This window comes from Antarctobacter albus (assembly GCF_900101505.1).
Lineage (GTDB): Bacteria > Pseudomonadota > Alphaproteobacteria > Rhodobacterales > Rhodobacteraceae > Antarctobacter > Antarctobacter albus.
In genome coordinates, this window is sequence record NZ_FMZI01000001.1 from 277,850 (window position 1) to 389,807 (window position 111,958).

The 111,958-nt window shown below is 65.0% G+C and carries 105 protein-coding genes, 1 tRNA gene and 1 riboswitch (2 of these 107 cut by a window edge); of the genes, 61 read left to right on the top strand and 45 right to left on the bottom strand.

What is annotated here, in order from left to right; all coding sequences use genetic code 11:
* Positions 1-279 carry the 3' portion of an AMP-binding protein gene (locus BLQ71_RS01345; RefSeq protein ID WP_074620441.1) on the top strand. It extends 1,140 nt beyond the left edge of the window, so only the last 279 of its 1,419 coding nucleotides appear in the window; its start codon lies off the left edge, out of view; its stop codon occupies positions 277-279.
* Here BLQ71_RS01345 and BLQ71_RS01350 read toward each other — a convergent pair.
* The 3 genes from BLQ71_RS01350 to BLQ71_RS01360 are packed head-to-tail and all read right to left on the bottom strand — an operon-like array spanning position 276 to position 2,525.
* Positions 276-1,142: a polysaccharide deacetylase family protein gene (locus tag BLQ71_RS01350; protein WP_074620442.1), complete on the bottom strand. Its 867-nt coding sequence runs from the start codon at positions 1,140-1,142 to the stop codon at positions 276-278. The two genes, BLQ71_RS01345 and BLQ71_RS01350, sit on opposite strands and share 4 nt — an antisense overlap.
* Before the next feature lie 46 nt (positions 1,143-1,188).
* A complete protein-coding gene (locus BLQ71_RS01355) occupies positions 1,189-1,830 on the bottom strand; it encodes a phosphoribosyltransferase family protein (protein ID WP_074620443.1) in 642 nt (213 codons plus the stop codon).
* Positions 1,827-2,525 carry a BtpA/SgcQ family protein gene (locus tag BLQ71_RS01360; RefSeq protein ID WP_229754824.1) on the bottom strand — a complete coding sequence of 233 codons (699 nt, stop codon included), beginning with the start codon at positions 2,523-2,525 and terminating at the stop codon, positions 1,827-1,829. Before BLQ71_RS01360 ends, BLQ71_RS01355 begins: the two co-directional genes overlap by 4 nt.
* 145 nt (positions 2,526-2,670) lie before the next feature.
* Between BLQ71_RS01360 and BLQ71_RS01365 the strand changes: the two genes are divergently transcribed.
* The 6 genes from BLQ71_RS01365 (at position 2,671) to BLQ71_RS01390 (ending at position 8,749) form a co-directional block, all read left to right on the top strand.
* Positions 2,671-3,549, top strand: a complete 879-nt coding sequence (locus BLQ71_RS01365) for a LysR family transcriptional regulator (RefSeq protein ID WP_074620445.1) — start codon at positions 2,671-2,673, stop codon at positions 3,547-3,549.
* Positions 3,550-3,685: 136 nt separating this feature from the next.
* Positions 3,686-4,813, top strand: a complete 1,128-nt coding sequence (locus tag BLQ71_RS01370; RefSeq protein ID WP_074620446.1) for a polyamine ABC transporter substrate-binding protein — start codon at positions 3,686-3,688, stop codon at positions 4,811-4,813.
* 58 nt (positions 4,814-4,871) lie between these two features.
* The gene (locus tag BLQ71_RS01375; RefSeq protein WP_043139986.1) at positions 4,872-5,714 is read left to right on the top strand and encodes an ABC transporter permease; all 843 of its coding nucleotides are present in this window, start codon (positions 4,872-4,874) and stop codon (positions 5,712-5,714) included.
* Positions 5,711-6,493 (top strand): ABC transporter permease, encoded by a 783-nt coding sequence (locus BLQ71_RS01380; protein ID WP_088702280.1) that lies wholly within the window; start codon positions 5,711-5,713, stop codon positions 6,491-6,493. The genes BLQ71_RS01375 and BLQ71_RS01380 overlap by 4 nt, the downstream gene beginning before the upstream one ends.
* Complete coding sequence (locus tag BLQ71_RS01385; RefSeq protein WP_074620448.1) at positions 6,490-7,491, top strand: ABC transporter ATP-binding protein; 1,002 nt, start codon at positions 6,490-6,492, stop codon at positions 7,489-7,491. The genes BLQ71_RS01380 and BLQ71_RS01385 overlap by 4 nt, the downstream gene beginning before the upstream one ends.
* Positions 7,492-7,507: 16 nt before the next feature.
* Complete coding sequence (locus BLQ71_RS01390; RefSeq protein ID WP_074620449.1) at positions 7,508-8,749, top strand: cytosine deaminase; 1,242 nt, start codon at positions 7,508-7,510, stop codon at positions 8,747-8,749.
* A 170-nt stretch (positions 8,750-8,919) separates the two neighbouring features.
* Here the strand turns inward: BLQ71_RS01390 and BLQ71_RS01395 are convergent, their stop codons facing one another.
* Positions 8,920-10,530 carry a GMC family oxidoreductase gene (locus tag BLQ71_RS01395; protein WP_074620673.1) on the bottom strand — a complete coding sequence of 537 codons (1,611 nt, stop codon included), beginning with the start codon at positions 10,528-10,530 and terminating at the stop codon, positions 8,920-8,922.
* A gap of 138 nt (positions 10,531-10,668) precedes the next feature.
* Here BLQ71_RS01395 and BLQ71_RS01400 point away from each other — a divergent pair, with 138 nt between their 5' ends.
* Positions 10,669-11,580 (top strand): LysR family transcriptional regulator, encoded by a 912-nt coding sequence (locus BLQ71_RS01400; RefSeq protein ID WP_074620450.1) that lies wholly within the window; start codon positions 10,669-10,671, stop codon positions 11,578-11,580.
* Here the strand turns inward: BLQ71_RS01400 and BLQ71_RS01405 are convergent.
* Together BLQ71_RS01405 and BLQ71_RS01410 are read right to left on the bottom strand one after the other, a co-directional pair.
* A complete protein-coding gene (locus BLQ71_RS01405) occupies positions 11,565-12,020 on the bottom strand; it encodes a hypothetical protein (protein ID WP_074620451.1) in 456 nt (151 codons plus the stop codon). The genes BLQ71_RS01400 and BLQ71_RS01405 overlap by 16 nt on opposite strands.
* A complete protein-coding gene (locus BLQ71_RS01410) occupies positions 12,017-13,096 on the bottom strand; it encodes an isopenicillin N synthase family dioxygenase (RefSeq protein WP_074620452.1) in 1,080 nt (359 codons plus the stop codon). The genes BLQ71_RS01405 and BLQ71_RS01410 overlap by 4 nt, the downstream gene beginning before the upstream one ends.
* Positions 13,097-13,344: 248 nt before the next feature.
* Here BLQ71_RS01410 and BLQ71_RS01415 point away from each other — a divergent pair, with 248 nt between their 5' ends.
* Genes BLQ71_RS01415 through BLQ71_RS01440 form a run of 6 tightly spaced genes read left to right on the top strand, consistent with a single transcriptional unit; the run spans position 13,345 to position 18,635 of the window.
* Positions 13,345-14,418 carry an ABC transporter substrate-binding protein gene (locus BLQ71_RS01415; protein WP_157923271.1) on the top strand — a complete coding sequence of 358 codons (1,074 nt, stop codon included), beginning with the start codon at positions 13,345-13,347 and terminating at the stop codon, positions 14,416-14,418.
* 6 nt (positions 14,419-14,424) lie between these two features.
* Positions 14,425-15,489, top strand: a complete 1,065-nt coding sequence (locus BLQ71_RS01420; protein ID WP_074620454.1) for an ABC transporter ATP-binding protein — start codon at positions 14,425-14,427, stop codon at positions 15,487-15,489.
* Positions 15,486-16,463 carry an ABC transporter permease gene (locus BLQ71_RS25870; protein ID WP_074620455.1) on the top strand — a complete coding sequence of 326 codons (978 nt, stop codon included), beginning with the start codon at positions 15,486-15,488 and terminating at the stop codon, positions 16,461-16,463. Before BLQ71_RS01420 ends, BLQ71_RS25870 begins: the two co-directional genes overlap by 4 nt.
* The gene (locus BLQ71_RS25875) at positions 16,463-17,260 is read left to right on the top strand and encodes an ABC transporter permease (protein ID WP_074620674.1); all 798 of its coding nucleotides are present in this window, start codon (positions 16,463-16,465) and stop codon (positions 17,258-17,260) included. The genes BLQ71_RS25870 and BLQ71_RS25875 overlap by 1 nt, the downstream gene beginning before the upstream one ends.
* 11 nt (positions 17,261-17,271) lie before the next feature.
* On the top strand, positions 17,272-17,886 hold the full coding sequence (locus BLQ71_RS01435; protein ID WP_074620456.1) for a cysteine hydrolase family protein: 615 nt from the start codon (positions 17,272-17,274) through the stop codon (positions 17,884-17,886).
* Entirely contained in the window at positions 17,883-18,635 is a 753-nt protein-coding gene (locus BLQ71_RS01440; RefSeq protein ID WP_074620457.1) for a hypothetical protein, read from the top strand. The genes BLQ71_RS01435 and BLQ71_RS01440 overlap by 4 nt, the downstream gene beginning before the upstream one ends.
* A gap of 9 nt (positions 18,636-18,644) precedes the next feature.
* On the opposite strand, the gene BLQ71_RS01445 is transcribed toward BLQ71_RS01440, so the two are convergent.
* Entirely contained in the window at positions 18,645-19,427 is a 783-nt protein-coding gene (locus BLQ71_RS01445) for an MBL fold metallo-hydrolase (protein ID WP_074620458.1), read from the bottom strand.
* A 159-nt stretch (positions 19,428-19,586) separates the two neighbouring features.
* Positions 19,587-19,699: riboswitch (guanidine-I (ykkC/yxkD leader) on the top strand.
* A gap of 93 nt (positions 19,700-19,792) precedes the next feature.
* Here BLQ71_RS01445 and BLQ71_RS01450 point away from each other — a divergent pair.
* The 7 genes from BLQ71_RS01450 to BLQ71_RS01480 all read left to right on the top strand — a co-directional run bounded on the left by BLQ71_RS01450 (position 19,793) and on the right by BLQ71_RS01480 (position 26,433).
* Positions 19,793-20,848, top strand: coding sequence for a putative urea ABC transporter substrate-binding protein (locus tag BLQ71_RS01450; protein WP_074620459.1), 1,056 nt, complete (start codon positions 19,793-19,795; stop codon positions 20,846-20,848).
* A 90-nt stretch (positions 20,849-20,938) separates the two neighbouring features.
* On the top strand, positions 20,939-21,751 hold the full coding sequence (locus BLQ71_RS01455; RefSeq protein WP_074620460.1) for an ABC transporter permease: 813 nt from the start codon (positions 20,939-20,941) through the stop codon (positions 21,749-21,751).
* Positions 21,748-22,518, top strand: a complete 771-nt coding sequence (locus BLQ71_RS01460) for an ATP-binding cassette domain-containing protein (RefSeq protein WP_043139369.1) — start codon at positions 21,748-21,750, stop codon at positions 22,516-22,518. The genes BLQ71_RS01455 and BLQ71_RS01460 overlap by 4 nt, the downstream gene beginning before the upstream one ends.
* Positions 22,519-22,710: 192 nt before the next feature.
* Positions 22,711-23,532 carry an RNA ligase family protein gene (locus tag BLQ71_RS01465; RefSeq protein ID WP_074620461.1) on the top strand — a complete coding sequence of 274 codons (822 nt, stop codon included), beginning with the start codon at positions 22,711-22,713 and terminating at the stop codon, positions 23,530-23,532.
* Positions 23,532-24,689: an AAA family ATPase gene (locus BLQ71_RS01470; protein WP_074620462.1), complete on the top strand. Its 1,158-nt coding sequence runs from the start codon at positions 23,532-23,534 to the stop codon at positions 24,687-24,689. Before BLQ71_RS01465 ends, BLQ71_RS01470 begins: the two co-directional genes overlap by 1 nt.
* A gap of 25 nt (positions 24,690-24,714) precedes the next feature.
* Positions 24,715-25,959 carry an agmatinase family protein gene (locus tag BLQ71_RS01475; RefSeq protein WP_074620463.1) on the top strand — a complete coding sequence of 415 codons (1,245 nt, stop codon included), beginning with the start codon at positions 24,715-24,717 and terminating at the stop codon, positions 25,957-25,959.
* Positions 25,960-25,977: 18 nt separating this feature from the next.
* On the top strand, positions 25,978-26,433 hold the full coding sequence (locus tag BLQ71_RS01480) for a hypothetical protein (protein WP_043139362.1): 456 nt from the start codon (positions 25,978-25,980) through the stop codon (positions 26,431-26,433).
* A 90-nt stretch (positions 26,434-26,523) separates the two neighbouring features.
* Here BLQ71_RS01480 and BLQ71_RS01485 read toward each other — a convergent pair whose 3' ends face one another.
* The 3 genes from BLQ71_RS01485 to BLQ71_RS01495 form a co-directional block, all read right to left on the bottom strand.
* A complete protein-coding gene (locus BLQ71_RS01485) occupies positions 26,524-28,512 on the bottom strand; it encodes a DUF4214 domain-containing protein (protein WP_133066106.1) in 1,989 nt (662 codons plus the stop codon).
* Between the two features lie 77 nt (positions 28,513-28,589).
* Positions 28,590-29,399, bottom strand: coding sequence for a hypothetical protein (locus BLQ71_RS01490; protein WP_074620465.1), 810 nt, complete (start codon positions 29,397-29,399; stop codon positions 28,590-28,592).
* Complete coding sequence (locus BLQ71_RS01495; protein ID WP_074620466.1) at positions 29,396-30,457, bottom strand: GSCFA domain-containing protein; 1,062 nt, start codon at positions 30,455-30,457, stop codon at positions 29,396-29,398. The genes BLQ71_RS01490 and BLQ71_RS01495 overlap by 4 nt, the downstream gene beginning before the upstream one ends.
* Before the next feature lie 762 nt (positions 30,458-31,219).
* On the opposite strand from BLQ71_RS01495, the gene BLQ71_RS25675 reads away from it, so the two are divergent.
* The gene (locus tag BLQ71_RS25675; RefSeq protein ID WP_069211403.1) at positions 31,220-34,180 is read left to right on the top strand and encodes a Hint domain-containing protein; all 2,961 of its coding nucleotides are present in this window, start codon (positions 31,220-31,222) and stop codon (positions 34,178-34,180) included.
* 200 nt (positions 34,181-34,380) lie between these two features.
* On the opposite strand, the gene BLQ71_RS01510 is transcribed toward BLQ71_RS25675, so the two are convergent.
* Both BLQ71_RS01510 and BLQ71_RS01515 read right to left on the bottom strand, forming a co-directional pair.
* Positions 34,381-34,998 carry a nucleotidyltransferase family protein gene (locus BLQ71_RS01510; protein ID WP_074620467.1) on the bottom strand — a complete coding sequence of 206 codons (618 nt, stop codon included), beginning with the start codon at positions 34,996-34,998 and terminating at the stop codon, positions 34,381-34,383.
* A 121-nt stretch (positions 34,999-35,119) separates the two neighbouring features.
* On the bottom strand, positions 35,120-37,525 hold the full coding sequence (locus BLQ71_RS01515) for a GcvT family protein (RefSeq protein WP_074620468.1): 2,406 nt from the start codon (positions 37,523-37,525) through the stop codon (positions 35,120-35,122).
* Positions 37,526-37,691: 166 nt separating this feature from the next.
* On the opposite strand from BLQ71_RS01515, the gene BLQ71_RS01520 reads away from it, so the two are divergent.
* Positions 37,692-40,112 (top strand): GcvT family protein, encoded by a 2,421-nt coding sequence (locus BLQ71_RS01520; RefSeq protein ID WP_074620469.1) that lies wholly within the window; start codon positions 37,692-37,694, stop codon positions 40,110-40,112.
* A gap of 2 nt (positions 40,113-40,114) precedes the next feature.
* Here the strand turns inward: BLQ71_RS01520 and BLQ71_RS01525 are convergent, their stop codons facing one another.
* The 6 genes from BLQ71_RS01525 to BLQ71_RS26245 all read right to left on the bottom strand — a co-directional run bounded on the left by BLQ71_RS01525 (position 40,115) and on the right by BLQ71_RS26245 (position 46,542).
* Positions 40,115-41,500 (bottom strand): coiled-coil domain-containing protein, encoded by a 1,386-nt coding sequence (locus tag BLQ71_RS01525; protein ID WP_074620470.1) that lies wholly within the window; start codon positions 41,498-41,500, stop codon positions 40,115-40,117.
* Positions 41,501-41,513: 13 nt separating this feature from the next.
* Positions 41,514-42,170: a hypothetical protein gene (locus BLQ71_RS01530; RefSeq protein ID WP_074620471.1), complete on the bottom strand. Its 657-nt coding sequence runs from the start codon at positions 42,168-42,170 to the stop codon at positions 41,514-41,516.
* Between the two features lie 118 nt (positions 42,171-42,288).
* Positions 42,289-43,611 (bottom strand): HlyC/CorC family transporter, encoded by a 1,323-nt coding sequence (locus BLQ71_RS01535; RefSeq protein ID WP_043139339.1) that lies wholly within the window; start codon positions 43,609-43,611, stop codon positions 42,289-42,291.
* Between the two features lie 393 nt (positions 43,612-44,004).
* Positions 44,005-44,934: a site-specific tyrosine recombinase XerD gene (locus BLQ71_RS01540; RefSeq protein ID WP_074620472.1), complete on the bottom strand. Its 930-nt coding sequence runs from the start codon at positions 44,932-44,934 to the stop codon at positions 44,005-44,007.
* Positions 44,931-46,403, bottom strand: a complete 1,473-nt coding sequence (locus BLQ71_RS01545) for a hypothetical protein (protein ID WP_074620473.1) — start codon at positions 46,401-46,403, stop codon at positions 44,931-44,933. Before BLQ71_RS01545 ends, BLQ71_RS01540 begins: the two co-directional genes overlap by 4 nt.
* On the bottom strand, positions 46,393-46,542 hold the full coding sequence (locus tag BLQ71_RS26245; protein WP_162846261.1) for a hypothetical protein: 150 nt from the start codon (positions 46,540-46,542) through the stop codon (positions 46,393-46,395). Before BLQ71_RS26245 ends, BLQ71_RS01545 begins: the two co-directional genes overlap by 11 nt.
* A 96-nt stretch (positions 46,543-46,638) precedes the next feature.
* On the opposite strand from BLQ71_RS26245, the gene BLQ71_RS01550 reads away from it, so the two are divergent.
* Positions 46,639-47,211, top strand: coding sequence for a shikimate kinase (locus BLQ71_RS01550; protein ID WP_074620474.1), 573 nt, complete (start codon positions 46,639-46,641; stop codon positions 47,209-47,211).
* The gene (aroB, locus tag BLQ71_RS01555; RefSeq protein WP_074620475.1) at positions 47,208-48,320 is read left to right on the top strand and encodes a 3-dehydroquinate synthase; all 1,113 of its coding nucleotides are present in this window, start codon (positions 47,208-47,210) and stop codon (positions 48,318-48,320) included. The genes BLQ71_RS01550 and aroB overlap by 4 nt, the downstream gene beginning before the upstream one ends.
* A 6-nt stretch (positions 48,321-48,326) precedes the next feature.
* Here the strand turns inward: aroB and BLQ71_RS01560 are convergent, their stop codons facing one another.
* Positions 48,327-49,388 (bottom strand): site-2 protease family protein, encoded by a 1,062-nt coding sequence (locus BLQ71_RS01560; protein ID WP_074620476.1) that lies wholly within the window; start codon positions 49,386-49,388, stop codon positions 48,327-48,329.
* Positions 49,389-49,557: 169 nt separating this feature from the next.
* Positions 49,558-50,097, bottom strand: a complete 540-nt coding sequence (gene ssb / locus BLQ71_RS01565; RefSeq protein ID WP_074620477.1) for a single-stranded DNA-binding protein — start codon at positions 50,095-50,097, stop codon at positions 49,558-49,560.
* A gap of 200 nt (positions 50,098-50,297) precedes the next feature.
* Here ssb and BLQ71_RS01570 point away from each other — a divergent pair, with 200 nt between their 5' ends.
* A complete protein-coding gene (locus BLQ71_RS01570) occupies positions 50,298-50,858 on the top strand; it encodes a lytic transglycosylase domain-containing protein (protein WP_043139433.1) in 561 nt (186 codons plus the stop codon).
* Positions 50,859-50,974: 116 nt separating this feature from the next.
* Positions 50,975-51,925 carry a hypothetical protein gene (locus tag BLQ71_RS01575; protein WP_133065639.1) on the top strand — a complete coding sequence of 317 codons (951 nt, stop codon included), beginning with the start codon at positions 50,975-50,977 and terminating at the stop codon, positions 51,923-51,925.
* A 75-nt stretch (positions 51,926-52,000) separates the two neighbouring features.
* Here BLQ71_RS01575 and BLQ71_RS01580 read toward each other — a convergent pair whose 3' ends face one another.
* The 6 genes from BLQ71_RS01580 to miaA form a co-directional block, all read right to left on the bottom strand.
* The gene (locus tag BLQ71_RS01580) at positions 52,001-54,088 is read right to left on the bottom strand and encodes a dipeptide ABC transporter ATP-binding protein (RefSeq protein WP_074620479.1); all 2,088 of its coding nucleotides are present in this window, start codon (positions 54,086-54,088) and stop codon (positions 52,001-52,003) included.
* A gap of 100 nt (positions 54,089-54,188) precedes the next feature.
* Positions 54,189-55,640, bottom strand: coding sequence for an ABC transporter permease (locus BLQ71_RS01585; protein WP_069211393.1), 1,452 nt, complete (start codon positions 55,638-55,640; stop codon positions 54,189-54,191).
* A gap of 10 nt (positions 55,641-55,650) precedes the next feature.
* The gene (locus tag BLQ71_RS01590) at positions 55,651-56,787 is read right to left on the bottom strand and encodes an ABC transporter permease (RefSeq protein ID WP_069211392.1); all 1,137 of its coding nucleotides are present in this window, start codon (positions 56,785-56,787) and stop codon (positions 55,651-55,653) included.
* 133 nt (positions 56,788-56,920) lie between these two features.
* Positions 56,921-58,591, bottom strand: coding sequence for an ABC transporter substrate-binding protein (locus tag BLQ71_RS01595; RefSeq protein WP_074620480.1), 1,671 nt, complete (start codon positions 58,589-58,591; stop codon positions 56,921-56,923).
* Positions 58,592-58,840: 249 nt separating this feature from the next.
* Complete coding sequence (locus BLQ71_RS01600) at positions 58,841-59,695, bottom strand: helix-turn-helix transcriptional regulator (RefSeq protein ID WP_083342115.1); 855 nt, start codon at positions 59,693-59,695, stop codon at positions 58,841-58,843.
* Positions 59,695-60,600, bottom strand: coding sequence for a tRNA (adenosine(37)-N6)-dimethylallyltransferase MiaA (miaA, locus tag BLQ71_RS01605; RefSeq protein WP_074620481.1), 906 nt, complete (start codon positions 60,598-60,600; stop codon positions 59,695-59,697). Before miaA ends, BLQ71_RS01600 begins: the two co-directional genes overlap by 1 nt.
* 109 nt (positions 60,601-60,709) lie before the next feature.
* Here miaA and pyrH point away from each other — a divergent pair, with 109 nt between their 5' ends.
* Positions 60,710-61,486, top strand: coding sequence for a UMP kinase (pyrH, locus tag BLQ71_RS01610; protein ID WP_052244349.1), 777 nt, complete (start codon positions 60,710-60,712; stop codon positions 61,484-61,486).
* 15 nt (positions 61,487-61,501) lie between these two features.
* Here pyrH and BLQ71_RS01615 read toward each other — a convergent pair whose 3' ends face one another.
* Positions 61,502-62,464: a GlxA family transcriptional regulator gene (locus tag BLQ71_RS01615; RefSeq protein ID WP_074620482.1), complete on the bottom strand. Its 963-nt coding sequence runs from the start codon at positions 62,462-62,464 to the stop codon at positions 61,502-61,504.
* 260 nt (positions 62,465-62,724) lie between these two features.
* Here BLQ71_RS01615 and frr point away from each other — a divergent pair, with 260 nt between their 5' ends.
* From frr to lpxB, 12 genes are all read left to right on the top strand, one after another.
* On the top strand, positions 62,725-63,288 hold the full coding sequence (gene frr / locus BLQ71_RS01620; protein WP_043139310.1) for a ribosome recycling factor: 564 nt from the start codon (positions 62,725-62,727) through the stop codon (positions 63,286-63,288).
* Between the two features lie 291 nt (positions 63,289-63,579).
* Entirely contained in the window at positions 63,580-64,305 is a 726-nt protein-coding gene (gene uppS / locus BLQ71_RS01625) for a polyprenyl diphosphate synthase (RefSeq protein WP_043139307.1), read from the top strand.
* Complete coding sequence (locus BLQ71_RS01630; RefSeq protein ID WP_074620483.1) at positions 64,302-65,087, top strand: phosphatidate cytidylyltransferase; 786 nt, start codon at positions 64,302-64,304, stop codon at positions 65,085-65,087. The genes uppS and BLQ71_RS01630 overlap by 4 nt, the downstream gene beginning before the upstream one ends.
* Positions 65,084-66,277: a 1-deoxy-D-xylulose-5-phosphate reductoisomerase gene (dxr, locus tag BLQ71_RS01635; protein ID WP_074620484.1), complete on the top strand. Its 1,194-nt coding sequence runs from the start codon at positions 65,084-65,086 to the stop codon at positions 66,275-66,277. The genes BLQ71_RS01630 and dxr overlap by 4 nt, the downstream gene beginning before the upstream one ends.
* Before the next feature lie 20 nt (positions 66,278-66,297).
* Positions 66,298-67,638, top strand: a complete 1,341-nt coding sequence (gene rseP, locus BLQ71_RS01640) for an RIP metalloprotease RseP (RefSeq protein ID WP_074620485.1) — start codon at positions 66,298-66,300, stop codon at positions 67,636-67,638.
* A gap of 98 nt (positions 67,639-67,736) precedes the next feature.
* Positions 67,737-67,868, top strand: coding sequence for a hypothetical protein (locus BLQ71_RS26945; protein WP_268236843.1), 132 nt, complete (start codon positions 67,737-67,739; stop codon positions 67,866-67,868).
* A gap of 103 nt (positions 67,869-67,971) precedes the next feature.
* Positions 67,972-70,347 carry an outer membrane protein assembly factor BamA gene (gene bamA / locus BLQ71_RS01645; protein WP_074620486.1) on the top strand — a complete coding sequence of 792 codons (2,376 nt, stop codon included), beginning with the start codon at positions 67,972-67,974 and terminating at the stop codon, positions 70,345-70,347.
* Between the two features lie 7 nt (positions 70,348-70,354).
* Positions 70,355-70,996 carry an OmpH/Skp family outer membrane protein gene (locus tag BLQ71_RS01650; protein WP_074620487.1) on the top strand — a complete coding sequence of 214 codons (642 nt, stop codon included), beginning with the start codon at positions 70,355-70,357 and terminating at the stop codon, positions 70,994-70,996.
* Positions 70,997-71,061: 65 nt separating this feature from the next.
* A complete protein-coding gene (gene fabZ, locus BLQ71_RS01655; protein ID WP_043139294.1) occupies positions 71,062-71,523 on the top strand; it encodes a 3-hydroxyacyl-ACP dehydratase FabZ in 462 nt (153 codons plus the stop codon).
* Between the two features lie 8 nt (positions 71,524-71,531).
* Positions 71,532-72,308: an acyl-ACP--UDP-N-acetylglucosamine O-acyltransferase gene (lpxA, locus tag BLQ71_RS01660; RefSeq protein WP_074620676.1), complete on the top strand. Its 777-nt coding sequence runs from the start codon at positions 71,532-71,534 to the stop codon at positions 72,306-72,308.
* A gap of 7 nt (positions 72,309-72,315) precedes the next feature.
* Complete coding sequence (locus tag BLQ71_RS01665) at positions 72,316-73,104, top strand: LpxI family protein (protein WP_043139291.1); 789 nt, start codon at positions 72,316-72,318, stop codon at positions 73,102-73,104.
* Positions 73,104-74,264 carry a lipid-A-disaccharide synthase gene (gene lpxB, locus BLQ71_RS01670; protein WP_074620488.1) on the top strand — a complete coding sequence of 387 codons (1,161 nt, stop codon included), beginning with the start codon at positions 73,104-73,106 and terminating at the stop codon, positions 74,262-74,264. Before BLQ71_RS01665 ends, lpxB begins: the two co-directional genes overlap by 1 nt.
* 73 nt (positions 74,265-74,337) lie before the next feature.
* On the opposite strand, the gene tkt is transcribed toward lpxB, so the two are convergent.
* Complete coding sequence (gene tkt / locus BLQ71_RS01675; protein WP_074620489.1) at positions 74,338-76,356, bottom strand: transketolase; 2,019 nt, start codon at positions 76,354-76,356, stop codon at positions 74,338-74,340.
* 241 nt (positions 76,357-76,597) lie between these two features.
* Between tkt and BLQ71_RS01680 the strand changes: the two genes are divergently transcribed.
* Positions 76,598-77,491 carry a coiled-coil domain-containing protein gene (locus tag BLQ71_RS01680; RefSeq protein WP_074620490.1) on the top strand — a complete coding sequence of 298 codons (894 nt, stop codon included), beginning with the start codon at positions 76,598-76,600 and terminating at the stop codon, positions 77,489-77,491.
* A complete protein-coding gene (locus tag BLQ71_RS01685) occupies positions 77,488-77,889 on the top strand; it encodes a cell division protein ZapA (protein WP_083242497.1) in 402 nt (133 codons plus the stop codon). Before BLQ71_RS01680 ends, BLQ71_RS01685 begins: the two co-directional genes overlap by 4 nt.
* Positions 77,890-77,910: 21 nt before the next feature.
* Here BLQ71_RS01685 and BLQ71_RS01690 read toward each other — a convergent pair whose 3' ends face one another.
* The 5 genes from BLQ71_RS01690 to xth form a co-directional block, all read right to left on the bottom strand.
* The gene (locus BLQ71_RS01690; RefSeq protein WP_074620491.1) at positions 77,911-78,597 is read right to left on the bottom strand and encodes a hypothetical protein; all 687 of its coding nucleotides are present in this window, start codon (positions 78,595-78,597) and stop codon (positions 77,911-77,913) included.
* A 90-nt stretch (positions 78,598-78,687) separates the two neighbouring features.
* Positions 78,688-79,050, bottom strand: coding sequence for a Grx4 family monothiol glutaredoxin (gene grxD, locus BLQ71_RS01695; protein WP_043139279.1), 363 nt, complete (start codon positions 79,048-79,050; stop codon positions 78,688-78,690).
* Entirely contained in the window at positions 79,047-79,334 is a 288-nt protein-coding gene (locus BLQ71_RS01700; RefSeq protein WP_043139277.1) for a hypothetical protein, read from the bottom strand. Before BLQ71_RS01700 ends, grxD begins: the two co-directional genes overlap by 4 nt.
* A gap of 6 nt (positions 79,335-79,340) precedes the next feature.
* Complete coding sequence (locus tag BLQ71_RS01705; protein WP_043139274.1) at positions 79,341-79,577, bottom strand: BolA/IbaG family iron-sulfur metabolism protein; 237 nt, start codon at positions 79,575-79,577, stop codon at positions 79,341-79,343.
* Positions 79,578-79,675: 98 nt separating this feature from the next.
* Entirely contained in the window at positions 79,676-80,458 is a 783-nt protein-coding gene (xth, locus tag BLQ71_RS01710) for an exodeoxyribonuclease III (RefSeq protein ID WP_074620492.1), read from the bottom strand.
* Between the two features lie 414 nt (positions 80,459-80,872).
* On the opposite strand from xth, the gene BLQ71_RS01715 reads away from it, so the two are divergent.
* From BLQ71_RS01715 to BLQ71_RS01725, 3 genes are all read left to right on the top strand, one after another.
* The gene (locus tag BLQ71_RS01715) at positions 80,873-81,472 is read left to right on the top strand and encodes a DUF6749 family protein (RefSeq protein ID WP_074620493.1); all 600 of its coding nucleotides are present in this window, start codon (positions 80,873-80,875) and stop codon (positions 81,470-81,472) included.
* Between the two features lie 62 nt (positions 81,473-81,534).
* Complete coding sequence (locus BLQ71_RS01720) at positions 81,535-82,593, top strand: DUF6902 family protein (RefSeq protein WP_074620494.1); 1,059 nt, start codon at positions 81,535-81,537, stop codon at positions 82,591-82,593.
* Positions 82,590-83,483: a DMT family transporter gene (locus BLQ71_RS01725; protein WP_074620495.1), complete on the top strand. Its 894-nt coding sequence runs from the start codon at positions 82,590-82,592 to the stop codon at positions 83,481-83,483. The genes BLQ71_RS01720 and BLQ71_RS01725 overlap by 4 nt, the downstream gene beginning before the upstream one ends.
* 72 nt (positions 83,484-83,555) lie before the next feature.
* Here BLQ71_RS01725 and BLQ71_RS01730 read toward each other — a convergent pair whose 3' ends face one another.
* A complete protein-coding gene (locus BLQ71_RS01730) occupies positions 83,556-83,879 on the bottom strand; it encodes a HesB/IscA family protein (RefSeq protein WP_043139264.1) in 324 nt (107 codons plus the stop codon).
* A 116-nt stretch (positions 83,880-83,995) separates the two neighbouring features.
* Complete coding sequence (locus BLQ71_RS01735; protein WP_133066105.1) at positions 83,996-85,123, bottom strand: trypsin-like serine peptidase; 1,128 nt, start codon at positions 85,121-85,123, stop codon at positions 83,996-83,998.
* 351 nt (positions 85,124-85,474) lie between these two features.
* Between BLQ71_RS01735 and BLQ71_RS01740 the strand changes: the two genes are divergently transcribed.
* The 8 genes from BLQ71_RS01740 (at position 85,475) to BLQ71_RS26250 (ending at position 94,189) form a co-directional block, all read left to right on the top strand.
* The gene (locus BLQ71_RS01740; RefSeq protein ID WP_074620497.1) at positions 85,475-86,680 is read left to right on the top strand and encodes a deoxyguanosinetriphosphate triphosphohydrolase; all 1,206 of its coding nucleotides are present in this window, start codon (positions 85,475-85,477) and stop codon (positions 86,678-86,680) included.
* A 94-nt stretch (positions 86,681-86,774) separates the two neighbouring features.
* Entirely contained in the window at positions 86,775-88,613 is a 1,839-nt protein-coding gene (locus BLQ71_RS01745; RefSeq protein ID WP_074620498.1) for a cation:proton antiporter, read from the top strand.
* Positions 88,614-88,661: 48 nt separating this feature from the next.
* Positions 88,662-90,404: an arginine--tRNA ligase gene (gene argS / locus BLQ71_RS01750; protein WP_074620499.1), complete on the top strand. Its 1,743-nt coding sequence runs from the start codon at positions 88,662-88,664 to the stop codon at positions 90,402-90,404.
* A gap of 80 nt (positions 90,405-90,484) precedes the next feature.
* Positions 90,485-91,477 (top strand): SPOR domain-containing protein, encoded by a 993-nt coding sequence (locus tag BLQ71_RS01755; RefSeq protein ID WP_074620500.1) that lies wholly within the window; start codon positions 90,485-90,487, stop codon positions 91,475-91,477.
* Positions 91,474-92,484: a beta-N-acetylhexosaminidase gene (gene nagZ, locus BLQ71_RS01760; RefSeq protein WP_074620501.1), complete on the top strand. Its 1,011-nt coding sequence runs from the start codon at positions 91,474-91,476 to the stop codon at positions 92,482-92,484. The genes BLQ71_RS01755 and nagZ overlap by 4 nt, the downstream gene beginning before the upstream one ends.
* Positions 92,481-93,278 carry a segregation and condensation protein A gene (locus BLQ71_RS01765; protein WP_043139249.1) on the top strand — a complete coding sequence of 266 codons (798 nt, stop codon included), beginning with the start codon at positions 92,481-92,483 and terminating at the stop codon, positions 93,276-93,278. Before nagZ ends, BLQ71_RS01765 begins: the two co-directional genes overlap by 4 nt.
* A complete protein-coding gene (scpB, locus tag BLQ71_RS01770; RefSeq protein ID WP_074620502.1) occupies positions 93,271-93,954 on the top strand; it encodes an SMC-Scp complex subunit ScpB in 684 nt (227 codons plus the stop codon). The genes BLQ71_RS01765 and scpB overlap by 8 nt, the downstream gene beginning before the upstream one ends.
* Before the next feature lie 61 nt (positions 93,955-94,015).
* Positions 94,016-94,189, top strand: a complete 174-nt coding sequence (locus BLQ71_RS26250) for a hypothetical protein (protein ID WP_162846262.1) — start codon at positions 94,016-94,018, stop codon at positions 94,187-94,189.
* Positions 94,190-94,199: 10 nt separating this feature from the next.
* Here BLQ71_RS26250 and BLQ71_RS01775 read toward each other — a convergent pair whose 3' ends face one another.
* From BLQ71_RS01775 to BLQ71_RS01815, 9 genes are all read right to left on the bottom strand, one after another.
* Positions 94,200-95,276 carry a 2'-deoxycytidine 5'-triphosphate deaminase gene (locus tag BLQ71_RS01775; RefSeq protein ID WP_074620503.1) on the bottom strand — a complete coding sequence of 359 codons (1,077 nt, stop codon included), beginning with the start codon at positions 95,274-95,276 and terminating at the stop codon, positions 94,200-94,202.
* A gap of 72 nt (positions 95,277-95,348) precedes the next feature.
* Positions 95,349-96,806, bottom strand: coding sequence for a PA14 domain-containing protein (locus tag BLQ71_RS01780; RefSeq protein ID WP_074620504.1), 1,458 nt, complete (start codon positions 96,804-96,806; stop codon positions 95,349-95,351).
* A gap of 237 nt (positions 96,807-97,043) precedes the next feature.
* Positions 97,044-97,120: transfer RNA gene (locus tag BLQ71_RS01785), tRNA-Pro, on the bottom strand.
* Between the two features lie 66 nt (positions 97,121-97,186).
* A complete protein-coding gene (locus BLQ71_RS25680) occupies positions 97,187-98,329 on the bottom strand; it encodes a MerR family transcriptional regulator (protein WP_083342118.1) in 1,143 nt (380 codons plus the stop codon).
* Positions 98,330-98,339: 10 nt separating this feature from the next.
* A complete protein-coding gene (gene ihfA, locus BLQ71_RS01795) occupies positions 98,340-98,642 on the bottom strand; it encodes an integration host factor subunit alpha (protein WP_043139242.1) in 303 nt (100 codons plus the stop codon).
* 136 nt (positions 98,643-98,778) lie between these two features.
* A complete protein-coding gene (locus BLQ71_RS01800) occupies positions 98,779-99,750 on the bottom strand; it encodes a beta-ketoacyl-ACP synthase III (RefSeq protein ID WP_043139241.1) in 972 nt (323 codons plus the stop codon).
* Entirely contained in the window at positions 99,747-100,847 is a 1,101-nt protein-coding gene (plsX, locus tag BLQ71_RS01805) for a phosphate acyltransferase PlsX (RefSeq protein ID WP_052244345.1), read from the bottom strand. The genes BLQ71_RS01800 and plsX overlap by 4 nt, the downstream gene beginning before the upstream one ends.
* Before the next feature lie 24 nt (positions 100,848-100,871).
* On the bottom strand, positions 100,872-101,078 hold the full coding sequence (rpmF, locus tag BLQ71_RS01810) for a 50S ribosomal protein L32 (RefSeq protein ID WP_043139238.1): 207 nt from the start codon (positions 101,076-101,078) through the stop codon (positions 100,872-100,874).
* A 155-nt stretch (positions 101,079-101,233) separates the two neighbouring features.
* Entirely contained in the window at positions 101,234-101,812 is a 579-nt protein-coding gene (locus BLQ71_RS01815) for a YceD family protein (RefSeq protein WP_069211369.1), read from the bottom strand.
* A gap of 89 nt (positions 101,813-101,901) precedes the next feature.
* On the opposite strand from BLQ71_RS01815, the gene BLQ71_RS01820 reads away from it, so the two are divergent.
* The 3 genes from BLQ71_RS01820 to BLQ71_RS01830 all read left to right on the top strand — a co-directional run bounded on the left by BLQ71_RS01820 (position 101,902) and on the right by BLQ71_RS01830 (position 104,902).
* Positions 101,902-102,360 (top strand): outer membrane protein assembly factor BamE, encoded by a 459-nt coding sequence (locus tag BLQ71_RS01820; RefSeq protein ID WP_043139235.1) that lies wholly within the window; start codon positions 101,902-101,904, stop codon positions 102,358-102,360.
* Between the two features lie 109 nt (positions 102,361-102,469).
* Entirely contained in the window at positions 102,470-103,198 is a 729-nt protein-coding gene (locus BLQ71_RS01825) for a GNAT family N-acetyltransferase (protein WP_052244343.1), read from the top strand.
* Positions 103,199-103,348: 150 nt separating this feature from the next.
* Positions 103,349-104,902, top strand: a complete 1,554-nt coding sequence (locus BLQ71_RS01830; protein ID WP_074620505.1) for an alkaline phosphatase D family protein — start codon at positions 103,349-103,351, stop codon at positions 104,900-104,902.
* A gap of 146 nt (positions 104,903-105,048) precedes the next feature.
* Here BLQ71_RS01830 and mnmA read toward each other — a convergent pair whose 3' ends face one another.
* Positions 105,049-106,191, bottom strand: coding sequence for a tRNA 2-thiouridine(34) synthase MnmA (mnmA, locus tag BLQ71_RS01835; RefSeq protein ID WP_074620506.1), 1,143 nt, complete (start codon positions 106,189-106,191; stop codon positions 105,049-105,051).
* 123 nt (positions 106,192-106,314) lie between these two features.
* On the opposite strand from mnmA, the gene sciP reads away from it, so the two are divergent.
* The 5 genes from sciP to BLQ71_RS26950 form a co-directional block, all read left to right on the top strand.
* Complete coding sequence (sciP, locus tag BLQ71_RS01840; RefSeq protein WP_043139226.1) at positions 106,315-106,593, top strand: CtrA inhibitor SciP; 279 nt, start codon at positions 106,315-106,317, stop codon at positions 106,591-106,593.
* Between the two features lie 94 nt (positions 106,594-106,687).
* Complete coding sequence (gene ctrA, locus BLQ71_RS01845) at positions 106,688-107,404, top strand: response regulator transcription factor CtrA (RefSeq protein WP_043139223.1); 717 nt, start codon at positions 106,688-106,690, stop codon at positions 107,402-107,404.
* Between the two features lie 62 nt (positions 107,405-107,466).
* A complete protein-coding gene (gene ligA, locus BLQ71_RS01850) occupies positions 107,467-109,719 on the top strand; it encodes an NAD-dependent DNA ligase LigA (protein ID WP_074620507.1) in 2,253 nt (750 codons plus the stop codon).
* Positions 109,716-111,806: an ATP-dependent DNA helicase RecG gene (recG, locus tag BLQ71_RS01855; RefSeq protein WP_074620508.1), complete on the top strand. Its 2,091-nt coding sequence runs from the start codon at positions 109,716-109,718 to the stop codon at positions 111,804-111,806. Before ligA ends, recG begins: the two co-directional genes overlap by 4 nt.
* Before the next feature lie 132 nt (positions 111,807-111,938).
* Positions 111,939-111,958 carry the 5' portion of a hypothetical protein gene (locus BLQ71_RS26950; RefSeq protein ID WP_261394632.1) on the top strand. 103 nt of this gene lie beyond the right edge of the window, so 20 of the gene's 123 nt are visible here — the first part of the coding sequence; it begins with the start codon at positions 111,939-111,941; the stop codon falls past the right edge of the window.

Sequence of the window (111,958 nt, forward strand, 5' to 3'; positions counted from 1 at the left end):
CGAAGCGATGGGGTTGCGCCGGGGCGCGACGGGCCGCTCTATCCCTTCGCGATCGAACTGGCAGCCGAAAGCTGGCCGGGTGTCTCCCGCGCCGCGCTGCTATCTGGCGATGGCGGGCCGCTGTTGGTCTACGAGGGCACGGCAGACCCGGTGGACTGTGCCGCCAAGGCCCGCGCGCTGGGGCTGGCCGATGCGCGCCGGGTCGCGGCCATCCCGCTGGACCGGCGGCACCGGTCCAAGGTCGACTACACGGAATTGCGCAGGCTGGTGGCCGGTTAGACTGCTTCCGGCCCGGGCACCTCGTCCACCCGCAGGTCATCACGATGTTGGGCGGCGTGACGCGCGATCTCTTCCAGCGGTGCGAACCAGGCTTCTCCCCGTGTCAGCACCTCTTCCAGCCAGCGTTCCAGAACCTGCCAGCGCGCCAGGCGCCCGGTCAGGAACGGGTGCAGCACCGGCATCCAGAACCCGCCAACCTCGCGCGCGGCCTCGTATTCCTCGACAAAGGCGCGGATGCCGTCCGAGGGCGCACGCACCGGCATCAGGTATCCGATTTCCTCGAAATGGGCGAAGGGGGGCCAATCATCGTTGCCCCAGTGCGGGGGCAGTTCGATCAACTCACCTGCGGGCGCCCGCAGCAGGTAGGGCATCTCGTCCGCCATGAGCGAACTGTCATAGAGTAAACCCTCGGTGATCAGCCGCTCGATCACGCCGGGCGTCGCGTTGTAGACCGGCGCGCGATAGCCGCGCGGTTTCATTCCCGTGAGACGCTGGTGGACCTCCATCGCGCGCCCGAACAGCTCGGCCTCGCGCGCATCGGAATGCCCCATCGGGTCTTCGTGACGCCAGGAGTGGTGCCCGATTTCATGCCCGTCCTTCAGGATCATCTCGACCGTCGCGGGGTAGGTTTCCATCACCCAGGCCGGGATGAAGAAGGTCTGCCGCAGACCCAGCCGCCGGTAGCTGTCCAGGATGCGCGGCACGGCGACGGTCGGCCCGTAGCGGCCCATGCTGACCGGCGCCAACCGCAGGTGCCCGTCTTCGGGACGGGCGTTGCGGATCAGGCTGTCGGCGTCGATGTCGAATGTGATGGCAGCCGCAAGGCGTTTGCCGTCGGGCCAGGGCAGGGGGTGCAACAACATGTCGGGTCCTTTTTGCCTGCAGCCTGCGACCGGCCCGCGCGGCGGATCAAGGGGCGGGGCTGCGCCCGGCGGTGGGAAAGGTGCGCGGCGGAGCATAGCGGGCGAAACTGCCCAGCGATTGCGCATTGCAGTCCGCCTGCCAGGGGGTGCCGGGCAGCACCGCGCTTGTCACGCTGTAGGTCTCGCGGTAGCGGGCGGTCCTGTCGTTTTCTTCGACGGCGATGGCCACGAGGCCGGCGACCGTGCCCTGTTGCCGTTCGACCAGGCGGATCGCGCCGTCCATCGTGCCGCCGGTCTCGATCCACTGATCGACCAGCAGGACGCGCGTTCCGGGGGCAAAGGCGGGGGTGCGCATCTCCATGTCCTGGGTGCGGCCCGAGTAGTTGCCGTAGCTGACGCTGTCGGTCTCGACGCAGAGCTTTCCCGCCTTGCGGATGGGCAGGAACCCGCGCCCCAGCCGCGCCGCCAGCGCCGCCCCCAGCACAAAGCCCATCGCGTCCAGCCCCGCCACCACGTCGATCTGCCCCGGGTTCAGCTCGGCGCAGAGATCGTCCAGCAGGTCCCCGAAAGCCGTGGAGTTGATGTAGATCGAGGTCGGGTCCAGCCAGGCGAATTGTGGCCCCTTGGTGTTGGGGGACATCAGCGAAAGATACCACCGGTCGTCGCGGGGGCCTTTGGAATGGGTCATGAGCTTGCTCCGTGGGTTCGGATGACAGAGAGCAGCGCCGCAAGGCGCGCCGGGTCGATGTTGTAGAAATCGCCCGGCAGGTTGATGCCGGTGGCGACAAGGAAGCAGTTGACCGCATCGCAATAGCGGGCGGCGTTTTCCGGCGTGATGCCCGAGGCCAGCGCCATCGGTGCCGCGCCCAGCGCGCTGCGGAAGGTCTCGATCTTGGACAGGTCGGCCTCTTGTCCGGTGGCAATGCCTGAGGTCGTCACCACGTCCATGTAACGGGCCGCGATCCGCGCGGCGGTGGCATACATTTCTGGCGGCACGGGGCGTTGTTTCTTGAAGGCGACACCGCCGAAGTAGAGACCGTTCCAGCCGCTGTCGGCGCGGATACGGGCCATGCGCGCGGCCTCTGCCTGAACCTGTTCGGCCTCGTCGATCCGCGCATCGTCGGCCCAATAGGCCTGAAAGGAGAATCCCTCGCGTGCGAGCCCTGCCAGCACCGGAAAGGCAATGTCGCCGGGCTGGTCCAGAAAGTTGACGCCCAGCCAGGCCCCAGGTCGTGCGGCCCTGACCTGGCGGAGGATCGGCAGGAAGGGCGCCATCGGGAAATCGTGGTTGATGAGAAAGACACCGGGGCAGCCCACCTCCAACGCGATGTCGATGTTGGTCAGCGTCTGGTCCCGGTCCAGGACGTGGATGACGGGGGTCACGATGGGCCCCTGTCCGCTTAGCAACTGTCTAAAATCTGGGCAGGTCATCGGATCATCTCCCGTATTTCAGACAGAAGCTATGAATCCCTTGGGCATATGAAAAATTTATAATTCTGATAACTGCATAAGGCGCGACTATGCTTGCATGGCCACCAATATCCCGACCGACCTTCTTCGCAGCTTCGTCACCGTCGTCGACCTGGGTGGTTTTACCCGCGCGGCGCAGGCGCTGGGGCGGACCCAGCCCGCCATCAGCCTGCAGATCCGGCGGTTGGAGGACCTTTTGCAGACCAAGTTGATCCGCACCGCGGGGCGGCAGTTCGCGCTGACGGATGCGGGGGTGGCCCTTGGGCCCTATGCGCGCCAGATGCTGCGGCTGAACGACGATATCGTGGCGCATTTCGGCGATCGGGCGTTGTCCGGGCGCATCCGTGTCGGCGTGCCCACGGATTTCGCCCATAGTTTCCTGCTCGAGGCGATCGCGGACTTCGCGGTGGCCCATCCCGAGGTCAGCATCGAGATCGAAAGCCTTCTGTCCAGCGGCCTGCGCACGGCGCTTGCCGCCGACACGCTGGATATCTGCGTGGCCGTGGTGCCTGAGGGTGATGTGCCCTACCTTGTCGAAAGCGCGCTGGTCGAACCCTTTTGGGCGGTCAAGGACAGTTTCCACCTGGACCCCAGGGCACCCTTGCCGATCCTCTGCCACCCGGAGCCTTGCGAATACGCCAGCCGGATGCGTAACGCCCTGCGGCTGGCCGGGCGCAGTTGGCGGACCGTGCTGCTGTCACGGGACGTGGCCGGATTGCAGACGGCGGTGCGCGCCGGGCTGGGGGCCACGGCCCTAACCCCGGCGACATTGATGCCGGGCATGCGGGTGGGCCGCCCGGACGAGGGCTTTCCCCAGTTGGCGCCCCTGCGCATTGGCCTGTTCTACAAGCACGCCGCGCTGAGCGGGGCCGGGCACGGGCTGGCGCAGCACCTGCTGGAGCATATCCAGAGGTCGCGATCAGCGGTCAAAGCATAAGAATCCTAAATGCAATCATACCAACTGGAAATTTCCCAGTTGGTCCAATCTGCTCATAGGCTGTGCAGCAGATCGCTTTGGCCGCAGTTCCGCGGATCGGGCGGCGGATTACAGAACAGACCGACACGGAGGTTCCATGACCAGATCGACCTTTACCCTTTCGCGGCGGCGCCTCCTGGCCGGGGCCGCGGGTGCCGCGCTGACGACGCCGATGATCAACCGCGCCTGGGCCGCGGACCCGGTGCAGATCAACATGCTGGCCTGGTACGGCCATGCCGAGCCTGACATCGTGGCCGAGTTCGAGGCCGCCAACAACGTCAAGTTCGTGCCGAAATACTATGCCGGCGGTGACAATATGCTGGGCCTGATTGCCCAGTCGCCGCCGGGCACCTATGACCTGATCCTGTCCGATGCCGAGTTCGTGCAGCAGCTGAACATGGCCGGTTACATCGAGGAGATGGACCCCAGCCTGTACCCCTTCGACGACTTCTGGCCCGAGTACCAGAATTTTCCCGGCCACTGGACGGGCGACCAGCTCTGGTCGGTCATGGTGCGTTTCGGGCTCCTGGGTGTCTCCTACAATTCTAACGTGATGACCCGCGAAGAGGCGATGAGCTACAACGCCTTCTGGAACCCCAAGATCACCGGCAAGCTCGGCCATTTCGACTGGCACCTGCCGTCGCTTGGCCAGGTCTCGCTGTTGATGGGCAACCGCGATCCGTCGCCCTTCGACATTTCCGAGGACGCCTGGGAGGCGGTCATGGACAAGACGCTGAGCCTGAAACCCCAGGTCGGCGGTTATTTCGATTACGGCGGCACCTTCGCAAGCCTCAAGAACGGCGAGATGCTGGCGATGGCGGGCATCGGCGACTGGATCACCGGCGTCCTGCAAAAGGACGGCGCCCCGGTGGCCAGCGTGATCCCCGAAGAGGGCGGCATCCAGTGGACCGAGAGCTATTCCATCGGCAAGGGCACGACCAAACACGAGATCATCAACAAGTTCATCAACTACATGCTGAGCCCGGAGGGCCAGGTGAAGTCGATCAAGATGGCCGCCTATCCCGGCCTCTCGCCGCTGAAATCCGGCTGGAAGGCCATCCAGGAGGCCGACCCGGCCGAGGCGAAACGCTCGGGTCTGATCGAGGGTGACGACCAGTCGCCGATCAAGCTGCTCTCCGAGGGCCGTCTCTTCTTCCGCGACATCCCACGCCAGCAGGACCTCGAGGACTGGAACGACTTCTGGTCCGAGTACAAGACCGCCTGATCGCAGGCATCGCGCCCCGGCCTTGCGCCGGGGCCTCCTTCTACCCGGTTCCCCGATCATGTCCAAACGCTTCGATGCCTACCCCTATGTCTGGCGCCTGCCGCTGCTGATCTGGCAGGGGCTGTTCTTTGTCGGCCCGCTGATCCTGATGGTCGCCATGTCCTTCTGGCTGGTGCGCAACTACCGGATGGAGCCGGACTTCGTCCTGAAGAACTGGGACCGGATGCTGGGGCGCGACTATTTCTGGAACGCCTACTGGGTCACGCTCTGGCGCGCGACGCTGGCCGGTGTGCTGGCCAGCCTGATCGCCTTTCCGGCCTCCTACGCGCTGGCCTTCCGCGTGTCGGAAACCACCCGCCGCTGGGCGATCTTCTTCCTGATCGTGCCTTTTTTCACCTCCTACCTCGTGCGGGTCTACGCCTGGCAGGTGCTGCTGGCCGAAAGCGGACCGATCAACGCGGTGCTGGGTTTTGGCGGGCTGGGGCCCTTCACCATGCTCAACTCGGGCTTTGGCGCGATGGTGGGCTACATGACCCTCGTCCTGCCGTTGGTCGTCATCCTGCAGACCTTCAGCCTGGCCGCCATCGACCGCAACCTGATCGAGGCAGCATGGAACCTCGGCGCATCCCCGCGTGAGACGCTGTTCCAGGTGATCCTGCCTGCGGCGCGGATTGGTCTGATCCTGGGCGCCACATTTGCCTTCATCCTGTCCTTTGGCGATTTCGTCAGTCCCTTCTACCTCGGCGGATCGAAGCCTCCGACGCTTTCGATCCTCATCATCGACACCACCAAGTCCGGCCAGCAATGGCCGCGCGCCGCCGTCGTCGCCATCATGATGATCGCCACGCTTTTCGTCGCGGCCTTCGCTGCCGTCGGTGCGGCCTACGGGCGGAGGAAATGATGCGCCCTTCGGACATCGCCTTTCGCCTCTACCTCGTGGCGCTCTTCACCTTCGTCTTTCTTCCGATCCTGACCAGCATGGTCTTTTCGCTGAACTCTGACCGGTTCCCGACCGTCCCGCTGGGGGAGTTCACGACCCATTGGTACAAGACCGCCTTTTCCCGCCCCGAGGTCTGGACCGCCTTCGGCAACTCGCTGATCGTGGCCGTCTGCGCGGCGGCCCTGTCGACCGCGTTGGGCTTTGTCACCGCCTATACCGATTTCCGCTACGGCTTTCGCTTCAAACCCGCCTACCTGGCTCTGGCGCTGCTGCCGCCGACCATCCCGCTGGTGATCATGGGGCTGGCAATGCTGGCCTGGCTGGGACGGCTGGGGATTTCCGGGACGCTGTCCGGCATCGTCGTCGCCCATACGGTCATGGGCGCGCCCTTTGCGATGGCGATCTGCCGGCTCAGGCTCAGCCAGATGGACCCCGCGCTGGAGGCCGCCGCCTGGAACCTCGGTGCCTCGCAGTGGCGGGCCATGCGGGCCGTGGTGATCCCCTTCTGCCTGCCGGCCCTGATCTCGGCCTATTGCCTCACGGCCGCCGTCAGCTTCGACGAGTTCATCGTCGCCTGGTTCGTCTCGGGCCTGAACAAGACGGTTCCGGTGATGATCCTCGAAATCCTGCAGGGCAACGTCGATCCCCAGATCAACGCCATCGGCACGGTCGTCTTCCTGACCTCGATGGCGCTGGTGATCGTGGCCCAGCTCCTGATCCTGCGAAAGACCAATGCATGACTGACACGGATCCGCTTGTCCGATTTTCGGGCGTCCGCAAGACCTATGGCACCTTCGAGGCCGTCAAGCACCTCGACCTCGACATCGGGCGCGGCGAATTCGTCGCCATCATGGGGCCGTCGGGCTGCGGCAAGACGACGACGCTGCGGATGCTTGCCGGGCTGGAAGAACCGACAGCGGGCGAGATCACCATAGACGGCAAGCGCATGAACGAGGTCTCTGCCCATGACCGCGACACGCCGCTGGTCTGGCAGTCGCTGGCGCTGTTTCCCTTCCTGAACGTCAAGGAAAACGTCGAATTCGGGCTGAAGATGCGCGGCGTGTCGAAACCCGACCGGCACGGCCGTGCCATGCTCTGGCTTGAACGTCTCGGGCTCAAGGGGTTCGAGACGCGCCGCATCGACCAGCTCTCGGGTGGCCAGCGCCAGCGCGTGGCGCTGGCTCGCAGTCTTGTGACGGAACCCCGGATGCTGCTCCTGGACGAACCGCTTTCTGCGCTGGACGCACACCTGGTGATCCGCATGCAGGGTGTTCTGACCCGGCTGCAAAAGGAACTGGGCATCACCTTCGTCTACGTCACCCATTCCCAGTCCGAGGCATTCGCGATGGCGGATCGCGTGGTCATCATGGGTCACGGTGAGATTGCGCAGATCGGCAAGCCGCAGGAAATCTTCCGCGCCCCGAAAAACCGTTTTGTCGCGGAATTCGTGGGACGAAACAACATCCTGCCGGGCAAGACCCCGGGGCAGGAGATCGTTGTCGCCGCCGACCGTATGCAGGTCAGCGCAAGCGATCCGGGCGAGGGCGCCCTGCCTGCGGAATTCCTGTCGGAAGAGTTCGCAGGCACCGGGATCATCTGCTATTTCGAAGGTCCGGAGGGCGTGGAACTCAAGGCGCAGGTCACCGAGGACCAGCTTGAAAACCTCGCCCCCGAACCGGGCCAGCGGTTCTGGCTGACCTGGGCGCCCGGCGCGGCGCATGTGATGGCCGGAACGTGAACAAGGGGCAGGGCGCATGAGTATCGACATCCTGGTGAAAGGCGGACTGCTGGCCGACGGCACCCAGGCCGATATTGCCATTTCGGACGGCATCATCACGGCCGTGGAACCGGGCATCACCGTCGAGGCGGGCGAGGTGATCGACGCCAGAGGCAAGCTGGTGACACAGCCATTCATCGACCCGCATTTCCACATGGACGCGACGCTCAGCTATGGCCGCCCGCGTGTGAATGCCTCGGGCACCCTGCTCGAGGGCATCTCGCTCTGGGGTGAGCTGAAACAGGAGCAAACGCGGGAGGAGATCGTCGCCCGCGCGCTGGAGTATTGCCGGCAGGCGGTTGGCAAGGGCGTGCTGGCGATCCGCAGCCATGTCGACGTGACCGACCCGAACTTCCGCACGGTCGAGGCGCTGCTGGAGGTGCGAGAGGCGGTGCGCGGCGTGCTGGACCTGCAACTGGTCGCCTTCCCGCAGGACGGCTGGTACCGCGCCCCCGGCGCTGAACGACAGGTGGTCCGCGCGCTGGATGCCGGTGTCGACGTGGTCGGTGGCATCCCGCATTTCGAGCGCACGATGGCGGATGGCGCGGCCGCTGTCCGGGCGGCCTGCGAACTGGCCGCCGAGCGGGGCCTGCGCGTCGACCTGCATTGCGACGAAAGCGACGACCCCCTCAGCCGCCATATCGAGACGCTGGCCGCCGAGACGATCCGCTGCGGGTTGCAGGGCCGCGTGGCTGGGTCGCACCTGACCTCGATGCATTCGATGGACAATTATTACGTCGCGAAACTCCTGCCGCTGATCGCCGAGGCAGGGGTGGCCGCGATCCCCAACCCGCTCATCAACATCACCCTCCAGGGGCGGATGGACACATATCCGAAACGGCGCGGCCAGACCCGCGTGCCGGAACTGCGCGCCGCCGGCGTCACGGTGGCCTTCGGACAGGACTGCGTGCGCGATCCTTGGTATCCGCTGGGCTCGGGCGACATGCTCGAGGTGGCGCACATGGGGCTGCACGTGGCCTTGATGACCGCACCGGACCAGATGCGCGCCGCTTTCCAGATGGTCACGGAAACCCCGGCACAGGTCCTGGGCCTAGACTTCGGCCTTGCCCCCGGCAAGCGCGGCAGTCTCGTGGTCCTGGACGCGCCCGACCCGATCGAGGCGCTGCGCCTGCGGCCCGCGCGCCTTGCCGTCATCTCGGATGGCCGCGTCGTGGCCCGGACGGAACCGGCCCGCACGGCGCTTTCGGCAGGGTTCTAGCCCCCTTTCGTCGCCGGGGGAACCGGCCAGGGGTATCCCTGCGCAGGCATCTGCAAGCCTGGCACATGCCTCTGTTTCTTTGGGCCAAAAATACCTCTGGGGGGTCCGGGGGGCAAAGCCCCCCGCCGGTCGTCGCGCGTCAGCGCGGCGAAACGCCTTCCGAAAGCGGTTCAGGCCGTCACCTGTTCCCGCGCCTCGGTACGGATCATGTCGGCGGCCTTTTCGGCAATCATGATGGTGGGCGAATTGGTGTTGCCCGAGGTGATACGCGGCATGACAGAGGCATCGACCACCCGTAGCCCGCCGATACCGTTGACCTTCAGATCCGGCCCCACCACCGCGGCGGGATCGGTGCCCATGCGCGCCGTGCCCACGGGATGAAAGATCGTCGAGGCGATCTGCCCGGCGCCCTCGGCCAGGTCCGCATCGCTCTGGTAACTTGGCCCTGGCTTGAATTCCTCGGGGCGGTATCGTGCCAGCGCCGGCTGGTCCATGATCCGCCGCGTCAGCCGGATGGCCCGGGCGGCCACGATCCGGTCACCCTCGGTCGAGAGGTAATTCGGCTGGATCTCCGGATGCGCCATCGGATCGGGAGAGGTGATGCGCACATGCCCCCGGCTTTCGGGGCGCAGGTGGCAGACGCTGGCGGTGATCGCGTCGAATTCGTGCGGCGGCTGGCCAAAGGCCTCCAGCGTCACGGGCTGGACGTGGTATTCCAGGTCCGGGGTCGCCACTTCCTGTGACGAATAGGCGAAGGCTCCAAGCTGGCTGGGGGCCATCGACATCGGCCCGGAGCGTGTCGCAAGGTATTCCAGCCCGATTTTCGCCTGGCCCCAAAGCGACGAGGCCATGCTGTTCAAGGTCTTCGCCCCCGAGACCTTGTAGGCACAGCGGATCTGCAAGTGGTCCTGCAGGTTGGCGCCGACACCGGGCTGATCCAGGACGGTGTCGATCCCCTGGTCCTGCAACAGGGCGCCGGACCCGATCCCCGAGAGTTGCAGGATCTGTACCGACCCGATCGACCCCGCGGACAGGATCACCTCGCGTCGTGCATGGACCTGCATAGGGGCATTTTCGCGCCGGAACCGCAGCCCGGTCGCCTGCCGTCCGTCGAAGAGCAGCCGCTCTGCCTGGGCATGGGTCATGACATCCAGGTTGGCCCGCTGGCGGGCCGGTTTCAGGAACCCCTTGGCCGTGCTCCACCGCCAGCCCTTGCGCTGGTTGACCTTGAAATAACCGACCCCGAAATTGTCGCCCCGGTTGAAATCGTCGGTCTCCGGCAAGCCCGCCTCGACCGCCGCCGCCTTCCAGGCGTCGAGGATCTCCCAGCGCAGGCGCGCCTCTTCGACCCGCCATTCGCCGCCCGCGCCGTGCATCTCGTCGGCGCCGCCATAGTAGTCCTCGGATTTCAGGAAATAGGGCAGCACGTCGTCCCAACCCCAGCCGGTCAGCCCCATCTGCCGCCAGCCGTCGTAATCCGCCGCCTGTCCGCGCAGGTAGAGCATCCCGTTGATCGAAGAGCAGCCACCCAGCACCTTGCCGCGTGGATACAGCAGCTCGCGCCCGTTCAACCCCTCGCAGGCGGCGGTCTTGTACCCCCAGTCGGTGCGCGGATTGCCGATGCAGTACAGGTAGCCGACAGGGATGTGGATCCAGTGGTAATTGTCGCTGCCGCCCGCTTCCAGCAAAAGCACGCGGGTGTCCGGATCTTCGGAAAGGCGATTGGCCAGCACGCAGCCGGCGCTACCGGCGCCGACGATGACATAGTCATAGGTTCCAATATCCTGCACGGCGGCCTCCCTCTGGTCCGGGTGCAGTATGGGTTGCCGTGGTCCGGCGGCGCAATCTGCAAAAACGAACGAGGGATGCCTGTTTTCGTTCATTCTGCGACAGGCTATGCTGTGGGGAAAGGAGCTGGCATGAGCCTATCCCTCGACTGGTCGGATGTTCGCTATTTCCTGGAAACCGCCCGGGCTGGGCGGTTCAGTGGTGCTGCCCGTCGGCTGGGCGTCAGCCATACCACCGTTGCCCGCCGTGTCGCACGGCTGGAAGAGGCCCTGCACAATCGCCTGCTGGAACCGGGTGCGGGCGGGTTGATACCGACAGAGGCGGGCGCCGCCCTTATCCCGCTGGCCGAGCGGATGGAGACGCAGGCGGCGCAGATCCTCGACCGCCTGCAACGCCCCGGCGCACTGACCGGGCGGGTGCGGATCGGGGCGCCGGACGGGTTCGGCAACGCGGTCCTGTCACGGATGCTGCCCGGACTCTTGCGGCAGGAACCCGAACTGGAAATCGAGCTGGTGCCGGTGCCTGCCGCGCACAAGCTGTGGAACCGCGAGGTCGACATCGCCATCAGCCTTGACCGCCCGCAAACCGGGCGGCTCGTCATGCAGAAACTGACCGACTACGAACTGCGCCTCTACGCCTCGCATGGCTTTCTCAAGGCGCATGGCAAACCGGAAGACCGCGAGGCCCTCGCCACCATGCCGCTGGTCGGGTACATCGACGAGTTGCTGTATACCGAGGCACTGGATTTCAACCGCCTGGTGCATCCCGGCGCGCGGACGGTCTACAAGGCCGCCACCGTCCAGGCCCAGCTTGAAGCGGTGCAAAGCGGAGTCGGGTTGGGCGTGCTGCCCTGTTTCATGGCGCGCGAAACGGCGCTGGTGCCGGTGCTGCCGGACCAGATCCGATTTACCCGCGCCTATTGGCTGCTGCATGCCGAGGACGACCGCGAGATCGCGCGCATCCGCCGGGTGATCGATTTCCTGCGCGAAGAGACGCGGGCACGCGCGGCACTCTTTCGGTTCGACGCTCAGCCGGGCGGTTGATGCCAGGTCACGGTGACCGGTTGCGCCACCAGCCCGTTCAGCCAGTCGGTCATCTCGTCGATGACCATTGCCTGCAGTGCCATGCGGTCCGGCCGGTCGACGATCCAGACATAGCCAAGCACCGCCCCCCTCCGTCCCATCTCGGGATAGAAATAGGCACAACCGATATGGACGCCGTTCTTGTCGCGCAGGGACCAGGCAAAGGACCGGCCTTCAAGGAACTCGCGATCGTGCCAGCCCATGTCCCAAAGGTTTTCCTCGAGCGTCAGCCCGTCGGGCCAGTCGCCGAAGAGTCCCTTGAGGACATGCGCCGATCCGGTAACGGCTGCGAAATCCTCTTCGACCACGGCGGGCGAGAGCGGCGTCAGGTCAAAATCCCGCATGATGGCGCCGCGGGGCAGGGGGTTGGGATCGAAATCGGGATGGGCACGCGGGTTCATGTGCCGGGCTCTTTCGCCTCGCGCTTGAAGGGGTTCTCGTCCGGGACATCGAACTCCAGCACCATCTCGCCCTTTTCGCGCGCGTCCGCCATGTAGCGGAAGGCGTTCACGGACATGCGCATCAGGTGATCCCCGGCCTTCATCGGCGGGTATTTTTCCATGATCTCAGGCGTGCGGAACTTCTCCAGCGGTTCGACAACCGCATGGTAGTCCAGGCCAAAGAACAGCGGGAAAGAGTACCTTTCCTCGCCCAGATTGGCGACGCGGTGCTGCGTGGACTTGAACTGCCCGCCCGACCATGTCTCGAAGATGTCGCCGATGTTGACCACGAAACAGCCCGGGATCGGCGGTGCCTCGATCCAGACATCCTCGGCGTTCATCACCTGAAGGCCCGGCGCGCCGGTCATCAGGATGGTGAAACATTCAAAGTCCGAATGGGCGGCGATGCCGACCATTTCCCTGGTCGCGGGCATCTCATTGGGGATGTAGCGCAGGAGCCGCAGCTGCGAGGTCGGATAGGTGATGTGCCGGGTCAGTTCCTCTGTTTCGACCCCGAGTTCCAGCGCCAGAGCGTCCAGCAGGCGCAGGCCAAGCGCGAAGGCCTGGTCGTAATAGGTTGACATCGTGTCTTTCCAGCCGGGAATATCCGGCCAGACGTTGGGGCCCGTCATGCGCCAGCCGGCGAGGTAGTCCGGGTGATCCTCGGGCGCCTCGTAGGACATGTCCCAGGCTTCGTTGAAATTGATCGACTTGGGGAAATCGGCGCCGTTCTCCTCGAACGGGACGTAGCCGCGGTGATGGGTGGTGAAACCGGACCAATAGCGCATCTTGAAATTGCGCGGCTTGTCGTGGAATTCCTTCGACGCCGCAAAGACAGCGTCGATCAACTCCTGCGAGATCCCGTGCCCGGTGATGTAGAAGAACCCCGAGGTCCGCGCCGCATGACCAAGATCGGCGGCGACCTTGGCCTTGTCGGCGACGTCCCCCGTAAACAGCCCCGAGAGATCGACGACCGGCAGGGTCGCATCCTCAACCGTCAGGGCCTTTTGGTCGTCCGAAATCGTGCTGCGCGCCATGCGTTCTCTCCCGAGTCGTTTGCCTGTTCCCAGGCTGGCCCGAAAGGGCGGATCGGGTCTCTGCGGCGATTAAGAATGCCGCCGGGTCGGTGCCGTTTGCCTGCGATTTGATCAATTGCCGGGGCGACTGGTCTCTTTGCGGTCGCTTTCTTTGACCGGTCACCGGTCTGCGCGCGCTCATGGGGGCATGACGAGGCTGCCAGCGTCCACGCGGCGAAAGGCGCGGCCGGGGAATGAGGAAGCTCACCATGACCAAGCTCAACAGACGTACTCTGCTCAAGACCGGGGCCGCAGGGCTCGCCGCATCGAGCGTGCTGGGCACGCCGCTGATCGCGCAGACGCGCAGCCTGAAGATTGGCAGCTATGGCGGCTATTTCGAGGACAGCTTCAAGGAATTCGTCTATCCCGCCTTCACCGATGCCACCGGCATCGCGGTGGAAAGCGTGACCCAGCCCAACTCGACCGACTGGCTGGTGACCATGCAGCAGGCGACCGCCGCCGGCAGCGTGCCCGCCGACTTGTCTCTCTACGCGCGCGACACGCTGATCAAGGCCAGCCGCATCGGCGGGCTTCTGAAACCGCTGAACCTGGCCGCCATGCCGGCGGCGGGCAACCTGGATCCCTATTTCGTCTTCGAGGCCCCCGAGGGTGCGCTGGGGGTCGGGGCCATGTCCTGGTTCACGGCGATGGTCATCAACCCGGGCGAGGTCGATGTCCCTGCAAGCTGGGCGGACTTCTGGGACAGCTCGATTTACGAGGCCTCGCTGGGCCTGTCGCGCAACTACAATTCGCAGTTCCTCGACATCGTCGCGGCGACCTTCTTTGACGGCGAAGAGACCTTCAAGAACGACGAGGGCATCCTTGCGCTGATCGAGAAGGCGGCAGAGATCAAGCCGAACGTCGCGCTGTGGTGGTCGGCCGAAAGCCAGATGGAACAGTCGATGAAGAACGGCGACGTGATCGGCGGTCAATATTACCTGGACGTGGCCAACCTGATGGCCGCCGACGGTTTCCCGATCAAGCCGGTCTTTCCCAAGGAAGGCAACCCGCAGGACTACGGATCCTGGTGCCTGTCGTCTCTGTCTGACAAGGCGGACGAGGCGGCGGAGTTCATCAACTTCTCGTCCGACCCGGCCACGCAGGCCCTGATGAGCCGCAAGATCGGCACCGCGCCCCTGCTGGACCAGTCCAAGACAGACCTGACGGATGAGGAATTCGCCTTTGTCTCTGGCACGCCGTCGATCCGGCCCGCTTACGAGGCCTACCTGGACAAGGAGACCTTCATCAAGGAGAGCTGGGACAAGATGCTGGCCGGGGCGTAACCGTCCATGTCCGGCCTTGTTCTCAAGGGCATCTCGAAAAGCTTCGGCGGCACCCGTGCCGTCGATCGCGTGAACCTGACCTTCGCCGAAGGGCAGTTGACGGCGCTGCTGGGCCCTTCGGGTTGTGGCAAGACCACGCTTCTGCGGATGATCGCGGGGCTGGAGGCGCCGTCCTCTGGGTCGCTCTTGCTGGGCGGGCGCGACATTACCGGGCTGCCCGCGCACAAGCGCAAGTTTGGCATGGTTTTCCAGAGCTTCGCGCTCTTCCCGCACCTGACGGTGCGGGACAACGTGGCCTATTCGCTGCATATCTCCGGGGCGTCCAGGACCGAGGCCGCGGAAACGGCCAAGAGGCTGCTGGACCTCGTGCAACTGTCGGCCTTCGGCGACCGGCGCATCGGGGCCCTGTCCGGCGGGCAGCGCCAGCGGGTCGCCATCGCCCGTGCCCTGGCGCAGGAACCAGAGGTCTTTCTGCTGGACGAACCCATGTCCGCGCTCGACGCCAAGCTGCGCGAGGAAATGCAGGTGGAACTGCGCCTGCTGCAACAACGCCTTGGTATCACAACCGTCGTCGTCACCCATGATCAGCGCGAGGCGATGACGATGGCCGACAGCATCGTCGTCATGTCGAACGGACGTGTCGAACAGGTGGGCAGCCCGCAGGACATCTATCATCACCCCGACAATGCCTTTGTCGCGGATTTCATCGGCAAGGCGAACTTCTTTGACGGTGTGACCGAACCCGGCGGCATCCGCGTCGGTCCCATGCATCTCTCCGCGAAGCCGAATTTTGTCCGCGGCTCTCCGGTGCGGGTGGCGATCCGGCCCGAACGGGCCTGCCTCGACGATGAGCCGGGGGAAAACCGGCTCTCCGCGAAGGTGACTTTCGTGCGCGATCTCGGCCCGGTCCGCGAATATCACCTGGATACACCCTTGGGGGCGATGGTGGTCGAAAACGCCCCGGGCGAAGTCCGGAAATCGCTGGTCATCGGGGACCGGACAGAGGTCCGTCTGCCGCCCGAGGCGCTGCACCTCTTTCCCGATCCGCAGGCCGCGGTGGCCGCCGAATGACGGCGGTGGAGCGGATCGAGGCCGAGATGCCAGACCGCCCCGCGCGCGCGCGTCCGACGCCCCGCCGCATCCTGCCCTGGCTGCTGAGCGTCGTGATCGGGGTGCTTTGCGTCGTGCCCTTCCTGTTGGTCATCGCCATCAGTTTCGGCCGCAAGATCGAAGGCGCCGCCTGGCAGTGGGACTTCACCTTGGCGAACTATCAGCGGTTTTTCGTCGGCGCGCTCTGGCCGGACGAGGTGACGTTCCTCTACCTGCAACAGCTCGGTTTCAGCTTCTGGTACGCAGTGATCGCCTCTTTGCTGGCGGTACTGACGGCGCTGCCCTTCACGCTTTTGCTGACGCGGCTGTCGCGCCGGGCGCAGGCGGCCTGGCTGGTTTTCATCCTGTCGTCGCTGTCGCTGTCCGAGGTCTTCATCGTCATGGGCTGGGACATCCTGCTGTCGAACAACTCGGGCCTCCCGGCGCTGATCAAGTCCACCGGGCTGACGCAATGGCTCAAGGATGTTGGATGGTTCCAGACCCTGCGCGACTGGGGCCTGGCCAGCCCGCGCAACGTCAAGTTCAAGACCTCTCAATTCGCGACCATCCTGACGATGAGCTATCTCGTCTGGCCCTACGCGGTGATCCTGCTCTACCCGGCGCTCTCGCGCCTCGACCGGTCGCAAAGCGAGGCGGCACGGACGATGGGGGCCGGGGGCTGGACCGTGGCGCGCACGGTGATCCTGCCAGCCATTCGCTTGCCCCTGTTCGGATCGACCCTGCTGCTGTTTGTCTTCCTGCTGGGCACCTATGTCGCCGTGACGGTCTTTGCCGCGCCCGCGCAACACACGACGGCGGTGGCGATCTACAGCAACATCCGGGGCGCCAACCTGAACGCGCCCTTTGGGGCGACGCAGGCGGTGATCCTGCTGCTCGCGGCGGGGCTCTGCCTGACCCTTGGGCACCGGTTGAACAGATGGGCGGAGGCGCGGTGATGCGGGTTCTCGGTCCCCTCTACATGGCGTTCTGCGTGGTCCTTCTGGCGCTGCCCATCGCCGTGGTCTGCGGCGCGGCCCTGAACGGCGGGCGCAGCATGTTCTTTCCCCCGCGCGACCCGACGCTGGCGCGCTTTGGCGAGTTTTTCGTCTCCGAGCCTGTCTGGACGCAGGCACTGGTGAATTCGGTGATCGTCGCCGTCGGAGCGGCGTTGCTGGCGGTGCTTCTGGCCTGGCCGGTGGCCTACCTGCTGTGGTCCACGGGGTCGAAACTGTCGCGCACACTGGCGGCGCTGGGGTCCATGCCCTTTGCGGTGCCGCCCATCGTCTTTGGCGTGGGGCTGGGGTTCTTCTGGGGCTTTCTGGGCGGGCTGGGCGCGATCTGGGCCGGCATCTTCAGCCACGCGGTCCTGCTGATGGCGCTGCCGCTGGTCACGATCTCGATCGGGCTGCAAGGCATCGACCGGTCGCATCTCGACGCCGCCGCCACGATGGGGGCCACCGAGGCCGTGACCTTCCGCACCGTGATCCTGCCGCAGACGATCCCCTATACGATCTCGGGCTTTTTCTTCGTGCTCGTGCTGTCCTTCAACGAGTTCATCGTGATGTTCTTCGTCTCGGCCTCGGGCTTTGCCACCGTGACGCTGCAGATCTTCAACTCGCTGAGGAACGGCTACACGCCGACGATGGCCGTGGCCGCGATCACCTTTATCGGTGTTTCTGTCCTTGTCTTTTCCGCCGTCGCCCGCTGGGGCGACCTGCCGCGCCTGATGGGCGCGGATCAATCCCGCAACTGAAGGAGAGCGTCATGGCCCGTCAGCCCACCATCGTCGGAAACCCGGTTCTTCTGGTCATCGATATCCAGAAGAGCGCCTTCATGGACGGAGATCCCGGTATCCCGATCATGCCGGGCTATTCCGACAACATGCGACGTGCGCGCAGCGTCGTGGACGCAGCCCATGACGCGGGCATCCCGGTTGTCTTCGTGCAGGAAATCCACCGCCGCGACATGGTGGATTACGGCCGCGAACTGGACGGGTCCGAGGGCATCCACTGCATGGAGGGGGAACCGGGCACGCCGGTCGCCTTCGAGGAGTTGGGCCGCCTGCCGGGCGACTACTACGTCCCCAAGCGGCGGTATTCCTGTTTTTACGGCACGGAAATGGAAATCCTGCTGAAGGGCCTGAAGGCGCAGACGCTGATCCTTGTCGGCGGCATGACGGATGTCTGTGTCCACTACAGTTTCGTCGATGGGCACCAGGGGGATTACCATTGCCGCGTGGTGGCGGATTGCGTGGGCGGCACCTCGTCCGAGGCGCACCAGGCCGCGCTGAACGCGATGGAATACCTGCAGGAAGGCGCGGTCCTGAGCGCCGAGGACATCATCACGGCGATGAGTGAACAGAGGATGGCAGCGGAATGATCACGACTGAGACCCTCCAGGGCCATTGGCACAGGGCCTGGCTCAAGTCGCAGGCCTTTTGCGACACGGAAACAACGGTGCACTGGATGCAGTGTGGACCACTTTACGTCGATGTCCGCATCCCGCCGAACCGGCCCGACATCCGCGGCGCCACGGCGCTGGCGGACCTTCCGGACGCGGCGCTGCTGTCGCTCTTGCGGGCCGAGGGGTTCGCGGGCGTGGTCGAGCTGAACGCGGATGTCTGCACCTGGCAGCGGCTGATCAACTGGCATGGCCGTCCTGAACAGGAAGACAGCGGCCAGCTTGAATTCCGCGGCTCGGATCAACTGATGGAAACCGGGGTGCTGGGCGATTACGCGGAACTCTGGAACCGGCGCAGCGACCATCCCGCCAGCGCGGTGCACATGAAGGCGGGCACGGCGGACGCCTACCTGGTCACCGTCGGAACGCGGTTCGTCTTTGGTGTCGGGCTGCCGGAGGCGGAAAACTCGCGCAACATGATCGCCGCGCTGGAGGCGGGACAGCGGACCTGGGCCATGCAGCAGCAATTCGGGCAGGGATTTGCCTTTGGCTGCTGGGACGGGGCGCACGGGATCACGGAGCTGTCCACAAATCCCCTGACCGAGGGGCTGCCTGTGCTGAGCTGCACCGGAGATGGAGAATTGATCTGGCACGCGGTGGATTTCTTCGGCCAGTCGCGGGACGTGCCGCTGACGCGCCCGATGGAGATGCTCAACGACGTGGCCTGAGGGGGCGGTTCAGGCGTCCCAGAGCGCGAGGTAGTGATCGACGATCCGGTGACAGCGGCCGCGCCCGAAGGCCGGGTCGTGACCGCCCAGGACCCGGTTGACCGGCAGCGCGCGGATGCGGCGCAGGGTTTCGGCATAGGCGGCAATGTCCATGCCCGGCCCCTCGTAGATCAGCGGTCCGTCGTAAATTGCGTCGGCCCCGAAAAGCGTGCCGCTCTCTCCATGCCAGAGGCCGACCTGGCCGGGCGAGTGTCCGGGAAGGTGCAGGACCTCGGCCTGCCAGTCGCCAAGATCCACCACCGCACCGTCCTCGACCGTCCCGGTCGCCGGGGCCGGATGCAGCCTGTAGGCGTCCAGATCGTACCCCGCGTGCGGCAGTGCATCCACCAGGTGTGGCCAAAGCGGCGGATAGCCTGCATCGGCAAAGAGCTTGGCGAGCCGGTCCGGAATGCCGGAGGTGTCGAGGCTGTAGGCTTCGGGCGCGGCCAGTTCGTCGGCCTCCAGCGGGTGCACGAGCCGCGTCTCGAACTCATGCGCGGCGCCGATGTGATCGACATGTGTGTGCGTGGTGAACAGGATCAGGGGCCTTTCAGGATTGGGGCGCAATGCGTCGATCACGGGCCGCAGTGGCGCCACGCCCATGCCGCTGTCGACAACCATGTCGGCCTCTGACCCAAGCACGAGGAAGATGTTGGCGGAAAAGATCGGATGCACATGCGGTTCGCTCAGAACCCAGGTGCGATCGTCGATCTGCTTTGTGCCGTACCACGGCGAGGCAACGGGATAGCTCATGCCCGCAGCCTTGCCCGCGGGGACGCGTTGCGCAACAAGCCTGCCGATTTTTCGACCAGAGACCCGGAAAATCGCGTATACTTTCAGCTAAACCATTTTGAACCGCCCTGATTTGAAGCACCCGAGGTGACAGAAATTCCATGCGCAAGATGCTGATCCATGCAGGGCGTCTAGGGTTCCGCCTCACTCTCTCCCTTGAGGGTCTGGTCCAAGAGACGCCACCGGCCGGGCAAATTCCCGGCGGGACACGGCGGGGCAAAAACCCGGGAGAACACTGCGCATTGGGGGCTACCGTTCTCTCGAGTTCCGCCTCGGTCCCCCGATTTGCGAACCTTTTGGCGGAACGCTGCACGAGGGGATTACCCATGTTTGCAAGACGCCATTTCATGGCCGCCACCGCGGCGCTGGCCATGCTGGCCGGCGCACCCGCGCTGGCGCAGGAGAAAACCGATTTCCGCGTGGCTTGGTCGATCTACGTCGGCTGGATGCCCTGGGGCTACCTGGACGAGTCCGGGATCATGGACAAATGGGCCGAGAAATACGGCATCACCGTCGATATCGTGCAGATCAACGATTACGTCGAGTCCATCAACCAGTACACGGCGGGTGCCTTTGACGGCGTTTCGGCCACCAACATGGACACGCTGTCGATCCCGGCGGGCGGCGGCGTGGACACCACGGCGCTGATCGTCGGCGATTTCTCGAACGGCAATGACGCGGTGATCGTCAAGGACGGCGGCCTGGCCGACCTTGCTGGCAAGCCTGTCAACCTGGTGGAACTGTCGGTCTCGCATTACCTGCTGGCCCGCGCTTTGGACAGCGTCGACCTGGCAGAGCGTGACCTGGGCGGGGTCATCAACACCTCGGACGCGGACATGATCGCGGCCTTCACCACCTCGGACGTGCAGGCGGTGGTGACATGGAACCCGCTGGTTTCGACCATCCTGGAGGAACCGAACGCGACCAAGGTGTTCGACAGTTCCGACATCCCCGGCGAGATCATCGACCTGATGGTGGTCAACACGGACACGCTGGCGGCCAATCCCGATTTCGGCAAGGCGCTGGTGGGCGCCTGGTACGAGGTGCTGGGCCTGATGGCAGCGGGTGACGAAGAGGTGCTGACCGCGATGGCCGAGGCCTCGGGCACCGATCTTGCGGGCTACAAGGCGCAACTGGAGTCGACCGAGATGTTCTATGACCCGGCGGCGGCGGTCACCTTCACCAAGGGGGCCGAGTTGCCGACGACGATGGTCAACGTGGCAGAGTTCCTGTTCGACAAGGGCATCCTGGGCGAGGGCGCGCCAAGCCCGGATTTCGTCGGTGTTGAATATCCCGACGGCACGACCACCGGTGACCCGAACAACGTGAAGTTCCGTTTCGACACCACCTACATGCAGATGGCGGCGGACGGGGCTCTCTGAGCGACCCCCGGCCCGGTCAAGGCACCGGGCCGGGTCCATTCCACCCCGTCCCGGGCCTGACCCGGGACCTCTGCCTGTCGAGGACACCCCATGCGCTGGATCAATCGAAGACCGGGCCCGGTTCTGGCCACGGTGCTGGCCGCCTTGCCGTTTCTCGCGGTGCTGGGCATCTACATGATCGGATCGGAAATGCGGCTTGCGGTGAACCCGTCGGACAAGCTCTTGCCCGCACCCACCACGATCCTGTCGACGGCTGAACGCCTTTTGACCGAACCGGACCGGCGGTCGGGAGAGATCCTGTTCTGGCTGGACACCTGGGCAAGCCTCAGGCGGCTGTTAATCGGGGTGTTGATCGCGTCCTCGCTGGCGCTGGTCATGGGGATTCTGATCGGGATGCTGCCCTACATGCGGGCGCCTTTCGCGCCTTTCGTGGCCGTGTTCTCGATGGTGCCGCCGCTGGCGGTGCTGCCGATCCTCTTCATCATGCTGGGGCTGGGCGAGGTCTCCAAGGTGGCGCTGATCGTCATCGGCATCGCGCCTTTCCTGATCCGCGACATGAGCCAGCGGGTGATCGACCTGCCACGCGAACAGTTCATCAAGGCGCAGACGCTGGGGGCCTCCTCGATGGCGATCGGGCTGAACGTGATCCTGCCTCAGGTCCTGCCGCGCCTGATCGGGGCGGTGCGGCTGTCGCTGGGACCGGCCTGGCTGTTCCTGATCGCCGCCGAGGCCATCGCCGCCGACCAGGGGCTGGGCTACCGCATCTTCCTTGTCCGGCGCTACCTCGCGATGGACGTGATCCTGACCTACGTCGTCTGGATCACGCTCCTCGCCTACCTGCTGGATTTCGCGCTGCGCCAGATCTCGAAACGGGCCTTCCCCTGGGATGGAGAGTCGCTATGAGCTATGTCGAAGTCAAAGGCGTGGCCAAGGCCTATGGCAAGCGCACCATCATCGAGAACATCAACGTCTCGGTCGCCAAGGGTCAGTTCATTTCCATCGTTGGCGCCTCTGGCTGTGGCAAGTCCACCTTCCTGCGGCTGCTGCTGGCGCAGGAACTGCCCACGCATGGCGAGATCCACATCGACGGCGCGCCGATGGCGCAGGAGCCGGGGCGCGACCACGGCATCGTCTTTCAGCGCTATTCGGTCTTTCCGCACATGACGGTGATCGACAACCTGGTGGCCGCCATTGCCTTCGACACGAATTTCTGGGGGCGGCTGTCGCGTGCGCGGCGCACCGAGGAACGCACCAAGGCGCGCAAGACGCTGGACCGGATCGGGCTTGGCCATGTGGCCGGTCAGTACCCGGCGGACCTGTCGGGCGGCATGTTGCAACGGTTGGCCATTGCCCAGGCGCTGGCCAGCGACCCCAAGATCCTGCTGCTGGACGAACCCTTTGGTGCGCTGGACCCGGGGACAAAGATCGTCATGCACGATTTCCTGCAGGAGCTGCGGGATGAGACCGGCATGACCGTCTTCATGATCACCCATGACCTCGAAGAGGCGTTCAAGCTGGGGGATCGCGTCTGGGCCTTCGACAAGCCGGTCTGGGACGAGGAGGACCCGGAAAAGAACGCCGCAACCATCACATATGACTTCGATGCCCGCGACGATGGCATCCCCTTCCAGACCCTGCGGGAGCGCACCAATGTGTTGCAGGCACGCTAGGGCCGGGGCAGGGCAGGTATTCCCCACTGGGCCGGAGGTGCAAAGGCGCCTATGACGGCCGCAAGGAGTATTCGCCATGTAGTGGACAGCCACATACGAACCAACGCGATGCCGCCCGCCGGGGTGGTCATCGGTTCGATGTGGGCAGCGGCGCGGGGGCATCCCCCTTGTGCCCGGACAGGACATGGACAAATGGAAATTCTGAAATACCCGCGGACGCGGCATCTTGAAGGCTCGCGCCTTCAGGTGGGCGATCTGGCGGATGACAAACCTCTCAAGGAACTGGCGGGCGAAAGCCTTGTCGTCGAAGAGAAACTCGATGGCGCGAATTGCGCCGTCTCCTTCGACGCCTCGGGCAACCTGCTGCTGCAAAGCCGTGGTCACTACCTGACCGGCGGCGGGCGGGAACGGCACTTCGGCCTCTTCAAGACATGGGCCAGCGTGCTGGCGCCGCGCCTGCACGCGCGGCTGGATTGCCGTTTCGTCATGTATGGCGAATGGATGTTGGCCAAGCACACGCAGTTCTACGACGCGCTGCCGCATTACTTCATGGAGTTCGACGTCTTCGACCGCGAGGCCGGGGTCTTCCTCTCCACCGAGGAACGGCGGAACCTGCTGAGCGGCCTGCCGATCATGCCGGTGCCGGTCTTGCATGTGGGCGAACTGCGCAGCGTCAAGCAGGTCGAGGGCTTCATCAAGCCGTCCCTCTACCGCACGCCCGGTTGGGAAGAGGCGCTGGAACGCGCCGCTCTGGCCTCGGGCTCGCGGCTGGAGATGGTCGGGAAGCAGACCGAGAAGAGCGATCTGGCCGAAGGGCTTTATGTGAAGCTGGAGCGCGAGGGCGTGGTGGCCGAGCGGTACAAATACGTGCGTGCGGGCTTCAAGCAGGCGATCGAGGCATCCGAAGGCCATTGGCACGACCGGCCGATCCTAGAAAACGGGCTGGCCGAGGGGGTCGACATCTTTGCCGCGTGCCTTGGCCTGCCGGGCGCCTATGACGGGGAGGGGCTGTGATGGCACATCTCTCTTTCCCCGATCTCCTGGCGCTGGTGCCGCAGGCGCCCGATTGGCGGCTGGACTGGGGGGGTATTCAGGCCCTCTGGCCCGAGTTGCAGGCGCTGGACGACTGCCCGCAGGACCCGATCCATCATGGCGAGGGTGATGTGGGCATCCATACCTGCATGGTGCTGGAGGCGCTGATCGCCGATCCGGACTGGCGCGCCTTGCCAGGGGCAGATCGGGAGTTACTGTTCTGGGCGGCGGTGCTGCACGACGTGGGCAAACCCGGCACGACGGTCACTGAGGATGGGCGCATCAAGGCCCCCGGCCATTCGCGCCGGGGATCCCTGATGGCGCGCCGCCTGCTGCGCGAGGTCGAGATGCCCTTTGCCTGGCGCGAGGCGCTCTGCGGGATCATCAGCTATCACCAGGTGCCCTTCTGGCTGATCGAACGGGACGACCCGGCGCGCGAGGCGATCAAGCTGTCCTGGCGCTGCCGGCCCGACCTTCTGTGCCTGCACGCCCGCGCCGATGCGCGCGGGCGCATCGCGCAGGACGTGCCGGGGATCGTTATGAACACCGATCTCGCGCGCGAGGCTTTCCTTGAACAGTGCTGTCTGACCGCGCCCTTCGGCTTTGCCAATGACGAAAGCCGGGTGGCGTTCTTCGAACGTGACGACCGCGATCCGCATTACGCGGCCTTCGAAGACCCCAGATGCACCGTCACGCTGATGTCGGGGCTGCCGGGATCGGGCAAGGACACCTGGATCGCGGCGCACATGCCGGATCACCCGGTCGTCAGCCTGGACGCGCTGCGCGACGAGATGGGCGTCAGCCCGACGGCGAACCAGGGCGCGGTGATAGATGCGGCGCGGGAACGGGCCAAGGTGCACCTGCGGGCGGGCCGGGATTTTGTCTGGAACGCGACCAACGTCAGCCGCCAGGTGCGGGCCAAGCCCCTGTCCCTGGCGCGGGCCTACGGTGCGCGGGTCGAGATCGTCTACCTGGAGGTGCCGCCCAAACGGCTGGGCCAGCAGAACCGTGACCGAGAGGCCGTGGTGCCACAGACCGTGCTGGACACCCTGGTCCGCAAGCTGGAGCCGCCCGAGGCCTGGGAGGCCCACAAGATTCACTATGTCCTGCCGGAGGCCGCCACGGCGGCCCCGGCCTGATACCCGATGAAAAAGGAGATCGAGCATGATGTTCCCACCCCGTGACCGCAGCCGGTCGCACCATCCCAGCGACATGCGCGGGGATGAGCGCCGCGCGCATCACCCGGACCTGACCAGGCTGCAGGGCTGGAAGTCGATGAAGGCCGAGGCCGACCTGCCCGAGAACCGCTGGGACGAGGAACGCCGTTGGGCGCTGCGCATGGGCCTGACCGGGGCGGACAGCATCGAGGACAAGTCGATCCCGACCTTCGCGCGGGGCGAACTGCCGCATTACGCGGGGATCAACACCTTTCTCAAGGCGCCTTACGCCGAGGACGTGACCGAGGTTCAGCACTATGACGCGACGGTCTTGGGCATCCCGTTCGATGGTGGCACGACCTATCGCCCCGGCACGCGGTTCGGGCCGCAGGGTGTGCGCAAGATCAGCGCGCTTTACACGCCCTACAACTACGAGCTGGGCGTGGACCTGCGCGAGCAGATGACGCTCTGCGATGCGGGCGACGTGTTCACCATCCCTGCGAACCTGGAAAAATCGTTCGACCAGATCTCGCGCGCCGTCAGCCATGTCTTCTCGTCCGGCAGCTTCCCGGTGATGATCGGCGGCGATCACTCCATCGGCTTCCCCTGTGTGCGCGGCATCGCGGAATGCACCTCGAAGAAGATCGGCATCGTGCATTTCGACCGTCACGCCGACATCCAGGAAAAGGACCTGGACGAGCGAATGCACACCACGCCGTGGTTCCATTCGACCCTTCTGCCCAACGTGCCCGCCAAGAACCTGGTACAGGTGGGGATTGGAGGCTGGCAGGTGCCGCGCGAGGCAGTCAAGGTCGCGCGCGAGCGCGAGACCAACATCATCACCATGTCCGACATGGAGCGGATGGGCGTCGAAAAGACCGCCGAGATGGCGCTGGAGATGGCATGGGACGGGGTCGACATGGTCTACATGTCCTTCGACATCGACTCGATCGACTGCGGGTTCGTTCCCGGAACCGGCTGGCCTGAACCGGGCGGCTTCCTGCCGCGCGAGGCGTTGGCTCTGGCCTCCAAGGTCGCGGCCGAGGGGCTTTGCGGGATGGAGCTGGTCGAGGTTTCGCCGCCCTATGACACCTCGGACATCACGGCGCTGATGGGGACGCGGGTGATCGTGGACGTGCTGGGGTCGATGGTGGCGGCGGGCAAGATGGGCGCGCACAAGAAGCACATCGACAAGCCGGTGACGATCCCGCACGGCGAATACGAGGGCAACCGCTGGAGCAACAAGCCCTGAGCCGGGCTGGAGGAACGCATGCCGCATGACATCGTGAACGGCCATATCGGCCACCATCATCATCACCACCCTCACGACCACAACCACCCGCATGACCACGACCACCTGCACAGCCACCTGCCGCCCGAGGATGAGGCGGCAGAGTTGCAGGTGCTGGCGACGCAGTTCATCGACGGTTTCGTGCAAGCGGCGGACAAGACAGCCTATCTGCGGCTGGCGGGCGTGCCCTTCGAGCGACCCGGCGCGGGCGGCGGCACCGCGCTGAAACTGGTGGACGTGGAGCTGAAGACCGAGTGGCAGGTCGGCACGGCCTCGCCATCCTTCGGATCGCGCGAGCTGAGCTACCTGCCTTTCCCGGGCGAGATGGTGCGCGAGCGGACGAACATGGCGCTGGTCTATGTTTCGATGACCGAAAAGTCTCTTTGGGACATCCGCCAGTTCCTGCGAGAACGCCTGGCCGGGCAAGGGGACTGACCCGGCCAGGATGCCGGCCCGGTTGCCCCCGGGGGGACCGGGCCGGTGTCATGTCACCTTTCCATCAGGCAAGGGCCTGCATCGTCGTGTTCATAGGAGCAGCGTGTCCAGCCCAAGGTCCTCGACGGTGGTGTCTTGCAGAACCACGGTGACGCCGGCGTCCTGGAACACCAGGTCGTCGCCTTGCTGGCGGAACTCGGCCAGCGCGTCCGCCGTGTCGGCATAGCCGAAGCCGCGCAGGTCAAGCGTGTCCCAGCTTTCGAAATCGGTGATCACATGGGTGCCATCCGAGGCGGGCGCAAAGACGAAGGTATCGGACAAGTCGCCCCCGGACAGGGTGGAATCCCCGGCACCCGGGTCCAGCACGTCATCCGGACCCAGCGCGCGGGTCCAGCGCGCCAGCTCCGCTTCCATCATCTGCTTGAATTCGGGACTTTCGGCAAAATGCGAGACCACGAATTCGCGGCTTTGCCCGTCCTCCAGGTAGCCCATCCAAACCGCCTTGCCGGCCGCATCCGAGGCGCGGTTCAGGACGTTCTGGTAAAGCATTTCGACAAAGGCCTCGTCGGTGAGGTTGCCGTAGGTGGCCTGGAACTCGGGGCTGTGCACGAAACCCGCGATGACGTTGAAATAGTTGGCGCCATTGGCCAATTGCTCGGTCCAGTAGCCATAGCCGTTGGCATCCGGCGCACGCGCCAGCGTGGCCTGGTACAGGCGAAAGGCCATGCCGGCATAGGTCGTCGAGGCGCCGGTCATCTGGTCGCCATACAGTACGTCGTCCCCGGCCTGTCCCAGCAGCGTATCGGCGCCGGACTGGCCAAGAAGCGTATCGGCGCCGCCGCCGCCTTCGAGCAGGTCGTGGCCGCGCGCGCCATCCAGGTAGTTGGCAGCGCCATTTCCCGTGATGTGGTTGTTCCATGCATTGCCGATGCCGTCGATGGTGTCGGAACCGGTCAGGACCAGGTCCTCGACCTCGGGCGCATCGGCCCACATGCGGAAGGTGACGGAAGTATTGATCCGGTCGTGGCCCTCGCCGGGAAGTTCGATCACCACGTCGTCGGGACTGTCGATGTAGTAGACGTCGTTGCCTGTGCCGCCGACCAGGGTGTCGTTGCCCTTGGTGTCCTGCAGCGTGTCGTCGCCCGCCATGCCGTAGATCACGTCATTGCCCCAGGCGCCGTTCAGTGCGTTGTCGCCGGAATTGCCGGTCAGCACGTTGTCCAGCCCGTTGCCCGTGCCGCTCAGGTCGGCGGTGCCCGTCAGCGTCAGGTTTTCCAGGGTGAGGCCAAAGGTGCGCAGCTCGAAGTCGACCGAGGACCGCACGAGGTCGATGCCGGCGTCCTCTTCCTCGATGATGATGTCGCCCGGATGATCGACCACGAAGACGTCGTTTCCGGCGGTGCCCACCAGCGTGTCGGCGCCCCCGGTGCCCGTGACCTGCATGTCCAGCAGCGCGGCCACCAGGCTGTCGGCCAGCACGACACTGGCGGGGTCGGAATAGTGCAGCCCGTCGGAAAAGATCTGCGCCGGGGCGATCCCTGCGGCGGCCATGACAGGGTCGGGCCGTACCGTGACGATCCCGGGATTGTCGGCGCCAAGGCGGATCAGCTCTGCCTGGATGGCGTCCCAGTGCAGGCGCTCGGACGCGGCGGGGGCATGGTCCGAGAGACCGGAGATCACGATGGGCGCGTTCTCGACCCCGGTGGGACGGTTGATCGCCGAGGCGACACCGGCGCGGAATTCGCCCATCAGGTCGTGAAAGTCCGGGGCGTAATCGGCGGGCGTGCCCGAGCGGTCGGTATCGCCTTCGCCCTGGACCCAGATCACCCCGGCGACATAGCCGTCCGGCGTGGCCAGCAGGGCGGCGATGGTTTCATCGACGATCACCGCGCGCATTTCGCCCGGGGTTTCCCAGTCGGTCTTGCCGTCCCGGGCGCTGGTCAGCGGTGCGCCCGAGGAATGTGCCCGAACCAGGACATAGTTCCCGGCCCCATAAGTTTCGTTCAGCGCGTCGATGATCTCGCCCGCGATGCGGCCTGCATTGCTTTGCCCAGCCAATACGACAATCGGTGTTCCCACGTGTCACCTCCAGTCGCCCCCACGCGGGAAACTGGCAATCGGCGATTAACGCAGCCTTTGAACCTTGGCTGTAAGTCTCAGGGATTTGAGGTGGTTTCGACGGGTGTCCGCAGGCGCTGACGCAGCCCTGCCCAAAGCACGGCGCCAAGCGTCGCGTTGCCGTGCAGGATATCGTCGCTTTCCTGCCGTCCGCCTTCGGCCAGGCGGGGACCCGCACGCATCAGATCGGCCCGTGTCAGGCAGTCGTGGCTGCGTGTGTCCGTGGATTGCAGAAGACAGCTTGCGCCGTCTATCTTTCTGAAAACGCTATTGTATGCGGCGTGCAGATCCTCGGCGAGGGCGGCGCCGTCGCCGTTCCGGACGACGCGGCGAAAGACCGGGTATTTGCCTTCCATCTGCAACAGGGCGTCCGAGGGGAAAGGTTGTGGCACGAGCAGCACCGGACAGGGCGCGGATCGTGCCAGCGTGGCGCCCAGAGAGCTTTTCGTCAGGGCCACCAGGGCCGCGCGATAGGCCGAGCGGGTCATCAGCGGGCGCGGCGTGCCGGGACCGTCGGTCAACGCCCGGGCCAACGCCCGTGCGCCCGATGGCCAGCCGGACACCGCGTGGCCCTGCTGCAACCGCACGGCGGCAAAGGCCGATGGCACCAAACCCGCGATCACGATGGCGTCGAAGTCGCGCAGATCCAGCCTGTCGGACGTGCCCATCCCGTCCAGACGTTTGCACAGGTCCTCCGAGACCGCCCGCAGGATCCCATCCTCGACCGCGATGTCAGAAGCTGCGAGGCCGGGCTTGGCAAAGATGGTCAGCGCGTCGCCCGCCGGATCGGCGCGATGGGCCGCGATCAGCATGGCCGCATGGGAATCCCCGATCAGGCAAAGCCTCATGCCCGGGCCTCCGGTGCGGCAAAAGCCTCCAGCAGGGCCTCTTCGCAGATATCGTCCTGGCGATCCTGCCGGGATGTGGCAGAGGGCAAGGCAAGATCGGGACGCGGGACGCCGCCCAGTTCCGGGTGGGCGCCGAAGAACACCGACATGACCGTGGCGACGCCTTCGGATGTGACGGTGCGCAGGTTGTCGTTGTAGAAACGCGCGCCAAACGGCGTGCCGGTGATGATCTCGTAAGAGGGGACATAGTCGATCCCCGCGTCCAGCGCGGCAAGGTCGCCGGCGACGGCGCGCAGGACCGATTTCGAATAGGTGGTTGCCGCAAGCACATGCGCACCGCTGGCGGTGGCGGTCAGCGGAACCGGAGAGACCGTGAGCAGGACCTTGATCCGGGGGTTCCAGCGCCGCAGCCGGGCGATAGCCTCCGTCAGGTCCTCGTGAACCTCGGCAAAGCCCTGGTTGACAAAAACATGACGCTCCGGATCGAAACGCCCGCCCAGGACACCCGGAACACTGGGGTAGACCAGGCCGCTGTCGCGATCGGCCCAGCATTCGGTCAGACCCAGGGTAAAGACAAACACGTCGGTGGTGTCGAACATCGCCCGCACGCGGCGCAGGTGATCCCGGCGGAAGGCGCAAAGCTCTTCCTCGCTGGTGAACCCGTCGGGTTCCACGTTGGGTCGCAACCCGTCGACCCAGACATCGCCCCGGCGCCAGAGCGCCTCTTCGTGCAGCTGCGCGTCCTCGGCGTCCTCGAGCAGCTGGCGAAGCTGCCGGGCCGTGTAGATATTGCCGTAGCGCGCCGAGAACAGGCCATAGCCATATCGGCGGGCGACCTCGGGCGGCATCAGGGCCGGGGCCGGTTCTGCCTCCACCAGCTCCAGCGCCGAGGCGCGGACATAGGTGGCGATGTTCTGCGCGAAACAACTGCCCGCCGTGGCGATGCGCATCCCGGGCCGCAGCGCGACCTTGGGCGTGTAGAGCGCGTCCAGGTGAAAATCTCCCGCAGCACGGCAGGGTTTCCAGAAGGCCTGAGGGGGCAGGGCGGAATAGGGCATGATCGCAGCTTAGGCTCAGTACCGTGCCAAACTAAGGCATTTTCGCAGAAATGCTGTGGCGCAGCGCCGCTGGCAGTACCCTGAGAGGCAAATACGCGATTTGTTTCGAATGATTCGGATTTCCATCACTATTGCCTGATGACCTCTCTGCCCAATCCCGCGCCGGTTGCAGGATTGATGCCGCTGCCGCGACAGTCCAGTGTGAATTGTGGCAGGAAGAGGGCGGCCGCCCGGCTGGAAAAGGTATTTCATTAACTGTTTTTTAATTGATGACAATCGCCGGTCGCGAATCGGGATGAGACGCCAAATATGGTGCCCGAAGTTCGTTTCTGTACCTTTTGTGGGCGCTACTTGTTTCGATTTCTGAATAAGTTGCCGGATCAATCCGTGTCGAATTCACGGCAAATCCGCTGCAAACTGTCCATTTCACGGCAGGACTGTGCCGGGATGCGCCATTTTCTCCTTCTCGGAACAGAGTGGGCAAAGTAATAATTTTGCAAGCCCAACTGGGGGGTGAAGTCTGCTGGCCACGGGGGCGGCCGCTGAACCGCTCGCATCCGAGATGCGAAGTGAAGCGAGGATGGAGAACCATCCGTGCCGTCAAGGCATCCTTGTCCGCGTCACGACGTGGGCCGGGGGCGCGATCACTTCGCACAAGCACTGGCATGGCGAGCACGCGAATTTAAGGGCAGTGCCACAGGCATTGCCGGTGCAATGGCGCGGGGCGCGGTCCTCCGTCTGTTTTGGAAGAGGGTCGAGAGAATGGCTGATTTGGTATTGGAATGGGGTGCCCTTGGTCCCTTTGGCACCAACCTCCCGGACGCGGACGGAGGCGTTTCCGCCACGGTGGACGCGGGCGGGGTGGCCGTCGACATCTCGTTCGACGCTATCCAGGCCGGCGCATCGGCCTTTACCTTCGACGCCCCCGGCTACGTCGCCCCGGACGAGAGCTTCTCGAACCAGTCGTTCCTCAAGCTCTTTGGTGAAGGCGAAGCCGCTGGGACCGATACCTCGACCACGGTGCTGGACTTCCGCGCCACCAACACCGACCTCTACACCGATGCGGCGCAGAATGTTTCGTTCCGCATCAACGACATCGACATGGGCGCGGGTGGCGATCTCTACGAAAGCGGGTCGGGCTTCGAGGACATTCTCAGCGTCACTGCCTTTGCACCCGACGGCACCGAAGTGCCGGTGACCCTGACGTTGGGTTCGGCCGTGTCCAATACTGGCGGTCTGCTGAGTGGCCTTGCGGAAACCGGCTTTGAGGATCCCACGTCTTCGGTTTTGGTCGAGATCGACGGCCCGGTGGCCAGCATCCAGATCGAATATGCCAACGGGGCGGTCAGCCAGCAGGGCGTGACCGTTTCGGACATCGAGTTCTCGACCGTGGACGTGGTCGACGAGAACCAGGACCCTGACGCGGTCGACGACAGTGCCACCACGGTAGGCGGCACGCCGGTTGACGTGACACCCCTGGCCAATGACACCGATCCGGACGGCGACACGCTGACCGTCACCGGCATCACCCCGGCGTCCAACGGGTCCGCCGTTCTGAACGGCGACGGCACCGTGACCTACACACCGGATACGGATTTCGTCGGCGACGACACGATTTCCTACACCATTTCCGACGGTAACGGCGGCAGCGACACCGCAACCATCACCTTTACCGTGGGTGATCCCAACCAGCCGCCGGTGGCCGTGGACGATAGCGCCACCACCACCGAGGGTGACGCTGTGGTGATCAACGTGCTGGCCAACGACAGCGATCCGGACGGCGATCCGCTGACCGTCGTGTTCAACACCGATCCGGCCAATGGCACCGTGGTCGACAACGGCGACGGCACCTTCACCTACACCCCCGATGACGGTTTCACCGGCACCGACACCTTTGAATACGACGTGTCCGATTCCTCGGGCGGGTCGGACACCGGTGTGGTATCGATCACAGTGGCGGACGATGGTGTGCCGCGTATCGACACCGACGTGTTCCCGGTTGCTCCCGGCGATCAGCCGCTGGACCCGCTGGATGGCCTGGACCAGGATCCCGATCCCTCTGACGACCTCGACAACATCGTGGGCGACGGTTCTGCCGAACTGATCCAGACTGGCGACGACGCCGACACGATCTCGGCGGGCGGTGGCGACGACACCGTGAATCCGGGCATCGACGACGACCTTGTCGATCTGGGAGGCGGCAACGACTCGCTCTTTGACGTGCAGGGTGCGGACACGATCTATGGCCGGGCCGGTGACGATACCATCATCGCGGGCACCGACACCTTCTCGGATTACGAGGGCGACGATCCCGCCTTCTTCCCGGGGACGCCGCTGAACGACCTCGGTTTCACCTCGGACCCGAACCAGGAAGACGGTCGCGACTATGTCGAAGGCAACCGGGGCAACGACTACATCGCCACTGGCGATGACCGCGACACGATCGACGGCGGCGGTGAGAACGACACGCTGGACGGCGGCATCGACGACGACCTGATCATGGGCGGCCAGGGCGACGACTCGCTGATCGGTGGCCACGGGTCGGATACGCTGGACGGCGGCCAGGGCAACGACACGCTGGACGGCTCGAATATCGCGGCGCTGGAACTGACCGACGACATCGACCCCAACACCGAGAACGACCGTGACCTGCTGCAGGGTTTCCTTGGCAACGACTCGTTGATCGGCGGGGACGACGACGACACGCTGATGGGCGGCTCCGGCATGGATACGCTGGACGGCGGCATCGACGACGACCTTCTGATGGGCGGCAACGACGATGACACCCTAATGGGCGGTCAGGGCAACGACACGCTGAACGGCGGGTCGGGCGATGACAGCATCATGGGGGGCAGTGATCGCGACGTGATCGTGGTCGACAGCGCGGCTGACGGCATCGGCGACACGGTCGATGGTGGTTCGGGCGGTTTCGTCGATCAGGTCAACCCCGAGGATCCGCCGAACCAGGACTACGACATCCTGGACATGTCGGGCGTCGGCGCGCAGGACGTCGACTGGCGGATCGTAAACACTGTGGTGGACAGCAACGGCAACGGCCTGGACGGGACGATCGAGTTCCTGAACGCCGCGGGCGACGTGACCGGCACGATGGACTTCTTCGAGATCGAGGAAATCGTGCCCTGCTTTACCCCGGGTACGCTGATCGCCACGCCGCAGGGCGAACGCCTGGTCGAGGAACTGATGGTCGGTGACCGGGTCATCACCCGCGACAACGGCATCCAGGAGATCAAGTGGGTCGGGCGCAAGGACCTGACCGGCTTTGACCTGGCACGCAAACCGCACTTCAAGCCGATCCTGATCCAGCAGGGGGCCTTGGGCAACAATCTGCCCGAGCATGACATGCTGGTCTCGCCGAACCACCGGGTGCTGGTGGCCAATGACAAGACCGCGCTTTACTTCGAAGAGCGTGAGGTCCTTGTCGCGGCCAAGCACCTGACCGGTCTGGACGGCGTGGACGAGGTCGAGGCGAACGGCGTGGCCTACATCCACGTGATGTTCGACAGCCACGAGGTCATCCTCTCGAACGGGGCCTGGACCGAAAGCTTCCAGCCCGGCGACTACAGCCTCAAGGGCATCGGCAACGCGCAGCGCCAGGAAATCCTGGAACTGTTCCCCGAACTGGAACATGCGGAAGGCCTCAAGGCCTATGCCTCGGCGCGCCGCTCGCTGAAAAAACACGAGGCGGCGCTGCTCACGCAGTAAGGGTGTTGCCGGAACGGAATATGCAGCCCGTTCCGGCGCACGACGACCCTCGCGCCCGGAACGGACAACATGGAAACGGGGCGGCCTTGGCCGTCCCGTTTCTGTTTTGTCATAGGTCGGAAGGCACGGGTGCGATGCGCAAGGAAAACGGGCGCTCTGAGATGAAGAACGCCCGATAGAGTTTTGATTTTACGGGCGGCCTAGCCTGTGAGGCAGGCATCCCCCTGGGAGGCGCGCCAAGCGCGCCAAGCCTCTGGCGTGTCCAGATCAGTCAGAGCACGACGGTCTAGCAGTGGTATCTGCCGGAGCCTGTGTGCATTCGCCTTCAGGACGTCTCGTGCGCCTTGGTCGCCTGTAAGAGTCTGCAGGGCCATGAAGCAATCCTGCGGGAAAAGCACCGGATGGCCCGGCGTGCCATCGGCAGCCGTGGCCTGTTGCAGCATCGGGAAGGGGACGGATTGAAAGCTGGAGATAAGCTTTTGAATATCCTCGGTTTCGATCTCCGGCATGTCGGCAGGCAGGATGATCATCGCCTTGATGCCGCGTGGGATCAGACCCACGCCCCGGCGGATCGAGGCGGACATGCCAAGATCGGAATCCGGAACCTCGATCACCTGCACGGGCAGCCCCTGCAGGGCCGCGGCGCGTGGGTGGTCGGGATCGGGAAGGGTCACGGCCACATGTGCGCCCGTGTCGATCGCGCGCAGCGCCTGACGGCGCAGCAGCGGAAGACCATCTACTGTTTCGGTCAACTTGTCGCGGCCACGCATCCGTGAAGATGCGCCCGCGGCGGGGATGAGAATCGAAATATTCAGCATGGGGCAGACACTAACACAGGTTGAGCAAGAATGTGGCGCGTCTTGTGACAAGTGCGCAACTTTTTGTGTCGTGCGATCTGCTGTCCGCTATATGCTGCGTTGCGGCAATGCATGTGCCGCATCATCCCCGCATATGCTGACCTTCCGGATCGAAAAGCGGCTGCGTGATCAGCCGCGCCGGGCGCATCTCGCCCAGGATCTCGATTTCCGCGGTCAAGCCGGCGCGGACTTTCTCTCGGGGGATCAAAGCCATAGCGATCGACTTTCGCGCGAAATGCGAATAGCCGCCGGAGGTGCAGAACCCCTGTACTTCGCTGTCGATCCAGACCGGTTCGTAAGCGTTCACATCCGTATCCAGGGCGTCGATCTCAAAGACCGCAAGGACCCGATGCGGCGGTGCGGCGCGCTCGGCTTCGGCGGCGGCGCGACCGATGAAATCCCCCTTGGACCACTGGATGAACCGATCCAGGCCGGTTTCCGCGCAAGTGTAGTCGGGTGAGAACTCGCGTCCCCAGGAGCCAAAGAACTTGTCCAGGCGCAAGCTCATCATCGCGCGCATACCAAACGGTTTCATGCCCTTCGGCGCGCCGGCGGCCCAGAGCGTGGCCCACAGTTGTCGTTGTGCCATCGGATCGCAGTAGATCTCAAAGCCCAGATCGCCTGTATAAGAGACGCGCTGCACGAGGCAGTCTGTCATGCCCACGACCATGCGTCGAACGTCCATGAAACGCATGTCGCTGATGTCGGTACGGGTGCAGGCCTGAAGGATCTCGCGTGCAAGCGGCCCGGCCACCTGGAATCCGGTGGATTTGTCGCTGATGTTCTCGATGCTTACGCCGTCTTCCTGATGTTGCAGGAACCAGCGCATGTGATAGGCCTGCGCGCCATAGGAGGCGGTCAGGCGGAACTCGGTTTCGGACAGGCAGGCGACGGTGAAATCGCCGATGATCCGGCCGGCGGGCGACAGCATGGGCGTCAGGGACATGCGGCCCGGCGCGGGGATGCGGCCCGCCATGATCCGGTCCAGCCAGGCGCGGGCATTGGGCCCGGTTACGCGGTACTTGCCGAAGTTCTGGACCTCGTTGATGCCCGCCGCCTCGCGCACGGCAAGGACCTCGCGCGCGGTGGCCTCCCAGGCGTTTGAACGGCGGAATGACGGCGTTTCATAGCGCGGTTCCCCCTCGGCGGCGAAGTAGTTGACCACCTCCAGCCCGTATTGCGCGCCCCAGACCGCGCCCATGCGATCGAAGATGTCATACATCGGCGTCGTGCGGTTGGGCCGCGCAGCGGGCAGTTCCTCGTTTGGATAGCTGACCGAAAAGCGTTTCTGATAGTTTTCAATAACTTTCGGCAGGGTGTAGCCGGGTGAGATCCAGTCGCCAAAGCGTGCCACGTCCATCGCGCCGGTGTCGCGTTCGCATTCGCCATGCACCATCCATTGCGCCAGCATCAGCCCCACGCCGCCGCCCTGGCTGAAGCCTGCCATCACGCCGCAGGCTGACCAATAGCCGCGCAGCCCGGGGATCGGCCCCACCAGCGGGTTGCCGTCGGGCGCAAAGGTAAAGGGCCCGTGGATCACGGATTTTACCCCGGCGCGTTCCAAAACGGGAAAGCGTTTGTACGCGAATTCAATGCTTTGCTCGATCTTGTCAAAGTCATCCGGCAAGAGTTCGTGACCGAATTCCCAGGGGGTGCCGTCCACTGCCCAGGGGCGGCAGGGCTGTTCGTAGAAACCGATGCACAGCCCGCGCCCTTCCTGCCGCAGGTAGCTTTCCCCGGCCGGGTCCATGACATGCGGGTGTTCTGCGTCGCGCTCATAGATTTCCGGCGTTTCCTCGGTCACGAGGTACTGGTGTTCCATCGGATGCAGCGGCAGGTAGACACCGGCCATTGCGCCCACCTCGCGGGCCCAGAGACCGGCGGCGTTGACGACATGTTCGGTATGAATGGTGCCTTTGTCAGTGACAACATCCCAAGTGCCATCCGCACGAGGATTGGTCTCCAACACCTTGGTATGAAGATGGATTTCGGCCCCGCCCATGCGCGCGGCCCTGGCATAGGCATGGGTCGTGCCGGAAGGATCGAGGTGCCCGTCCAACGGATCGTAGAGCGCCCCGATTACGCCGTCGAGGTTCACGATGGGGGCGAGTTTCGCGATCTCTTCCGGCCCGACGATCTCGGTTTCCAGGCCCATGTAACGATGCTTGGCGCGTTCCGCGAGCAGCATGTCAAAACGGTCGCGGTTGTCGGCCAGGGTGATGCCGCCGACGTGGTGCAGCCCGCACGACATGCCCGTCAGCTCTTCGAGTTCCTTGTAGAGGCGGATGGTGTACCCCTGCAGCGCGGCCATGTTGGTATCGCCGTTCAGCGTGTGAAAACCGCCCGCCGCATGCCATGTGCTGCCGCTGGTCAGGTCGGATCGTTCCAGCAGCATCACGTCCGACCAGCCCAGCTTGGTCAGGTGGTAGAGCACGGAACAGCCGACGACTCCGCCTCCGATCACGACGACTCGGGTTGTGGTTTTCATGATCTGCCTCCATTCGGTACGGGCCGCCGAAGCGGCCACCTGTCATGCGTATTTGACGAAAGAAGAAGCGCGAGGCGTTGTGAACGGGCGACGAAATCTGTCGCAAACGGGCATTTTTTGTACGTGTTTGCCGGGCAGGGTGACGGGCAGATTTGCGGAGTGACCCATGCGCAGCGAAGCCCAAGCCGTCGTCATCGGAGGCGGCGTGATCGGATGTTCGATCCTTTACCACCTGACAAAACTCGGATGGCGGGATGTTGTCCTGCTTGAACGCGACGAGTTGACGTCGGGTTCCACCTGGCACGCGGCGGCCAATATCCACGGGCTGCACGACAGCACCAACATCAGCCGCCTGCAGCACTATACCATGACCCTGTACAAGGACCTGGAGGCGGAAACCGGCCAGAGCTGCGGTGTATTCCAGCCCGGCAGCCTGTACCTTGCGCAGACGGTCGAGCGGGAGCACCAGCTGCGCCTGCAGGCGGCCAAGGCCAAGCTCTACGGCATGAACTTCTACGAAATTACCCGGGACGAGGCTGAGCGCCTGCACCCGCTGGTCGATTTCACCGGCATCCGTTGCATCATGTATGAACCCGATGGCGGCAACGTGGACCCGTCCGGTGTGACGGCGGCATACGCGGCTGGGGCACGGCAACGGGGGGCGGAAATCCATCGATTCACGCCTGTCATGGCGACGGAACAGCAGCCGGACGGGTCTTGGATCGTGCGGACGCCCAAGGGCGACATCGCAACCCCCTGGGTGGTGAACGCCGCCGGGCTCTGGGGGCGCGAGGTGGCGGCGCTGGCGGGGTTGAAGCTGCCGCTGCAACCGACCGAGCACCAGTATTTCGTGACCGAAACCATCGCCGAGATCGACGGGATGGACCGGCGCCTGCCCTCGGTCGCGGACCGGGACGGCGAGTATTACCTGCGCCAGGAAGGCAAGGGCCTGCTGATCGGCGCCTATGAACGCGACGTGCGTCTTTGGGCCGAGGACGGCACGCCGCTGGACTTTGCGCATGATCTCTTCCCGGATGATCTGGAACGCATCGAAGACAACATGATGCGCGCCATCGACCGGGTGCCGGCGGTGGGCATGGCGGGGATCAAGAGGGTCATCAACGGGCCGATGATCTGGTCGCCGGATTCCAACGTGCTGATGGGGCCGGTGCCGGAACTGAAGGGCTATTTCTGCTGCAATGGCATCATCCCCGGTTTCTCGCAGTCCGGCGGCATGGGGCTGATGGCGGCGCAATGGATCGTCGAAGGCGAGATGCAGTACGACATGTTCGCCTGGGACATGGCACGCTTTGGCGACTGGGCGGATGAGACATTCACCAAGGCGCGGGTCATGAACCAGTACGCGCACCGCTTTGCCATCCACTTCCCCGGAGAGGAACGCGATGCCGGGCGTCCGGTGCGTGTACGTCCGGTCTACGAGATGCAAAAGGCGATGGGGGCCAGGTTCGGGCTCAACTACGGCTGGGAACATCCCGCATACTTCGACGCCGACCAGCCCGACACGCCCGGCTTCACCCGGCAGGGATGGTGGGAAAGCGTGGGTCGCGAGGCGCGGATGCTGCGTGACACCGGCGGCATCATCGATATCTCGAACTTTGCCAAGTACCGCGTCAGCGGTGCGGGCGCCGAGGACTGGCTGAACGCGCTGTTTGCCAACCGGATGCCGCGCAGGGTGGGGCGCTCCTGCCTGACGCCGCTGATCGGCAAGCGCGGCGGGATTGCCGGGGATTTCACCGTCACCCGCCTGGGCGAAGAGGAATTCTGGGTGATCGGCTCGGGTATGGCCGAGCGTTATCACCAGCGTTTCTTCGCGGATGTGCCCTTGCCCGAGGGGACGACTTGCACGTCGATGACCAAGGCCATGTGCGGCTTCAACGTGGCCGGGCCGCGTTCGCGCGAGATGCTGGGGCGGTTGACCAACGCCTCGCTCGCCACCGAGGACTGGCCCTTCATGGCCTCGCAATGGATCGAGCTGGCCGGTGTGCGGGTGCTGGCGCTGCGGGTCTCCTTTACCGGTGATCTTGGCTGGGAACTCCATTGTGCCGAGGACGACCAGGCGCAGCTCTATGAGGCACTTCTGAAGGAAGGCGAAAACCTGGGGATCGGCCCGGTCGGCAGCCGTGCGCTGATGAGCCTCAGGATCGAAAAGGGCTATGGCTCGTGGGGCCGCGAGTATTCGCCCGAGTATTGGCCGCAGGAAGTGGGGCTGGCGCGGCTGTGCAAGCTGGACAAAGCGTTCCTGAACAAGCAGGCGCTGGTGGAGGTGATCGACAAGCCGGCGCGCGAGGAACTGGTGATCCTTGCGCTGGACGAGGAGGCGGTAACGGCCTCCAACGCCGATGCCACGGGCGGAGAGCCAATCTTTCGCGACGGGCAGGGCATCGGGCGCGTGACCTCGGGCGGCTATGGCTACTCGGTGGGGCGCAGCCTGGCGCTTGGCTACGTCAAGGCGGGCACGGCGGCGCCGGGTGACAGGGTCGAGGTCATGGTGCTGGGCCGCCCGCACGGGGCGGAAATCCTGGCAGAGCCGCCGTTCGACCCTTCCGGAGAGCGCCTGCGCGCCTGACCCTATTGCATCGCGGGCCAGCCGATGCTGGTCCGCAGGGCCGCGCATTTGTCGGTGCAATCCGCGCTGCACCGGCGTGCGCGCCCGTCATGGGTGAAATAATCGCATTTTCCCAAGGTGCCGTCCGGCTCGCAGAAAACGACCATTGCGCTGCCGTCGTCGCCTTGCAGGCGGTATTTGGCGATGGCGCTGGCGGAATGATAGCCGCAGTCCGAGCCGCTCTGCCTCGGGCCGTGGATATCGTGGATCTGGTCGAGGTGATGTCCGCCGTCCTGTGTGAAATAGGCAGAGACCCCGCTTTCCTTGCCAGCCGCGTAGCGGACCTGTGACTTGATCGGACCGGCGGCCTGTCCGCCGTTGGGACTGGCGAAATAGCTGCACGAGAGATAATCCCGGTCATCGCCTGGCGGGATGCGGTGGGTCAGAACCTGTCCTGTCAGGTCGGGGTTGCGGGCCGGGCAATTGGCGCCGTCCGGCTGGGGGGCGACCGTGCCCGCCGTGGCGGACAGCCGCCGGTCCAGGGCGGCGATCTGGTCATTCAGAAAATCGATCTTGGCCCCGATCCGTTGCCGCATCAGCGCCGAGCTTTGCTGAATCCTGTGCACCAAGGCCGCGATCTCGTCCCGGAACTCGGGGCTGGCGATGTCATTGGTGGTGCCGACCTCGAAGAGGATCAGCGTGATTTCCACTGTCAGATCATCCTTGGTCAGGATGCGGGGTGGCCCGCTGGGTGTCAGGGATGGCAGGATGAAGTGCTCCGGGTTCTTGAGCATCTCGCCGTAACGGTTGCGCTCTGCCGTCAGCTTGTCCCTTTCGACGGCCAGAAGCTTGTCGCGCGCCGCCTTGTTGTCGGCCAGCTTGTCCTTTTGTGCCTTGATCCGCTCATCCAGCCGCAGGGAATTCCGGTTCAAATCGGCCTGTTCGGCGACCAGTTCTTTTTCGCGCTGAACGCGGACGTTGTACTGTTGGAACAACTGGTGAATGTCGGAACAGGGCGGGTCGCAGTCATCGACCGTGCCGTTCCGCAACCGCTCCAGCGCGGTGCGTTCCGCCAGCAGCGCTCGCATCTTGTTGTTCAGATCGCGCGAGTTCTGGTTGAAGGCGCGCATCCGCTTGAGCGCTTCGATCTCTGCCGTCAGGTTGCGAATTGCGGTGTCATTTGCTTGCCAGGGTTGAATCCATGCTTTCCAAATGCGCCATTTGAAGGCTCGGATTGCTGTCAACTCGCTTTCAACCTTGTCGCTGCGGGTAATGATCTGGCCGACCTGCTGGCGCAACTGGGCGATGGTGGCCTCGATCTGGGTGTCGGTATCCGCGCGCGGCGGGGTGGCGGCCAAAAAAGTGACCAGGGCCAGGACCATCAGGTGTATCAGGCTGTGCCGTTTCATCCGTGACGCTCCGTCATTGGTCCGACCGCGTGAAAGCGCAGGGCGTCACCGGTTCGACAAAGCGCAGGACCAGTCCCCCGGCATCCGGATCGTGGGCGACCAGAAGGGTCACGGGGTAATCGTCGAGCATGTCCGCGACCCGGCCAGAGGCATCTGTTCGCGTGATCCGGGCCGCGTATTGCCGGGCGAAGGACAGGTAGGCGTCAGGCTGTCCCGGAAGGGTCTTGCCTGCGCGGGTGCGGTCTGCCCGGGCGGTCACGCGGGTGGTGAGGATGCTGCCATTGTCCGGGTCGGTCCACAGGCTTTGTCCGTCAAAGCCAGCGTCGCCTATCGTAAAGGTGATGGAAACGCCGCTGCACCCTGTTCCCTGGCCCGTCCATTTGCCTGCGAGGGCTGTATCGGGGAAGACGCTGACGGCGCGTGCGGCGGGAAGGGGCGAGGGCACCTCCATCGCCTCGGGGCCCGGTGCGGGCGTGCCGCGCAACAGATCCGTCAGGTCTGCCGGGCGGTTGCTCTCCGGCGCGGGTGAGGCGGGGCCGTCCTTGAGAAGGGTGTTGATATCCAGCCCCTGCACAAGGTGCAGCGTCTCCGGGGGATCTGCCTCTGCCCCGCCGACCGCCACGGCCAAGGCAAACCATGCTGCCAGGTACTGCGGGCGAAGCTTTTTCATCGCGGCGTCCTCCCGGCCCGGCGAGGGCGGGACACCCCGCGCACGCTGGCCATGAGGACAAGGTATCAGGCAGGACAGCGCGGGCCTTGAGCCAAATCAAGATCGCCTCTGCGGCTGTCTAGGCGGTCCCGGAGACCAGCGGACGGACCTTGAGCTTGGTGATCCGGTTGTTTTCCCGCGCCATGACCTCGAAGCGGAAGCCGTGAAAGCTGAAGACCTGGCCCACGGTGGGGATCATCTGCGCCTCGTGGATCACGAGGCCTGCGACGGTGTTGGCCTCGTCGTCGGGCAGCGACCAGTCGGTGGCGCGGTTGAAATCGCGGATCGTCATGGCCCCGTCGATCCAATAGTGGCCATCCTCGGCGCGGCGGATCGGGTGTTCGGCGTCGGGGTCGAATTCATCGGTGATCTCGCCGACGATTTCCTCGAGGATGTCCTCGAGCGTGATCAACCCCTGCAGGCTGCCGTATTCGTCGACGACCAGCGCGAAATGCGTGCGGCGGCGCAGGAACTGGCGCATCTGGTCGTCGAGCGAGGTGGTGTCGGGGACGAAATAGGGCTTCATCGCGATGTCGGTGATATTGAAACCCGCGATGGCGCCTGCCATCGTCTGGTCCTCGTCCACCAGTTTGTACATGGCGCGCAAGAGATCCTTGGCGTGGATGACGCCGATGATGTTCTCGGGGTCGTCGCGGAAGACCGGCAGGCGGGTGTGGCTGCTTTCCAGGCATTGTTCCAGGATTTCCTGCGGCCGCGCGTTGGCGTCGATCATCTCGATCTTTGAACGGTGCAGCATGATCTCCTCGACCGTGCGATCGCTCAGGTCCAACGCGCCCAGGATGCGGTCGCGGTCTTCCTTTTCTACCACGCCTTCGGAATGGCCCAGTTGCAGGGCACCGGCGATTTCCTCGCGCACGGCGAGGATGTGGCTGTCTGGATCGGTGCGCACGCCGACGATGCGCAGCAATGCCCGCACCAGCACGCGAACGGCCGACACCACGGGCGCAAACAGCCGCACAACCAGCGCGATGGGGGCCGACACGCGCGAGGCGGCGGTTTCGGGGTTGGTGATGGCATAGGTCTTGGGCAGGACCTCGGCGAAGATCAGCACCAGGAGGGTCATGACCAGCGTGGCGTACACGACGCCGCCCTCGCCGAAGGCCTGGGTGAAAATGCTGGTGGCCAGCGCCGTGGCCAGGATGTTGACCAGGTTGTTGCCCAACAGGACCGAGCCGATCAGCCTTTCGTTGTCCTCGGTGATGCCGAGCGCGCGCAGGGCCCCGGAATTGCCCTTGTCGGCGGCTGCGCGCAGCTTGCCCCGCGAAGCGGCGGTGAGGGCGGTTTCGGAGCCGGAAAAGAAGGCCGACAGCATGATGAGGGCCAAAATCGCGGCAGAGGAGATCCAGAAAGCGGCGTCGAAAGAGCCGGTCGATGCGTCCATGTAAGCGGTCCTTTGGGTTTGATCCGGTTATGGGGGCGCGGCAGGACGGGATCAAGGGGGCGGCGGGACGGGACTGTTTGCGGCCTTGCCGCAAAGACGCCCGCCCACCGACCCCTCTGGACAGGCTGTGCCTGTTTGTTGCTTCCGGAGACACCAGGGAACAAGCATCGCCTGTTGCCCTGCACCCTCCCTCGCTTTTTGAGGGCCTGAGCCAGCGCACGGGGCTTTGAAAGGGCAAGCCGCGCGGGGCGCGGGCCTGCGGCCCCTTGCAAAGCCCCGCGCCCCGGCCCTGATCGGCCTCAAGCGATGGAGGGCTCCTGGGAACAGGCTGCGCGCCGGTTCGCCGTGAGTGCGATCTGTCCGGCCGGCGCCCCGTTGTCGCCGGGCGCGGTATCAGTCGTCTTTTGCAAGCGGATGGTGATCCAGCACCAGGTCGCGCAGGCGTTCTTCGAGCACATGTGTGTAGATTTCGGTCGTGGCCACGTCGGCGTGGCCTAGCAGGGTCTGGATGGCGCGCAGGTCGGCGCCATTGGCCAGGAGATGCGTGGCGAAGGCATGGCGCAGGGTATGGGGCGTGACTTTATCCGGCGAGACGCCGGCCTCGACCGCGAAATCCTTGATCAACATGTAGAAGGCGTGTCGGGTCAGGTGACCCGCCTTGCCCCTGGATGGAAAGAGAAAGCTTGAGGCCGGTTTGCCCCGGGCCTTCGCGCTGTCCTCCTGCGCTTCGCGGGTGGCGAGCCAGTCGGCCAGTGCCGTCCGGGCCGGGGGAGAGAGCGGAACCATGCGTTCCTTGCCGCCCTTGCCGCGGATCAGCAACATCCTCGGATCGCCCCGCGCCGCGGCCAGCGGCAAGGAGACAAGCTCGCTGACCCGCATGCCCGTCGCATAGAGTACCTGCATCAGGCAGGCGTTCCGGCTGCGGTCGGCGGCACTGCGTCCATGTGCCTGCGCGGCCTCCAGCAGGCGGTCGACCTCGTCGACCGAGAGCGTCTTGGGCAGGCGCTTGTCGCGGCCCGGGCCGGCGATCTGCAGTGCCGGGTTGTCCTGGCGCAGCCCTTCCTCGAAGGCGAAACGGTAAAGCTGTTTCACGGCGGACAGACGGCGCGCGCGGGTGCCTTTGGACAGGCCCTGAGCGTCGCAATGCACGAGGTATGCCGTGATGTCGTCCTCTGACGCGCTGGCGAAATCCTTGCCCGCGTCCGTCAGCCAGTCCTGGACATGCGCCAGGTCGCGGTCATAGGCGGCAAGGGTATTGGCGGCCGCCCCGCGTTCGGCGGCCAGCGCCTCTAGGAACAGCGGCACCCAGCGCGCCGGCGTCATCGGCGGGCCCGTTCGGCATCGAGGATCATCAGTTCCAGCGCCGAGCGCCGGGCGAGTTCCTCCAGCCCCAGGCTGCGGAAGGCGGCAATGGCATCGGTCAGATCCTGTCCGTTGCCCGCCGCGCCGGAGGCAAAAAGCACCATCGCGCGCAGGATGACCTCACCCAGGCGACCCTCGGCCAGCTGCGATCGGAGCGTGCGGGGCATGGCCGCGCCGGAGAATCCCGCGGCCACGGCCTGTGCATGGGGCAGGTCGGCCATTTCCGCCGGGGCCAGGCCCCGGGCAATGGCGGTCAGGAAACGGGTCTCGCGGCTGCCGTCGGTCAATTCCAGCGCCAGCGCCTCGTAGGCGGGCGACAGGAAACCCGCGCGGCGAGCAAGACCGGCGGCACGTCCGTCCATCGAGATTTCCGACAGGCGTTCGCCGTAAAGCTCTGCAAAAGGCACCAGAAGGCGGCCCGACGCCATTTGCGGCCAGACCCGTTCCAGTTCTTGCGCGATCGCGCCGGGCGTCCCCCGGTTCAGGGCCCGTTCGAAATCCTGCAAGGCATCGACCCGGTCCCAGACGCCGCCCGAGGCGGCGGGCTGGCGCAGGGTGTAGATGCCGAGCAGCCGGTTGGCGGGCAGGCTGCCGGCCCGTGCGAGCCGTTCGGCGGCCTGAATCTGGGCGCGCCAGCCATTGTCTCCGCCTAGGTCGAGGACCGCGAAGGGCAGGGGCAGGGGCGCGGTGGGCAGCGGCTCTCCCAGCGCTTCGAACAGTCGGAATTCCAAGGGGGTCGGGCGCACGGGCGGGAGGAGCGGTGCATCACTGGCCAGTTCGGGATCCAGGAACCGGGTCAGCAGCTCTGCCCGGCGTCCGCGGATGTCGCCAAGGGTCTGCGCGCTTTGCAGGACCAGCGCCGCACGGCGCCAATCGCCGTCGCGGGCGGTGCAGAAAATCCGCAGGGACAGGTCGTCACTCAGTCTTGGCTGCGCCGAGAGTGCCCGGCAGACCGGGGCGGATTCGCCCAGCAGCAATGCCAGGTCGGACCAGATCGAGAAGAGATGCGGGTCCTGCACCCCGGTGATGTCGAGCAATGCCAGCGCCTCTTCGACAAGGCCCTGGTCTTCGAGCCAGGTGAGGCGCGCGGTCAGATGGGCCAGGTCGCGATCGTCCGCCGGCGGATCGGCTTCGGCCAGCATCATCACCCGCATGTGCGCCCGCAGCGCGGGAACCGGCAAGTCCAGCGCGCGGATCAACCCTTCGAGCGTTGCCGGATCCGACCCGCGCCACATATCCGTGGTCAGACCGGTCAGGCGCGGTGACAACAGCCCCGCGGCCCCGGGATTGGGCGCCGAAAGCGGGGCTTCGTCGACCCGGGGCGGATTGGCGCTTTGTGCGACCGGGGCATCCTGGGCCGCCACCGTTCCGGCCAGAAAGAGCGCGGCGCAAAACGCCAGCGGCAGGCTGTGGCCCGGTTCAACCGTCATCGAGTTGCACCGGCAACCGGCGCTCGGACTGGGGCGGGCTGAAATCCGCTCCGAAGAAGGGTCCGACATAGGCATAGGCGACAAGCGCCAGCGCCCCCAGGACCAGCAGATAGAATAGCCATTTGATCAACCGCCCCATTAGGTCGCGCCCCCTGCCTCGTCTTTTTTCAACTTATACCTAGCCTTTTTGTCGCGATCACGTCATTCACGCAACAGGTTAAGCGATGGGCGAGGGATGGCCGAAGGCACGGTTCACAAGGGTTTGATCCTGCACAAGACAATTGTCTTCGTGGGCATGATGGGGGCAGGCAAGACGGCGGTGGGCCGGACGCTGGCGGCACAGCTTGGCGTCATGTTCCGCGATTCGGATCACGAGATCGAGGAAGCCGCCAACATGACCATCGCAGAGATTTTCGCCCGCGATGGCGAACCCTTTTTTCGACGCAAGGAAAGCCAGGTGATCGAGCGCCTGCTGGAAGGCAAGCCCGGCGTCCTGTCGACCGGCGGCGGGGCCTTTTTGTCCGCAGACAACCGCCAGATGATCTCGCGCATGGGGGTCTCTGTCTGGTTGGATGCGGACCTGGATCTGTTGTGGGAAAGGGTGCGCCACAAGGACACCCGACCGCTGCTGCGCACGCCAGATCCCAAGGGCACGTTGCGGCAACTCTACGAGGCAAGGGTGCCGGTCTATGCGCAGGCCGATGTGGCGGTGCCTTCGGCACCGGGCCTGTCGCTGGACCAGATGGCAAAGCGGGTCAAGGCCGCGCTGGTAGACAACCGGCCGGACGTGCTGGAGAAGGTGGAATGATCGAGACGGTGAATGTCCCGTTGCCGGGACGCGAATACGAGGTGCGCATCGGCGCCGGTCTGCTGTCGCGGGCCGGGGCAGAGATCGCGCCGCTGCTGAAACGCCCGCGCGTGGCCATTGTCAGCGACGAAAATGTCGCCGCGTCGCATCTGGCCACGCTGGAGGCGGCGCTGGCCGCCGAAGGTATAGAAAGCGTGGCCCTGACCCTGCCGCCGGGCGAGTCGACGAAAGGCTGGCCGCAGTTCACCCGTACCGTCGAATGGCTGCTGGAACAGAAGGTCGAACGGCGCGACATCGTGGTGGCCCTGGGCGGTGGCGTGATCGGTGACCTCGTGGGTTTTGCCGCCGCGGTCCTGCGCCGGGGGGTCCGTTTCGTGCAGATCCCGACCAGCCTTCTGGCGCAGGTCGACAGTTCGGTGGGCGGCAAGACCGGCATCAACGCGCCCCAGGGCAAGAACCTGATCGGGGCCTTTCACCAGCCCGTGCTGGTTCTGGCGGACATCGGCGTCCTCGAGACCCTGACACCGCGCGATTTCCTGGCCGGCTATGGCGAGGTGGTGAAATACGGGCTGCTGGGCGATGCGGCGTTCTTTGACTGGCTGGAGACCAACGGCGCCAAGGTCGCCGGGGGTGATCGTGACGCGCGGGCCTATGCGGTGCAACGCTCGGTCGAGATGAAGGCCGAGATCGTCTTGCGCGACGAGACGGAACAGGGCGACCGGGCGCTGTTGAACCTTGGCCATACCTTCTGTCACGCGCTGGAGGCGGCAACGGGCTATTCCGACCGCCTGTTGCACGGCGAGGGTGTGGCGATTGGCTGTGCGCTGGCTTTTGAGCTGTCGGCGCGGCTTGGCCTCTGTTCGCAGGAAGATCCCAGCCGGGTCCGCGCGCTGCTGAAGGACAGCGGGATGCGCTGCGACCTGGCCGATATTCCCGGTGACCTGCCGGATGCGGAGGCGCTGCTGGAACTGATGGGGCAGGACAAGAAGGTGGTGGATGGCCAGCTGCGGTTCATCCTGGCACGCGGCATCGGCGAGGCCTTCGTGACCTCCGATGTGCCGCGCGACATGGTTCGCACCTTGCTGGCAGAGCAGCTTTCCGACCGCTGATCCCGGTCACTTTCGGCTGCGCAGCACCATCAGTTCGCCCAGGTTCTCCGAGGTGACATAGCCCACGACGTGCCCGCCGGCGTCTGTTGCCGCGACGGCGGGTGCCTGTTGCAGCGCGTCCATAGCCTTGGCCAGCGGGGCCGACAGGGGCAGGGCCGGGACCTCTTCCATTTCTTCGCCGACGGGATGGGTGTTGTGTCCCTCGGCCATCGCGCGAAACAGGGCCTGCCGGGTCAGGAACCCGGCCAGCCGCCCATCGGCATGCAGGACGGGAAACTCATGCTGCGTGGTGCGGATCAGGGTCTGGGCGGCGACATGCATCGGGTCCGAGGGCGACAGGCTTTCGAAGCTGGTGATGACCGCGTCGCGCAGGTGCAGGCCCTCGGCCAGGTCGCGGCTTTCGACGTCCCGCGCCTCGGCCTGGGCGGCGACAAAGACGAAGAGCGCGATCAACAGCAGGATCAGGTTGCCCGAGGTCAGCCCGACGAAGCCGAAGAGAAAGGCCGCGATCTGTCCGGCTGTCGCGGCGACGCGGGTGGCGCGCACCCGGTCCATGCTCATCGACAGGGCCGCCCGCAGCACGCGCCCGCCATCCATCGGGAAGGCCGGGATCAGGTTGAAGACCGCCAGGAAGAGGTTCACCGCCGCCAGCCGGCCCAGTAAATCCTGCGGGTTCGTCGGATCGGCCAGGGCTTCCATCTCTGTCGAGGCGCCAAAGACGATCAATAGGCCCCAGATGACCACGTTCACCGCCGGACCGGCCAGGGCCACCGCGATCTCATGTGCCGGGTTCTCGGGCATCCTTTCCATCCGGGCCATGCCGCCGATGGGCAACAGCGTGATGTCCGGTGTCTTGATGCCATAACGCCGTGCCATCAGCGCGTGGCCGTATTCATGCGCCACGACACAGCCGAACAGCGCCAGGATGAACAGCGTGTTGTCCAGCGCCGCCGCTGGGCCGCTTTCCGCCCAGGCGGCGGCAGCCACCCAGGCCAGCAGCAGGAAAAAGGTCGCGTGCACGCGCAGTTCGGACCCGAGAAGGTGGCCAAGGCGGAAGGTCCAGGTCATGTCGTCTCCTGTCGGACAGTTTGTTGCGCCAGAGATAAGACCTGATCCGGTGGGGCGCTACCGTGCGCAACGTCACGCCCAAAACGAAACGGCGCCTGCCGCTGGGGCAGGCGCCGTTCGAATGTCCGGCCAGGTCTGGCAAGGCCGACCGACCGGCCGACCATGCACATCAGAACGGGATTTCGTCGTCGATGTCGCGCGCGGGCGCCCGGGACGGACCCGAACCGCCGCCAGAGCCGCCACCCGATCCACCGCCGTAACCCGGATCGTCGTAGCCGCCGCGGTCGTCGTAGCCACCGCCACCACCACCGTAGCCGCCACCCGATCCGCCGCCAAAGCCACCGCCGCCGCCTTCGCTGCGGCTGTCGAGAAGGGTCAGTTCACCGCGGTAGGGGCGCAGCACGACCTCTGTCGAATAGCGGTCCTGACCGTTCTGGTCCTGCCATTTACGGGTTTCCAGCTGGCCCTCGATATAGACCTTGGACCCTTTGCGCAGGTATTGCTCGGCGATGCGGGCGAGAGGTTCCGAAAAGATGGCAACCGAGTGCCATTCGGTCCGCTCGCGGCGCTCGCCGGTGTTGCGATCCTTCCAGTTTTCCGAGGTGGCGATGCGCAGGTTGCAGACCTTGCCGCCGTTCTGGAAGGTGCGCGTCTCGGGATCTCTCCCGAGGTTGCCCACCAGGATCACCTTGTTCACGGAACCGGCCATGTATCTCCCCTTCGAATCTCATCGGCGCTGATCCGCCGAGACTACACCCATCATGGAACCACGCGAAAGGTGCGCCCCGGCGGCACTGGCGAAATCGCCGAAAATGCGTATAGTCGCAACCGTAAGTTTTGATTTAGGGGGATAGTGGCATGTTGCGCGCGGGTTTTCGCACGGCCGGATTGGGGCTGGCCCTGGGGGTCATGGCAGGAGGCGCATGGGCCGACGTCCTGTCAACCAAGAACCGATCTCACATCTTTTCCAGTCAGACCAAGGTGCTCGATAACCGCGCGGCGCAGCAGTACAAAAGCTCTATCCGGCTGCAGCCGCCAAAGGTGGTCACGCCCACCAAGTGGGGTCCGGATACCGATGGCGATTTGCCCGTCTACCGCGGGCGCTACAACGGGGAATATGCTCAGATGGCGCGCGTGGCCGCGCGCAAGCACGGCATCCCCGAAGACCTGTTCCTGCGGCTTGTGAACCAGGAATCCCGGTTCAATCCCAAGGCAAAGTCGCACAAGGGCGCAATCGGGCTGGCCCAGCTGATGCCGGATACCGCGCGGCGCCTGGGGGTCGATCCGCATGACCCGGCGCAGAACCTCGAAGGCGGAGCGCGCTACCTCAAGCAGCAGTTCCAGAAGTTCGGCAGCTGGCGCCTGGCGCTTGCGGCCTACAATGCCGGTCCCGGTGCCGTGACCAAGCACAAGGGTGTGCCGCCGTATCGAGAGACCCGCAACTACGTCAAAATCATTCTCGGGGGCTGACGCGGGCTCAAACCGGGCCGAAGCCGGCGCGGCTTAAACCTTGGTTATGCCTTTGCTGCCAGACTGCATTCCGTCGTCGCTCTGATCGCGGGAACGGTGGAATGGGGAATCATCACTTGTGGTGGATCTTGAACGCGGGGCGCCGGGGCGCTGCGCTGATATGTCTTGTCCTGTCTTTGCTGGCCAGTGCCTCTGCGGTCGTGGCCCAGGGGTGCCAGGTGCCCGGAGAGTTGATGGGCGTCGCCCGCACGCTTGCGGTTCTGCCGGCGGATCGCTCCGATCTGCCGCCGGCCATGACGGCCCGGTTGGGGGCACAGCTGGACAGCCTGTCAGAGGCGCGAATCCTCGACGCCCTGACCGACAGCGGGATGGACAGTGTCGCCCCCGTTGCCATCAACGTCCTGGCCGAGGCCGAGCGGTTGGCAAATGGGGGCCAATACAATCCGGCCCGCCTGTCGGCCCTGTTGCGCGACCTTGACCAGCAGACCACGCTGGCCTGTGTGACATCCGGGACGTCGATCTTTCAGCGCATGCAAAGCGGGCGCGACGGCGGTGTCTTTTCCAAGGCCAGCGGCGCCTGGTCTGAGATCGAGCGTCGCGCGCAGGAAGAAAAGCTGTTTGCCGCCGGTGCGGTCGTCGTTCTGATGGTCGGGTTCATTTCCTTGCTGGTGCTGATCGACACCGGGTATCGCTGGATCATGGCGTTGCTTTACAACCGCAAGGCCTGTCGCATCGCCGCCGACCTCGAGGTGGGGGGCAAACTGGTCGAGGGGCTGGTGATCACCCTGGGCAAGGGCGGGTGCCGCTTTCATCCGCTCAGCGCCAAGGCCTTTGACGCCGTCCTGCCCCAGTTGCGCGGTTCGGGGCCGGTCAGGCTCCGGATCGAGGGCGAGGAATTGCAGGTGCAGGGCAGTGGCATACACGAGCTCTATACCGATTTTCTGTTCCTGCGCCCGATCACGCTGAAACAGCAGCGCGATCTGCTCGAACACTCGTCGATCTCTCCCTACCATATCCGCAAGGCGCGCGATGGCGGAGAACGCGAGGCGAGACGCCTGGTCGGCTAGGGTACTCTGACTACCCTGGTCGCGCGGCCTGGCAAGGAGCCTGCGCCGGGCCACCTGGCCCGGCGCAGGGCAGGATCATTCCGCCGCGATCTTGATGACCGGTTCCATCGCGTCAAACTCGCTGTCCGCGAGGTGGCACTTGATCTGGTGACCATCGGCCATCACGCGCACCGGCGGCACTTCCTTGTCGCACAGCCCGCCGGGAACCTTGTCCTTCCAGCGGCAGCGCGTCTGGAACGGACAGCCAGGGGGCGGATTCATCGCCGAGGGAATGTCGCCTTCCAGCACGATATGGGTCTTTTCCACATGCGTGTCGGCGATCGGCACCGCCGACAGCAGCGCCTCGGTGTAGGGGTGATAAGGCGGCGAGAAGACCTGATCGGTCGTGCCCAGCTCGACCACATGACCAAGGTACATCACCATGACCCGGTCGCTGAGATAGCGCACGATCGACAGGTCGTGGCTGATGAACAGAAGCGTCGTCTTCTGCTCGCGCTGGATCTCCATCAGCAGGTCCGTGACCGCCGCCTGAACCGACACGTCCAGCGCCGAGACGGGCTCGTCCGCCACGACGATCCGCGCACCGCCGGCAAAGGCCCGCGCGATCCCGACCCGCTGTTTCTGACCGCCCGACAGCTGGCGCGGCATCCGTTCGGCAAAGGCGCGCGGCAGCTTCACCAGGTCCAGCAGACGCAGCATCTCCTGCCGGCGGTCCTCGTCGGAATTACCGTGTTCGAAGATCTCCAGCGCCCGCATGATCTGCCGCCCCACCGTCATCGAGGGGTTGAGCGTATCGAAGGGGTTCTGGAACACCATCTGCACGTCCGCCACGGTCTGCGTGTCGCGCCGTTCGATGGGCGTGCTTTCGATGTTGCGGTTGTCCAGAAGGATCTGTCCGTCCGTGGCCGTTTCCAGCCCCATCAGCACCTTGGCAAAGGTCGACTTGCCGCAGCCGGATTCGCCGACGATGGCCAGCGTCTCGGATTCGCGCGCCTCGAAACTCAGGGTCTCGTTGGCCTTGACCACCTTCTTTTCGCCGGAACTGCCGAACAGCGCGTTGGCGGCCACCTCGTAGTATTTCTTGAGGTTGTCCATCTTGAGCACGACCTTGCCCGGTTCCGCCTTCTCGTTGGTCGATGTGCTGACCAGCGGTGCGTTCCAGTCGATTTCCTGGAACTTCAGGCAGCGTGAGCGGTGCCGGTCGTCCCCGGGGACGTCCTCCATCGGAATCCGGTCCATCGCGTCGCAGCGCCCGGCCTCGAAATAATCGCAGCGGGGACCAAAGTTGCAGCCCGGCGGGCGTTCATGCGGCAGGGGAAAGTTGCCCGGGATCGCCACCAGCGGGCGCGCGTTCTTGTCCGCGCCGGGCAGGGGGATTGAGCGGAACAGCGCCTGCGTGTAGGGGTGCTGCATCTTGTCGAAGACGTCCTCGATGCTTCCGGTCTCGACCGCTTCGCCGGAATACATCACGCAGATCCGGTCGCAGGTCTCCAGCACCAGGCCCAGGTTGTGCGAGATGAACAGCATCGAAGTACCGTATTTCTCGCCCAGTTCCTTGACCAGCTGCACAACCGCGGCCTCGACGGTCACGTCCAGCGCCGTGGTCGGCTCGTCCAGGATCAGGAGTGCCGGTTCCGCCATCAGGGCCAGCGCGATCACGATCCGCTGCTGCTGTCCGCCCGACAACTGGTGCGGATAGCTGTCGAGGATGCGCTTGGGGTCGGGCAGCTTGACGTCCGTGACCACCTGCAGGGCGCGCTCGTAGGCCTCTTCCTTGCTGACGCCCTTGTGGATCATGGGCACTTCCATGAGCTGCTTGGCGATTTTCATCGCCGGGTTCAGGCTGGCCATCGGCTCCTGGTAGATCATCGCGATCTCCGAGCCGCGGATGTGGCGCAGCTCTTCCTGGCTCATCTCGTTCAGGTTGCGGCCCTTGAACTTGATCGAACCGCCGACGATGCGGCCGTTCTTGCCAAGGTCCTGCATCACCCCCAGCGCCACGGTAGACTTGCCGCAGCCGGACTCGCCCACGAGGCCTACCGCCTCACCCGGCCTGACCCGGACCGAGAAATCCATCACCGCCGGAATCTCGCGCAGCCGGGTGAAGAAGGAAATCGAAAGGTCGTCGATCTCTAGGATCGGCCCGTCGTAATCGTCTGTCATGTCACTCTCCCTGTCGGAGGGACCGAGAAACCTCCTTGGTTTCTTCTTGGTCCAAATACACCCGGGGGTCTGGGGGCGGAGCCCCCAGCCTTTCCTTCCATTAATCCCGCAGGGATTCCTCGCGCAGCCCGTCTGCCAGCAGGTTCAATCCCAGAACCAGGCTCAGCAGCGCCAGCGCCGGCGGCAGGGCCGGGTGCAGGTAGATCGAGAGCAGCTTGCGCCCCTCGTTGATCGTCGAGCCCCAGTCCGGGCTTTCCGGCGGCAGGCCAAGCCCGAAGAAACCCAGCGTTCCCAGCAGGATCGTCGTGTAGCCGATGCGCAGGCAGAAATCGACGATCAGCGGCCCGCGCGCGTTGGGCAGGATCTCCCACAGCATGATGTACCAGGGACGCTCGCCCCGGGTCTGCGCCGCGGCGACATAGTCGCGCGTCTTGATGTCCATCGTCAGGCCCCGCACGATGCGGAACACCGTGGGCGAGTTCACGAAGACCACCGAGACGAAGACCACCAGCACACCGCCGGGCACGTCGAAGAAATCGAACGGCCAGAAGGTGATCCGCGAGGCGGTCGGGTCCGGGTTGTTGATCACGGACATGTAGACCAGGAACATCGGGACCAGGATGACTGCCAGCCAGATGTAATCCTTTTGCGGCTGGGTGCGGTAGCGCGAGTGGATCAGCACGCCCGCAAAGATCAGCGGAAAGAGGAACAGCACCACCGCCATGAACTGCGGCAGGCCCGTCGCCACGATTTCCGGTGTCACCAGCAGGTAGAACAGCAGGATGACCGGGAAGGCGAGGATCAGGTTGGCGAAAAAGCTCAGCGCCGTGTCCAGGCGACCGCCGTAGTAACCGGCGGGCAGGCCCAGCGTGATCCCAACCATGAAGGCAAAGAGCGTGGCCAGCGGTGCAATGGCGATCACGATGGTCGACCCCGCCACGACGCGACTGAAGATGTCGCGCGCAAGGTTGTCGCCGCCAAAGAGATACCACTGAAAGTCGCCGTCCTCGGCGCCGCGCAGGGGGGTGCCGGGCACCTTGTTCTTCATGCCGGAGACCTGGCTCAGCGGGTCATGCGTGGCGATCATGTCGAAGGCGCCGTAGAAGAATGCCGTGTAGACCCAGAACATCACCAGGCCAAAGCCGATCATCCCGATCATCGAGTCGAAGAGCTTGCCATAGAGACCGAGGCTGCGCTTGAACTGGATCGAGACGACGAAGGTCAGGACCAGGGCGATCCAGACGGGAACGAACTGTCGGCTGATGCCGCCGATGATCCCGGCGCCTGTGCCCATCGCGGCGCCTGCCACGATATAGGCCAGCACCACCAGCAAGAGCGCCAGCCCCAGCCAGGTCACCAGCTTCGCGGACAGGCCCCAGATACCGCCGGTGGCGATGATCGTGCCGTCCGGGTTGGTCTGGATGCCGGTGTCCGGCTCGAAGAAGGACAGGATGATCTTGGCCACGAGGGCGACCGCGAAAACGGGCACCAGGATGGTCAAGATTGGGTTAAGGACGGGCCCGAGGCCGCCGGTCCATGTCAAGGGATCCATTCTTGCCTCCTCAGGTCACGCTGATCCGCGGGTTCAGGTAGACATAGCCGATGTCGGAGATCAGCTGCGTCACCAGGACCACGAAGACCGAAACCACCGAGATCGCCAGCAGCATCTCGATGTCGTTGTTGCCCGCCGCGCGGACCAGCTCCCAGCCGACGCCCTTGTACTGGAACAGGGTCTCGACGATCACGACGCCGTTCAACAGCCAGGGGAACTGCAGCATGATCACGGTAAAGGGCGCGATCAGCGCGTTGCGCAGGGCGTGTTTCATCACGATGTTGCCGAAACTCACGCCCTTGAGGCGCGCGGTGCGGATGTATTGCGCGGTCATGACCTCGGCCATCGAGGCGCGCGTCATCCGTGCGATGTAGCCCATGCCGTAAAGCGCGATGGTCAGCACCGGCAGAAAGAAGTTCTCGAAGTTCGGGTTTTCCATCGCGCTGGTGGCCGTGCCCTTGAACCACTTCAGGCCCACTGCTGACGAGGTGAAGATCGCGATGAAGAGGACGCCCGAGACGTATTCCGGCGTCGCCGTGGTGGTGATCGAAAAGGTAGACAGCGTACGGTCCAGGGCCGATCCCTCGCGCATCCCGGCCAGCACGCCGACGATCAGGGCCGACGGGATCATCAGCAGCATCACGCAGAGCATCAGGAACCCGGTGTTCCCCATCCGCGTGCCCAGCGCCTCGGTCACGGGGGCCTTGGACACCGTGGACCATCCCCAATGCCCCTGCAGGACGCCGCAGAAGGTCGGAGCCTCTGCCGGATCGCTGCCGGGCAGGATGCAGCGGCCACGCTGGTTCCCGTCCCGGTCGACCCGCGTCCACCCCGGGTAAACACCTAGCCATTCCGCGTAGTTGCGGAAGATGCGGGGATCAAAGCCGGTGTTGACCTGTTCCGAGGCTTCCGCCTGGGTGATGCGGCCCGCGTTCAGATCGGCCAGTAACTGGTCGTCCAGCGGCGACCGATAGCCATTGTTGGACAGCCAGGTGGCGACCTCGATGTCGGTCATCCGGAAGTTGCCTTCGGATTTCGCGAGTTTTTCCAGATTTGGATAGAGGTTCGTCATCACGAAGACGATGAACGTCAGGCAAAAAGCGGTCATTAGCATGACCCCCACGCGCCTGAGGATGAAAAGACCCATTGGTGCCCCCGTTGGTGGCTTTGGACCGGTAGTTCTCCGGCCTCTTTTGGCTGCTGGATCCGCTGGTGTCGCGCGGACCGGGACGAAAATGGGCCGCGCGATCCTCTCGCGCGGCCCGCCTGGGCGTCAGCCGTCAGGCCGTAATGCCGAACTTGTAAAGCTGCGGCAGGTCGGCGATGTGCTTGTCCACACCCACCAGGTTGTCCCGGTGGTGGCGCATCGCGGTCCGCCAGTACGGCTGGATGGTCACGCCTTCTTCGATCATGATCGCCTGCAGCTTGCTCATCACCTCGCGGCGCTTGTCGGCATCGGCGATCGAGTTCGCCTCGGCCAACAGGGCGTCGAATTCGGCGTTGGCAAAGCCGCTCTCGTTCCAGGCCGCGCCCGAGGTATAGGCCAGGGCCAGAACCTGCGTGCCCAGCGGGCGGTGGTTCCAGTTGGTCGACGAGAACGGGTATTTCGTCCAGTCGTTCCAGAAGGTCGACCCGGGCAGGACCGTATGGCGGGCCTTGATGCCGGCATCGTTGAGCTGGGCAACCACGGCGGCCGTGGTGTTGCGGCGCCAGTCGTCGTCGATGGACTGCACTTCGTGCTCGAAGTCCTCCATGCCCGCTTCCTTGATGAGCTCCAGCGCGCGCGCCGGATCATGCGGAATGCGGGTGACGGAGGCATCGTGCTCGGGGTGCATCGGTCCGACGTGGCAGTTGTCGGCGTGGATGCCATACCCTGCCATGCCCAGTTCCAGGCAGACGTTGTTGTCGACCGCCATCGCCAGGGCCTGGCGCACGCGCTTGTCGCCGTAGATCTTGTTGCCGTCTGCATCCTCGGCCAGCTGGTTCGGACGGATGCAGATGGTAAAGCCCGAGGGGATTTCCGAGCGGGTCAGGCCGATGCTGTCGAAGATGTCGACGAATTCGCCGACAGACTCCCAGTTCATGTCGATCTCTTCGGCCTCGAAGGCGGCGATGAAGGCCGCCGGGTCCTGACCGTAGTCGATGAACTCGATCCGGTCGATATAGCCGCCCTTGCCGGCGGCGTAACCCCACCAGTCGTGATCCTCGTTGCGCACCAGCACGCCCTTGACGCCGACCTCATGGCTTTCCGGCAGCATGAAGCCGGTGCCGATCGGGTTGGCCAGCATGTTGTTGGCATCATGGCTCGAATGCACGATCGCCGCCGGGTAGTCGGCAAAGCCGGGGATGATGGTGATGTCGGGCGCCGAGCAGCGCAGCTTGACTGTGTGGCTGTCGACCACCTCGATGGCGCCATCGGCGGCCTTCTTGGTCTCGGGGTCGATCAGCGAGCCCATACGTGCGGCCATCGAGTTGCCTTCGACCTCGCTTTCGCACCACATCGCGATGTTGCGGGCCACGTCCTCGGCGGTGAAATCGTCGCCGTTGTTCCACTTCACGCCCTGGCGGACGTTCAGGGTGTATTCGGTCGCGTCCTCGTTGGCTTCCCAGCTTGCCAGCAGCATGGGTTCGAACGAACCGTCATTGTTGTACTCGACGAGATACTCCAGCCAGCCCGAGGTGAAAGTCGCGATCTGGGTCCAGTCGTAGGTGCGCGGATCCTTGAGCGCGCGAACCTCCATCTGGTAGCGGATCGTGCCACCCTGCTGCGCATGGGCCGCTGCCTGCGCAGGCTGCTGCAGCCCGCCCAATGCGTAGGCGGCCGCAGAGGTCAGGCCCAGCGCGGTGGTGCGCGCCATGAACTCGCGGCGGTCCAGAAGGCCCTGCTTGAACTCCTTGGCGTACATCTTCGCAGCCGGGTGTACCCGCTGCAGGTTGTCCATCGATGTCATATTTTTCTCCCTGTGACTTTTCTATGTTCAGCCGGGGGGTCCGGTTGGTCGGCCTTTGTCGTTGGGGGAAGTCCCGTGTTCCCCGGCGTCCTGGCCCCACGCTGCACGTCATTGCGCACGAGAAGGCTTGCCTAGTCAACGCCCGCTATCGTCCTTTTGGAGTCGAAAACCGACATGAGGCTTATTCAAAAGCGACACGGCCCTCAGTGCAAGTCACGACCCCGGGACCCCGAGTCGAAAGCCGCGCGCTCAGGCCCGGACCGCGGGACGCCGGGTTGCGGCCCGCAGGGCCGAGGGCGTTTGGCCCGTATGGCTCTGGATGAAGCGGGTGAAATAGGCCGGCGAGGCAAAGCCAAGGGACCGCGCCACCTCCTTGACCGCGGGAGTCGGGCTTTCCAGGGCCAGGCGCGCGGCGTGCAGCTTGCGCTCGGTCAGGATGTCGGCGGCGGTCTTGCCGCAGCACCCCCGGCAGACCCGGCTGAGATGGGTCGGCGTGACGTCCAGTGCCTCTGCGTACTGGCCCATGACCTTGGGGTCGCGGAACTCGCGTGTCACGGACTGGGCATAGCGCCGGACCAGCCGCTGCGCGGCGCTTTCGGGTGGTATGTCCGTGGCGCCGGCCTGCACCTGTCGATGCAGCCAGACGGCGATCAGCCCGACATGCGCGGCCAGCGCCTCTTGCAGCATCGGACGCTTCTGGCTGTTTTCCCGGTTCATCGCGTCGATGGTGCCGGTCAGTTCCGCCTGTGAGAGGCTGTCGCGTACCCGCAGCAGCAGGGGGGCATGCGGCATGTAGGGGCTGAGCCCCGCAGGGCTCTGGACGAACAGTGCCTGAGTCCCTTGCTGCATCTCTATGGAAAACAGCGTGCCAGCGGGCAGGAACAACGCGTTGTTGGTCGAGATGCCGCGCAGAATACCGTTGACGATGACCCGTCCCTGTCCGCGTGTCACCCAGAGCAGCATATCCTCTGGCCGGTCGTGCAGGAGCGTGAATTTCCAGGGCGCGCCCTGCACCTCCAGCGCGTAGGACCCGCTGCGCACTTCGCCCTTGGAACGCGGCGGCGCGGGTGGCATGGGCTTGTTCAGGAAGCCGGGCCGCGACATCAGGCCAGGTCCCTTGCCGACAGGCTGTGCCAGTGTCCCATGCGAGCGCGAAACCATGTTCTTTGGCGCTTGGCGAATTGCCGGGTGAGGATGGTGGCGCGTTCCTTGGCCGCTGCCAGCGTCATGTCCCCGTCGAGATACGCCATGAGTTCCGCCGCGCCGATGGCCTTGGCCGAGGGGCGGTCGGGGCTCCACCCGGGGCGGTTGGCGCGCGCCTCGTCCAGCGCTCCTGCGTCGATCATCTGGTCAAATCGGCGCGCGATGCGCGGTGTCAGCCAATCCTTCGGGGCCTCCACGACGAAGGCATTGGCCTGGTCGAGCGGCAGCAGGGGCGGCGGCGTTTCTGCCTGCCAGTCGGCCAACCCGCGTCCGGTGGCGCGCAGCACCTCCCAGGCGCGGGCCACGCGCGCGGGATTGTCGAGGTCGATCCGCGCGGCGGTTCGCTCGTCCAGATCCGCGATCATGGCCTGCAGGCCCCGGTCCGCCAGCATGGCCTCGCCTTCGGCCCTGACTTGCGGCGGGGTCGGCGGGATTTCTGCCAGCCCTTCGGTGAGCGCGGTCAGGTACAGCCCAGTGCCGCCGGTGAAAATCGGCCGTTCGGGAGCGTTCAGAAAAGTAGCCGCCTCTCGCAGCCATTCGCCCACGCTATAGGCATGATCGCCGGGGACGTGGCCATATAGTGCGTGCGGCGCGCGGGCCTCGTCCTCGGCCGAGGGGCGTGCGGTCAGTACCCGCCAGTCCGAAAACACCTGGATCGCGTCGGCATTGACGATGATTCCGCCCTGACGTTCGGCAATGGCCAGGGCCAGCGCTGACTTTCCGCTGGCGGTCGGACCGGCGATCAGCACAGGGCGATCCGGCACGCAGGCCGCGAGGCATGCCTCGATTGCCGATTTGTCACGCATTGGGTTGCCTGTCCCGGTCCTGCCCGGCAGTGCCGCTGGGCCATTGCAGCCCGAGCGGTTTTCCGCCACATATGCGCGCGATCATATCCCCGCCACGACGGAGCGCAACATGACCGAAGCCGGCACCCCGCAAACCACTTTCAAACGCGTGATGCTCAAGATTTCGGGGGAGGCGCTCATGGGGGACCAGGGCTTTGGCCTGCACCCGCCGACCGTTCAGCGCATCGCCAAGGAAGTGCAGGCGGTCCAGGAACTGGGCGTCGAGATCTGCATGGTGATCGGGGGTGGCAACATCTTTCGCGGGCTGGCAGGCAGCGCGCAGGGGATGGAGCGCACCACCGCCGATTACATGGGCATGCTGGCCACGGTGATGAACGCGCTGGCGATGCAGTCGGCGCTGGAGGGCCTGGGCGTCTTCACACGGGTCATCAGCGCCATCCGCATGGACGAGGTGGCGGAACCTTACATCCGTCGCCGCGCAGTGCGCCACCTGGAGAAGAAGCGGGTCTGCATCTTTGCCGCCGGCACGGGCAACCCCTATTTCACCACCGATACCGCCGCTGCGCTGCGGGCCAATGAAATGGCCTGCGAGGCGATCATCATGGGCAAGAACGGCACCGACGGTGTCTATGACATGGACCCGCGCCAGCACCCCGAGGCCAAGCGCTATGACGAGGTGACCTTTGACGAGGTCCTGTCGAAGAACCTCAAGGTCATGGACGCCTCGGCCATCGCGCTGGCACGGGACAACAACATGCCGATCATCGTCTTTTCGCTGGATGAGCCGGGCGGCTTTCGCGGCATCCTGGCCGGGCAGGGGACCTGCACCCGGGTGGTCGAGAAACCCTCGGCCCGCCCGGACATCCCGGGTCCGTCTCCGGCCTGAAGGCGCAACAGGGTCTCAACGGCGCGTCGCGGCATGTTCGCTTTCGGTGCGCGCCACGCCGCTGTGTCGGGGCCTGCGAGGCGGTGCGCCAAATCTTGCGTGGTAGCTGCGGGTGAAGGCCGACGGAGAGGCGAAACCGGCGGCCCTGGCGATTTCCGAGACGGGTAGCGTGGTTTCCGAGACAAGCTGTTCCGCCCGCGCCAGCCGCAGGTCCAGGTAGATCTGCGCCGGCGTCCGGTTCAGACCCTTGCGACAGCGCAGGCGCAATTGCTTGGGGCTGAGCCCCAGTTCCGTGGCGACCTTCTCGACGGCGATCGGCGCCTCGATCCGGGCGGCCATGATGGATTGCATCCGTTCCAGCAATGGATCGGCGGTGATCGCCATGCGCTGACAGCGGCCCGCGTCGCGCATACGCCCATGAGCCAGCGCCTCTGCCGTGTCGGCTGCGAGCGCAGGTCCCTGCGCCCGCGCGATCCAGGCCGTCAACGCATCCGCCACCGCCAATCCGCCCGCCGTCGTCAGGCGCTGTCGGTCAAGGGCAAAAGGTGCCCGGCTGAGCGCGATACGTTTGACGTTCTCTGGCAATTCGGCCGGGGCGCTGTCGGGCAGGACGGCCTCTCGACCATCGAGGAACCCCAGGCGGGCAAGGATCGTGCCGCCCGTGTCCAATCCGCCCAGGGTCGCCCCGGCGGCATCCGCCCTTAAAAGAAAGGCACGCAATCCCATCGGCAGTGCGGTCAGGGGCGCCTCACCTGCGCAGAGCAGCACAAGGTCGAACCCCTGCGCCCCGTGCCAGTGGGGCAGCGCGCCGGCCACCTGTGTCCCGTCACGATCGGTCACCGCCGCGCCGTTGACCGTCCGGACCGTCAGAGTGAACAGGCGCTGTTCGGCCTGCGCATTGGCAAGGCGCAGCACTTCGCGCACCAGCGACAGGGCCAGCATCGGGAAACCGGGAAAAAGGATGAGACAAACGTGCATGTCGCGTGTTCCGTGGGGCTGTGCCCCGGTTTCTGCCATGTGCCGGGTTAAGGAAGGGTTTGCCGGACCGCATCCCGCGGGGCATTTCCTGCACGAAAACGGACCGCGCGTGTATGATGGGGGCCTTGCCGTGGCCATCGGTGCCGGACCGTGGGCAGGGCAACGGTTGCACGTTCTCTGGTCAAGGCCGATTGATCTGCGCTAAAGGTCAGGCTAACCAGTGTTTCCCGAGCACAGCTGCATCAACGAGGGGCCTCCGAATGTCCGAAGACTTCGAACTCGATACCGACGATCTCACGCGCCGCATGGACGGCAGCATGTCCAACCTGCGCACCGAATTCGCCTCGTTGCGGACCGGGCGCGCATCGGCGTCGATGCTGGAGCCGGTGCAGGTTGAGGCCTATGGCCAGATGACGCCGATCAACCAGGTCGGCACCGTCAACGTTCCCGAACCGCGGATGGTGACGATCAACGTCTGGGACAAGGGGCTTGTGGGCAAGGTGGAAAAGGCGATCCGCGAGTCGGGCCTTGGCATCAACCCGCAGCTGAACGGCACCATCATCATGCTGCCGATCCCCGAGCTGAACGAGGAACGCCGCAAGGAACTGACCAAGGTGGCCGCGCAATATGCAGAACATGCCCGTGTCGCGATCCGCAACGTGCGCCGCGACGGCATGGACAAGATCAAGAAGGCCAAGGCCGACGGCATGTCCGAGGATGACCAGAAGCTCTGGGAGGCCGAGGTGCAGGATCTGACCGATACCTACATCAAGAAGGTCGACGAGGCGCTGGAGACCAAGCAAGAAGAAATCATGCAGGTTTGACCGCCGCACCTCGCGCAGCGAGGCGAAACCTCCAGTGGAGGTTTCGGGCGGTCAAAGGGCGGAGCCCCGGAAAGACCGCCGCACCTCGCGGGGGCGGGCGCCCGGGTTGACGCGTCCGCGCGCACTACCGAATTTCGGCGGCATCGTCTTGCCTGTGGCCCGCTGTTGCCACAGTGGTGCCTTTTCCATCGCGCAGAACTGGATTAGTCAGCCGCCGATATCTTTGCTTTGGATCGGCCGCCGGGATGATCTATGAGTAGGACCGCGCATTTCGCCTTGGAAGGGAATTTGATGGCCAGACCGATGCTCGAGACCCTGGGACCCAGGCATGTGGCCATCATCATGGATGGCAACGGCCGCTGGGCGACCATGCGGGGCCGTCCGCGCCTGTTCGGCCACCATGCCGGCGCCCGCCGCGTGCGCGAGGTGGTCGAGGCCTGCCCGGATTACGGTGTGAAATACCTGACCATCTTTGCCTTCTCGACCGAGAACTGGAAACGCACCCAGGTCGAGGTCGCGGGCCTGATGAGCCTTTTCCGCCGCTACATCATGAAAGAGATGCAGGCCTTCGTGAAGGAAAACGTCCGCGTGCGCTTTATCGGTGACCGTCCCCGGCTGGACGCCAAGCTGCGTGCCCTGATGGACGAGGCCGAGGATTTCACCAAGCATTGCACCGGCGTGAACCTGACCATCGCGCTGAACTATGGCGGCCGGGACGAGGTCGCGCGCGCCGCGCAGCGCCTGGCAATGGACGTCAAGGAAGGCAAGCTGGACCCGGCCGAGATCGACGTGGAAACCCTGCCGCGTTACCTCGACACCCATGTTCTGCCCGACCCCGACCTTGTGATCCGAACCAGCGGCGAGGCGCGTATTTCCAACTTCCTTCTCTGGCAGTCGGCCTATGCCGAGTACGAATTCATCGACACACTCTGGCCGGATTTCACGCCCGAGGAACTGGGCCGCCTCTGCGCCGCCTTCGGCGGGCGCGACCGGCGATACGGTGCCGTGAAGGCATGAGCAAGCCGCGTTGGGACGACCTGGCGCCGCGGCTGATCTCTGCCGCGGCCATGATTGCCATCGGCGCCACCGCGGTCTGGCTGGGCGGCATCTGGTTCCACCTGCTGATCGCGGTGATCTGCGGCGGCATGGTCTGGGAACTGGTGCATCTCTGTGATCGCGGGCGGGTGCGCAGCCGGAACATCCTGGCCGCCGCCGCGTTTGTAGTTGCCCTTGTGGCCATCGAACTGCCGCCTGCCTTCGCGTTGCCTCTGCTGATGCTGCCCTCGATGCTGGGCTTTTCGCGGATGGAGCAGGGCGGCGTCACCTACGCGGTCTTTACCGCGCTGATCCTGCTGGCGGGCTATGCCATGATGGATCTACGTGACGCATTCGGCCTGGTCTGGATGCTCTGGCTGATGGTCGTCGTTGTGGTGACGGATGTTGCGGGCTATTTCGCGGGCCGCACCTTTGGCGGGCCCAAGTTCTGGCCGCGCGTCAGCCCGTCCAAGACATGGTCCGGCACGGTTGCGGGCTGGATCGGCGCGGCGGTGGTCGGTCTGGTCTTTGCCGGGCTGACACAGGCGGGCATGGGGCTGATCGGCGTGTCCATAGCGGTCAGCATGGCGTCGCAGATCGGGGACATCGCCGAAAGCGCAATCAAGCGGCGTGCGGGCGTCAAGGACAGCTCGAACCTGCTGCCCGGACACGGCGGATTGCTGGACCGTTTCGACGGCATGCTGGGTGCGGCGGTCTTCATCGTGATCGCGGGGCAGGTCACAGGGTTTCCGGGGGCACTATGACCGTGGGCGACAGGCGCAGGGTTTCGATCTTTGGCGCGACCGGGTCGATCGGGCAGAACACCATCGACCTGATCGCACGCGACCGGGACGCGTATGAGGTCGTCGCGCTGACCGGCGGGGCCAATGTCGCCCAACTGGCGCGCGATGCGCGGATGCTGGGGGCGCAGGTCGCCGTGACTGCCCATGAGGACCGGCTGGAGGACCTGCGCGCGGCGCTTGCGGGGTCCGAAGTCCAAGCGGCGGCGGGACGGTCCGCCCTGATCGAGGCGGCCACGCGGCCCGCCGACTGGGTCATGTCCGCCATCGTCGGCGCTGCCGGGCTGGAACCGGGGCTGCGGGCGCTGGAACAGGGGGCGACGCTGGCGCTGGCCAACAAGGAAAGCATGGTCTGCGCCGGGCCGTTGATGCTGCGCACGGCGCAGGAAAACGGGGCGCAGCTGCTGCCGGTGGACAGCGAACATTCCGCCGTCTTCCAGGCCCTGATCGGCGAGGACCTGAGCGCTGTCGAACGGGTCATCATAACCGCCTCGGGCGGTGCGTTTCGCGACTGGCCGCTCGAAGACTTGGACAAGGCCACGCCGCAGCAGGCGGCCACGCATCCCAACTGGGCGATGGGGCAACGGATCACCATCGACAGCGCCTCGATGTTCAACAAGGCGTTGGAGCTGATTGAAACGCGGGAATTTTTCGGCCTCGATCCCGAGAAGATCGAAACCGTCGTGCACCCGGAATCCATGATCCACGCACTTGTCGGGTTCAACGACGGGGCGCTGATGGCCCATGTCGGACCGCCGGACATGCGTCATGCCATCGGCTTTGCGCTCAACCATCCGGCGCGTAAGACGCTGCCCGTGGAGCGGCTGGACCTGGTCAAGCTGGGGCAACTGACCTTCTGTGCGCCTTGCGAGACGCGCTGGCCCGCGCTGCGGCTGGCGCGCGAGGTGATGCAGGCCGGGGGGCTCATGGGCGCGGTCTTTAACGCGGCCAAGGAAACCGCGCTGGATGGTTTCATCGAGGGGCGCATTCCTTTCACCCGCATGGCGGGCGTTGTCGAAGAGGTCCTCACCCGGCTTTCGTCCCAGGCGGGTCACAATGCTGCCGGTATTACTCTTGATAAGGTCAGCGAGGCAGACCATCTCGCACGGGCAGAGGCCCTTGCGGTCATGCAAGACGAAACTTGGCAAGACTAGACATTGAGTGGAGTGGCAGTTTGGACCTGACGACCCTGATCCCGCAATTTGGCGGCGCGTTGTGGACCGTGATCTTTTTCGTGGTCGCGCTGTCGGTGATCATCGCGGTACATGAATACGGCCATTTCATCGTCGGCAAGAAGACGGGCATCTTTCCGGAGGTCTTCAGCCTGGGCTTCGGCCCGGTGCTCTGGTCGCGGGTCGACCGGGATGGCACCAAGTGGCAACTGGCGGCGATTCCCTTTGGTGGCTACGTCAAGTTCCGGGGCGATGCCAACGCCTCGGGCGGGGTCGATGCCGAGGCGATCGAGGGGCTGGACGAGGCCGAGATGCGTAGCACCATGTCCGGCGCACCGCTCTGGGCGCGGGCAGCCACGGTGGCTGCCGGTCCGGTTTTCAACTTTGTCCTCTCCATCGCGATTTTCGCCGGGGTCCTGATGTTCCGGGGCGAGGTCATGGAACCGCTGACCGTGGGCGAGCTGCGGCCGCTGCCCGCCCAGCAGGAACTGCAGCCCGGCGACACGATCCTTGCTATCGCGGGGGCACCTCTGCCCGATGCCGCCGATGGCACGATGAGCGCCTATTTCGACGCGCTGCCGCAGGAAGAACAGCTGGAATACACCGTGCGCCGCGACGGGCGCGAGATGATCGTCAGCGGCCCCTATACCTATCCGCCGCTGGCCACCCAGATCGCGCCGCGGTCTGCCGCCAGCGATGCGGGCCTTCGGGCAGGGGACGTGATCACCGAGGTCGATGGCACGCCGATCTACGCTTTTGCCGAGCTGAAAGAACGGGTCGAAGGCTCTGACGGGGCGACGCTGCAGCTGACGGTCTGGCGCGATGGCGAGTTCCTGGACAAGGAGATGACCCCGCGCCGGGTGGACGAACCGCAGCCTGACGGCGGATTCCAGACCTTTTACCGTATCGGGATCGTGGGCGGCGTCGCCTTTGAACCGGCGACTGAATCGGCAGGTTTCGGCAGCGCGCTGACGGGTGGCGTGGCACAGGTCGGCCGGATCATCGAAGGGTCGCTCTCGGGGTTGTGGCACATGGCCACTGGCGCGATCAGCACCTGCAACCTGTCGGGCCCCATCGGCATCGCCGAGACCAGCGGCGACATGGCAAGCCAGGGCACAACGAACTTTATCTGGTTCATCGCCGTGCTCAGCACCGCCGTGGGCCTGCTGAACCTCTTCCCGGTGCCGGTGCTGGACGGCGGTCACCTGGTGTTCTTCGCCTACGAGGCCGTCACGGGGCGTCCGCCCAGCGACCGCGCGCTCAAGGTGCTGATGTCGATCGGCCTGACGCTGGTGCTGGGCCTGATGGTCTTTGCCCTGTCGAACGACCTGTTCTGCCCCTGACGGCGCGGGCCTGACACGATCTTGGCAGGCATCTGCCCAACTCCTGCCTGAATCACCCGGTAGTGCTGTGCCTGCACACGCAACCGAGGACCGATTCCATGACCGCGATCCAAGCCGGATACAGAAGCATGAGCCTGCTGGTCACCATAAACTGGGACCGCTTGCTGTATATCTGCACCATCGTCTTCGCCTTGTTTTTCGGGGGCTGGCTGGGGGCCGTCCTGCACTAGTCGCTGACAGGCGACAGTTCCTCAAATTCGCGACCCCGAGCTTTTGACAAGTACGGGCATTCCCGATACTCACGACTCCGGGATGTCAAAGTGGATTGCGAAAATGGCAAAGGTCATTTCCGCGCGTAAAGCGCCGGGTCTTGCAAGGGGTTATCAGGTTGCCAACGCGACTCGGGCTGTGTGCCTGAGTTTCGCCGTGGCAATGGGGGCCGGGGTCGCCACGATCCCCCAGGTCGTCTACGCCCAGAGCTATGTTTTCAACTCGGTCAACATCGAGGGCAACCGCCGGGTCGAACCCGGCACGATCCTCTCCTACGCCGGAATCGCACGCGGCCAGCGGGTTTCCGCCGCCGAACTCAACGACGCCTACCAGCGCATCCTCGGCTCCGGTCTGTTCGAGACCGTCGAGATCGTCCCTCAGGGATCGCGCCTGACCATCCGCGTTGTCGAATATCCCACGATCAACCGCATCACGTTCGAGGGCAACCGCCGCATCAAGGACGAGGACCTGGCACAGGCGATCCAGTCGCAGTCGCGCCGCGTCTTCAGCCCCCGCGTGGCAGAGGCCGACGCCCTTGCGGTCAGCCGCGCCTACGAGGTGCAGGGCCGCCTTGCCGCCCGTGTCACGCCCAAGGTCATCCGCCGCAGCGACAACCGTGTCGACCTGGTATTCGAGGTCTTCGAGGGCGGTGTCGCCGAGGTTGAGCGCATCGGGTTCGTGGGCAACGGAAAGTACTCCGACCGTCGCCTGCGCCGCGTGCTCGAGACCAAGCAAGCCGGCCTGCTGCGAGCCGTGATCCGCAAGGACACCTTCATCGAGGACCGCCTGGAATTCGACCAGCAACTGCTGCGAGACTTCTACGCGTCGCGCGGCTACGTCGATTTCCGTATCACCGGCGTGAACGCCGAGCTGAGCCAGGAACGCGATGCCTATTTCGTGACGATCAACGTCGAGGAAGGCCAGCAGTTCAAGTTCGGCGAAGTGACTGTCACATCGGACCTGTCCGACGTCGATGCCGAGCTGTTCAGCAGCAAGGTGCGCCTGCGCAAGGGCAAGGTCTATTCGCCGTCCCTGGTCGAGAACGAGATCGCGCGGCTTGAAAAGCTGGCGGTGAACCTGGGTCTCAACTTCGTCCGGGTCGAGCCGCGGGTCACCCGCAACGATCGCGACCTGTCGCTGGATGTCGATTTCCGCCTGGTGCGCGGCGAACGCATCTTCATCGAACGCATCGACATCGAGGGCAACACGACGACGCTGGATCGTGTGATCCGCCGCCAGTTCGAGGTGGTCGAGGGCGATCCGTTCAACCCGCGTGCAATCCGCGAAAGCGCGGAACGCATCCGTGCGCTCGGTTTCTTCAACAAGGCCGATGTCGAGGCCCGCGAAGGCTCCAGCCCGCAGCAGGTGGTCGTCGATGTCGATGTCGAGGAAAAACCCACCGGCTCGATCAGTTTCGGCGGGTCCTATTCCACCCAGAATGGTTTTGGCGCGGCCTTCAGCTTCTCCGAGCGGAACTTCCTTGGCCGCGGCCAGTCGTTCAGCTTCCGGATCAACACCGCTGCGGACACACAGCAATACGGCCTGCGGTTCGTCGAGCCGGGGCTCTTTGGCCGCGATCTCTCGCTGGGCTTCACCTTTGCCTACACCGAGACCGACAACGACAACGCGGTGTTCGACACGACAACCGGCGTGTTCCAGCCGTTCCTGGAGTTCCCCGTGGCGGAACAGGCGCGCCTGCAGCTGCGCTATTCGCTGGACTATGGCGAAATCACCAGCGTGGACACCGGTGTCGGCGGCATCGTGACCGCCGAAGCCGCAGAGGGTGAACGCTACGACAGCTCGCTGGGCTACACCTACATCTTCGACACCCAGCGCAAGGGGCTTGATCCGAATACCCGCTACCGGTTCGAGTTCGGACAGGATTTTGCCGGGCTGGGCGGCGACACGACCTTCGTCAAGACCAGCGCCAAGGCGATCGCACAGACGATGGTCTGGAACGAGGAAGTCACCCTGCGGGCGACGCTGGAAGGCGGGGCGCTGAACTATACCAAGGGCGACAGCCGTGTGACCGACCGTTTCCTGCTGGGACCGGACATCATGCGCGGGTTCAGCTCGGGCGGGATCGGGCCGCGTGAAATCGGTCCGGGCGGGGTCGACGACTCCCTCGGCGGCAACTTCTACGCCGTGGCCCGTTTCGAGGCGGAATTCCCGCTGGGTCTGCCCGAGGAATACGGCATCACCGGTGGTCTCTTCTACGACATCGGCTCGGTCTGGGGGCTTAGTGATGCGACCAAGAACAAGGTCGGCGCAGGCAATACCGTCGTCTCCACAGGTTTTGACGCGCGGCACGTGGTCGGCTTCTCGATCTTCTGGAAGAGCGCCATCGGCCCGCTGCGCCTGAACTTCACCGAGGCGCTGCAGAAGTCCAAGTGGGACGAGCCGCAGAACTTCAACCTGACGATCTCGACTCAGTTCTGAGGCAGGCGTGCGTCCGGCCGTCCGTCTTGTCGTCTTGCTGCTGGCGCTCTGGGGTGTCGCGGCAGGCGCTCAGGGGCAGGGCAGTCCCTTCGTGTCCGGGATGCCCCAGACCCCGATCCTGGTGATCGACTTTGAACGGGTCTTTGCCGAAAGCGCCTTTGGCCGCCGGGTAAATGAAGAGATCGAACAGCAGGGCCGGACGATTGCCGCGGAAAACCGCAAGATCGAAGCCGAGTTGATCGAAGAAGAGCGCGAGCTGACCGACCTTCGTCCCACTCTAGCGCCGGATGAATTTCGCGCTCTGGCTGATGCCTTCGACGAAAAAGTCCAGCGCCTGCGGGACGAGCAGGATGCCAAGGCGCGGGCGCTTGGCACCCGCACCGAGGAGGCGCGGCGCCGGTTCCTGACCGTCGCCCAGCCGGTGCTCGAAGGGTTGCTGCGCGAGGCCGGGGCGATGCTGATCCTTGAACGCCGCACGGTTTTTGTCGCCGCCGATGCCATCGACGTGACCGATCGGGCCATTGCCCTGATCGACGTTCAGATCGGGGATGGCACACCCGCGGTTCCCGACCCCGTGCCTGTCCCTGATCCCGCCCCGGATTCCGCGCCGGACCCGGAAACGCCAGAGCCGCCCTCGGGGCAGGATTGACGGCGTGCTTGCCCCCGACCGCTGCCGTTGCTAGGGGTGCGCCAAAACAAGAAAGGCCGCCAGTCATGACCGACACGCTTCTGAGCGCGGATATCCAGCTGATCCAGCGTATCCTGCCGCACCGTTACCCCTTTCTTCTGGTTGACCGGGTCGAGGAGATCGACGGCACGCAGTCGGCCCTGGGGATCAAGAACGTCACCATGAATGAGCCGCATTTCCAGGGCCATTTCCCCGGTCTGCCGATCATGCCGGGCGTCACCATCGTCGAGGCGATGGCCCAGACCGCCGCCGTCATGGTGGGCACTGCGCTGGACATGGCCGACAAGGAGATGAAGGTTTATTTCATGTCCATCGACAAGTGCAAGTTCCGCCGCAAGGTGGTGCCGGGCGACCAGCTCAAGATGCGCCTGACCACCCTGCGCGGCAAGCCCGGCGGCAAGGTCTGGAAATTCGGCGGCGTGGCCGAGGTCGAGGGGGAGATGGCCGCCGAGGCAGAATTCACCGCGATGATGGACCTGCCGTCTTGACCGAAACCATGATCCATCCCTCCGCCGTGGTCGAAGAGGGCGCGGTGATCGGGCAGGGGTGCCGGATCGGACCGTTCTGTCATGTCGGCCCCGAGGTGATCCTGCATGACCGGGTCGAACTGAAAAGCCACGTGGTTGCGACCGGCGCGACCGAGATCGGCGAAGAGACCCTGGTCTTTCCCTTTTCCGTCATTGGCGAGATCCCGCAGGATCTCAAGTTCCGGGGCGAGAAGACCCGGCTGGTGATCGGCGCCCGCAACCGCATTCGCGAACATGTCACCATGAACACCGGCACCGAGGGTGGTGGCGGTGTGACCCGGGTGGGCGATGACGGGCTGTTCATGGCCGGCTGTCACGTGGCCCATGACGCGCAGGTGGGTGACCGGGTGATCCTGGTCAACAACGCCGCGCTGGCCGGGCATTGCGTGATCGAGGACGATGTGATCATCGGTGGCTTGTCCGGCGTGCATCAATGGGTGCGCATCGGGCGTGGCGCCATCATCGGCGCCGTGACGATGGTGACCAACGACGTGATCCCCTATGGCCTCGTGCAGGGGCCGCGTGGCAAGCTGGACGGTCTGAACCTGGTCGGGCTGAAACGGCGCGGGGTCAAGCGTTCGGACATCACCGCGTTGCGGGCGGCGTTTCAAATGCTGGCGCAGGGCGAGGGCGCCTTTCAGGATCGCGCCCGCCGCCTGGGGGACGAGACCCAGAGCGAATATGTCCGCGAGATCGTCGCCTTCGTTCTCGGCGACAGCGATCGCAGCTTCCTGACACCGGGCTGAGCGGGCCATGCTGGCGCTGATTGCCGGGCGCGGGGCCTTGCCCGCCGCCGTGGCCGGCGCCGCCGGCGAACAGGTCGTGATCTGCGGCCTGGCGCATTGTCCGCCGGACCAGGTAGCGGCGGAACATCTCTTTGCCATCGAACGGTTGGGGGATTTTCTGGCCTGGCTCAAGCGGCGCGGCGTGTCTCGGGTCTGCATGTGCGGTTCCGTGGACCGGCCAGATGTGGCTGTGTCACGGATCGGGCTGCGGACTCTGCCTCTGTTGCCGAGGGTCCTGCGGGCCTTGCGGCGGGGTGATGACGGGGCGCTGCGCATTGCCATCGACATCCTTGAAAGTGCCGGATTCAGGGTACTGGCCGCGCATGAACTGGCGCCGTCCCTGTTGCCGCCGTCCGGTGTTCCCACAACCGTTCAACCGGGTGACGCGGCCGATGTGGCGGCGCGACTGGGGGACCGGATCTCGGTGGATCAGGCGCGGCGCGACCTTGGGCAGGCTTGCGTCGTCAAGGAGGGCGCCGTCATCGCCCGTGAGGATGATAGCGGCACCGATGCCATGTTGCAGGGGCTTGGCCCCGAGGCGCGGGGGGGCGTTCTCTACAAGGCGCAGAAACCGGGGCAGGAGCGGCGCGCCGATTTGCCCGTGATCGGCCTGCAGACGGCCGATGGCGCCGTGGCGGCAGGGCTGTCCGGGATCGTGATCGAAGCCGATGGTGTCATGGTGCTGGACCTGCCGCAGGTGCTGGAACGGCTGGAGGCCGCTGGCCTGTTCCTCTGGGTGCGTGAAAGGGAAACATGATGCGGGTGTTCATCACAGCAGGAGAGCCGTCCGGCGACCGGTTGGGCGCCGCGCTCATGGCGGGGCTCAAGGAACTGGTGCCGGATGTGAGCTTTCGCGGGATCGGGGGGCCGTTGATGCAGGCGCAGGGCCTCGACAGCCTGTTCCCGATGGATGAGATCAGCATCATGGGCATCACCGAGATCCTGCGCGAATACCGCGCGCTCAAGGGGCGTATCCGCCAGACCGCCGATGCGGTCGTGGCGGAACAGCCTGACGTTTTGATCACGGTGGACCTGCCGGAGTTTTCCCTGCGCGTGGCGCGGCTGGTCAAGGCTGTGTCCGATGTGCGGGTCGTGCATTACGTGGCTCCGACAGTCTGGGCCTGGCGGCCCAAGCGCGCGCAGAAGATGGCCGCGCATGTGGACCAGGTGCTAGCGCTTTTGCCGTTTGAGCCGCCCTACATGGAGGCCGCCGGGATCGCCTGCGATTTCGTTGGCCATCCGGTGGTGATGGAACCACAGGCCAGCGAGGCGGAGGCGGCGGCCTTTCGTGAGCGCCACGGTATCAAGGGCGAGATGGCCCTGGTTCTGCCTGGTTCGCGCCGGTCCGAGGTGGGCCGGCTCATGCCGGTCTTTGCCCAGGCGGCACGCGCGCTGTTGGCGGCGCGTCCGGGTCTGCGGCTGGTGATCCCGGCGGCGGGTCCGGTGGCCGGGGCCGTGCGCGAGGCGGTTTCCGACTGGCCTGGCGATCCGCTGGTGATCGACCCGTCTGACGACCCCGGCGGTGACGAAAAACGCGCGGCCTTTCGCGCTGCGGACGTGGCGCTGGCGGCCTCGGGGACTGTCTCGCTGGAACTGGCGGCGGCGGGCACACCGATGGTCATCGCCTACGACATGAGTTGGCTCAGCCGCCAGATCATCGGGCGGATGCTGCGCGTCGACAGCGTGACGCTGGTCAATCTGGTGGCGGAAAGCCGGACCGTGCCGGAATTCATCGGTGCGAAATGCCAGCCTGGCCCGATTGCCGAGGCGGTCGGGAAGGTCCTGGAGGCCCCCGGGGCGCAGATCGAGGCGATGGATCTGACAATGGAGCGCCTTGGCCGGGGTGGGGAACGGCCCGGCCTGCGGGCCGCGCGCGCGGTTCTGGACCGCCTACATGACGGCAAGACGTTGAACTGAGTCCCGAGGCTTTGACATAAAAAGGGCCGGAAACCTGCGTTTCCGGCCCTTTCTCTTGTTGTCGATGACGCGCTCAGAGCAGCGATTTGACCTTCTCGGCCACGGCCTCGGCGGTGATGCCAAAGTGGTCGTAGAGCACCTCTGCCGGGGCCGAGGCGCCAAAGCTCTCCATGCCGACGAAACCGCTTTTCTTGGCGCTGCCGCGCTCGCCGCACAGCCAACGGTCCCAGCCCATGCGCACACCGGCCTCGACCGCGACGCGCACCGGACCCGCGGGCGGCAGCACCCGGCGGCGATAGCTTTCGTCCTGCGCCTCGAACAGTTCCCAGCAGGGCATGGACACGACGCGCGTGCCGATGCCCTCGGCCTGCAGCAGGTCGCGCGCGGCCAGCGCAATGGCCACTTCCGACCCGGTTGCCATCAGGATCGCCTGGCGCTTGCCCTCGGCCTCGGCCAGCACATAGGCGCCTTTCTCGACCAGGTTGGCGTTCTTGTGTTCCAGCCGCACTGTCGGCAGGCCCTGGCGGGTCAGCGACAGGACCGACGGCGTGGCCGTCTGGCGCAGCGCGATTTCCCAGGCCTCGGCGGTTTCCACCGCGTCGGCGGGACGGAACACCAGCGTGTTCGGCGTGGCGCGGCTGATCGCGACATGTTCGACCGGCTGGTGGGTCGGGCCGTCTTCGCCCAGGCCGATGGAGTCATGGGTCATGACAAAGACGGTGGGCGTCTTCATCAGCGCGGCCAGGCGCATGGCCGGGCGGGCATAGTCGGTGAAGGCCATAAAGGTGCCGCCGTAGGGGCGTACCCCGCCATGCAGGCCCATGCCGTTCATCGCCGAGGCCATGCCGTGTTCACGGATGCCGAAGTAGATGTAACGGCCCTTGCGATTGTCGGTGTCGAAGACGCCCAGATCGCCGGTCAGCGTGTTGTTCGATCCGGTCAGGTCGGCGGAACCGCCGATGGTTTCCGGCATGATCGGGTTGATGACCTCAAGCGCCATCTCGCTGGCCTTGCGGGTCGCGACCTTGGGCGCGGTTTCCGAGACCTGCTTTTTCAGCGCCTTGACCACGGCGGAGAGCTTTTTCGGCGCCTCGCCGTCCATGACCCGGGTGAATTCCTTTTGCCGTGCCGCGCTGGTCTCGGCGAACCGGGTTTCCCAGGCCTCGCGCTCGGCGGCACCGCGCGCGCCGACCTCTTCCCACCAGGTCTTGATCTCGGCGGGAATGTCGAAGGCACCGGAGGTCCAGCCCCAGGCGGCCTTGGCCGCGTCGTTCTGATCGGCGTTGGTCAGCGCGCCGTGACCCTTGGACGTGTCCTGCGCCGCGTGGCCCAGGGCGATATGGGTCTTGCAGGCGATCATCGAGGGCTGCGAGGTCTTCTTGGCCTCGACGATGGCGGCGTCGATGGCCTCGGGGTCGTGGCCGTCGATTTCCTGCACGTGCCAGCCCGACGCCTTGAAACGCGCAACCTGGTCGGTGCGATCCGACAGCGAGACCTTGCCGTCGATGGTGATGTCGTTGTTGTCCCAGAAGACGATCAGGTGACCAAGCTCATAGCGACCGGCAAGGCCCAGGGCCTCCTGGCTGACACCTTCCATCATGCAGCCGTCACCGGCGATGACATAGGTGTTGTGATCGATCAGCTTCTTGCCGAAGCGGGCGCGCAGGGACTCTTCGGCGATGGCGAAACCGACGGAGTTGGCGATGCCCTGGCCCAGCGGGCCGGTCGTGGTCTCGATCGCCTTGGCCAGGAAATTCTCCGGGTGGCCGGCGGTCTTGGCGCCCAGCTGGCGGAAATTCTTGACCTCGTCGAGGGTGATTTCCGGGTCGCCGCAAAGGTAGAGCAGCGCGTAGAGCAGCATCGAGCCGTGGCCCGCCGACAGGATGAACCGGTCGCGGTCGGCCCAATCCGGGCGGGACGCGTCGAATTTCAGGTGCTTGGAGTAGAGCACGGTGGCCACGTCCGCCATGCCGATGGGCATGCCCGAATGGCCGGAATTGGCCGCGGCGACGGCGTCGAGCGCAAGCGCACGGATCGCCGTGGCGCGCATCCAATGATCAGGGTTGCGGGTGCGAAGCTCTTGGATATCCACCGGGTTTCGATCCTCTGGCTGGGGGTTTGCGGCGTGAATAGCAGCCCCGCGCCGAAGTGCAAGCCAAGCGCGGGGCAGTGCATGAAGGGCGCCGTCTAAGGCCTTGGAAGATAAGGGGGCGCATTTTCCTTTTCCGCTTGTTAAACTTTCATTGACCGGATGCGGGACGATTCGTTCCGTATCGCGATGGGCCGCGCGGGATTGAGGCCGCCAGGCCGGGCAAGAGGACGAAGCAGGGCAGATGAGCCAGATCGAGGACTTGCAGGCGCGCATCACGCGCGCGCTGGATCGTATCGGACAGGGGATCGACGGGCTGGACCGCAGCGCCGCCGAACCCGCGGATTACGAAGCATTGCGCAGCCGCGCGGAAGCGGCGGAACAGGCATTGGCAGAGGCGCAGGAAGCGCTGGCCGCCACGCGTGAGCAGGCCGAGGTGGACCGTGATACCGCGCTTGCGACAGCGCGTGACGCCGCCGAGGCAGAGCGTGACATGGCTGTCGCCAACGCCCTGGCGCAGGCCGAAGAAGCCCGCGAGGCCGCCGTGGCGGCGGCCCGCGAACAGGCAGAGGCCGATCGGGACGCGGCGATTTCCGCCGTCAAGGCAGAGGCCGCAGCCCAGCTGGAACGCGCCCTGGCCGAGGCCAGGGCAGAGTCCGGCCCGGTGCCGGAGCCGGAAGAAGCCGCCGAAGACGAGGCCGCGCCGCAGGCCGAGGTGGCCGGGGCCCCGGATGTCACGGAGCTGGAAGAGGCACTGGAAGACGAGAAGATGGCCAATGCCCAGCTTGAGGAGCGGCTGCGCGTCTTGCGTGCCCGGCTGGCAGAGCTCGAGGCGCAGGCCACCGAGGCCCCGGAGGCCGAGGCCCCCGCCGCACCTTCGCCCGGGGCCCTGGCCGCGCTGGATGACCAACTGCAGGACCTGCGTGCTTCCAATGAAGAGTTGATTGCCACCAATACCGCGCTGCGCGAGGCGAATGCGCAAGGCGTGGGCGATCCGGAGCTGATCAACCGCGGTCTGCAGGCCGAACTTGATGCGATGCGCACCATGCGGGCGGCGGATGCGGCAGAGACGGGCGCCGTGATCGAGGCCCTCGGCCCGCTCCTGGCCGAGGCCGCAGACGGGGAGGCACAGGGATGAGCCAGATGGAAGTCGAGATCAAGATCGGTGGCCGCAGCTTTGAAGTGGCCTGCCAGCAGGGCGAGGAACAATACCTGCTGTCCGCTGCACAGCTTCTGGACACCGAGGCGCAGGTCCTGGTGACGCAGATCGGGCGGATGCCCGAAGCGCGGATGCTGCTGATGGCGGGGTTGATGCTGGCTGACAAGACCGCGGGCCTCGAAGAGCGCCTGCGTGAGGCGCAGGACAAGCTGAAGTCGGTCGAGGCCGACCTGGCGGACCTGAAGAACAAGCCCGGACCTTCGCCGGAAAAGGTCGAGGTGCCGGTGATCCCGGAGGACGTGACGGACGCCCTGGCAGAGATCGCCGCCCGCGCCGAGGCGCTTGCCAACAGTTTCGACGAGGCAAAGGCAGAGTAACGGCCTTTCGTCCCGGGTGCGTCACCCGTCGAGCCGCCGCGTCACAGCACGGCCCAGATCGACAAAACCGTCGATGTCCTCGGGGCGGCGCAGGATGTGGCGCAGCCTCAGCCGCAAGCCGTGACGGCTCAGCGCGACGATGGGCTGTTGCGCCTCGTTCCGCCCGCTGCGGGCCTCGAGCAGTTCCGGGGCCTCGCGGACGGCGTCCAGGGCCGTTTCGCGCCCCGGGGTCGCGAAAAGTGTGCCGGACCCGTCACCTGGCACCGACCGCAGGTCCGCCGCTTCGGCGGCGAGTCCGCCGGTCATCTTGTTCAGCACCATCTGGCCAAAGCCGCCCCCGCCCATCTTGTCCAGCATCATGTCGGCCATCGCGGCGGTCTTTTCGGGAATGTCGGGTCCAAGCAGCGCCATGCCGTCCGGCAAGGCCAGCCGCGGCTGGGTGAATTCCGTCCAATGGCTGCTCGTGCCGCCGGTAGAGGAATTGGACCGGTAATAGAGCACAAGCTCCCAGCCCTCGGACGGATCGGAAATCACCGTTCGGCTGCCACGCCCGCCGCTTTGCGGCTGATAGTCAAAGGTCCATCCCCGTTCCGCGGACATGGCCTTCAGCGCCTCGCGGCGCTTTTGGCCGTGGCGCATGGCATAGGCGATCAGGCCGGTTCCGGCGAATGAGGCCAGGATCAGGACGGCAGCAACGAAAATCTCCACGGTGAAACTCCTTTTCTGAAATGCAAGGGATCAAAGAAAAACGGGCAGGGAAATCCCCGCCCGTTCGTTGTCTCTTGCCAGGCGCATGGCTCAGGCGTTGGCTTCGCGGATCTTGTCTGCGGCTTCCTTGTTGTAGGTCACGCCCTTGTCGTCGAACAGCTGGTCCAGCTCGCCCGAGAGGGTCATCTCGGTGATGATGTCGCAGCCTCCGACGAACTCACCCTTGACGTAAAGTTGCGGGATGGTCGGCCAGTCGGAGAAATCCTTGATCCCCTGGCGCAGCCCGTCATCCTCGAGCACGTTCACGTCCTGGTAGTCGACGCCCATGTAGTTGAGCACGCCGGCCACGCGGCTGGAGAAACCGCATTGCGGCATGGTCTTGTTGCCCTTCATGAAGAGCACGACGTCATTGGATTTGACGGTGTCGTCGATACGGGTCTTTACGTCGGTCATTTGCGGTTGTCCTGTTCGTTGTGGTTTGTGTCCGTGTCATCGGCCGGGGTGCCGTCCTGTCCCGCGTCCGATCCGGAATTCTCGGGGTCGTAGTCCTCTGGGTCGTAGCTGTCCCCGCTGTCCGGGATCGTTCCCACGAAGGTGGTGTTCGATTCCGGGTCATACGTCAAACCGTAGGTCGACCTGCCTTCTTTCCTGAAACGTCGGTATTCATGCCATGCCGCGTAGACGAAAATGGCAAGAAAGGGCAGGAGCAGCAGGGGGACGATGACGCCTAGGGGCATATCGGATCAGTCTGGGGCCTTTGTTGTGAGAGCGAGGGCGTGAAGTGCGCCGCTGGGACCGTCCATCTTGCCTTTGAGCGCCGCATAGACGGCGCGTTGTTGCTGAACCCGGTTCTTGCCGCGAAAGCTTTCGTCGATGACCATCGCCGACATGTGCACGCCGTCTTCTCCATCGACGGTGATCTTGGCGTCTGGAAAGGACTGGCGCAACAGGTCCTCGATTTCCTGGGCATACATCGGCATATAAGGCGTCTCCACGCGTCTGGTGTCTGTTACAAAATTAGTGCGGTGGCGGGCGGCGTGCAAGGCACGCGCGTCAAGCAGGGCAGGGGCGGCGGTGGTCAGGCGGCGAGGTCGATCCACACCGGAACATGGTCAGAGGGCTTTTCGCGACCGCGAATGGCAGAGTCGATCTGGCAGTCGGTCATCAGGTCCGCGGCGGCGGGTGTCAGCAGCAGGTGGTCGATGCGGATGCCGTTGTTCCGCTGCCAGGCGCCGGCCTGGTAATCCCAGAAACTGTAGTGCCCGGGCGCCTGGGTCCGTGCGCGAAACGCCTCGGTGTAGCCGAGGTTCAGGATTCGGCGAAAGGCCGCGCGGGTCTGCGGCAGGTACAGGGCGTCCTCTGTCCAGGTCTCGGGGCGCGCGGCATCCTCGGCCTGGGGGATCACGTTGTAGTCGCCGGCCATCAGCGCCGGCATCTCCTCGGCCAGCAACTCGCGCGCGCGGGCTCCGAGGCGTTCCATCCAGGCCAGCTTGTAGTCGTATTTCGGACCGGGTGCCGGGTTGCCGTTGGGCAGGTACAGCCCGCAGACACGCACGGCCTGGTCGTCTCCCATGACGGTCGCCTCGATCCAGCGTGCCTGTTCGTCCTCGTCGTCGCCGGGCAGGCCGCGCCGGACATCCTCGAGCGGGCGCTTGGACAGGATCGCCACGCCGTTGAAGCTTTTCTGCCCGTGTGTCTCGACGTTGTAGCCGCGGTCCTCGAAGGGCTCGCGCGGGAAATTCTCGTCGACCGACTTGATCTCCTGGCAGAGCACGACGTCCGGCTGCGCCTCGTCCAGCCAATCGAGAACGGCGGGCAGGCGGGCCTTGATGCCGTTGATGTTGAAGGTGGCGATCTTCATGGCGCGTTTCTCCTGCCGGTTCGGGGCTCATGGATCGCAGGCGCGGGGCTGACGGTCAAGCGCGTCAGGAAAAGCCTTGTTTTGTATCAGTTTGGTTGTGCTTTGTGACCGTCCTGCAACCTATCAGCGTAACGCCTGGCACAAAGCACCCACTGGAACTCGCTTGATTCGGGGATGATTCGGAGGTTTGCCGGTTTGCAAAGTGCCGTTGCACTGCAAAGTCCGAAATTATCCACAGGAAATTTGTTCCTGGGGATAACTCGTATTGTCTCGCGATCCGAAACGCCTGCGCGAATCGCATCTGTGGATAAACTTTTCTTTAAACAACCTTAACAAGAATTAACTTTTTTGCAAACTATTTTTGCGTGCAGATTTCAAGGGCATAGCTGCTCAACCTGAAAAAGGAGCGATCCCATGACTGCCCTCATCAAGCTGCACACCCCTAAAGAAACCGTTTCCAAATCGGAAACGAGCGCCTTTGCCGGCGACGCTGTCGAGGCGTTCACCTCGTGGTCGGGCCCGGCCGATGGCGACCTGTTCGCGGGTGCCTCTGTCGAAGCCTACACATCCTGGTCCGGTCCGGCGACCGGTACGCGCGAATCCGGCGATGCAGTCGAAGCTTTTACCTCCTGGTCCGGTCCGGCCGCGGGTGACATGGACAACGGCGGCCATGTCGAGGCCTTCACCAGCTGGTCCGGCCCGGCGCGTGGCAGCCGCGACGCAGGCGACAACGTCGAAGCCTTCACCTCCTGGTCCAGTCCGGCGGCGGGCGACATCGAAAGCGGCGACAACGTGCAGGCCTTCACCAGCTGGTCCGGTCCCGCAGCCGGCGACCGCGACGCAGGCGATAACGTCGAAGCCTTCACCTCCTGGTCCGGTCCGGCGGCGGGCGACATCGAAAGCGGCGACAACGTTCAGGCCTTCACCAGCTGGTCCGGTCCCGCAGCCGGCGACCGCGAGGCAGGCGACAGCGTCGAGGCCTTCACCTCCTGGTCCGGTCCGGCCCGCGCCTGATCGATGTCACTGATACCCGGGCGGGGCGCGAACGCTCTGCCAAGACAGAGGAGAGCCAAGCGATGAATAATGTCGTCCAACTGACCGTCCCGACCCGGATAGCCCCCCTGGAAGCGCGGATCACCGCGCTTCTGGGAGCCTTCGCCGATCACCGCCGCCACGGCGACGACGTGTTCTGGCTGAAGGAAAACGCGGAACTGCTGAACATCCTCGAATGCACCGGCCAGGCCGTCGCCCCAGAGGCACTGGCGCGCCATGCCGGGTTCTATGCCCAGGCCGTGCACCGGCTGGAATTCTTTCCGCAGTATTACCGTTTCATCCTTTCGCTGGCGCTGGATCTCGAAGATCTCGGGATGCCAGGGCACGAAGCGCAGAAGATGGTGGATTTCGCCGCCCGAGAAGGGCTGGCAGAGGCCGAGCTTTCGGACCTGCAGCGCGCCGAGGCGCGGCGCCTGATGACACGGCGCGGCGTCGATCCGATCCGCGATCCCGGCTTGAACGACCGGCTGCGCGCCTTCTGTTCGCGTACAAAGACCTTTGCGCTGCCCAACAAGAAGGCCGCCTACGAACTGACGCACATCGTTTACTACCTTTCCGAATATGGCCGGCGTGATCCCGACCTGCCCGAAGAGGCCATCCAGAGCCTGCATTTCGCCGGTCTGACCGCCTTTTTGGACCAGAACGCCGACCTGCTGGCGGAAATCTGCATTGCCCTGCGTCATGCGGGTCAGATGCCGCCCGCTGTCTGGACCGCCTGGCTGGAACAAGAGACGGGGGCCTATGGTGTCGTCGCGGATGCCCATGCCTCGATCAATGACGACTATCACGAATACCTCGTGTGCAACTGGCACCAGGCCGTCACCGGCGCGCCAGTGTTCCGCAAGCCGGTCCGCGACGAACGCCTGCGGTTCGAACGTGGCGCCCGCGCCCAGACCGTGCTGCGTGAGCTGAGCCAGGCGATCTACGGGCTGGACCACCGGTCGGGTGACTGGGACAGGATGCGCCCACGGATGGAGCCGTCCTTGTCGCCCCAGGCGCGTGATCTGCTCAGTGTCGCCTCGCAGTCCAGCGAGTTGTTCGATGCCTATTTCGAGGGCTTTGCCCGGGCGGGCCGCGCATGACCCGGCTGGCGCTTTCCGGGGCGACGCTGGGTGCCGCGCTCATCCTTGTCTACACCGGCGTGATGGCCGCCGCGGACGGGATCACCAAGTTCATCGCGGGGGGATATGCCGCACCGCAGTTGTTCGTCCTGTCCTCGGCTCTGGTCCTGCTGTTCTCCCTGGCGGGGGCGCGGGCCGACGCAAAGGGCCCCGGCCTGCGGGTCCGGTCGAAAAAGGCTATGACGATCCGCGCCGTGCTGACAGTGATCGCATCGCTGGCCTTCTTCCAGGCCTTTCGCCTGCTGCCGTTCGCGGATGTGTTCCTGTTCATCGGGTTGATCCCGCTGATCGCCGCCGCCCTGTCCGGCCCGGTACTGGGCGAGACGCCGCGTCCCGCGGCCTGGGCGGCGCTGGCGCTGGGTGTCGGCGGCATCCTCTTCCTGATGCCGGGCGGCCTGTCCGGTGCGCAGGCCGGACATGCCTGGGCCTTGTTGGCCGCAGTTTCCGGCTGTGGCTCGATGTTGGCCGCCCGGGCCATTGCCAAGGTGGAACGCGCGCCTCTGGCACAGGTCTTTTGGCCCAACGCGGCACTGATGGTCGTCATGGCACTGGCGCTGCCCTTCGTCTGGAAACCGATGAGCCTGACGGACCTGGGGTGGGTCGGTGCCTATGCCGCCGCCCTGTTTGCCGCCCGCTACATTGTTGCCGAGGCGCTGCGCCTGCTGCCGGCCTATGTCGCAACGCCGCTGATGAACCTGCAATTCGTCTGGATGGTCGTGATCGGGTTCCTGGTCTTTGGCGAGGTGCCGACGCTGGGCACCTGGGCGGGCGTGATGCTGGTGGTCGGATCGGGTTTCTGGCTGGTGCTTGAGGAACACCTGTCGCGGCCCCGCGTCATCCCGGCCGAATGACCCTGCGGTTTGCCTGAAACAGAAAGGGCGCCCGGAGAGGCGCCCTTTTTCATGTACGCAAACCGGCCCGGACTACATCGAGAAAGACGTGCCGCAGCCACAGGAACTGGTCGCGTTGGGGTTCTCGATGGTGAACCGCGCGCCGATCAACTCGTCCGTGAAGTCAATGACCGCACCGGACAGGAAGGGCAGGGAGACGGGATCTACGATCACGCGCTCTTCGCCCTCGGCGATGATCATGTCGTCGGCGGCGGGGTCGTCCAGCTTGATGTCATACTGAAACCCCGAACAGCCGCCACCCTCGACGGCCACGCGCAGGGCCTTGCCATCGGCACCCGCGCCGATCTCGGCGAGGCGGGCAAAGGCACGGTCGGTCACTTTGGGCGGCAGTTGCATGGTGTCCTCTCAACCTGTTCGGCCTCAATATATGCATCACATGGCCCCCTTCAAGCAAGCCGCCCCTCCCGGTTCCGGATGGGGCGGTGCAGGGAGCATCCGATGGGCGCGGGCGCCTATTGCTGATCGCCGATCCAGTTCGCCAGGTCGATCATGTGCTGCGCAAAGCGGCGGCCGGTCGACAGCTCGTGGCTCAGGTGCAACCCGACGACTGCGCCGGTCCCGGCATCGAAGATCGGGGCGCCCAGATCGCCGTAGTCGCTCAGGCAGTTGTGCTCAAATGCCTTGGCGGGCAGGTAGGCGGGATCGGTCGGCAGAGCGCTGCAATGCTGCATCTGCATGGATCCGCCACGCGGAAAGCCGAGCATATAGAGCGGCGCGCGTGGATCGGGGGTGGCCTGGCCCACGCGCTGGATGCGGTCGGCGGCGAAATTGGTGTCGGGATCGGCGATGTGCAGGATCGCCAGCCCGGTTTCCCGGCTCGACAATTCGCTGTCCAGGGTCAGGACATAGCCTTGCGCGGTCCACAGCCGCTGGTCGGGAAAGACATGATCAAAGACGATGCGGATTTCCTCGATCTTGGTGGCGCCGACCCGGGGGTCTTCCAGGATGCCGGGCACGCAGGCATAGGAGGTCGCCACCACCGAGGGGCCGAAAACGAAACCCGAGCAGTAGACCGGGCCGTAATCCGTGGTCACGCGGATGCGGCCCGTGCCGCGCATGTTGTTGATGACCGAGACCTCGTAGCCGTCGCTGTAGGCGGGCGCCGCGAAGGAGATGTAGGGCATTTCCTCAAGCGGTTTGACGTCGACGGTGGGGGTCGGGTCGATTGGCGCACCGGCATTTCGTGGCGGCGGACTGCCTGCGGGCGGCACGGGCTTGGGCAGCGGGCTGCGTGCCTGTTGCGGCTCGACCGGGCTGGGTCCCGGCGGCGGAGTGGCGCCGGGGTTCCGGATCGGCAAGGTCACGTCCTGGCTATCCGGCGGCGTTGCCCGCGGCGGCCGCGTCGAGGGGTTGGGGGCCTTCGCGGGCGGTGCGCCCGGGTTGATCGCTGTGGGGTTCTTGGACCGGATAGTGATCGTGCCGTCGTCCTTGTCCGGTTTGGCCGTCGGGTCCAAGACAAGGGTTTCGTTGATCCGCTTCTTGGGGTCACTGTCCTTGTCGAGGACAAGATCGGCCAGCGCGGGCGCCGGCAGGGCGAGGGTGATGCAGCAGAACGCGACGCTGCGCAGGGGGCTGAACATGGCTTTCTCCAAGGGTTGAACGCTTAAAATACTTGGCCCCAGTCTATCTTTTCGCCGGAACCCGGCAAAGTAAGGAACCCCGGACGTTTTGGAGAAGGTGTAAATCGCCAAGTGCCTGAAAAGGCTCAATCGGCCATTTCGGCTGACTTTCAAGGCCCCGGTTGCGAATCCCGGCCAGCGGCGCATGACAGGGGACAAAAACCGCCACGCAACATCTGGTGTTTGCCCGCGACGGGGCGCCGATATTGGCGGCAACGCGGGCGCCATCCGGGCGGAATGTCGCAAGTCGTTGTTTTTGAAGGACCAGCCGGATAAGAGAGCCTCGGGACAAGCAAATTGGGACTGTATCACATGCGCGCCAGCTTTGCCTCGACACATGACAGTGCGCGGGGGCGCCGCTTCCCGGAAGAGGAAAGCGCCCACAGGTCCTGTTTCCAGCGCGACCGCGACCGGATCATCCACTGTTCCGCCTTCCGTCGGCTGAAACACAAGACGCAGGTCTTCGTCGAACATGAGGGCGATTTCTATCGCACCCGGCTGACCCATTCGATCGAGGTGGCGCAGGTGGCACGCACCATCGCCAACGCGCTGGACCTGAACACCGACCTGACAGAGGCGGTGGCACTGGCGCATGACCTTGGCCACACGCCCTTTGGCCACACCGGCGAAGATGCCCTGCACGCGCTGATGGCGCCCTATGGCGGGTTCGACCATAACGCCCAGACCCTGCGCATCGTTACCCGGCTGGAACGTCACTACGCCGAGTTCGACGGGTTGAACCTGACCTGGGACACGCTGGAAGGCATCGCCAAGCACAACGGCCCGGTGGCCCCCCTTGGCCCGGACGGCACGCTGGTCGGAGAGATCCCGCATGCTCTGGCCGAATATAACGCCGAGGACGACCTGGAACTGTACACCCATGCCAGCGCCGAGGCGCAGGTGGCCGCGCTGTCGGACGACGTGGCCTACAACAACCATGACCTGCACGACGGATTGCGGGCCGGGTTGTTCACGGAAGAAGAGATCGCGGAACTGCCCATCGTGGGTGACGCCTATGCCGAGGTCGACCGCAAGTATCCCACCACGGACGCCTATCGCCGCCGGCACGAGGCGCTGCGGCGGGTCTTTGGCGCGATGGTTTCGGACCTGATCGACACCTCGCGGGAGAAGCTGATCGGCTCGGGCGCGCAATCCGCGCAAGAGATCCGGGATCTCGGCCGCCCGGTGATCGCCTTTTCCGACGCGATGTGGACCGACCTCAAGCAGATCCGCGCCTTTCTGTTCGCCAACATGTACCGCGCACCGAAGGTCATGGAACAGCGCGCCCGGGTGACGCTGGCGGTCAACGAGCTGTTCCCGATCTACATGGGTGACCCGACGCTGCTGCCGCAGCGCTGGCAGGGTGACGTGGCCGGCGCCGAGGGAGAGACCCCCCTGGCGCGACTGGTGGCGGATTACATCGCCGGGATGACCGACCGTTTCGCGCTGCAGCAACACGCGCGGCTGACCGGGCGCGACGTTCTCAAGGGCATGTGGCCCGGCGACGGGGTCAACTGACGTCGCGCATCCCTTGATGCCGTGGCAAGCGCGGTTGCGGCGGCGCGGGCGCCTGCTAGGTTGCCCCGGGTATCAGCCGGGCAGGGAGCGTTTCATGGCAGTTGCGGAAACGGGCGGGTTGGATCCCGTCCTGGCCTTCGGGCTGGTTGGGGCGCTTGGGGTCGGCAGCCAGTGGCTCGCCTGGCGATTGCGGTTGCCCGCCATCGTTCTGATGCTGGTCGCCGGGCTGATCATCGGTCCGGTGACGGGCGTTCTGGACCCGGCGGCGCAGTTCGGTGACATGCTGCAACCGATGATCGCGGTGGCCGTGGCGATCATCCTGTTCGAGGGCGGTCTGACGTTGGACCTGCACCGGCTTTCGGACGCGGCCAAGGGCGTGCGGCGGCTGGTACTGATCGGCGCGCCGCTGGGCTGGATTGCCTCGGCCTCGGCGCTGCATTTCGTGGCCGGGCTCAGCTGGGAATCCTCGGCCGTCTTTGGCGGCATCATGATCGTTACCGGGCCCACCGTGATCGCGCCGCTGCTGCGGCAGGCGCGTCTGCAACGCAGGCCCGCTGCGCTGATGCAGTGGGAGGCCATCGTCAACGATCCCGTCGGTGCGCTGGCCGCCGTGCTGGCCTTCGAGGTTGTGATGGTACTGCGCACCGCGACCAGCGCGGGTCACGCGGTGGTGGAGATCGGCATGGGCGTTGCCGCCGCCACGGCGCTGGGGCTGGCTGCAGGCTGGGGCGTGGTTAAGGCCTTTCGGCAGGCCTGGGTGCCCGAATACATGAAGGTGCCGGTGCTTTTCGTGGTGCTGCTGGGGGTCTTTGCGCTGGCCGATCATGTCCTGCATGAATCCGGCCTGCTGGCGGTGACGATCATGGGTCTCTGGATCGCCAATGCGAAACTGCCGAGTTTCACCGAGATCTACCGGTTCAAAGAACATGCCACCGTCCTGCTGGTGTCGGGGGTCTTTATCCTGCTGGCGGCGGGCATGAGCTTTGATCGCCTCGCCGTGCTCGACTGGCGGGCAGGAGCATTCGTTCTGGCGGTCATCCTGCTGGCGCGCCCCCTGCCGGTGCTGGCGGCGCTGGCCTTTACCAATGTGCCCTGGCGCGAACGCTTGCTTGTCGCCTTCACCGGGCCGCGCGGCGTGGTGCTGGTGGCGGTGGCCGGGCTGTTCGGCGAGAGGCTGGCGCAACTGGGCCTGCCGGATGCGGACCGGATCGCGCCGCTGGCCTTTGCGCTGGTGGCCGCGACGGTGGTCCTGCACGGCTTCACGCTGGCGCCGATGGCGCGTCTGCTGGGACTGACGGCATCGCGGCTGCCGGGGGTGTTGATCATGGGAGGCTCGAAATGGGCGGTCGAGCTGGGCGCCGCGCTGAAAAAGATGGACCTGCCCGTGATCATTGCCGACCCCAACAACGCCCATCTGCGCAGCGCGCGTGAGGCCGGGCTGGATACCTTCTATGGCGACATCCTGTCAGAGGCGGCGGAAGAGCGGGTTGACCTGGTGGCCTATGAGAAACTGATCTGCGCCAGTGACAATGACGCCTATAACACGCTGGTTGCGACCGACCTGGCGCCGGAGTTCGGGCGTGAGAATGTCTTTCAGGTCAAACGCGTGCGCGAGACCTCCAGCCGCCATTCCCTGCCGGCCACGCTGGGTGGACAGGCGTTCGGCGCCAACGAAACCTATTTCGAGGCCAATGCCGCCATCGCGGGCGGGTGCGAGTTCCGCGTCACCAAGCTGACCGAGGAGTTCACCGCGGAAGATTGGCGCGCGGCCCAGACCGAGGCGGTTCCCATCGCAGAGCTGGGGCCGGGGGGCTCACTGCGCCTCCTGGGCCCCGAGGACGAGTTGCGCGGGACGCCCGGCACGCAGCTCCTGGCGCGCCTGCCGAAACGCACGGAACGCAAGGCGCCCGAGGCCGCCGGCGAGGACATTTGACGCCACCCTCCAAAGTGATAGAGACCGGCCAACACTGGAGCCGCTGACATGAACCTGTTTTCCGATATTCGCAGCCTCGTGCTGGATGCCATCGCTGCCTGCCAGGCCGAAGGCGCGCTGCCCGAGGGCCTGAACACCGATCCCGTGACCACCGAACCGCCGCGCGATCCGCTGCACGGTGACATGGCGACCAATGCCGCGATGGTCCTGGCCAAGCCCGCCAAGGCCAAGCCGCGCGACATCGCCGAAGCGCTGGCCGCGAAACTGCGCATCGACGACCGGATCGCCAGCGCCGAGGTGGCCGGGCCGGGGTTCCTGAACCTGCGGCTAGCGCCCTCTGTCTGGCAGGCGCTGCCGGGCCGCATCCTGAAAGACGGCATCGCCTATGGCCGGTCCGATTTCGGGCAGGGCAAGAAGGTGAACGTGGAATATGTCTCGGCCAACCCCACCGGTCCGATGCACGTCGGTCACGCGCGCGGCGCCATCGTGGGTGATGCGCTGGCCTCTCTGCTGGCCTATGCGGGCTATGACGTGACGCGGGAATACTACATCAACGACGGCGGCGCGCAGGTCGACGTGCTGGCGCGGTCCGTCTACCTGCGCTACCTTGAGGCGCATGGCCACGAGGTCGAATTTCCCGATGGCACCTATCCCGGCGACTACCTTGTCGAAGTGGGAGAGGCACTGAAATCCAAGGTGGGCGATGCCTATATCGACCAACCCGAAGAGGTCTGGCTGGCCGAGGTGCGCGAGTTCGCTACCGATGCCATGATGCAAGTGATCCGGGCCGATCTGGGCATGCTTGGCGTCCAGATGGACCACTTCTTTTCCGAGAAGTCGCTCTATGGCACGGGCAAGATCGAGGCGGCCATCGACAGTTTGCGGGACAAGGGGCTGATCTATCGCGGCGTTCTGGAGCCGCCCAAGGGCAAGAAACCCGAGGATTGGGAACCGCGCGAACAGACCCTGTTCAAGTCCACGGACCACGGCGACGACGTGGACCGGCCAATCATGAAATCGGACGGCAGCTGGACCTATTTCGCGCCCGACATCGCCTATCACTATGACAAGGTCAGCCGGGGCTTCGACCTGCTGATCGACATCTTCGGCGCCGATCACGGTGGCTACGTCAAGCGGATGAAAGCCGCCGTTTCGGCGCTGTCGGATGGCAAGGTGCCGCTGGAAATCAAGCTGATCCAGCTGGTCAAGCTGTTCAAGAACGGCGAGCCCTTCAAGATGTCCAAGCGGGCAGGGACTTTCATCACCCTACGCGACCTCGTGGAAATGGTGGGTCCCGACGTGGCGCGGTTCCACATGCTGACCCGCAAGAGCGACCAGGCGCTGGATTTCGATTTCGACAAGGTGGTCGAACAGTCCAAGGAAAACCCGGTCTTCTACGTCCAGTATGCCCATGCACGGATCTGTTCGGTGCTGCGCAAGGCGACGGAGGACGGCGTGGATGTCAGTGATGCGGCCCTGGCGGGGGCCGACCTGTCGGGCATGACCCATGCGTCGGAACTGGGGCTGTCGACCAAGCTGGCGGAATGGCCGCGGCTGGTCGAGATCGCGGCACGGACGCAGGAACCGCACCGGATCGCCACCTACCTTGGCGAACTGGCCGCCGACCTGCACGGCCTTTGGAACCGGGGCAACGACGCGCCCGAACTGCGGTTCCTCCAGGATGACCCGGCTGCAACACAGTCGAAAATCGCGCTGGCACGGGCGACCGCGGTTGTGATTTCCGCCGGTCTTGGTATCTTGGGCGTGACCCCGGTAGAAGAAATGCGCTGACAAAATGCGCCTCTGCCGGGGCTGTTCGAGCAGTCAAGGCATTCGGGCGGCGCTGCACCGCCCGGGGACAAGAGGCAGAGATGGCGGATTTCACATATGATGGGGCCCCCGCGGCCCCGGCTACGGTAAAGATGGCCTCGGTCGCGAATTGGGCCGGGGCGGCTGTGTCGCTTGCGCTGATCGCCGGGATCGCGGTCTGGGGCTATCGGGTGGTTGCGCGCGATGTGTCGGGCGTGCCCATCGTTCAGGCCCTGTCCGGTCCGATGCGCGAAGCTCCGAAGGATCCGGGCGGTCTGCTGGCCGATCACCAGGGGCTGGCGGTCAACGCCGTTGCGGGCAGCGGTGCCGCAGCCGACCCGGCGGATCGGCTGACACTGGCGCCGCGTCCCGCGGGACTGCAGGCCGACGACGTGGCCCTTGGCGTGTTGACACCGGACAAGCCCGTCGCGCCGAAACCGGCGATGGCGCGCAACGCCGAGGTGATCGCGCTGAAGCCCGAGGGCGCGCCGATACCCGAAAGCGCGGATCCCAAGGACACCGGTCCCTTTGCCGCCCTTGCGGATGAGATCGCAGCAAAGTCGAAGCCGCTCAGCCCGCTGCCCGAGGGCACCGAAGCCGAAGTCGTGACGGCCCTTGCAAGCGCATTGCCGGATCAGGCCAAGCCGGAACTGTATACCGGGCCTGGCCTTGCCCGGTCCCTGCGTCCGCGTCTGCGGCCTGCGGGGCTGTCCGCAACGGCGCGGGCGCCTGCGGCCCCCGGCGCCGCCATCGAATGGGATAGCTCCAAGCCGGTCAACGAAGTCGACCCTGACACGCTCTCTGCCGGGACGCGGCTGGTGCAGATCGGTGCATTTGACAGCCCCGAGGCCGCGCGTGGCGAATGGGAGCGGCTGGACGGTCGTTTTGGCGACTATCTGGCCGGCAAGGATCGCGTGATCCAGAAAGCCTCGTCCGGCGGGCGCACCTTCTACCGGTTGCGCGCGCACGGGTTCGAGGACCTCTCGGATGCCCGCCGTTTCTGCGCCGCCTTCGTCGCGCAGAAGGTGGACTGCATCCCGGTGGTCACGAGATGAGCGGCTTCGGCGCGGTCATCCTGGGCTGCGCCGGTTCGGTTCTCTCGGATGAGGAAATCTCTCTCTTCTCGGAGACACGACCCTTCGGCTTTATCCTCTTTGACCGCAATCTGCGGGACGCCCAGCAGATCCGGGCGCTGTGTGACGAATTGCGCGCGGCCGCAGGACATGACGCACCGATCTTCATCGACCAGGAGGGCGGGCGTGTGCAACGCCTGCGCCCGCCGCTGGCACGCTCATGGGCGCCGCCGCTGGAGGATGCCGGTTCCGAGGATGCAGAGCGCCGGTTCTATGTTCGGGGGCGCCTGATCGCCCAAGAATTGCGGGCGCTCGGGATCGACGGGAATTGTGTTCCGACACTGGATATTGCCCGCCCCGATACGCATCCCGTCTTGCAGAACCGCTGCTATGGAGCCGACCGTGACAGCGTGATCCGAAACGGGCGCGCATTTGTGACAGGCTGTCGCGACGGTGGTGTGCTCCCGGTGATGAAACACATGCCGGGCCACGGGCGTGGGACGCTGGACAGCCATCTGGACCTGCCGCGTGTCTCCACGCCGAAATCCGTCCTGTCGAACGAGGACTTTGCCACGTTCGCAGCCTTCGCCGACCTGCCGCTGGGCATGTCGGCGCATCTGGTCTTCGAGGACATCGACCCGCGCCCGGCCACGCTCTCGCCGGTCATGATCCGGCTGATCCGGGACGAAATCGGCTTTGACGGTTTGCTGATGACCGATGACATTTCCATGCAGGCCCTGTCTGGCAGTGTGGCCGAGCGGGGTCGCGCCGCACGGGACGCGGGCTGTGACGTGATCCTGCATTGCAATGGCGATCTGTCAGAGATGCGTGAATTGTGCGAGACCGTGTGTGTGATGGATAGTGCGGCGCAAAGGCGCGCAGAACGGGCTCTGGCGGCGCGCACGGCTCCCCGGCCGGTTGACATCGACGGGCTGCGCGCAGAGGCTGACGCCTTCTTTGTCCAGGACCTGCGCCCCGATCCCGCATGAGCGATCCCGACACGCCCGATCTCATCCAGCTTTCCGTCTCGGAACGTCTTGCCGCCGAGGCGCTGGTTGTCGACGTCGACGGGTTCGAGGGGCCGCTTGACCTGCTTTTGAACATGGCGCGGACGCAGAAGGTGGACCTGCGCAGGATCTCGATCCTGCAACTGGCGCAGCAGTACCTGTCCTTTGTCGAAAAGGCCAAGGCGCTCCGGATCGAACTGGCGGCAGACTACCTTGTCATGGCCGCCTGGCTGGCCTTTCTGAAATCACGCCTGCTGCTGCCGCCGGACCCGACGGAAGAGGGCCCCTCGGGCGAGGACCTGGCCGCGCACCTTGCCTTTCAGCTGGAACGCCTGCAGGCGATGCGGGATTCCGCCGCGCGGCTGATGGCGCGTGATCAGCTTGGACGGGATTTCTTTGCCCGGGGATTTCCCGAGAAGATGGAACAGGTGCGGCAGGTGAAATACACCGCCACGCTTCTGGACCTGATGCAGGGCTATGCACGCATCCGCACGCGCGACGAGTTCCGCCCCTTCGTCATGGACCGCGACAAGGTCTTTACGATGGAACAGGCGCTGGACCGGATGCGCGGGATGATCGGCTTTGCCGGGCAATGGACCGACATTCAAAGCTACCTGCCGGACGGCTGGGCCGAGGACCCGGTGCGCTGGCGGTCGGCCACGGCGGCGACCTTTGCTGCCTCACTGGAGCTTGTCAAAGAAGGCAAGGCAGAGTTGAAACAGTCCGGAACATTCGAGCCCATCCTGTTGCGCCGCAAGGAGTCGCGTGATGAGTGACACGACAGAGATCACGCCCGAGGAAGAGGGCGCCCCGCCCGAAAGCCTGTTCGAGGCCCCGGTCATGGGCGAACAGGAACGCATGGTCGAGGCGATCCTCTTTGCCAGCGCCGAACCCGTCACCGTCAAGGAACTGAACGACCGGATGCCGCACGGCTGCGACGCCGCCGAGGCCTTGGCCCATCTGCGCAAACGCTACGAGGGGCGCGGGGTACACGTGGTGCGCGTGGGCGATGCCTGGGCGATCCGGACCGCGCCCGACCTGGGTTTTCTGATGCAGCGCGAGACGGTCGAGACCCGCAAGCTCAGCCGTGCCGCGATCGAGACGCTGGCCATCATCGCCTATCACCAACCCGTCACGCGGGCCGAGATCGAGGAAATCCGCGGTGTTTCCGTCAGCCGGGGCACAGTGGACCAGTTGCTTGAGATGGAGTGGATCAGGTTCGGCCGCAGGCGAATGACTCCGGGGCGCCCGGTGACGTTTGTGGTGACGCAGGAGTTCCTGGATCATTTCGGGCTGGAATCCGCCCGTGATCTGCCGGGACTGGCCGATCTACGCGCCGCCGGCCTGCTGGAAAGCCGCCCCTCGCCCTTGGGTGCGCCGCAGGCGGGTGAAGGCGATGTCGATGCCGATGAAGGTATGGACGAAGGTCAGAGCGAGTTGTTCGAGGACTGAACCGCCCGAAAATCGGCACATTTCCGGGCTATGGCTGGGAAAATTCCGACAGGAGCAGGACATGAACGCGCACCAACTGATCAACATGATCTTTCGCACCGTGTTGCGGAAGCTGGTGAACAAGGGGATCGACGCGGGGATCGACCGCGCCGCGGGGGGTGGCCGTCAGGGGCAACAGGCGAAACGTGCCACGCGCCAGGCCCGCCGCGCGGCACGCATGGCCCGGCGGTTCTAGGCGGCCTTCGTCACGCCCGGAAATGCTTGCTGAGTTTCAGCCCCTGGCCCTGGTAATTGGAGGCGATGCCCGCGCCGTAAAGCTGTCCGGGCACCTCTGACATGCGCTCATAGACCAGCCGTCCAACGATCTGCCCGTGTTCGAGGACAAAAGGCGCCTCGTGACAACGTACCTCCAGAACGCCGCGTGCGCCTGCGCCGCCGGCGGCCGCGTGGCCGAACCCGGGATCGAAGAACCCCGCGTAGTGCACGCGAAACTCGCCCACCATTGCCAGGTAAGGCGCCATTTCAGCGGCATAGCCGGGAGGGATATGCACGGCCTCGCGGCTGACCAGGATGTAGAAGGCCCCTGGATCGAGGATCAGTTGCTCACGGTCGCTGTGCAACTCGTCCCAGAACTCCATCGGGTCGTAGGCACCGATCCGGTCCAGATCGATCACCCCGGTATGGGGGCGCGCGCGATAGCCCACCAGCCCAGTTTCGCCCGGTTGAAGGTCCACCGAAAAGCCAAGACCCTCGGAAATCACTGCCGGGCCGCCGCCGACGAGGGTCTGTTCGGCGTGCAACTCCTGTAGTTCCGCATCTGTCAAGACGGAGCGCCCGCGCCGGAACCGGATCTGGTTCAGCCGCATTCCGGGCCGCACGAGAACGGAAAAGGAGCGCGGGCAGATCTCGGCGTAGAGCGGACCGTCATAGCCCGTGGCGATGCGGTCGAACTCGACTCCGCCGTCGGTGATGACGCGGGTCAGCAGGTCCAGCCGCCCGGTCGAGCTCTTGGCGTTGGCGATGGCCTGGACACCTTTCGGCAGGGTCACGCTTTCCATCAGCGGAACCAGGTAGACACAGCCCTTTTCCAGGACCGCGCCCTGTGCAAGGTCGATGCTGTGCATCTCGAACTCGTCAATGCGGGCGGCGACGCTGCGCCCTTCGCCGGCCAGAAAGGACGCACGAACCCTGTAGGCGACGTTGCCCAGCCGCAGGTCAAGACTGGCGGGCTGGACCTGGCCATCGACAAAGGGGGTCTCTGCCCGGATCGCACCGTTTGCGATCAGCTCTTCGATCTGCTGGCTTGCCAGGACGCCGGTCATCGCTTCCCCCTCGTTTCGGCTGTCTTATCAAGCAGGTTGACGAAGGGGGAGAGCAAATTGCCGCGTGGCTGCTCAATATGCCAGATCAAAGACGAAGCTGTCGACCGACAACGGTTCGGGTTCCGGTTCGGGCGGGACAAAGCTTTGCGCGACGAGGTAGGGCGTACCGCCGCCGGGCGAGGGAGGCAGGTCGGGATCGATCAATCCGGGCTCAAGGCTGTCCCGGTCCCGCGGGATCGGCTCTTGCGGGGGCGTAGTGCTCGTCTGGTCGGGCAAGGGGCGGCGATAGTCCCATTCGACCTGAAGCGAGGCTTCTTGCGCGATGTCCATATAGCGAATCTCGACCATATGCGTGCCAGGGCTCAGGTTGACCTCGGCAATGATGGGGTCGTTGCGTTCGGCATCGGCGCTGTCCAGAACCAGCGCCCCGTCTACATAGACACGGGCGGCGTCATCGGCGGTCAAACGCAGGCCATAGACACCGCCCTCGGGGCTTTCGACGGTACGTGTATAACGCGCGGCCATGTGATCCTCTGGCCCCTCGGGCCAGATCGCGCCTGCCTCGGCAAGGAAGTCGATCATGACCCGTGTTGCCAGGGCATCTGGGGTGTTGAACGGCACCTCGTCGAGGTCGGCGATACCCTCGTCCAGTACGAAGTATTCGGCGTCGTAGAACCCGGGCGAGTCCGGGGCGGGGGCAAGGATGGTGAAGCCTGCCGCCTCCAGCGCTGTTTCGATCTCTAGGTTGATGGTGTCGAAATTGGCCAGGACATCGGGGTGAATCGCGGCGGGCAGCGACGCAGGCAACTGCGGCAGTTGGCCATAGCTGGCCTGATATGTGATCATGGCCGCAAGGAAATAGGTGGTTTCCGTCCCGTGTGGCGCGTTGTCGATGTAGAACGCTTCCGCGGGTACGGAAGACAGAACACCTGTCATGAGTTCCGACAGGATCGAGGCCACAGGCAAGAGCGCGAGATCGGCTGTGGGCCGAGCAATATTCACCATGTCCACGAGGTCGAGGAACCAGTCGTGGTAGGCGCCCATGTTGTAGGCGTGATATTGCGCAAATGCTTCGGTCGAGATCGGAAACTCCGGGACGTAGGGAGCCATGTCCGCCCAGCCTTCGTAGACCAGCAATAGTGGGGCAGGATGATCCGCCAGCAGGTCGTCGACAATGTCGATCACCGCGTCGAAGGGGGACCGACTGTCGCCGCTATAGTGCGTGTCCGGGGAAACGTCCTGGATGAAGTTGGCCGGCGTGATCAGGATCGAATCGAAGACCGCATCGGCGAACCCGACCAAGTCAGAGTTCCAGGCTCCCGCGACTCCGGGAAAGCCCCATTGATCGTAGGGCTCTGGCCAATCGGCGAAATTCCGAAGAAACCCGTAGCTGCCCGACACGGCATAGCCGAACCCCGCGGTGTCCGCGAAAAGATCCATCCAGATCGGGACATTGGCATAGACATCGCTGGCGTCAGTGTAGTTCACCAGTGAATTGCCAAAGATGTACTGAGAGATGGATTGGGGCATTCTTGCCGTCCCTGAAGCTGGCCCGGGCCATGCGCCCCTTGGGCCGCAGGGCTGACGCGCAAAGCATAGAAGGTGGCTGCACCAGGTCAATTCGCGGACGTGGCGCGGCGGTGCGCCTGTTGGTGGACAGGCGGTTTACTGCTGCGCACCAATCGCCGGGAAAAAGAGGTGGGTCACGTGCCCCCGAGGGGGAGGTAACTACCTGTCATCGTAGGATTTTTGTGGGGTGGTTTGATTTGGTCGGGCTAGCAGGACTCGAACCTGCGACCTTCCGTCCCCCAGACGGACGCGCTACCAGGCTGCGCCATAGCCCGACTTGTCGGGGTGTCTTACGCTATTTTTCGGCAAGAGCAACCCCCCGATTGACGAATTTTTGCGCTTCAGGACAGAGGCGCCGACAGCCGGTCGTGCAGCGCCTTCAGCACGGGGAGTTGCGCGGCAAGCGCGGCCTTCTGATCCGGGGTCAGACTGCGGATTCGCGCCAGTTGCCCAAGGGGACCGATGGCCGGGGCAGGGGCCGAGGGCACAGGTTGCGCCTCGGGGTCGGCACCGAAATCGGGCAGGTCGAGACCAGCCGGCGTGACAGCGGTTTCCGGCGGGAAGGTGTGGGTTGGCTCCGGGTCCAGGCTTTCCAGGACCTCGGCTGTGTCTGGGTGCAGGGCTGCAACCAGATCGTCGGGCAGCGGAGGTTTCCACGCTGGCGGCGCCAGGTCGAAAGGCAGTTCCGGTGTATCATTGTCGCCCCAGAGGTCCAGGGTCGGTGCAGTATCGGTGGACGTGGCAGTCAAGGTGTCCGGCGTCTCTTCACTTGCTTGGGGCGCCACTGTCGCGTCCTCGATCTCGTCAGTGGCAGGCGCCACCTCTTCGACCGTTGCATCCTCGGCGTCGGTTGTTTCGATCGGCGAATCCCCGGGCTCCATTGGGGCAGCCGCCGCGGATTCGGTGTCTTCGTCCGTGGTGTCCTCGGCGGGCGGCGTATCGGTCGCGGCCGTCTGGATTTCGTCGGCTTCCTGCTGGGCAGGTTCGTCCGCTACATCATGGGCGACGCCCGGCATGGAGTCCTGTTCGTCGAGGGGGCTCTCAGGGGCCTCCTGCGGCTCCGCTTCGGAGGGCGCCGTGCCGCTGGCCGGCTGTTGCAGGTGCTCGCCGGGGAAGACGACGACCGAATCCGTCACCTCGTCCAGCGGGACCTCGGCATAGGGCGCATCTTCGATCAAAGTGCCGTCGTCGATTGCCTCATCCTCGTCGACAGGTTGCGAGGCGAGGGCGGCGACATGTCGGACACCCTGTTCACGCAGCACCTTCTGGACGCCCTTGATGGTCATCCCGTCATCATGCAGCAGCCGTTTGATTCCGCCAAGCAATTCCATGTCGGCAGGCCGATAGTAACGGCGCCCGCCGGCGCGTTTGACCGGCTTTACCTGGCTGAACTTGCTTTCCCAGAAACGCAGGACATGGGCTGGCGTATCCAGCCATTCCGCAACTTCCGAGATGGTGCGGAACGCATCGCGAGACTTGGGCATGAAACGTGCCTCAGCGCTTGTTGCCCGCGGCGACGCGGTCTTTCATCAGGTGCGAAGGGCGGAACGTCAGGACCCGGCGTGGCTGGATCGGCACCTCTTCGCCGGTCTTGGGATTGCGCCCGACGCGGGCCGCCTTTTCGCGCACCGAAAACGTCCCGAAGGACGAGATCTTGACCTGTTCGCCGTCGACCAGTGCATCGGACATGTGCTGCAGCACTGCCTCGACAAGTTCGGCGCTTTCGTTGCGTGACAGGCCTACCTCGCGAAATACAGCTTCGCTAAGATCCATGCGCGTCAGGGTCTTGTCACCCATGTTCGTCCCTCCCGGTGTTTTATCGGGATTATCGACGTCAAAAATCACAAGTCAATATCAACGACTTGCGGCAAGCAATTTATCCAGAGGTGAAAGACGGCTATGCAACAGGCGCAGGCAGTCCGGACACAGGTCCTTACCAGCGCAGGACCACCGCGCCCCAGGCAAGGCCGCCGCCGATCGCCTCGGTCACGACAAGGTCGCCCGGTTTGATCTGTCCGCGTGCCTTGCCCACGGACAGGGCCAGGGGAATCGATGCGGCCGAGGTGTTGCCGTGATCCTGAACGGTCACGACGACCCGGTCCATCGACAGGCCCAGTTTCTTGGCGGTTCCGGCAATGATGCGGATGTTGGCCTGATGTGGCACGACCCAGTCGATCTGATCCGCGCTCAGCCCTGCCTTGGAGAGCGCCGTCGTGGCCGTCGAGGCCAGCTTTTCGACCGCGTGGCGGAACACTTCCTTGCCCTGCATCCGGAGGAAGCCCGTGCTTTGCGTGCTGACGCCGCCATCGACATAGAGAATGTCGCGGTAACGCCCGTCGCTGTTCAGGTCGGTGGCAAGTATCCCCCGATCCGTGCCGGTGCCGTCGCCTTCCTGCGCTTCGAGGATCAACGCACCGGCGCCGTCGCCGAAGAGGACGCATGTCGCCCGGTCGGTCCAGTCCATGATGCGTGAAAAGGTCTCGGCCCCGATGACGATGATACGCTTGGCCTGGCCCGAGATGATCATAGAGTTTGCCGTGGTCAGGGCATAGATGAACCCGGCGCAGACGGCCTGCACGTCGAATGCAAACCCGTGCATCATATTGAGTTCTGACTGCACCATCGTCGCCGCCGAGGGAAAGGTCAGGTCCGCCGTCGAGGTCGCAACGATGATCGCGTCAACGTCGTCCGGTTCCAGCCCCGCATCCTGCAACGCAGCGCGCGCGGCGCGGGTGGCCAGATCGGAAGTGGTTTGTCCTTCGGCCGCGAAATGCCGTCTTTCGATGCCTGAACGGGACCGAATCCAAGCGTCCGACGTCTCCAGGGTTGCTTCGAATTCGGCATTTTCGACGACTCGGTCGGGCAGGTAATGCCCGACACCGGTGACGACGGCGCGTGTGGTCATGATCTTTTGCGGTCCTCTTCTGCGGCGCCATCCTGCGCCGCCTCGGCGGCAGAGGCAACCCGTGCCGCCAGACGGTCGGCAAAGCCCGCGCGCGCAAGTTCGAAGGCCAGTTTCACGGCGGCCGAAACCCCGGTCGCATCGGCGGAACCGTGCGATTTCACGACGGTCCCGTTGAGCCCGAGGAAGACACCGCCGTTCACGCGCCGCGGGTCGATCCGCTTTTGCAGGCGCTTGAGCGAGGTCAGCGCCAGAAGAGAGGCGATGCGGGACAGGGGCGAATAGGCAAAGGCCTCGCGCAGCAGGTCCCCGATCAGCTTGGCTGTGCCTTCGCCGGTCTTGAGCGCGACATTGCCGGTGAAGCCATCGGTGACGATCACGTCACAGGAGTCGCCCGGGATGTCGCCGCCCTCGACGAACCCGACGAAGGTATAGTTGCCCTCGGATTCATGCGCGGCGATGCGGTCATGCGCCTCTTTCAGTTCGGCGCGCCCCTTATGTTCCTCGGTGCCGACGTTCAGCAGACCGATGCGGGGCCGTGTCAGGGACAGGCCGTTGCGCGCATAGGCGGCGCCCATCAGTGCGTATTGCAGCAGGTCTTCAGCGTCGGCACGGATGTCCGCACCCACGTCCAGCATGACGTTGAAGCCCTGAGGATTGCGCGATGGCCAGAGAATCGCGATAGCCGGGCGGTTGACGCCCGGCAGCTTGCGCAGTCGGATCATCGACAGCGCCATGAGCGCGCCGGTGTTGCCGCAGCTGACCGCCACGGTCGCCTCGCCCGCGCGCACCGAATCCAGCGCCGACCACATCGAGGTGCCCTTGCCGTGACGCATCACCTGGCTGGGCTTGTCCTCCATGCTGACGACACCCTGGGCATCGCGGATCTCGCACCGGTCCGACAACCCGCGACGGCGCGCGACCAGCTTTTCCAGCTCATCGACCGGGCCGTGCAGGATAAAATGGATCTCGGGATTCTTGCGGGCAGATTTGTAGATGCCGGCGACCACTGTCGCCGGTCCACTGTCGCCGCCCATCGCGTCGACCGATATCACCACTCGGGACGGGCCTGCGTCCTTGTTGTCCTTCAGCGAGGTCATGCAGGCAATGTCCCGGTTGGGCTATCAGGCCGCGTCTTCGTCCAGGTCGATGTCGTCGGTCATCGCGACGATTTCACGTTCCGCGTAGTGACCGCAGGACGGGCAGACATGGTGCGGGCGCTTCAGCTCGCCGCAGTTGTCGCACTCGTTCGGGTTCGCGGCGGTCAGCGCATCGTGAGCGCGGCGGTTGTTGCGGCGCGACTTGGAAACCTTGTTCTGTTGGACAGCCATGTCTCAACCTCGTTTTGTCGTCGGGGGCGGGGCCTCCCGGAAGTTTCGGATGGGCCATGCCGCGCTGCCCCGTCAAGGTGCCCGCGGCGACATGCGCCAGACGTACTCATGAGCGCGCGAAAATACGCAGTGCCGAAGATTTGGCAAGCGGATTCTCAATCGTCCTCGCCCTTGTTCTGCATTTTTTCGCGCAGACCTGCCAGCCCTGCAAACGGTTTGCTGTCCTCGTCGGTCATCGGGGCCACACCTTCGGCTGCAAACTGCGCCTCGCCCAGTTCCACGCCCTCCTTGCGGGGGTAGGTCGGCAGGGCCAGTGAAAGCGCCTCGAGCATCACCGCCTCGAGGTCGATCTCATCCCCGAGTTCCTCGACGCTGTCGTCTTCGGGCATCTCCGTCTCGGTCCCGGCTTCCGGTTGGGCAATGCGCTCGGGCGGCAAGAATTCGCGCACGACATGTGTATCGATCCGGGTCGTCACCGGTTCCAGCGTGACGATACAGGACTGGACCGCCGTCGCGCCCAAGTCGCCTTCGAGACGCCAGCCATACTTGCCGAGCGGGGTCAACTGCCCGGTGAATCTCATTTTTCTCAGGCTTTGCGCGCCCAGTTCGGCGGCATGGGCGGCGCGTGCCTCTGGTCCCGGTTCCAGGCGGAAGTGGGTCGGACCTGTCTGACGCAGGGCGGAGACGCGCAAGCGCGCCGGTGTCGGGGATCCATCGGGTCTGTCGGTGGTCATTGTGTCGGGTTTTCCTGCGCTTGAATGGCGGGCGTTCCTTCTGTAAGCGGGATAGGTGGCGAAAAGGCCCGTGACAAGAGGGGCGTGAGATGAACGGATTTGCAGGCAAGCTCAAGGCTGCGATTGCCATGCTGATGATCGTCGGGCTGTCGGCCTGTGCCGCGCAGTACCGCACCCACGGGTATCTTCCCTCCGAGGCGGACCTGCAACAGATCGTGCCCGGTGTCGATACCAAGGCCTCGGTCGAGGACCTGATTGGGGTGCCCAACGCCGCTGGCGTTCTGAACGGTTCGGGATACTACTATATCGAGACCGAAGTGCGCCATTTCGCCTACCAGAAGCCCAAGGTGGTCGAACGCACCATCGTCGCCATCACTTTCGACGAGGCGGACGTGGTCAGCAACATCACCACCTACGGGCTGGAGGATGGCCGTGTCGTGGCGATCAACCGTCGCGTGACACAGACCACTGACGGCGACATCAGCTTTATCCGCAAGCTCTTTGGCAACATCGGCGGAATCTCGGCAAGCAACCTGCTCGGCGGCTGAACGCCCGCCCGGGCGGCGCCGTGAAAGCGTCATTTGATTGTCACGCGGTTTTGGCATCCCCTGCCGGAGACGGGCGTTCGAATCGTGCGCCCGGGCAGGAGAGAGCGAGATGATCAAGCTGAGCCGTGGGCGCTACAGGGCCCGGATGGCCGAGGGCGCGGCAGACATCGAGGCAGCGCAGCGCCTGCGCGGCAAGGCGTTTCACGGCGGCGGCATGGACGCGGACGGCTTCGACCCGGTCTGCGATCATGTTCTGGTCGAGGACAGCCGTAGCGGCGCGCTGGTCTGCTGTTTCCGCTTTCTGCCGCTGGCCAGTGGCGGCGAGATCGGACGCAGCTATTCAGCCCAGTACTACGAGCTTTCGGCGCTGGAGAGTTTCGAGGGCCGCATGGTCGAGTTGGGTCGGTTCTGCATCGACCCCGACCTGCAGGACCCCGATATTCTGCGTGTCGCCTGGGGCGCGATGACCGCCTACGTTGACACGCAGGGTGTCGAACTGCTGTTCGGCTGCGCCAGTTTCTCGGGCACGGATGCGCGCGCCTACTACGATGCCTTTGCCATGCTCAAGGCCCGTCACCTGGCGCCGCGCCGCTGGCTGCCCCGGGTCAAGGCGCCGGATGTCTTCCGCTTTGCCGCGCGGCTGCGGCGCAAGCCCGATGCGAAAAAGGCCATGTTGCGGATGCCGCCGCTGCTGCGGACCTACCTCATGATGGGGGGCTGGGTGTCCGATCACGCGGTCGTGGATGCCCAGATGAACACGCTCCATGTCTTCACCGGGGTGGAAATCGCCTCTATCCCGCCGGCGCGCAAGAAACTGTTGCGGGCTGTTGCGGGCTGACATGTCGATCCGGAGGGCAGGGGAGGCGGTCCTGTCACAAACCCGTATCGAAACCTTTGCAAGAGTGCCATCGCCCTGTCGTCTTGGCGGGGGAAAGGTCCGTTAGTCCAAAGAACGGACATCTTTCCAACAGCTTCAAGGTGACACGCCATGTCCAAAGCCAACCTCCTGTTGCCCCGTCCCAACCGCCGTGCCTTCCTGGCCGGGTCGACCGCCTTTGCCGCATCGCTGGCCATGCCGGCGATCAGCCGTGCCTCGGCGCGCCCGGTCTTTACCCACGGGGTCCAGTCCGGCGACGTCGACATGTCCTCGGGCATGATCTGGACCCGCACCGACCGTCCGGCCCGGGTGATGATGGAGGTCGCGACCACTGAGAGCTTTGCAGATGCCCGCCGCTTGGCGCCTCTGGACGCGCTGCCCGAAAGCGATTTCGCGGTCAAACGGCTGCTGACCGAGCTGGCCTCGGACCAGGACGTCTTTTACCGCTTCACCGCCGCCGACCTGAGCGACATCAACGCGGTGTCCGAACCGATTGTCGGTCGTTTCCGCACCGCGCCGGGCGCGCGCCGCTCCGTGCGCTTCGCCTGGTCGGGTGACACTGCCGGCCAAGGCTGGGGCATCGATGACGAGGGCATGCGCACCTATGCCACGATGACCCGGCACCAGCCCGATTTCTTCCTGCATTCCGGGGACACCATCTATGCCGATGGCCCGATGCAGGATGAGGTCGAGAAGGATGGCGAAGTGATCTGGAAGAACACTGTCCTGACCGACGAGAAACGCAAGGTCGCCGAAACGCTGGACGAGTTCCGCGGCCAGTGGAAGTACAACATGATGGACGAACACGTTCTGGCGATGAACGCGGCCGTGCCAACCTTCTTCCAGTGGGACGATCACGAGGTGGTCAACAACTGGTCCTCCTCGCGCAGCCTGATGGAAGACGACCGCTACACCGAGAAATCGGTGCATGTTCTGGCCGCGCGTGCCGGTCGGGCTTTCCACGAGATGGCGCCGATCCGCTACACCCCGGCAGAGCCGGGCCGCGTCTACCGCAAGATCTCCTACGGTCCGATGCTCGACATCTTCTTCCTCGATCTGCGCAGCTATCGCGGGCCGAACACGGAGAACCTGCAGGATGAACTGACGGACGAGAGCCGCATCCTGGGCCGGGAGCAGGTCGAATGGCTCAAGCGCGAACTGACGCAATCCAAGGCGACCTGGAAGGTGATCGCCTCGGACATGCCGATCGGTCTCGTGGTCGGTGGCGGGCAGGAAGCCATCGCCAACGGTGACAACGGCGAGGCCAAGGGGCGTGAGCTGGAAATCGCGGGCCTCCTGCGCTTCATCAAGGCCGCCGAGATCCGCAACACGGTCTGGTTGACCGCCGATGTGCACTATACCGCCGCACACCATTACTCGCCCGACCGCGCGCAGTTCCAGGACTTCGCCCCTTTCTGGGAGTTCGTCTCCGGCCCGCTGCACGCAGGCACCTTCGGCCCGAACGACCTGGACATGACCTTCGGTCCCGAGGTTCGCTACGTGAAGGCGCCGGAAGAAGGCCAGGTGAACCTGCCTCCCTCCGCCGGTCTTCAGTTCTTCGGCCTCGTCGACATCGACGGCGCGACAGAGCAGCTGACCGTGCGCCTGATGGACCGCGCGGATACCGAGCTCTGGGCCGTGACGCTGGACCCCGAGCGCGCCTGATAGCCGCCCGCTCCTGAAAAAAGGGCCGCACCCTCGATCGGGGTGCGGCCCTCACATTATTGACCTGTGTTTCTTTGGGCTGAAAATACCTCCGGGGAGCGCGAGGGGCTGGCCCCTCGCTCCTGTCCCAAGGGCCCGCACGGCGCTCAGTACCCGCGCCAGATCCAGCCGCCACCAAAGATGCGCGAGCCTTCGGGCGCATAGAAGACGCAGGCCTGGCCCGGGCTGACGCCTTCCTCGGCCACCACAAGTTCCACCTCGGCCTCGGTCTCCGAGATCGGGCGCACCACCGCCTCGCGTGGCGGGCGGGTCGAGCGGACCTTGACCATGAGATGCCATTCCTCGCGGCTGGTGAAGGGCTCATCGCCCAGCCAGTTGATCTCACGCACAGGGACCTTGCGGGTGGCCAGCATCTCCTTGGGGCCGACGATCACCTGCCGGTTCTCGACGTCCAGTTTCACAACGTAGAGCGGTTCCGACAACCCGCCGATGCCCAGGCCCCGGCGCTGGCCGATGGTATAGTGGATCACCCCTTCATGGTCTCCCAGGACACGGCCATCCATATGCACGATCTGGCCTGGCTCGGCGGCGCCCGGGCGCAGTTTCTCGATCACGGCGGCATAATTGCCGTCGGGAACGAAGCAGATGTCCTGGCTGTCCGGCTTCATCGCCACGCTCAGCCCGTATTTCGCGGCCAGCGCCCGGGTCTCGTCCTTCGACGGCAGGTGGCCCAGGGGAAAGCGCAGGTAATCCAACTGCTCGGGCGTGGTCGAGAACAGGAAATAGCTCTGATCGCGCGAGGCATCGGCGGCGGAATGCAGTTCCGCGCCGCTTTCGCCCATCTTGCGCTGGATGTAGTGGCCCGTCGCCATGCAGTCGGCATCCAGGTCCTTGGCGGTCTCCAGCAGGTCCTTGAACTTCACCCGTTCATTGCAGCGAATGCAGGGCACCGGCGTGGCGCCGCCCAGGTAGCTGTCGGCGAATTCGTCGATCACCGCTTCGCGAAAGATGTTCTCGTAGTCGAGGACATAGTGCGGAAAGCCCATCGATTCGGCGACACGGCGCGCGTCGTGGATGTCGATGCCGGCGCAGCAGGCGCCTTTCTTGGCCAGGGCTGCGCCGTGATCGTACAGCTGCAGCGTGACGCCGACCACGTCATAGCCTTCTTCCTTGAGCATGGCGGCCACGACGGAACTGTCGACGCCGCCGGACATGGCGACGACCACCCGGGTTTCGGAAGGCGGTTTGGGCAGGCCCAGCGAGTTCAGCGGGCGCGTGTCGAGGGGCATGACGTCTCTCCTTGGAATGGCGGGAAATATAGGAAAATCCGACCTATTCTCAAGGGGGCGTTTCAGTCGTCGTTAAGTGCCGCGTGGCTTTATGACCGCCAACGAAATGTTGGAGCAGGCAACATGTACCTTAAAAAGATCGACGGACCGCGCGCGGTGAAGCTTCCCGATGGCAGTACGATGACCCGGGCGGACCTGCCGCCCCAGGAAACCCGCCGCTGGGTTGCCTCGCGCAAGGCCGCGGTGGTCAAGGCGGTGACCTTCGGCTTGATCAGCCATGAGCAGGCCAAGGACCATTACAATCTCAGCGACGAGGAATTGCTGGAGTGGGTGAAGGCTGCGACCGAACATGGCGAAGACGCCCTGAAAGTCACACGGGTCCAGAAATATCGTCAACCTTGAGTTGTAATCCTGATCCTTCCGGTTATGGTAACAGGGCGTTAACCTTTTTAGTCGAAACATGGGTACAACCTGAAGACATTGCCCGGAGACCCAAATGCGTATCTTGCTGGTTGAAGACGATCCCACCACCTCGAAAAGTATCGAACTGATGCTGAGCCATGCCAATCTCAACGTCTATTCGACCGACATGGGCGAAGAGGGGATCGACCTGGCAAAGCTCTACGATTACGATCTGATCCTGCTGGACCTCAACCTGCCGGACATGAACGGGCATGAGGTCCTGCGCCAGTTGCGCGTAGCCCGGATCGACACGCCGATCCTGATCCTGACCGGCGAGGACGATACCCAGTCCAAGATCAAGGGGTTCGGGTTCGGCGCTGACGACTACATGACCAAACCCTTTCACCGGGACGAACTGGTGGCGCGTATCCACGCGATCATCCGCCGCTCCAAGGGGCATTCGCAGTCGATCATCCGCACCGGCAAGATCTCGGTCAACCTGGACGCCAAGACGGTCGAGGTCGCGGGCAAGCCCGTGCATCTGACCGGCAAAGAATACCAGATGCTGGAACTGCTTTCCCTGCGCAAGGGGACGACCCTGACCAAGGAAATGTTCCTCAACCATCTCTACGGGGGCATGGATGAACCGGAACTGAAAATCATCGACGTGTTCATCTGCAAGTTGCGCAAGAAGCTGTCCGAGGCCACCGGCGACGACAACTACATCGAGACCGTCTGGGGCCGTGGTTACGTCCTGCGCGATCCCGAACCCAGCCAGGATGAACCCAAGGCGATCGCCGCGAACGGGTGACGGCTGGACCTTGCCTCTGACCCCGCCTATCACTTCGGGCAGGTGAGACGCGGGGGGCAGAGATGGCCAGGACAGCCTTCAGTGAAAAGACGGTCAAGGATCTGACCGAGACAGAGGCGCGAGAGGAACTCGCGTCTCTTTCGCATATTCTGGGCGAGGCGAACCGGGCCTACCACGCCGAGGACGCGCCGGAGATTTCCGACGCCGAGTATGACGCGCTGAAACGGCGCAACCTCGAGATCGAGTCGCGTTTCCCGGACCTGAAACGCCCCGACAGCCCTAGCGAACAGGTCGGCGCGGCCCCGGCCGACGGGTTCTCGAAAGTTCGGCACGCGATCCGCATGATGTCTCTGTCCAATGCCTTCGAGGATACGGACATCACGGATTTCGACGCATCGATCCGGCGTTACCTGGGCCTGGGCGCGGAGGCGCCGCTGCACTACACCGCCGAGCCCAAGATCGACGGCCTGTCGCTGTCGCTGCGCTATGAGGGGGGGAAGCTCGTTCAGGCCGCCACCCGTGGCGACGGGAGCGAGGGGGAAAACGTCACCGCCAATGCCCGCACCATCGGTGACATTCCCGAAACCTTGACCGGCGCGCCTGAGGTCTTGGAAGTGCGCGGCGAAGTCTACATGAGCCATGCCGATTTCGAGGCGCTGAACATCCGGCAGGCGGAACGGGGCGGCAAGACTTTCGCCAACCCGCGCAACGCCGCCGCCGGATCGCTGCGGCAACTGGATTCTGAAATCACCCGCAGCCGGCCGCTGCGGTTCTTCGCCTACTCCTGGGGAGAGCTCTCCGAGCCCCTGGCCGAAACGCAGATGGCAGCCATCGAGCGCTTTACGCAGCTCGGGTTTCAGACCAACCCATTGACCCGCCTCTGCGAGGGGCCGGAAGACATGCTGAAACACTACGCGCGGATCGAGGAACAGCGCGCCACGCTGGGTTACGACATCGACGGTGTCGTCTACAAGGTCAACGACCTCGACCTGCAGGCACGGCTTGGGTTCCGGTCGACAACGCCCCGCTGGGCCATCGCGCATAAATTCCCCGCCGAACTGGCCTGGACCCGCCTGGAAGCGATCGACATCCAGGTCGGTCGCACAGGCGCGCTCAGCCCGGTGGCGCGGTTGACGCCGGTGACGGTGGGCGGCGTCGTCGTCTCGAACGCCACACTGCACAATGAGGACTACATCGCCGGGCGGGACAGCAGTGGCAATTTGATCCGCGATGGCAAGGACATCCGCATAGGGGACTGGGTTCAGGTCTATCGCGCCGGCGACGTGATCCCCAAGGTGGCGGATGTGGATCTGTCCAAACGGCCCGAGGGCTCCGAACCCTACCAGTTCCCGACCACCTGTCCGCAGTGTGGATCTGACGCGATCCGGGAAGAGGGTGACGCCGTGCGCCGTTGCACCGGCGGCCTGGTCTGCCCGGCGCAGGCCGTCGAAAAGATGAAACATTTCGTGTCTCGCGCGGCCTTCGACATCGAGGGGCTGGGGGCGAAACAGGTCGAACAATTCCACGCCGACGGCTGGATCGCCGAACCGGCGGATATCTTCACGCTTGAGGCCCGCTATGGCAGCGGAATGCAGCAGCTCAAGAATCGCGAAGGCTGGGGTGAGAAATCCGCCACCAATCTCTTTGCCGCCATCGAGGAACGCCGCAACATTCCGCTGGCGCGCCTGCTGTTTGGCCTGGGCATTCGCCATGTCGGAGAGGTGGCGGCCAACGACCTGGCCAGACATTTCGGCACCTGGCAGGTCCTGGTGGCGGCCATTGATGCGGCTGGTCCTGCGGCCAAGGCGCAGCGCGAAGCCGACGCCGCCGAAGAGGCCGAACGCCGTGCAGCTGCAACAGAGGGGCGCCGCGCGCGGATCAAGGAAAGCCGGGACGCTGCCTGGGCCGATGTGCCCGCCGAGGCGCGCGCCGCCTGGGACGAGATCACCGGCATTGACGGCATCGGCGCCACGGTCGCCGTCGCGCTTGTCACCAGTTTCGCGCAGGAGGCCGAGCGCGCCTCGATCGACCGGCTGACCGCCCATCTGGACATCCAGGAAGCCGAACGGCCCGATACCGAGGGCTCTGCCGTCGCGGGGAAAACGGTGGTCTTTACCGGTTCGCTCGAACGGATGACCCGGGCCGAGGCCAAGGCGCGGGCAGAGGCGCTGGGGGCCAAGGTCTCGGGCTCGGTCTCGAAAAAGACGGATATCGTGGTCGCGGGTCCGGGCGCCGGCAGCAAGGAGAAAAAGGCGCGAGAGCTGGGCCTGACGGTTCTGGACGAGGACAGCTGGCTGGAGCTGATCGGCGCATGAGTGGACGGCCCGAGCCGCTCTGGCCCCTTTTCGCCGATCTCACCGGATTGGACGGGATCGGGCCGAAATCGGCGCAGGCCCTCGAAGCGTCGGGGATCGAAACCCCGCGCGACCTGCTGTTCACCTTGCCCTATTCCGGAATCGACCGGCACCTGAGGGACAGCGTGATCGCCGCCGAACTGCCCGGCGTCGCGACCGTCGAGGCCATGATCGGAAATCACCGTCCCGCAGCCCGGCGCGGTGGCGCCTACCGGGTCGAGGCTGACGATGCCCGCACGCGCTTTCAGGTGGTCTTTTTCCACGGCGGCGGCGAGTATATCAAACGCATGTTGCCCACCGGGCAGCGGCGCATCCTTTCGGGCCGGGTCGAACTGTTCGACGGCGTGCCGCAAATGGTCCATCCGGAACACATGCTGCGCCCCGAGGAGGCGGATCAACTGCCGGGGTTCGAGCCGGTCTACCCGCTGACGGGGAACATCACCCAAAAGCTGATGACCCGGGCGATGACCGATGCGCTCACCCGCCTGCCGGACCTGCCAGAGTGGATCGACACCGTACAGAAATCCTCCGAGGGCTGGCCCGATTGGGACGCGGCGCTGCGTGCGGCCCATGCGCCCGAGGGGCAGAAGGACCTTGCCCCGACCGCGCCGGCACGCGCCCGCCTGGCCTATGACGAGTTGATGGCGCACCAGTTGACTCTGGCCTTGGCGCGGGCGAAACGGCGGCGCGCTCCGGGGATCGTCAGCGAGGGGGATGGGCATCTGCGCGACCGGGTCCTGGCCGCGCTGCCCTACAGTCCGACCGGGGCGCAGACGCTTGCGATCCGCGAAATCGCCGAGGACATGTCCAAGCCGCAGCGCATGAACCGCCTGTTGCAGGGGGATGTGGGCTCGGGCAAGACGCTGGTCGCATTCATGGCGCTGCTGACCGCGGTCGAAGCCGGGGGGCAGGGCGTCATGATGGCCCCGACCGAAATCCTCGCCCGGCAGCACCTTGAGGGGTTGCAGCCGCTGGCCGAAAGCGCGGGCGTGGTGCTGGAGCTGCTGACAGGCCGCGACAAGGGCGCGGAACGCAAGGCGAAGCTGGCCGCTCTGGCGCGGGGGGACATCCAGATCCTTGTTGGCACCCATGCGGTGTTCCAGGCCGATGTCGCGTTTCACGACCTGCGGTTGGCCATCATCGATGAACAGCATCGGTTCGGCGTGCGGCAGCGGATGGAACTGGGCAAGAAAGGCGTGGGCGCCGATGTGCTGGTCATGACCGCCACGCCGATCCCGCGCAGCCTTGCGCTGGCGCAGTACGGCGACATGGATGTATCGGTTCTGGACGAGAAACCGCCGGGCCGCAAACCGGTCAAGACGGCGCTGATTTCCAACGAACGCATGGACGAGGTTGTCGACCACCTGCGTCGCGCCATCGCCGAGGGGCGGCAGGCCTACTGGGTCTGCCCGCTGGTCGAGGAAAGCGAAAGCTCGGACCTCGTGGCCGCCGAGGCGCGGTTTCAGCACCTGCGGGCGGCGCTTGGTGAAGGGGTTGTGGGCCTTGTGCACGGCCAGTTGCCGCCCGCGGAAAAGGACGCGGCGATGGCGCGTTTCGTGGCCGGAGAGACCGCCGTCCTGGTGGCGACCACGGTGATCGAGGTGGGGGTGAACGTGCCCAATGCCTCGATCATGGTGATCGAACGGGCCGAAAGTTTCGGGCTGGCGCAGTTGCACCAGCTGCGCGGTCGTGTCGGACGGGGTGAGGCGGCCTCGACCTGCCTGCTGATGTACCAGCCCCCGCTGTCCGAGACCGGCATGAAACGCCTGACGACCCTGCGCGAAACCGAAGACGGGTTTCGCATCGCGGAGGTCGACCTTGAGATGCGCGGCGCCGGTGACGTGATCGGCGTGGCGCAATCCGGCTTGCCACGGTTCCGGGTGGCGGACCTGGAGCGCCAGGCGGCGCTGATGTCCGTGGCCCAGTCCGATGCCCGCAGGCTCTTGGCAGAGGACCCGGACCTGACCGGACCCCGCGGGCAGGCGGCGCGCCTGCTTCTCTGGCTGATGCGGCAGGACGAGGCCATCCGCCTGATCGGTGTCGGATGACGTGAAACGGCCGGGGAGGCCGTGTTCCTCTTGCCGCTCACAATTTGTTCTCAAATGTTCTCATTAAGTTCTTTACAGGGTGTTAATAATGTGAGAACAAAGGGTCAACAAACGGAACATTGGAGCCGAGCCATGATCGACACCGTCAAGAC

Excerpts from the sequence above, each read along its gene's own strand:
- BLQ71_RS01350 (WP_074620442.1), bottom strand. The coding sequence starts at position 1,142 with ATGTTGTTGCACCCCCTGCCCTGGCCCGACGGCAAACGCCTTGCGGCT.
- BLQ71_RS01355 (WP_074620443.1), bottom strand. The coding sequence starts at position 1,830 with ATGACCCATTCCAAAGGCCCCCGCGACGACCGGTGGTATCTTTCGCTG.
- BLQ71_RS01365 (WP_074620445.1), top strand. The coding sequence starts at position 2,671 with ATGGCCACCAATATCCCGACCGACCTTCTTCGCAGCTTCGTCACCGTC.
- BLQ71_RS01370 (WP_074620446.1), top strand. The coding sequence starts at position 3,686 with ATGACCAGATCGACCTTTACCCTTTCGCGGCGGCGCCTCCTGGCCGGG.
- BLQ71_RS01375 (WP_043139986.1), top strand. The coding sequence starts at position 4,872 with ATGTCCAAACGCTTCGATGCCTACCCCTATGTCTGGCGCCTGCCGCTG.
- BLQ71_RS01380 (WP_088702280.1), top strand. The coding sequence starts at position 5,711 with ATGATGCGCCCTTCGGACATCGCCTTTCGCCTCTACCTCGTGGCGCTC.
- BLQ71_RS01385 (WP_074620448.1), top strand. The coding sequence starts at position 6,490 with ATGACTGACACGGATCCGCTTGTCCGATTTTCGGGCGTCCGCAAGACC.
- BLQ71_RS01390 (WP_074620449.1), top strand. The coding sequence starts at position 7,508 with ATGAGTATCGACATCCTGGTGAAAGGCGGACTGCTGGCCGACGGCACC.
- BLQ71_RS01400 (WP_074620450.1), top strand. The coding sequence starts at position 10,669 with ATGAGCCTATCCCTCGACTGGTCGGATGTTCGCTATTTCCTGGAAACC.
- BLQ71_RS01405 (WP_074620451.1), bottom strand. The coding sequence starts at position 12,020 with ATGAACCCGCGTGCCCATCCCGATTTCGATCCCAACCCCCTGCCCCGC.
- BLQ71_RS01410 (WP_074620452.1), bottom strand. The coding sequence starts at position 13,096 with ATGGCGCGCAGCACGATTTCGGACGACCAAAAGGCCCTGACGGTTGAG.
- BLQ71_RS01415 (WP_157923271.1), top strand. The coding sequence starts at position 13,345 with ATGACCAAGCTCAACAGACGTACTCTGCTCAAGACCGGGGCCGCAGGG.
- BLQ71_RS01420 (WP_074620454.1), top strand. The coding sequence starts at position 14,425 with ATGTCCGGCCTTGTTCTCAAGGGCATCTCGAAAAGCTTCGGCGGCACC.
- BLQ71_RS25870 (WP_074620455.1), top strand. The coding sequence starts at position 15,486 with ATGACGGCGGTGGAGCGGATCGAGGCCGAGATGCCAGACCGCCCCGCG.
- BLQ71_RS25875 (WP_074620674.1), top strand. The coding sequence starts at position 16,463 with ATGCGGGTTCTCGGTCCCCTCTACATGGCGTTCTGCGTGGTCCTTCTG.
- BLQ71_RS01435 (WP_074620456.1), top strand. The coding sequence starts at position 17,272 with ATGGCCCGTCAGCCCACCATCGTCGGAAACCCGGTTCTTCTGGTCATC.
- BLQ71_RS01440 (WP_074620457.1), top strand. The coding sequence starts at position 17,883 with ATGATCACGACTGAGACCCTCCAGGGCCATTGGCACAGGGCCTGGCTC.
- BLQ71_RS01445 (WP_074620458.1), bottom strand. The coding sequence starts at position 19,427 with ATGAGCTATCCCGTTGCCTCGCCGTGGTACGGCACAAAGCAGATCGAC.
- BLQ71_RS01450 (WP_074620459.1), top strand. The coding sequence starts at position 19,793 with ATGTTTGCAAGACGCCATTTCATGGCCGCCACCGCGGCGCTGGCCATG.
- BLQ71_RS01455 (WP_074620460.1), top strand. The coding sequence starts at position 20,939 with ATGCGCTGGATCAATCGAAGACCGGGCCCGGTTCTGGCCACGGTGCTG.
- BLQ71_RS01460 (WP_043139369.1), top strand. The coding sequence starts at position 21,748 with ATGAGCTATGTCGAAGTCAAAGGCGTGGCCAAGGCCTATGGCAAGCGC.
- BLQ71_RS01465 (WP_074620461.1), top strand. The coding sequence starts at position 22,711 with ATGGAAATTCTGAAATACCCGCGGACGCGGCATCTTGAAGGCTCGCGC.
- BLQ71_RS01470 (WP_074620462.1), top strand. The coding sequence starts at position 23,532 with ATGGCACATCTCTCTTTCCCCGATCTCCTGGCGCTGGTGCCGCAGGCG.
- BLQ71_RS01475 (WP_074620463.1), top strand. The coding sequence starts at position 24,715 with ATGATGTTCCCACCCCGTGACCGCAGCCGGTCGCACCATCCCAGCGAC.
- BLQ71_RS01480 (WP_043139362.1), top strand. The coding sequence starts at position 25,978 with ATGCCGCATGACATCGTGAACGGCCATATCGGCCACCATCATCATCAC.
- BLQ71_RS01490 (WP_074620465.1), bottom strand. The coding sequence starts at position 29,399 with ATGAGGCTTTGCCTGATCGGGGATTCCCATGCGGCCATGCTGATCGCG.
- BLQ71_RS01495 (WP_074620466.1), bottom strand. The coding sequence starts at position 30,457 with ATGCCCTATTCCGCCCTGCCCCCTCAGGCCTTCTGGAAACCCTGCCGT.
- BLQ71_RS25675 (WP_069211403.1), top strand. The coding sequence starts at position 31,220 with ATGGCTGATTTGGTATTGGAATGGGGTGCCCTTGGTCCCTTTGGCACC.
- BLQ71_RS01510 (WP_074620467.1), bottom strand. The coding sequence starts at position 34,998 with ATGCTGAATATTTCGATTCTCATCCCCGCCGCGGGCGCATCTTCACGG.
- BLQ71_RS01515 (WP_074620468.1), bottom strand. The coding sequence starts at position 37,525 with ATGAAAACCACAACCCGAGTCGTCGTGATCGGAGGCGGAGTCGTCGGC.
- BLQ71_RS01520 (WP_074620469.1), top strand. The coding sequence starts at position 37,692 with ATGCGCAGCGAAGCCCAAGCCGTCGTCATCGGAGGCGGCGTGATCGGA.
- BLQ71_RS01525 (WP_074620470.1), bottom strand. The coding sequence starts at position 41,500 with ATGAAACGGCACAGCCTGATACACCTGATGGTCCTGGCCCTGGTCACT.
- BLQ71_RS01530 (WP_074620471.1), bottom strand. The coding sequence starts at position 42,170 with ATGAAAAAGCTTCGCCCGCAGTACCTGGCAGCATGGTTTGCCTTGGCC.
- BLQ71_RS01535 (WP_043139339.1), bottom strand. The coding sequence starts at position 43,611 with ATGGACGCATCGACCGGCTCTTTCGACGCCGCTTTCTGGATCTCCTCT.
- BLQ71_RS01540 (WP_074620472.1), bottom strand. The coding sequence starts at position 44,934 with ATGACGCCGGCGCGCTGGGTGCCGCTGTTCCTAGAGGCGCTGGCCGCC.
- BLQ71_RS01545 (WP_074620473.1), bottom strand. The coding sequence starts at position 46,403 with ATGACGGTTGAACCGGGCCACAGCCTGCCGCTGGCGTTTTGCGCCGCG.
- BLQ71_RS26245 (WP_162846261.1), bottom strand. The coding sequence starts at position 46,542 with ATGGGGCGGTTGATCAAATGGCTATTCTATCTGCTGGTCCTGGGGGCG.
- BLQ71_RS01550 (WP_074620474.1), top strand. The coding sequence starts at position 46,639 with ATGGCCGAAGGCACGGTTCACAAGGGTTTGATCCTGCACAAGACAATT.
- aroB (WP_074620475.1), top strand. The coding sequence starts at position 47,208 with ATGATCGAGACGGTGAATGTCCCGTTGCCGGGACGCGAATACGAGGTG.
- BLQ71_RS01560 (WP_074620476.1), bottom strand. The coding sequence starts at position 49,388 with ATGACCTGGACCTTCCGCCTTGGCCACCTTCTCGGGTCCGAACTGCGC.
- ssb (WP_074620477.1), bottom strand. The coding sequence starts at position 50,097 with ATGGCCGGTTCCGTGAACAAGGTGATCCTGGTGGGCAACCTCGGGAGA.
- BLQ71_RS01570 (WP_043139433.1), top strand. The coding sequence starts at position 50,298 with ATGGCAGGAGGCGCATGGGCCGACGTCCTGTCAACCAAGAACCGATCT.
- BLQ71_RS01580 (WP_074620479.1), bottom strand. The coding sequence starts at position 54,088 with ATGACAGACGATTACGACGGGCCGATCCTAGAGATCGACGACCTTTCG.
- BLQ71_RS01585 (WP_069211393.1), bottom strand. The coding sequence starts at position 55,640 with ATGGATCCCTTGACATGGACCGGCGGCCTCGGGCCCGTCCTTAACCCA.
- BLQ71_RS01590 (WP_069211392.1), bottom strand. The coding sequence starts at position 56,787 with ATGGGTCTTTTCATCCTCAGGCGCGTGGGGGTCATGCTAATGACCGCT.
- BLQ71_RS01595 (WP_074620480.1), bottom strand. The coding sequence starts at position 58,591 with ATGACATCGATGGACAACCTGCAGCGGGTACACCCGGCTGCGAAGATG.
- BLQ71_RS01600 (WP_083342115.1), bottom strand. The coding sequence starts at position 59,695 with ATGTCGCGGCCCGGCTTCCTGAACAAGCCCATGCCACCCGCGCCGCCG.
- miaA (WP_074620481.1), bottom strand. The coding sequence starts at position 60,600 with ATGCGTGACAAATCGGCAATCGAGGCATGCCTCGCGGCCTGCGTGCCG.
- pyrH (WP_052244349.1), top strand. The coding sequence starts at position 60,710 with ATGACCGAAGCCGGCACCCCGCAAACCACTTTCAAACGCGTGATGCTC.
- BLQ71_RS01615 (WP_074620482.1), bottom strand. The coding sequence starts at position 62,464 with ATGCACGTTTGTCTCATCCTTTTTCCCGGTTTCCCGATGCTGGCCCTG.
- frr (WP_043139310.1), top strand. The coding sequence starts at position 62,725 with ATGTCCGAAGACTTCGAACTCGATACCGACGATCTCACGCGCCGCATG.
- uppS (WP_043139307.1), top strand. The coding sequence starts at position 63,580 with ATGGCCAGACCGATGCTCGAGACCCTGGGACCCAGGCATGTGGCCATC.
- BLQ71_RS01630 (WP_074620483.1), top strand. The coding sequence starts at position 64,302 with ATGAGCAAGCCGCGTTGGGACGACCTGGCGCCGCGGCTGATCTCTGCC.
- dxr (WP_074620484.1), top strand. The coding sequence starts at position 65,084 with ATGACCGTGGGCGACAGGCGCAGGGTTTCGATCTTTGGCGCGACCGGG.
- BLQ71_RS26945 (WP_268236843.1), top strand. The coding sequence starts at position 67,737 with ATGACCGCGATCCAAGCCGGATACAGAAGCATGAGCCTGCTGGTCACC.
- bamA (WP_074620486.1), top strand. The coding sequence starts at position 67,972 with ATGGCAAAGGTCATTTCCGCGCGTAAAGCGCCGGGTCTTGCAAGGGGT.
- fabZ (WP_043139294.1), top strand. The coding sequence starts at position 71,062 with ATGACCGACACGCTTCTGAGCGCGGATATCCAGCTGATCCAGCGTATC.
- lpxA (WP_074620676.1), top strand. The coding sequence starts at position 71,532 with ATGATCCATCCCTCCGCCGTGGTCGAAGAGGGCGCGGTGATCGGGCAG.
- BLQ71_RS01665 (WP_043139291.1), top strand. The coding sequence starts at position 72,316 with ATGCTGGCGCTGATTGCCGGGCGCGGGGCCTTGCCCGCCGCCGTGGCC.
- lpxB (WP_074620488.1), top strand. The coding sequence starts at position 73,104 with ATGCGGGTGTTCATCACAGCAGGAGAGCCGTCCGGCGACCGGTTGGGC.
- BLQ71_RS01680 (WP_074620490.1), top strand. The coding sequence starts at position 76,598 with ATGAGCCAGATCGAGGACTTGCAGGCGCGCATCACGCGCGCGCTGGAT.
- BLQ71_RS01685 (WP_083242497.1), top strand. The coding sequence starts at position 77,488 with ATGAGCCAGATGGAAGTCGAGATCAAGATCGGTGGCCGCAGCTTTGAA.
- grxD (WP_043139279.1), bottom strand. The coding sequence starts at position 79,050 with ATGACCGACGTAAAGACCCGTATCGACGACACCGTCAAATCCAATGAC.
- BLQ71_RS01700 (WP_043139277.1), bottom strand. The coding sequence starts at position 79,334 with ATGCCCCTAGGCGTCATCGTCCCCCTGCTGCTCCTGCCCTTTCTTGCC.
- BLQ71_RS01705 (WP_043139274.1), bottom strand. The coding sequence starts at position 79,577 with ATGCCGATGTATGCCCAGGAAATCGAGGACCTGTTGCGCCAGTCCTTT.
- xth (WP_074620492.1), bottom strand. The coding sequence starts at position 80,458 with ATGAAGATCGCCACCTTCAACATCAACGGCATCAAGGCCCGCCTGCCC.
- BLQ71_RS01715 (WP_074620493.1), top strand. The coding sequence starts at position 80,873 with ATGACTGCCCTCATCAAGCTGCACACCCCTAAAGAAACCGTTTCCAAA.
- BLQ71_RS01720 (WP_074620494.1), top strand. The coding sequence starts at position 81,535 with ATGAATAATGTCGTCCAACTGACCGTCCCGACCCGGATAGCCCCCCTG.
- BLQ71_RS01725 (WP_074620495.1), top strand. The coding sequence starts at position 82,590 with ATGACCCGGCTGGCGCTTTCCGGGGCGACGCTGGGTGCCGCGCTCATC.
- BLQ71_RS01730 (WP_043139264.1), bottom strand. The coding sequence starts at position 83,879 with ATGCAACTGCCGCCCAAAGTGACCGACCGTGCCTTTGCCCGCCTCGCC.
- BLQ71_RS01735 (WP_133066105.1), bottom strand. The coding sequence starts at position 85,123 with ATGTTCAGCCCCCTGCGCAGCGTCGCGTTCTGCTGCATCACCCTCGCC.
- BLQ71_RS01740 (WP_074620497.1), top strand. The coding sequence starts at position 85,475 with ATGCGCGCCAGCTTTGCCTCGACACATGACAGTGCGCGGGGGCGCCGC.
- BLQ71_RS01745 (WP_074620498.1), top strand. The coding sequence starts at position 86,775 with ATGGCAGTTGCGGAAACGGGCGGGTTGGATCCCGTCCTGGCCTTCGGG.
- argS (WP_074620499.1), top strand. The coding sequence starts at position 88,662 with ATGAACCTGTTTTCCGATATTCGCAGCCTCGTGCTGGATGCCATCGCT.
- BLQ71_RS01755 (WP_074620500.1), top strand. The coding sequence starts at position 90,485 with ATGGCGGATTTCACATATGATGGGGCCCCCGCGGCCCCGGCTACGGTA.
- nagZ (WP_074620501.1), top strand. The coding sequence starts at position 91,474 with ATGAGCGGCTTCGGCGCGGTCATCCTGGGCTGCGCCGGTTCGGTTCTC.
- BLQ71_RS01765 (WP_043139249.1), top strand. The coding sequence starts at position 92,481 with ATGAGCGATCCCGACACGCCCGATCTCATCCAGCTTTCCGTCTCGGAA.
- scpB (WP_074620502.1), top strand. The coding sequence starts at position 93,271 with ATGAGTGACACGACAGAGATCACGCCCGAGGAAGAGGGCGCCCCGCCC.
- BLQ71_RS26250 (WP_162846262.1), top strand. The coding sequence starts at position 94,016 with ATGAACGCGCACCAACTGATCAACATGATCTTTCGCACCGTGTTGCGG.
- BLQ71_RS01775 (WP_074620503.1), bottom strand. The coding sequence starts at position 95,276 with ATGACCGGCGTCCTGGCAAGCCAGCAGATCGAAGAGCTGATCGCAAAC.
- BLQ71_RS01780 (WP_074620504.1), bottom strand. The coding sequence starts at position 96,806 with ATGCCCCAATCCATCTCTCAGTACATCTTTGGCAATTCACTGGTGAAC.
- BLQ71_RS25680 (WP_083342118.1), bottom strand. The coding sequence starts at position 98,329 with ATGCCCAAGTCTCGCGATGCGTTCCGCACCATCTCGGAAGTTGCGGAA.
- ihfA (WP_043139242.1), bottom strand. The coding sequence starts at position 98,642 with ATGGGTGACAAGACCCTGACGCGCATGGATCTTAGCGAAGCTGTATTT.
- BLQ71_RS01800 (WP_043139241.1), bottom strand. The coding sequence starts at position 99,750 with ATGACCACACGCGCCGTCGTCACCGGTGTCGGGCATTACCTGCCCGAC.
- plsX (WP_052244345.1), bottom strand. The coding sequence starts at position 100,847 with ATGACCTCGCTGAAGGACAACAAGGACGCAGGCCCGTCCCGAGTGGTG.
- rpmF (WP_043139238.1), bottom strand. The coding sequence starts at position 101,078 with ATGGCTGTCCAACAGAACAAGGTTTCCAAGTCGCGCCGCAACAACCGC.
- BLQ71_RS01815 (WP_069211369.1), bottom strand. The coding sequence starts at position 101,812 with ATGACCACCGACAGACCCGATGGATCCCCGACACCGGCGCGCTTGCGC.
- BLQ71_RS01820 (WP_043139235.1), top strand. The coding sequence starts at position 101,902 with ATGAACGGATTTGCAGGCAAGCTCAAGGCTGCGATTGCCATGCTGATG.
- BLQ71_RS01825 (WP_052244343.1), top strand. The coding sequence starts at position 102,470 with ATGATCAAGCTGAGCCGTGGGCGCTACAGGGCCCGGATGGCCGAGGGC.
- BLQ71_RS01830 (WP_074620505.1), top strand. The coding sequence starts at position 103,349 with ATGTCCAAAGCCAACCTCCTGTTGCCCCGTCCCAACCGCCGTGCCTTC.
- mnmA (WP_074620506.1), bottom strand. The coding sequence starts at position 106,191 with ATGCCCCTCGACACGCGCCCGCTGAACTCGCTGGGCCTGCCCAAACCG.
- sciP (WP_043139226.1), top strand. The coding sequence starts at position 106,315 with ATGTACCTTAAAAAGATCGACGGACCGCGCGCGGTGAAGCTTCCCGAT.
- ctrA (WP_043139223.1), top strand. The coding sequence starts at position 106,688 with ATGCGTATCTTGCTGGTTGAAGACGATCCCACCACCTCGAAAAGTATC.
- ligA (WP_074620507.1), top strand. The coding sequence starts at position 107,467 with ATGGCCAGGACAGCCTTCAGTGAAAAGACGGTCAAGGATCTGACCGAG.
- recG (WP_074620508.1), top strand. The coding sequence starts at position 109,716 with ATGAGTGGACGGCCCGAGCCGCTCTGGCCCCTTTTCGCCGATCTCACC.